This is a genomic window from Streptomyces sp. NPDC041122, assembly GCF_055592445.1.
Genome location: NZ_JBVIYQ010000001.1, coordinates 169,831 through 281,734, shown reverse-complemented (window position 1 = coordinate 281,734; position 111,904 = coordinate 169,831). Strand labels below are relative to the sequence as shown.

Here is a 111,904-nt window from a genome sequence, read left to right as displayed (position 1 = left end):
GCCTCCGCGCGCTCCCGCAGCAGGGTGCCGAGCAGCAGCACGGCCCCGCTCAGCACGGTCAGCACCAGACCGGTGTCCTGGCTGGCGTCGCCGCGGAACGCACCGAGCACCAGCCCGGCCACGACGGTGACCAGCCAGACCCCGAGGAGGGTGCGCCGTCCCTCCCGCAGGGCCAGCGCGCAGCACAGGACCAGGTATCCCACGATGGACACGGCCGTCCACGGGGCGAGGTGGCCGGGGTCGGCCGCCATCGTCACGACGGCCCCCGCCACATCCGCGACGATCACCACCCACCAGGCCCGCAGCGGCCGGGTGACCGCGAGGAGCAGCGGCGCGGACTGGGCGACCCCCAGCGCGCCGGCCACGGCGCCGTGGACGCCGTAGTCGTGCGTGAGCACCCGGACGGTGACCGGGATGAGGATGGCGATGAACCCGGCCGCGACCAGGACGGGCAGCCGCCGCACCCAGCGACGCGGGTCGTGGGCGAGCAGCGGTTCGGTTGACGGCGCGGGCTCCCACAGCGCCGTCCCCGTCGCACGCAGCCCGTCGCGGGCGGTCGCGGCGGCACGGCGGAGGGGCCCCGGGGGTCCGTCCGGCTCTGGCGCGGGACGGCGGGGCTCTGCGGCGGAGGATGTCGATGCGCTGCTCATGGCCCGATCAGCGTAGGGGCGGGGCCCTCGCCGGCACGTCATTCCGGGGAGCCGGAATCCGGCTCATACCCGGGTATGACTTCTGCTCGCGGGTATCACCGGCAGCCCCAGAAGTCACACACGTACCACTGGACTCAGGCCTCGACCCCAAACCCCAGACCTCCGCGAGGGGTTCAGAGCTCCGCGAGCAGCTCGGCCTTCTTCATCGTGAACTCGTCGTCCGTGAGCAGGCCCGACTGATGGAGCTCGCCCAGGTGCCGGATGCGGTCCGCGATGTCCGCCGGATCGCGCCGCACGGACGGCGGCGCGGAGACGCTCGCGACGACGCCGTCGGAGTGCGGGGCCGGGCCGGACGACCGCACGGCGGCGAGCACCGACGCGGCGAACGGCAGCGACTCGTGGACCGGCCCGTAACCGAGTCCGAAGACCACGGCCGCGGGATCCTGGTCGGCCTGGCCGGGCTGCGCCACGGGGGTCTCGCGGCGCAGTAGCCGCAGATGTCCCTCGAACACCTCCGGGGAGCGCCATTCGATGCCGCTCAGGTCCGTGACGAGGAAGCTCTGGTCCCCGGCCTTCCACTTCGCCGACGACGCGCCCGTCCAGAACCAGCGGAACGACACCGTCTTGCCGTCGAAGGAGGCCTTGCCGTCGTACGCCTTGAACTGCAGCGGAGCCTCGGGCGGGGCCACCAGGTACCCCTCCGTGGGCTCGCCGTCGTCCCCGGAGATCCGCGCCCGCAACTCGTCCGCGTAGTACTCGGCGAGCGTCTCCCGCTCGGCGGGCAGCACGAGACGGTACGGGTCGCAGCCGTCCTTGAGCTGCCCCGCGGCCGCCTCCATCAGCGGATCGGAGCCCGGTCTCGGCACGGCATGCAGGACCACGGTCCCGCGTTTGCCGGGAGAGAGTGTCACCGCCGCGATCGCCTCATGCGGGATGCGCCGTTCACCGAGAGCCTGGAAGAGCTTCGGCGTGCGGATTCCCCGTTCGAAGCGGATGAGCACGGAGTCGGACTGAAACTCCCAGGCGGCATGAAATCCGGCCAGTACGTCACCCATGCGGCTCATCGTAGGCGGCACGAGCTCCTCCGTCCCTCCTGCTGCGGGCCGCTGTTTCATCGATTTCTACGCGCGTCAGGCCGCCGCCGTGCCGGAAAAACCCTTCCGGCAGGCGTTGTCGTCGCTCGCGCATCGCACCCCGTCGTACGAGCCGGTACCGATTTCCGCGAAGTTGCGCAGGCTCTCCGTGCCCGGCTCGAAATAGCCGGTGTGCCCCCGCGCGCCGGCCGCGGACAGCACGCGCGCACCGAAGCCGCCGGACACCGGGTCGGCGCCGTGGCCGAGCCCGCCGAATTCCATGTTCGGGACATCCTGGATCCAGTCGTCGCCGTCCCGGGTGGCCCAGATCCGGGCCCCCGTACCCAGCTGCGAGGCCGTGTCGGCGCGCATGCCGGGGCTGCCCGCCACGGCGATGTCGGTGACACGGTCGGGCAGCGTCCGCGCGGCCACCCCGCACACCACGGAGCCGTAGCTGTGGCAGTACAGCGCGACCGGGGTGCGGCCGGGCAGGCCGCGCACCATGGCTTCGAGGCGCGTGGCGCCGTCCTCGGCCCGCATGGCCGTGGCCGCGTCGACGCCGATCCCGACGGGCGCGGTGTAGTCGGCCCAGGCGATCACGGCGGTACGCGCGCGGGGAGCCACCGCGTGCTCCTCGCGGTAGAGCGACTTCGCCATGCCCACCGGAGCGGAGTACTTCCTGAACGTCCGCTCGAACGTCAGCACGTTGGTGTCGACGCCGGGGACGATCACCGAGACGCGGCGGGCCTTGTCGAGGTCTCCGAAGACCTCCGCCATTCGCCCGGACCCCATGGGATCGAAGGCGATCACCTGGCGTCCCGGCCGCATCATGACCCCGAACCGCTTCATCCGGCGCTCGGCCTCCTGCTTCCCCAGCGGGGAGAGGCGGTCGTCGTGCATGCGCCGACGCTCGATCGTGCGGGCCTGCCCCAGGGCGATGCGGTTCGCGCGGTACCTGAGGTCGGCCGGAGCGCCGTTCATGTTGCCGACCGCAAGGGGGTAGCGGGCGGCGAGCCGGTGGCGCTGCTGCGTGTCGAGCGAGGCGAAGAAGCGCGCGAGCCGGCCGGCCGGAGCGTCGGTGTCGGGCAGCGCGCGCTTGCCGATGTGCCCGTGCTCCCAGGCGGAGCGCGAGGCTTCGACCGGGGACGCGTCGCCGCTGTTGTGCCGCACGGCGGTCCAGCCGGTGGTGGCCAGCATGATGAACACGACGGCGAGCGCAAGCAGGGCGCGCCAGGCGTTGAGTTGGGGGGATGAGTCGAAGGAAGTCACTACGGAACACCCTAGGAGAACCGTGATGTTTACCGTGCATCGCGTGAGGCAGATCACGTTTCTTGACGGGTAATTGAGGCAAAGCGGACGCACATTGGGCTGATCGTCACGCTCCGTAGGTAACGGTCGCGCGTGTGCGGCAGAGGTGACAGTAACTCAGGGTGCGCCTTCTGTAGCTCAATGCGCGGAAGCGTCCGGCGGGTTGGGTGACTCTCCCGCACCCGTGTGCGACTGGGGGGCGCGCCAGTCCGCCGCCAACGCGGGCCCCAGGTGGTCGAGATAGGTCTCCGTGAGGGCGCGGATCGCCTCGACGCTGGCATCCTGGCCCGCGCCCCAGAGTCGCCCGGTGACCCGCATGACGCCACTGAAGGCAGCCACCGCCACGCGCGGGCGGGGGTCCGTGTCGAGGTCGAGCCCCTCGCGCTCGGCGATCACACGGGCGACCGCGTCCTCCGTCTCGATGGAGCGCCGCAGGTGCACGGCGAGCAAGGAGGGGGTCGACTCGATCATCTGGTAGGTGCGCATGTGCAGTTCGACCGGGATGACCTCCTCGATCGACTGGCCCATCGCCTGCCAGGCGCCGAGGACCGCGCCGCGCAGCGCCGTCAGCGGGCCCTCGTGGGCCGGCCGGTCCCGCACCGCCTGGACGAACCGTGCCTCCACCATCTCCTGGACCGCGAAGGCGGCCTCCTGCTTGTTGGCGAAGTAGCGGAAGAACGTGCGCTGGGAGACGTCGACGGTCTCGGTGATCTCGTCGACGGTCGTCTCCTCGTACCCCTTGGTCGTGAAGAGTTCGAGTGCCACGCGCAGGAGTGCGTCCCGGGTGCGCTGCTTCTTGCGTTCGCGCAGGCCCGGCCCGGTGGGCCCGGAGGAGGCGCCCACGAGGGGCTCCGGCCGCGCCGCCGGGGCGTCGGTCGCTCGCTGCGTGGTCTTCACGCCATGGTCCTCTTTCCTGCCGTTTGCCCGGTTCACCATACCTGTGAGCTACATGACAGCTACCGACTTGTGAAACAGTTTGTCAACTGTCAGAGGCTGTCACTAATCTCGAACGCATGACTAGTCAGACCACCGTCGACAAGGCGGACAAGGCGCCGGAGCCCGTGTCCGCTCCCGCCCCGGCCAAGGGGCTCCGCGGCCACCCCTGGCTGACGCTCTTCGCCGTCGCGATCGGCGTGATGATGGTCGCCCTGGACGGCACCATCGTGGCGATCGCCAACCCGGCCATCCAGAAGGACCTGGGCGCCACCTTCGCGGACGTCCAGTGGATCACCAACGGCTACTTCCTCGCGCTCGCCGTCGCGCTGATCACCGCGGGCAAGCTCGGCGACCGCTTCGGGCACCGGCAGACCTTCCTCATAGGCGTGGTCGGGTTCGCCGCCGCCTCCGGGGCCATCGGGCTGTCGGACAGCATCGCGCTGGTCGTCGCCTTCCGCGTGCTCCAGGGTCTCTTCGGCGCCCTGCTGATGCCCGCCGCGCTGGGTCTGCTGCGCGCCACCTTCCCGGCCGAGAAGCTCAACATGGCCATCGGCATCTGGGGCATGGTGATCGGCGCCTCCACCGCCGGCGGCCCGATCCTCGGCGGCCTCCTCGTCCAGCACGTCAGCTGGCAGTCCGTCTTCTTCATCAACGTGCCGGTCGGCGTGATCGCCCTCGTCCTCGGCCTGGTGATCCTCCGCGACCACCGCGCGGAGAACGCCCCGAAGTCCTTCGACGTCGTCGGCATCGCCCTGCTCTCGGCGGCCATGTTCTGTCTGGTCTGGGCCCTCATCAAGGCGCCCGAGTGGGGCTGGGGCGACGGTCTGACGTGGACCTTCATCGGCGTCTCGGTGCTGAGCTTCGCGCTCTTCGCGGTGTGGGAGTCCAAGGTCGCGGAGCCGCTCATCCCGCTGGCCCTGTTCCGCTCCGTGGCGCTGTCGGCCGGCGTCGTGCTGATGGTGCTCATGGCCATCGCCTTCATGGGCGGACTCTTCTTCGTCACCTTCTACCTCCAGAACGTGCACGGCATGAGCCCCGTCGACAGCGGCCTGCACCTGCTGCCGCTCACCGGCATGATGATCGTCGGCTCCCCGCTGGCGGGCGCGATGATCACCAAGGTGGGCCCGCGCATCCCGCTCGCGGGCGGCATGCTCTGCACGGCCGTCGCCATGTACGGCATGTCCACGCTGGAGGCGGGCACCGGCAGCGGCCTCATGTCGCTCTGGTTCGCGCTCCTCGGCCTCGGTCTCGCCCCGGTGATGGTCGGCGCCACGGAGGTCATCGTGGGCAACGCCCCCATGGAGCTCTCCGGCGTCGCGGGCGGTCTGCAGCAGGCCGCGATGCAGATCGGCGGCAGCCTCGGCACCGCCGTCCTCGGTGCCGTCATGGCGTCGAAGGTCGACAGTGAGCTGCCGGGCAAGTGGGCCGAGGCGAAGCTTCCGCCGCTCAGCGAGGCCCAGCTCGACAAGGCCGCGGAGGCCGTCCAGGTCGGTGTGGCGCCGGTGCCGCCGAAGGCGCCGCCGTCGGTCGCCGAACAGATCACCTCGGTCGCGCACGACACGTTCATGTCGGGCATGGGCCTGGCCTGCCTGGTCGCCACCGGTGTCGCCGTGGTCGCCGTCTTCGTCGCGTTCCTGACCAAGCGCGGCGTCAACGCCGAGGCGGGCGCGGGCGTGGGCCACATCTGAGCCGCCGGCCGCCGAAGTCGGCCGAAGTCAGGGAAAGCCCCTCAGGGAGAACCTGGGGGGCTTTCGCCTATCAGGGTGAGGCGCGGGCGTACCCCTTCCGACGGCCCGGCGGGCGGGTCCACAGTGCAGGAAGAAGATCCGCACGAGCACGGCACGGGCCACCGCGTCGCACGGCGTGCGGACAACTGCGCCATGCCACACGGGGGTTGAAGAGATGCGTACGACCATGCCCACGCCCATCAAGACGCTCACGACCGTCGCGGCGGCCGCACTCGCCGCGGTCGTCCTCACACCCGCCCACGCGGGGGCCACCGCCCCGCCGACACTCCGCGGCTGCGCCGCGGGCGAGCTCTGCCTGTGGGAGCAGGCGGACTTCCGGGGCCCCCGGCATGTGTACGAGCTGGCGGACATCGACATCGAGAGCTGCGTCGCGCTGCCGGAGGGGGGCAGCGCGCAAGCCCTCGCCAATCGAACGGGACGGCCGGTCACCGTGTACCAGTCGGGGGAGTGCGCCGAGACCGGCGAGTTCAACACCTACCCCGGCAGCGGGACCTGGGCCCCCGCATCGCCTTACCGGGTACGGGCGTTCAAGGTCTGGGAGCGATGAATGGCCACGGACCGCGAACGCCGGAGGGCGACGGGGCCCAAGGCCTGCCGCCGCCCTCCGGACGAGACATCCGCACGTGACGCGCGGCGTCACGCGTCACACGGTGCGCTACGCGTCGCCCCCGGCCGCACCCGGATCGGCGGCCGTGACGTCGAGGAGCTGGTAGCGGTCGATCGCCTGCTTCAGGACGGAGCGGTCGACCTTGCCCTCACGGGCCAGTTCGGTCAGCACGCCGACCACGATCGACTGCGCGTCGATGTGGAAGAAGCGGCGGGCGGCGCCCCGCGTGTCCGCGAAGCCGAAGCCGTCCGCACCCAGCGACTGGTACGTGCCGGGCACCCAGCGGGAGATCTGGTCGGGGACGCTCCGCATCCAGTCGGAGACGGCCACGAACGGACCCTCGGCGCCGGACAGCTTGCGCGTGACGTACGGGACGCGCTGCTCCTCCTCGGGGTGCAGGAGGTTGTGCCGCTCCACCTCCACCGCGTCGCGGCGCAGTTCGTTCCAGGAGGTCGCCGACCAGACGTCCGCCTTCACGTTCCACTCGGCGGCCAGGATCTGCTGGGCCTCGATCGCCCAGGGCACGGCCACACCGGACGCGATGATCTGGGCCGGAACAGCGCCCTGCGCACCGGGCTTGAGGCGGTAGATGCCCTTGAGGATGCCCTCGACGTCCACGTCGTCCGGCTCGGCCGGGTGCTGGATCGGCTCGTTGTAGACGGTGAGGTAGTAGAAGACGTCCTCGCTGTCGGGGCCGTACATCCGGCGCAGGCCGTCCTTGACGATGTGCGCGATCTCGTAGCCGAAGGCCGGGTCGTAGGCGACACAGGCCGGGTTGGTCGAGGCGAGCAGCTGCGAGTGGCCGTCCGCGTGCTGCAGGCCCTCGCCGGTCAGCGTGGTGCGGCCCGCGGTGGCGCCGAGCACGAAACCGCGCGCGAGCTGGTCGGCCATCTGCCAGAACTGGTCGCCGGTGCGCTGGAAACCGAACATCGAGTAGAAGACGTACACCGGGATCAGCGGCTCGCCGTGGGTGGCGTACGCCGACCCGGCGGCGATGAGGGATGCCGTGCAGCCCGCCTCGGAGATGCCGTCGTGCAGCATCTGACCCGTCGGCGACTCCTTGTAGGCGAGCAGGAGTTCGCGGTCCACGGCCTCGTACTGCTGGCCGAGCGGGTTGTAGATCTTCGCGCTCGGGAAGAACGCGTCCATGCCGAACGTGCGGTACTCATCGGGGGCGATCAGCACGAACCGCTTGCCGATCTCCTTGTCCCGCATGAGGTCCTTGAGGATGCGGACGAACGCCATGGTGGTGGCGATCGACTGGTGGCCCGAGCCCTTCTTCGCGGCCGCGTAGGCCTTGTCCTCGGGCAGCGGCAGCGGCTTGGCGCGCACGACCCGGGTCGGCACATAGCCGCCGAGGCCCAGTCGGCGGTCGTGCATGTACTGGATCTCTTCGGAGTCGCGACCCGGGTGGTAGTACGGCGGGGCGCCGTCCTCCAGCTGCTTGTCCGTGATCGGGATGTGCAGACGGTCGCGGAAGCCCTTGAGGTCGTCGACCGTCAGCTTCTTCATCTGGTGCGTGGCGTTGCGGCCCTCGAAGTTCGGGCCGAGGGTCCAGCCCTTGACGGTCTGGGCGAGGATCACCGTCGGCTGGCCCTTGTGGGCCTTGGCCGCGGAGAACGCCGCATAGATCTTCTTGTGGTCGTGACCGCCGCGGCCCAGGTGCAGGATCTGGTCGTCGGTCATGTTCTCGACCATGGACCGCAGCCGCTGGTCCTCACCGAAGAAGTGGTCGCGGATGTAGGCGCCGGTCTCGGTGGCATAGGTCTGGAACTGGCCGTCGGGCGTCGTGTTCAGCTTGTTGACCAGGATGCCGTCGCGGTCCTGCGCGAGCAGCGGGTCCCAGCTGCGGTCCCAGACGAGCTTGATGACGTTCCAGCCGGCGCCGCGGAACTGCGACTCCAGCTCCTGGATGATCTTGCCGTTGCCGCGCACCGGCCCGTCCAGGCGCTGCAGGTTGCAGTTGACGACGAAGGTGAGGTTGTCCAGGCCCTCGCGGGCGGCGATGGAGAGCTGGCCGAGCGACTCGGGCTCGTCCATCTCGCCGTCGCCGAGGAACGCCCAGACGTGCGACTTGGAGGTGTCGGCGATGGAGCGCGCCTCCATGTACCGGTTCATCCGCGCCTGGAAGATCGCGCCGAGCGGGCCGAGGCCCATCGAGACGGTCGGGAACTCCCAGAAGTCCGGCATCAGCCGCGGGTGCGGATACGAGGAGAGCCCGTTGGGCGCCTTGGACTTCTCCTGGCGGAACGCGTCGAGCTGCGGCTCGGTGAGCCGGTCGAGGAGGAAGGCGCGGGCGTAGATGCCGGGGGACGCGTGCCCCTGGAAGAAGATCTGGTCGCCGCCGTCGCCCTCGTCCTTGCCGCGGAAGAAGTGGTTGAAGCCCACGTCGTAGAGGGAGGCGGAGGAGGCGAAGGTGGCGATGTGGCCGCCGACGCCGATACCGGGGCGCTGGGCGCGGGAGACCATGACCGCGGCGTTCCAGCGGGTCGCGTTCAGGACCTTGCGCTCGATCTCCTCGTTGCCGGGGAAGAACGGCTCGTCCTTGGTGGCGATCGTGTTGACGTAGTCCGTACTGCGCATCTCGGGCACGGCGACGCGCTTCTCGCGTGCGCGCTCGATCAGCCGGAGCATCAGATAGCGGGCCCGCTCACGGCCGCGTTCGTCGACCGCGGCATCGAGGGAGTCGAGCCACTCCTGGGTCTCTTCGGGATCGAAGTCCGGGACCTGACTCGGCAGGCCGCCAATGATGATCGGGTTGCGATCGGATCCGGAAGCCACGCTGTTCCTTCGCTGTCAGGGCTTTCGCCTGGGGTTCTGCCTGGCCGTGCACCGCTCCCCATCGTGTACCTCGTGAAGGCGCACGTCATGTCTACCGATAGGTAACCGAGACGTTCATCCGGCGACCCTGGGGTAGGCTCGGCCCAAATCGCAACGATACGCCCATCCTGCCTAGCCGCTTCGCAGAGCCGTTCGGTCTCGTACGGATGTGGCGACAGTTGCGGCGACACGGTCGGGAACGTCACCGTTTCGGCGGTCTCGGCGGCTGGGTACTTGCGCGATCCGTCCCGCCCGTGTGGACTACGGCCAACGCCCCGCGCACGCGCGTGGCTGACAGGCATTCCCAAAAACATGATCAGGAGGCAATCCGTGAGCGCGACCGCGGACCACGCGGAGACGAACCTGGCCGTAAGGCTTGGTTTCCAGCCCGACCAGGTGGTCCAGGAGATCGGCTACGACGACGACGTCGACCAGGAGCTCCGCGAGGCCATCGAGGAGGCCACTGGCACAGAGCTCGTCGACGAGGACTACGACGACGTGGCTGACGCCGTGGTGCTCTGGTTCCGTGAGGACGACGGGGACCTGACTGATGCGTTGGTGGATGCCATCGCGTACATGGAGGAGGGCGGCCAGATTCTGCTGCTGACTCCGAAGACCGGTCGTGACGGGTACGTCGAGCCGAGCGAGATCGGCGAAGCGGCCACCACCGCCGGCCTGTCCCAGACCAAGAGCACGAACGCCGGCAAGGACTGGAGCGGCACCCGCCTGGTCACGCCGAAGGCGGCCGCCAAGAAGCGCTAGGCCCCGGGCCGAGAGAGCGCCGGGCCCGCATGGCCCACCAGCGGCATCGAGCCGGAGAACCATCGTCAGGCCCCCATCGACCGCGTGTCGGCGGGGGCCTCACGCGTGCGCGGGGGTGCGGGCCGCCGGACGTAGGGTGTAGGTCACCCGATCGGCCCCACCCGAGGGGCCCCGTCGAAGCCCCGTCGAAGGGATGCGTGACCCATGGCGCTCGCTGGAATCGCGACCGGCACCAAGGCCCCGGAATTCGAGCTCAAGGACAACCACGGCCGGACCGTGCGGCTCCCCGACTTCCGCGGCGAGAAGAACGTGGTGCTGCTCTTCTACCCGTTCGCGTTCACCGGCGTCTGCACCGGCGAGCTGTGCGCGCTCCGCGACGAGCTGCCGAAGTTCGTCAACGACGACACCCAGCTGCTCGCCGTCTCCAACGACTCCATCCACACGCTGCGCGTCTTCGCCGAGCAGGAGGGCCTGGAGTACCCGCTGGTCTCCGACTTCTGGCCGCACGGCGAGGTCAGCCGCGCCTACGGCGTCTTCGACGAGGAGAAGGGCTGCGCGGTGCGCGGCACTTTCATCATCGACAAGGAGGGCGTGGTGCGCTGGAGTGTCGTCAACGACCTGCCCGACGCGCGTGACCTGAACGAGTACGTCGAGGCGCTCGAAACGCTCTGAGCGAACCCCGATTCCGCTCGCTGCCGGGAACCGGTCACTAGGATCCAGACGTTGATCCGATGGCAACGCAACGCTTGGGGCTCCCCGCCCCTGGACACCAATTGGGAGGACTCGTGGGAGTCAGCCTCAGCAAGGGCGGCAACGTATCGCTGAGCAAGGAGGCGCCCGGCCTGACCGCTGTTCTGGTCGGCCTGGGCTGGGACGTCCGTACCACCACCGGTACGGACTTCGACCTCGACGCCAGCGCGATCCTGACGAACGCGGAGGGCAAGGTCAGCAGTGACCAGAACTTCGTCTTCTTCAACAACCTGAAGAGCCCCGACGGCTCCGTCGAGCACACCGGTGACAACACCACCGGTGAGGGCGAGGGCGACGACGAGGCGATCAAGGTCGACCTGGCCGCTGTCCCCGCCGACGTGGAGAAGATCGTTTTCCCGGTCTCCATCTACGACGCCGAGACCCGCCAGCAGTCCTTCGGCCAGGTGCGCAACGCGTTCATCCGCGTCGTGAACCAGGCGGGCGGCGCCGAGATCGCGCGGTACGACCTCTCCGAGGACGCCTCGACGGAGACCGCGATGGTCTTCGGCGAGCTGTACCGCCACGGCGCCGAGTGGAAGTTCCGCGCGGTCGGCCAGGGCTACGCCTCGGGCCTGCGCGGCATCGCGCAGGACTTCGGCGTCAACGTCTGAGCCGAGCGCACCCCGCTCTTTCGTCCGGCGTCGCACCCACACGAGTGCGGCGCCGGACGCGCTCGCCACCCAGGGCACCCGCCACCGCGGGGCCCAGGGGTTTCCGGCACCCCGGGAGCCCCAGCTCTCGTCACCTCGGGGAGGACCATCACCATGGGCGTCACGCTCGCCAAGGGAGGCAACGTCTCCCTCTCCAAGGCCGCACCCGACCTCACCCAGGTCCTGGTGGGCCTCGGCTGGGACGCGCGCTCCACCACCGGCGCCCCCTTCGACCTCGACGCCAGTGCCCTGCTGTGCAACGCGGGCCGGGTCCTCGGCGACGAGTGGTTCGTCTTCTACAACAACCTCACCAGTCCCGACGGTTCCGTCGAGCACACCGGTGACAACCTCACGGGCGAGGGGGACGGCGACGACGAGTCGCTGCTGATCGACCTCTCCAAGGTGCCGGCCAACTGCGACAAGATCATCTTTCCCGTCTCGATCCATGAGGCGGACAACAGGGGGCAGACGTTCGGCCAGGTCAGCAACGCGTTCATCCGCGTGGTGAACCAGGCGGACGGCCAGGAGCTCGCGCGCTACGACCTCAGCGAGGACGCCTCGACCGAGACCGCGATGATCTTCGGAGAGGTGTACAGGTACGGGGGCGAGTGGAAGTTCCGTGCCGTCGGGCAGGGGTACGCGTCGGGCCTGCGCGGCATCGCTCTAGACTTCGGGGTCAACGTTTCGTAAAGCCGGGGACCGGCGCGGGGGAGACCGCTAAACGGGAGCCCGTACACACACGATTGGGTAGCCAGTGCTTCTGAAAACCTTCGGCTGGTCGTTCGCGGTCACCGCGATCGGCTTGGTCGCCGCGGTGCTCTACGGGGGGTGGACCGGTTTCGGCGTCGTGGCGATCCTGTCCATCCTCGAGATCTCGCTGTCCTTCGACAACGCGGTGGTCAACGCCGGGATCCTGAAGAAGATGAGCGCCTTCTGGCAGAAGATCTTCCTCACGGTCGGCGTGCTGATCGCGGTCTTCGGTATGCGCCTCGTCTTCCCGGTCGTGATCGTCGCCATCAGCGCCAAGATCGGCCCGGTCGAGGCGGTCCGGCTCGCTCTCAACGAGAAGGACCACTACCAGCAGCTGGTCACCGACGCGCACCCGTCGATCGCCGCCTTCGGTGGCATGTTCCTGCTGATGATCTTCCTCGACTTCATCTTCGAGGACCGGGACATCAAGTGGCTGAACTGGCTGGAGCGTCCGCTCGCCAAGCTCGGCAAGGTCGACATGCTGTCGGTCTGCATCGCGCTCGTCGTGCTGCTGATCTCCTCGATGACCGTCGCCACCCACGCCCACCAGCACGGCGGGGCGCACGTGGACAAGGCGCAGACGGTCCTCATCTCCGGCATCGCCGGTCTGATCACGTACCTCGTGGTCGGCGGACTCTCCGGCTACTTCGAGAACAAGCTGGAGGAGGACGAGGAGCGCGAGCACGAGGAGGAGGAAGAGGCCAAGCGGACCGGCAAGAAGGTTCCCGCGGTCGTGATGGCCGGCAAGGCCGCCTTCTTCATGTTCCTCTACCTCGAGGTCCTGGACGCGTCCTTCTCCTTCGACGGCGTCATCGGTGCCTTCGCGATCACGAACGACATCGTCCTGATGGCGCTCGGCCTCGGCATCGGCGCCATGTACGTCCGGTCGCTGACCGTCTACCTGGTCCGCCAGGGCACCCTCGACGACTACGTCTACCTGGAGCACGGCGCGCACTACGCGATCGGCGCCCTCGCCGTGATCCTCCTGGTCACCATCCAGTACGAGATCCACGAGGTCATCACCGGCTCCGTCGGTGTCATCCTGATCGCCTGGTCCTTCGTCTCGTCCGTGATCCGCAACAAGCGGATGGCGGCGGCCGAGGGACAGGGCAGCTCCGGTGAGAAGTCCGAGGTCTCCTCCGGGGTCTGACGCTGACTGATTCCCTCGCCGCGCTGTCCGATTCCGGCTTCCGGAGTGTGACGGCGGCCGGGGTGAGGAACGCTCTGTGCGGGGCGGCCTTCGAGGAGATGTCCTCATGGCCGCCCCGTCGGTATTCGTACGTGGCATGAGGGCACTTGGGGGCGGAATGTCCTTCTGGGACGGTCTGTGGCGTGGGCGTTCGATGGACTTCGAATCGGGCAGCGCCGCCACCAACTCCATCGAACTGACCAAACGGCACCCGACGGTCTCGCTCTCCAAACAGGGCGCGGCCACCGGCAACCTGCGCGTCAACCTCTCCTGGCAGATGCGCACGTCCGACATCATCGGCAAGCCGAGCAGGGGCAGCGGCCTGCTGCGTCACCCCCTCAAACTCTTCCAGCCCGACGTGGTGCAGGCGCACACCCAGGGCGTGGTCAACGTCGACCTGGACATCGGTTGTCTGTACGAGCTGGTGGACGGCACCAAGGGGGTCGTCCAGCCCCTCGGCAGCTTCTTCGGGGACCTCAACGCCCCGCCGTTCGTGAAGCTCAGCGGCGACGACCGGTTCGGCTCCCCGTCCGGCGAGACGATCTACATCAACCTCGACCACCGCGAGTCGATCAAACGGCTGCTGGTCTTCGCCTACATCTACGACCAGACGCCGGCCTTTGACCGTACGCACGCGAAGGTCACGCTCTACCCCAGCAACGGCCCGCGGATCGAGATCGACCTGGACGAGCGCCAGCCGCAGGCCCGGTCCTGCGCGGTGTTCACCGTGGAGAACGTCAAGGACGAGCTGGTCGTGCGCCGCGAGGTCAAGTTCGTCTACGGCTTCCAGGCCGAGCTCGACCGTCTCTACGGCTGGGGGCTCCAGTGGGGCCGGGGCTACAAGTCCAAGGTGGGCTGAGCCCGGTCGCCCGGGTCCGGCCCGCGCCTCAGCGGGGCAGGAACTGCGGGCCCTGCGGGGGCAGCCGGAAGTTCGGGTCCGGCATCGGCGTCACCGGCTGCGGATAGCCGTACGACGGCAGCGCGACCGGGGCCGGCTGCACGATCGGGGTGGGCTGTGTGGGCGCCGCCGGCGGATAGCCGTACGCGGGCTGCGGCGCCGGGTGCCGGGGCGGCTCGGGCGGATAGCCGTAGGCGGGCTGCGGGGCCGACTGCGGGGCGTGCTGGGCGGCGGACGGCTGCCCCGACGGCTGGTGCGGCACCGGCTGCCGCGGCGGCAGCGGGAAGGAGGCCGAGGGGGAGGGCTCCGGAGCGGCGGCGTCCGCGTCGTCCACGGAGATGCCGAAGTCGGAGGCGAGCCCCTCCAGGCCGTTGGAGTACCCCTCGCCGAGCGCGCGGAACTTCCACCCCTCGCCGCGGCGGTAGAGCTCCCCGCAGATCAGCGCCGTCTCCTCGCCGGTCTGCGGAGTGATGTCGAAGTACGCGAGCGGCTCGCCGTCGGCGAGGGCGGCGTCGTAGAGCAGGATCCGCAGCGCGGGCACGTGCTCGAAGGAGATGCCCTCGGCCGACGCGGCGAGCAGTACCCGGTTCACCGCCGGGTCCAGGCCCGCCAGGTCCGTCTGGATCGTGTCCGTCAGGCCCTCGGCGACCCGCTTCTTGCCGAGCCGCCAGACCTGGCCCCCCGGGTGGCGCGGCTGGTTGTAGAAGACGAAGTCCTCGTCCGAGCGGACCCGGCCGTCGCCGCCGAGCAGCAGCGCCGACGCGTCGACGTCGGGGACGCCCTGCCCGGGGGTCCAGCGGAGCACGGCGCGGACGGCCGAGGCTTCGAGAGGGACGTTCGACCCCTTCAACATCGCGTGCGTCATGCGGTCATCCTGCCTTTCCCCGCACGGGTGCGACAACGCGGGGGGCGCAAGGTCCCGACCGCGTCACCAGGCTCCTGACCTGCGGGTGGTGCGAGCGTGCGACGGTTGTGTGGTGAGCATGTGAGACATGGCCGGGTTACCTGAAGTTCATGCCCGCGGGGAACCCCCGGCACCCGTCTCTACGTACTATTACCGGCCACCTCGATACGGTCCACGTCGACGAGACAGGCGAGAGCAAGGAGTCACATGCGTCATTTCGGGCACATCGCCCCTGAGGTGCGGCAGCGCCTCTTCCACCGGGAGCCGTGTGCCTTCACCGCGGACTCCCCGCCCCAGCTGCTCGCGTCCGCGCTGGGCGCCACGCTCTACAGCCCGGCCACCCGCCCCCGCCTCGCCGACGACATCATGAAACAGGCCGGACGTGGCGTGATCTCGATGGTCCTCTGCCTGGAGGACTCCATCGACGACGCCGAGGTCGCGGGCGCCGAGGAGAACCTGGTCCGGCAGTTCGCCGACCTGGCCGCCCGCAACGTGGAGCCGCCGCTGCTCTTCATCCGGGTGCGCGCCGCCGAGCAGATACCCGACCTGGTCCGCAGGCTCGGCCAGGGCGTGCGGCTGCTCTCCGGGTTCGTGCTGCCCAAGTTCACCGAGGAGCGGGGCGTTCCGTTCCTGGAGGCCGTGGTGGCCGCGGAGGCCGACCTGCCGCCGGGCCTCGAAGGCCCCGCCCGCCGGCTCTTCGCCATGCCCGTCCTGGAATCGCCCGAGCTGCTGCACCTGGAGAGCCGCGCCGAGACCCTCACCGGCATCTCCCGCACCGTCGACAAGTACCGCGACCGGGTCCTCGCGCTGCGCCTCGGTGTCACCGACTTCTGCTCGGCGTACGGGCTGCGCAGACCGCCGGACATGACCGCCTACGACGTACAGATCGTCGCCGCCGTCATCGCCGACGTCGTCAACGTCCTGGGCAGGGCCGACGGGACCGGGTACACCGTGACCGGACCGGTCTGGGAGTACTTCCGCGTCCAGGAGCGGATGTTCAAGCCGCAGCTGCGCCGCAGCCCCTTCCTGGAGGGCCGGGCCGACGAGCTGCGCCAGGCCCTCATCGAACACGACATGGACGGCCTGCTGCGCGAGATCGAACTCGACCGCGCCAACGGCCTCCAGGGCAAGACCTGCATCCACCCCTCCCACGTCCTGCCCGTGCACGCGCTCTCGGTGGTCAGCCACGAGGAGTTCAGCGACGCCGAGGACATCCTGCGCCCGGAGCGCGGCGGCGGCGGGGTCCTGCGCTCCTCGTACACGAACAAGATGAACGAGGTGAAGCCGCACCGCGCCTGGGCCGAGCGGACCCTGCGCCGCGCCGAGGTCTTCGGTGTCGCCAAGGAGGACGTCGGCTTCGTGGAGCTGCTCACCGCCGGACTTCCCACCTGAACCGCAGGCCGCCCGCGCACCACGGCCTCGACGCCGCCGCACCGGCCGGACCCCCGGCCGACGAACACGAGGAACATGACGTACGTGACTGAAGACGCGACACCGGAGATATCGGGAATACCTGAGATGCCGGGGATGCCGGGGATGCCGGGGATGCCGGAGACAGGGGAGAGGCCCGTGTGGTCCGGCACCTGGGTCGCCGAGCGGCTCGGGGTCGGACTCGACGGCGACGAGGCGCTGCACGGCATGCTCGGCCTCGCGCTGCGCCGCAACCCCAAACGGGCCCACCTCCTGGTGTCGAACGTCCTGGGCAAGCACGTGCCGCAGCGCCCGTCGGTCGTGTACGCGGCCGGACACGGCCTCGGCGTCCGGGTGCGGGAGCTGCTCGGCGACGACGAGGCCCGGCGCGCCGTCGTCCTCGGCTACGCGGAGACCGCCACGGGCCTCGGCCACGCGGTCGCCGACGGCGTCGCCCTCGCGCCCTACCTGCACTCCACCCGGCGCCCCGTCGCGGGCGTCGAGCGCGCGGGCGACTTCGAGGAGTCCCACTCGCACGCCACGTCGCACCTGCTGCTGCCCGAGGACCCGCGGCTGCTCGCGGGCGACGGGCCGCTGGTCCTCGTCGACGACGAGTTCTCCACCGGCAACACCGTCCTGAACACCGTCCGCGCCCTGCACGCGCGTTTCCCGCGCAAGCGGTACGTGATCGTGGCGCTGGTCGACATGCGCTCGCCCGGAGACCGGGGGCGCCTCGACGCCTTCGCCCGTGAGATCGGCGCGCGCGTCGACCTCGTCGCCACGGCGTCCGGGACCGTGCGGCTGCCCGACGGCGTCCTCGCCAAGGGCCAGGAGCTGGTCGCCGCGCACGAGAGAGCCGCGCACGAGGGAGGCGCGCACGAGGGCGGCGCGGTTCCCCGGCCGCGCACCGAGCCCGGGGCCGTCGACCGCGTGCACCTCGGCTGGCCCGCGGGCGTGCCCGACGGCGGCCGGCACGGCTTCACGCCCGCACACCGGCGGGCCCTGGACGCGGCGCTGCCCGGCATGGCGGCGAAGGTCGCGGCGGCGCTGCCGAAGAGCGCGCGCCGGGTGCTCGTCCTCGGCTTCGAGGAGCTGATGTACGCACCGCTCGCGCTCGGCGTGGAGCTGGAGCGGCACACCGGCGCGCAGGTGCGGTTCTCCACCACGACCCGCTCGCCCGTGCTCGCCGTGGACGACCCCGGCTACGCGATCCGCACCCGCCTCACCTTCCCCGCGCACGACGAGCCCGCCGACGGCCCCGGCACCCGGTACGCGTACAACGTCGCGGACGGCGGCTTCGACGCGGTCGTCGCGGTCGTCGACTCGGTCGCCGACACCACTCAACTGCACGCGCCCGACGGCCTGTTGGCACGGCTGGCCGCGCACACCGGACACGTCCTGCTGGCCGTCGTCCCCTCGTACGTCCCCGAAAGGCCCGCCATGCTGCCCGAGCCACTCCGCGGCCCCGCCTTCTCCTCGTACGCGCCCGAAGACGTCGGCTGGCTGCTCCAGGACCTCTCGGACGTGACGCTCGAAGCGCCCACGGAGGAGCGCGAGGAGGCGATCCAGAGCGGCGGCGCGCACTACGCCGAGTCGCTGCCGGTCGAGTACCAGCCGAGCGAGCGCTACCAGGAGCTGTTCGGCGCCGCGCTCGACACGTCCGCCGCCCGTATCGCCCAGGCCGTCGGCACGGTCACCGACATCGTGCTCGCCGAGCGCTCGCCGCGCCCCGTCCTGGTGTCGCTGGCCCGCGCGGGCACGCCCGTCGGCGTCCTGATGCGCCGCTGGGCCGCCCACCGGCACGGCCTCGACCTGCCGCACTACGCCGTGTCGATCGTGCGCGGGCGCGGCATCGACGCCAACGCGCTGCGCTGGCTCGCCGCCCACCACGACCCCGCCGACGTCGTCTTCGTCGACGGCTGGACCGGCAAGGGCGCGATCACCCGCGAACTGGCCGACGCGGTCCGGGAGTTCGAGGCGTCCGGCGGGCCCGCCGGGTTCAGCGCGGAGATCGCCGTGCTCGCCGACCCCGGTTCGTGCGTGCGCACCTTCGGCACCCGCGAGGACTTCCTCATCCCCTCGGCCTGCCTCAACTCCACGGTGTCCGGCCTGATTTCCCGTACGGTGCTCCGCGCCGACCTGGTCGGCAGGGACGACTTCCACGGCGCGAAGTTCTACCGCGAGCTCGCCGGGGCGGACGTCTCGGGTGCCTTCGTCGACGCCGTCGTGGCCCGCTTCGACGAGGTGGTCGACGCGGTGGACGGGCGCGTCAAGGAGGCCTTGTCGGCCGACCGGGCGCCGACCTGGGAGGGCTGGGCCGCCGTGGAGCGGATCAGCGAGGAGTACGGCATCCACGACGTGAACCTCGTCAAGCCGGGTGTCGGCGAGACGACCCGGGTGCTGCTGCGCCGGGTGCCGTGGAAGATCCTGGCCCGCGCGGGCGCGGGGCCGGACCTCGACCACGTACGGCTGCTCGCCGAGCAGCGCGGCGTGCCCGTCGAGGAGGTCGCCGAACTCCCGTACACCTGCGTGGGGTTGATCCACCCCAAGTACACGCGGGGCGCGACGGGGGCGGACGGCAGGGCGGTCGCCGCGGCCGACGGGGCGGGGGTGGCCCCGTGACGCAGCTCGTCGCCAGTGACCTCGACCGCACCCTCATCTACTCCGCCGCCGCGCTCGGCCTGACCATGCCGGACGCCGAGGCGCCGCGCCTGCTCTGCGTCGAGGTGTACGAGGGCAAGCCGCTGTCGTACGTCACCGAGACCGCCGCCGGGCTCCTCGACGAGCTGGCCCGCACCGCCGTCTTCGTGCCGACCACGACCCGCACCCGTGAACAGTACGGGCGCATCCATCTCCCGGGCCCCGCACCGCGGTTCGCGATCTGCGCCAACGGCGGGCATCTGCTCGTCGACGGCGTCTGCGACCCCGACTGGCGGGCGGCCGTCGACCGGCGACTCGCCGCGGAGTGCGCCTCGCTCGACGAGGTCCGCGCCCACCTGGTGCGCACCGCGGACCCGGCCTGGCTGCTCAAGGAGCGCGTCGCCGAGGACCTCTTCGCCTACCTCGTCGTCGAGCGGGCGCTGCTGCCCGCGGAGTGGGTCAAGGAGCTCGCCGCGTGGGCCGAGCCGCGCGGCTGGACGGTCTCGTTGCAGGGCCGCAAGCTCTACGTCGTACCGAAGCCGCTCACCAAGAGCGCGGCGGTACGGGAGATCGCCCGGCGCACCGGCGCGCAAGAGATCCTCGCCGCCGGCGACTCGCTCCTCGACGCGGACCTGCTGCTCGCCGCCGACCGCTCCTGGCGCCCGGGCCACGGCGAGCTGGCCGACACGGGCTTCGCGGCACCGGGACTGACGGTGCTCGCGCAGCGCGGGATCGCGGCGGGGGAGGAGATCGCCGGGGCGCTCCTCGCGGCGGGGCGTGCGGCTAGCCTGGGCGCATGCCTCGATACGAATACCGCTGCCGGTCCTGCGGCGACACCTTTGAACTGAGCCGCCCGATGGCCGAGTCGGCCGCGCCCGCGGCGTGCCCCGCCGGCCACGAGGACACGGTGAAGCTCCTGTCGACCGTGTCCGTCGCCGGCGCGGCCCCGGCGCCTGCCCCGCGCGGGGGCGGCGCCGGTGGGGGCGGGGGCTGCTGCGGCGGGGGTTGCTGCGGCTGAGTCCGACAGCCGGATTCCAGCCGGATCCCAGCCGGGCCTCAGTCCTCCCGCCAGTCCTCCCGTCAGTCCTCCAGGCGGACCGGCATCAGCAGCGAGAAGGTGCCCTCGTCGTCGGGCCTGCGGATCGCGATCGGTGCCGTGGGGGCGCCCAGCTCCATAATGAGCCGGTCCCGGGCCCCCGCGGCCAGCGCGTCCAACAGGAACGCACGGTTCACCGCGACGCGGCCCGGAGCGTCGGCGGTGTCGTCATCGGCGGCGGCGCAGAGGGCCACCGTGCCGCCGTCCGTCATCCTGAGCAGGCTGAGGTCGCTCGCCTCGGCGTCGTCGGCCCGGACGGGACCGGTCTCCAGGGCCCTTCGGAAGGCCGGCACCTCGACGAGAGTGCGGCGTTCGGCGGCCTCGGGCAGGAGGCGGCGGTAGTCGGGGAAGTCGTGGTCGAGGCACGGACCGGCCGCCTGCCGGTCCCCGGCGTCCAGCGTCACGCGGTCGCCCTCGACCGAGGTCCCTCGACAAAGTCGAGGGTCAACCCGTCGGCGTGGCTCCCCCTAGGCTGTCGCCGCAGAAAGGAGGGCCCGCTGGCCGACGGCACACTGACCTCCGGTCAGCGGACCACCGTGCCCGGACCCGCTCCCAGCAGGCCCAGTTCCGCTCGCGTCGGGGCGCCCTCCCAGTCGCCGGGGGACGCCACCGCGAACGCTCCCGTGGTGACCGCGCGGTCCAGACGGGCCGCCACGTCAGCGCCGTCGAGCAGGGCCGACAGATACCCGGCCACGAACGCGTCGCCCGCGCCCACCGCGTCCACGGCCCGCACCTCGCGGGCCTGCGCGCGCAGGTCGGCGTCGGCCGTGTGGGCGGTGGCGCCGTCCGCGCCGAGTTTGACCACGACCTCGCGAACGCCCCGCGCGATGAGGAACCTCTCCGGGGCGTCGGCCGGGGCCGATTCCGGAAGGCACAGCGGGAGTTCGTCGTCGGAGGCGATGAGCACGTCGACGTACGGCAGCCAGGTGCGCAGCTCGGCGGCCGCCTCCTCCCGACTCCACAGCCGGGAGCGGAAGTTGACGTCCAGGCACACCTCGGTGCCGTGCTCGCGGGCCAGCCGCAGCGCGCGGCGGCAGGCTTCGCGGGCCGACGGGCCGAGCGCGGGGGTGATGCCCGTCAGATGCAGGACGCGCGGTGGGCGGGCGCCCGCGAAGGCGGCATCGACCGCGTCCGGGCCGAGCCGCGAACCCGCCGAGTGCGCGCGGTAGTAGTGCACCCGGGTCACCTCGGGCAGCCGCGGCTCGAAGAGGATCAGGCCCGTCGGGGCCCCGGTGTCCCGGGTCGCGGCGGTCACGTCGACGCCCTCCGCGCGCAGGGTGCGCAGGACCAGCTCACCGGCCTCGTCGTCGCCGACCGCGCCCGCCCAGCGGACGGAGTGGCCGAGGCGTGCCAGGCCGATGGCCACGTTGCTCTCGGCGCCGGCGACGGACACGTTCATCGTGCCGCCCAGCTTCAGGGGGCCGCTGCCGCGCAGGGCGACCATGGACTCGCCGAGGGTCAGGACCTGGGCGGTGGCGGGGACGGCGCCGGGGGCGGTGGTCGCGCCGGTGCCGGGAGCCGGGGGCGGAGGTGGGACAGGGGTGCTCATCGGCGTATCGCTTCCGCGGGGCCGGCCGCCTGTGCCACGCGTGCGAACTCCGCCGCCCGGGTGCGCAGCGCACTCAGGTCGCCGCCGTCCGCCGCGTCGCCGATCAACGGCGAGCCGACGCCCACCGCGACCGCGCCGAGCGCCAGATACTCCTCGGCCGCCGCCGCGTCCACGCCGCCGACCGGGACGAACGCCGTGCCGGGGAAGGGCGCGCGCAGTGCCTTGAGGTACGCGGGGCCGCCCATCGCCGACGCCGGGAAGACCTTCAGCGCCGTCACCCCGGCCGCCTCGGCCGCGATGACGTCGGTCGGCGTCAGCACGCCCCCGAGCACCGGGAGGCCGAGCCGTACGGCTTCGTCGACGCCCGCGCCGAGTCCCGGCGTGACGATGAGGTCGGCGCCCGCGTCGGCGGCCCGCCGGGCGTTGTCCGCGGTGAGGACCGTGCCCGCGCCGAGCCAGGCGTCCGCACCCAGCTCGGCCCGCGCCCGGCGCAGCACGCCGAGGGCGTCGGCACCGCTGAGGGACACCTCGACCAGCGGAACGCCGGACTCCACCAGCGTCATGACCGTACGGAAGGAGGCGTCCGGGTCCGTGCCGCGCACGATGGCGACGAGGCGCCGCGTCCGGAGAGCCGTGGGGAAGTCGCGCATGCCTTCAGGCTCGCACAGCGGTTCAGGCCACCTGGAGCGGGGGTTTCGGCCACGGGTGCGGTGCGGTGCGGTGCGGGGCGGGGGCCCGGTCAGGGCCGGCCCGGGCAGGGCCCCGGTCAGGCTCCCTGCCCCCGCTCCTCCCGGATCCGCGCCACCACGCGCGCCACGGTCGTGCGGACCGCCTCGGTCTCGGTGAGGAAGTGCCAGTAGTCGGGGTGGCGGCCCTCCAGGGAAGCCACCGCGCGGTCCAGACGCGCCACGGACTCGTCCAGCGGACGGGCGTGACGTGGCTCCGGGGTCTGGCGGCCCGCCATCGCGAGCCGCTGCGCGTCCCGGATCGCGAACCGGGTGCGCTCGATCTCCTGCTGCGGGTCCTTCGCCACCGCGTTCAGCCGCCGCAGCCGGTCGCCGGCCGCCGAGACCGCCTCGTCCGTGGAGTTCAGCAGCGCACGGACCGTGGAGAGCAGCGAGGTGGCGTCCGGCCAGCGCTGCTCGTCGCGCGCCCGCTGCGCTTCCTTCAGCTTGGCCTCGGCCTGGTGGACGCTGTCCGCCGCCTGGTCGGGGACGTGCTGCAGGTCCTGCCAGCAGGCGGCGGAGAACCGGCGCCGCAGCTCGCTGAGGACCGGTTCGACCTGTCCGCTGCGGGTGGTCAGCGCCTGGGCGCGGGTGCGCAGCGACACCAGGCGCCGGTCGATCTCCGCGGCGCGCTCGGGCAGCCGCTCGGCCTCGGCGCGCACGGCCTCGGCGTCGCGCAGGACCCGGTCGGCGCGCTGCAGTGTCTCCGGTACGCCGTGCCGGCCCGCGCCCTGGTTGAGCTTGGTCAGCTCCGGGCCGAGGGCGGCCAGACGGGCGGCGAGGTCGTCGGCCTCGAGCCCGGCGGCCCGTACGGAGTCGAGGGCGTTGCTCGCGGCGAGCAGGGTCTGGCGGGCCCGCTCCACGGCCGGGGCGAGCCGGGCGAGCTGGGTCTCCGCCTTGTCGAGGAGCGGGCCGAGGCCCTGCCGGAACCGCTCCAGCTCCTGCTGGACCCGGCCCAGCTCGTCCTTGGCCCCGGTGAGCTCGGTCCTCGCGCGGGCCGCGACGGAGGACTCCAGGTCGTCCCGGTCGAGGTCGTGGGCGTCCACGGCGCTGATGTACCGGTGGCTGACCTCGTCGATGCGGCGCCCGAGCGCCTCGAAGTCCGCGACGGTGCGCTGCGCGGCGGGCGAGGAGTCGACGGCGACGATGGTCTCGACGGAGATGCGCAGGTCGCGCTGGGCGGTGTCCAGTTCGTAGAAGGCTGCCGCGGCGGCGTCCTTCGCGGCCTGCGCCTCGGCGCGCAGGCTCTCGCCGCGCCCGCCGAACCAACGGCGCGTGCCGCCGCCGGCGAAGGCGGCGGGGACGGTGGCGGCGAGCAGGGGCAGGGAGAGGGTGACGGCGGTGACGAGGGTGAGGGCGGCGCGGAGGGGCCCGCGCCCACGGCGGCGCGCGCCGGAACTCTTGCCGCCGCCCGGCCGGCCCGCGGCCGCGCTCTGTGCCGCGGCACCTCCGGCCCCTTCGGCCACGGTCCGTCCTGCCGCCCCTGCCTCAGCGCCCGCCTCAGCGCCCACCTCGGTCCGTGCCTCAGCCCCTGTCTCAGCCCCTGCCTCTGTCCCTGTCGGAGTTCGGTCCGGCGTGTACGGCTGCGAAGGTGTCGCCGTCACTATCCCTCTCCCGTGCTGTGCGCCCTGCCCGGTGTCACATTCTCCCACCGGTGGAGGACGAATACACGGGCCGGTCAGTTCGTGGTGTGCACGGTGACGCTGCCGTCGGCGCTGCGGACGTTCACGCGGTGGGGGCTGGTGGCGTCGCGGGGCACCGACACGTCGACGGAGCCGTCGCGGCTCTCGGTCCGCACGTCGTACGCGACCTTGGCCGCGCCCTTCCTGCCGGGCACCGCTATGTCGACGGAGCCGTCCTTGCTGTGCGCGTCGACCCGGTCGGGCACGGTGGCCAGCACGAGGTGCACGGAGCCGTCCTTGGAGTCGACGGCCACCTGGCGCGAGCGAATGCCGTCGGCCCGGACGGACCCGTCGGAGCTGCGCAGGTCGAGCGGTCCTTCGGCCCCCTTGACGGAGATGGACCCGTCGGAGCTGTGCAGGTCGAGGCGCCCGTGGGCGTCCTTGACGCTGACCGAGCCGTCCCTCGTACGTACCTTGAGCGCTTCCCGGAACCCGGCCGCGGTGACCTCGCCGTCCCGGCTCTCGACGGTCACGGTGACGCCGCGGGGCACCTCGACGCGGTGCCTGGCCGAGCAGTCGGTGATGAGCCCGGAGCAGTGCACGTCGAGTGTGAGCCGGTTCCCGTCCATCTTCCAGCTCACCTTGGGGTCACCGCCGAGCACCGTCTTGCCCTTGAACCACCGGGTGACCTGCACGCCCTCGGCGTCGCCGCCGGCCGGGACCAGGTCCAGGGCGGAGTCGTTGGAGTCGACGGTCAGGGTCTTCCCCGACAGGGCGAAGGTCCGGTGCTCCGGATCGGTGTCCTCGTCGGCGTCGGCGCCGCACGCCCCGGTGAGCAGCGCGACGACGACCACCCCACTCGTGACGGCGAGGACGCGCGCGGGGCGGGGCGTGCGTGGGCGGCGGGTGCGGACGGTCATGACGGTTCCCCCTGGCTGTGATCTTGTTCTTCTCCCGCCAGATCGTACGGAGTTGCCCCGAGGGGGAGGACCCGGACGGCCACCGGATCGGGGGTGGGGTTAACCCCCGCAGGGGTTCGGCCCGGTTCGGGTTTGCGGGGCACTGCCTGCGGCAAGGTAGGCTGTCGACTCGTTCCCGGGCGCGTAGCTCAGGGGTAGAGCGCCTCCCTTACAAGGAGGATGTCGGCGGTTCGAAACCGTCCGCGCCCACCGGGTTTGAACAGCAGCGGAGCCCCTTACCGAGATCGGTAAGGGGCTCCGCTGTGATCGTTGAGGAGTAGGTCGGGAGATCACTCTCCTCCGTTCCGCCGCGCAGCCGCCGGCGACGCCACTCTGTCAGGCGCCAGGTTGAGCCGCAGATCCGGCATACCTGGACGGAGCGGGCCCACCTCCTCCCGGCCTTACGCATATCCCGACCGTGTTGCGTCACGACGACGTCACACTGCCTTCACGTACTCCCCACATGCCGCATGATGCTGCTTTCGGCATACGCGTTACCTCTGGGGGGACCATGCACGCCCGCACCGCCATCGCCGTACTCGTCACCAGCGCCGGCTTGCTCGCGCTCACCGCCTGCGGCCCCGAAGACGACACGAGGACCGGCAACGCCAAGGACAAGCCCGGCGCCGCTCAGGACGCCGGCAGCAAGGCCGAGACGGCAGCCCTGCCCGACATGAAGGGCAAGGGCCTCCAGTCCGCGCAGGATCAGGCGCAAGAGGCCGGCTTCTTCAGTCTCTCCTCGCACGACGCCCTTGGGCGTGGCCGCATGCAGGCGTTCGATCGCAACTGGAAGGTCTGCTCGCAGACGCCCGCCGCCGGAGACCACTCGACCGATACGAAGGTCGACTTCGCCACGGTCAAGCTCGAAGAGACATGCCCGGCCAAGGACGGCGGCGCCGGGGAGCCCCAGACTGCTGGCGCCAAGATGCCCGACTTCGAGGGCAAGGCCGTCAAGGTCGCGCGCAGCGCCCTCGATTCGGGCACGAGCCTCACCGTCGAGGACGCGTCGGGGCAGGACCGGTTCATCCTCATGGAGTCGAACTGGAAGGTGTGCTCACAGGAGCCCGCCGCGGGCTCCAAGCTCGATGGCCGGCCCGTCACGCTCAACGCGGTGAAGTTCGAAGAGGCCTGCTGACCGGTTCTGGACCGGCCCGGCCGCGCTCGTGCGTGGTCAGGGTCGTGTCCTGACGTCGGCCGTACGGCCTCATGCGCCCGTCCCGTGCGTGGGGCGGGCATCGGCGCGTGGCGCCGTGTGGGTGGCGGCACGGGCGGCGCGGAGTGCGCGCCGGATCCTTTCGCCTTCTTCGCAGTCCGCCCACTGGTGGCAGGGCGTGCACCTGTCGAGGTGTGCGAGGAGGTGTTGATAGGCCGCCTGTTCCCGGCGTTCCTCGGCCGTCTGTGGGGTTACGGTCGGCATGGTTCTGCTCCCTCGTCGGTGCGGCCGATGCGGGTGAGGGCTTTTACGGCGAGGGGTTCGCACAGGTCGCCCTCGAAGCGGGGCGGCACCGCCCAGTGCGTGCCGGGTGGGCCGGTGCGGTCGAGCCTCGGCACGCCGAGGTAGGTGTCAGTCCCCAGCCAGGGCGCGACATCTTGGTGCTGCCAGGTTCCCTTGCGGCGTCGCCTGGTCAGGGCGTAGTACGTGCCGCCCATGGTGCGGCCGTCGTAGATCACGGGGCCGTCGAGGTTCTGCGCGAGCCGGGCCGCGACCTGTAGGGGGTCGGTGCTGCCCAGGGCGGCGTGCACGAGTCGCTCGGGTAGGCGCACCGCGTCGAACCTACGGCCGCAGGGTAGGAGCGCGACCCCTGTATCGGTCCATTCGCGTCGGGCCTGCTCGGGCGCCTGCAGGGAGCGCGCGAGCCAGTCGAAGATGGCCGAGCCGTCGCTTTGAATGGTCATCGGAAGGCCTCCGCGGGGAGTCGTGGGCCGCCCCGGGGCCGAGTGCGGCGGGTGAGATACGCCGGATCCATGACGCGCCCGGACCCGTCCTGGGCGCCCAGCCACTGGCGGCTACCGATAGCCCTGCGCGCTGGTGGGCAGCGCAGCGGCCACTCGGGGAGCGGCACGGTGAGCGGTCTGACGGCGGCGAGTTGCTCGGCGGCGTCGAGTGGAACCGGCCACCATGCGTGGTCGAGCCGGAGGTCGATGAACACCGGGCTTTGCTGATGGCTCGGGTCCGGAATGCGTTGGACGGCTTCAAGGGCGTGGGCAAGTTGAGCCTCGGCGACAAGCCATCGGGTGGCGTGGATGGTGGCGATCCAGCCCCCTGCCCACGCTCTGCGGGTTGCGTCGGGGCCTCGGGTGCAGCCCGTCAGCCAGGCAGCCCCGGCCCCGTCCCCAGGGCTGGCAATGCGCGTCGGTGAGGCCATGAGCAGGACCGTAGGAGTTCAGCGCGCCCGATTGGTGATCGATTGCGGCTGATTGCATCTAACGGGGCGTCAGTTGCGGGGGTTGCTCAGGAAAGATCCAGAGACGCACGAGCACGGCCGATCAGGCGCCGCGCCGTCGGTCCGCGCTCCGCGGACTCGGCGAGCCAATCCCAGGCCCGCTCGTACAGCCTGATGTCCCCCTCCGCCGTCAGCCACAGCTCCTCGGTGATCGTCTCGACAATGACCTGTCGACGATCGTAGATCCAGAACGCGTGCGGGGCAGTCCGCCGCAATTGCGCTCCGAAGGGAATGATCCCGAGGTCCACCCGGGGCAGGCCCACCACTCCGTAGAGACGGTCGAGTTGCTCGGCCATCACCGACTTGGGGCACGAGCGGTGATAAAGCGCGGCCTCGCACACGAGGAACCGGAACTCCTTGCCAGGTTCGTACAGAGCTGTCTGCCGCCGCATTCGGTTCTCTACGGCCTGCTCGGTCGTGGGTGGGATCTCGCGGAACTCTGCGTTGGAATCGAAGATCACGGCCGCGTATTCGCGTGTCTGGAACAAACCCGGGATGCGCGACACCTCCAGGCCGCGAACCAGCGTGGTCGCCTCGGTCTCGCGGATCGCGAGCTTCTGCCGCTCGGAGTGGCCCCCGGCCAGCTGGCGCCGCCATGACCGGTGCTTCATCTCCACGCCCGCGCGCAGGCCCTGCAGCTCCGGCTCGACGTCCGGCCGGCCGACAGCAGCAGCCCACGCGGTGACATCGATGGCGCTCGCCGTCTGTTTCCCGTTCTGGATGCGGCTCACCTTGGACGGCTGCCAACCCAACTCGGCCGCGAGGTCTTTGCCCTCCATGCCCGATTCGGCGCGCAGCTCACTGAGCCGCGCGCCGAGGATCTGCCGGGCCTCTTGGAAGTCACTCACACATGGGAACGTACCCGGCTCTGAAACTCGCTGGTAGCCACCGCGTGATGCCACGCAGCGTCACGGGCCTGGCAGGCGGCCAGGACTTCGACGGGGTCCTCGGTGACGTATACGCCGAGGGTGACGTCCTCCTCGTCGAAAGCGAAGCGGGCGAGGATCTTGGAGTCGAAGAGCCAGAAGTCGAATTCAGGGAGCCGCAGTTCCTGGGCGCTGCTGCGTGTGAGATTGCGGATGTCCTCCCCTGCGGCGACGTTGCCCAGGCCACTCGCGAGGAGGAACCTCTGGCCGTCCGTGGCTGGTTCATCAACGAGGCGGACCCGCTGGAACCGCTTGCCCCGCGCGACCTGCTTGCGGACGTTCTCGCGCCACGCGTTATCGGGCCCGGCGGTCACGTCCTCGCCCGCAAGCCAGCGGTCCCACTTGGCGCCGTTGCGGTCGGAGGCGTAGCCGCGGCGGGTCTCCAGCCTCCACGCTGTGTGCCGGAATTCCGCGAACAGGTGTGAGACCGCAGTGAAGGGCTGCAACTCCGGTGTCGGGGTACGGGGCACGTAGCGAGTGAGAAGTGAGCGGGGCACGCGAACGAACGTCTCGGAGGGCTTCACGTCGCGGAGCGCGATGAGGTGTTCGGGGTTGGTCTCGATGTCGCCCTGAACGAGGATCTCGTCCGTCTCCGGGATTTCGTACAGGGTGGGGCAGTCGCCGTCATCGCTGGTCGTGCCGATGAACCTCAGCGTCATAGGGGCCTCCGTCAGCGGATGTTGGAGGACCGGCATGCGCTCGCGGAGCCGGGGAGCGCAGAGGGAGTGCGCCGAATTGCAGATGCGCCGGCCACGAGGTGAATTGCGGGCAACCGAGCGGGTCGGCACGCGAGCGCGTCCGGGTCGTCCGCCGGTGTCAGGAGCAAGTAGCCAGCGGACCTTTCGAGTCCGGCTGTTGACGGCCAGGACCTATCTGCCCGGCCGCACACCGAGCGGCGACCGGCGTATCGGGCTCAGCGGTCAGCGGCCCGACCCCGGGTGGGTCCTGCGGTAGCGGCGGTCCCAGCGTTCCTGGCGTTCCTTGCGCAGGCGGTAGTCGCGGTACGTCTTGGGGTACCCGCCGCCCCCGCCACCGCCTCCCGCGCCGCCGGCCCTGCCTCCCGCCCCTCCGCCGCTGCCGCCCGCCGCCCCGGCACCGCTGCCCGCGGAGCCGTTCTTCTTGGCGGCCGAACCGGCGTCGTGGAAGCGGACGAGGTAGAAGGCGAGCGCCACCGCCGCCAGCCACAGCAGCGGCTGGTCGAAACCCAGGCCGAAAAGGGCCAGGATCGCGATGACTATCAGGACGTTCATGGCTGCACCTCCCTGGCTCGAACTGGCTCGAACTGGCTCGAACGGGACTCCTGCGCGCGGCTGGTAGCGAGTCAACGCTCGCCGCCCACGGCTGTCAATGGCTCGCGGGGAGTGGGCTTTCCGGTGTCTCGTGCACGTGTTTGAGGCGGGCTCTCGCCGTGACGGTCTCCGGGCCGGAGACCTGTTCCCAGTAGCCGTGGCAGGTCACGAAGACCGCCAACTCCCGCTCCCGCGTGCGGAGTTTCTCGACCTCCGCCTGCTCGTCCGGGGTCCATCCCGGGGACGCGGGGCGCTCCACCTTGCGCCAGCCGCCGGTGTCGCTGAAGCCGTCGAGGGGCTCCACGGACCAGGGCAGGCGTTTGAGCAAGGCCAGGAGTGCGGAGCGGATCTGGTGCAGTTCCTCCTGGCCGGCGAGGAGGTCGCTCGGGAAGTCATGGGCTGGGGTGACGGGCACGCCATAATGGTACTCCTGTTCGAATTAAGTGTGCGAGAGGAATCGGCGCGAGAGGGATATAGGGGTGCGTGAGGGGGGCAGGGAGCTGCGTGAGCGGGAGTCTCCGGGGGCATCGTCCTCGCCTGGGCGGGGCCGCCGGTGGGAAGCTTGAGGCATGTGCCGAAGCATCAAGACGCTCCGTCCGCCCGCCATCCCCGAGGACGCCACCGAGGAGGAGGTCCGGGCCGCCGCGCTCCAGTACGTGCGCAAGGTGTCCGGCTTCCGTGCCCCCGCCGCCCACAACCGCGAGGTGTTCGACCGCGCGGTGGACGCCGTGGCCGAGGCCACCGCGGAACTCCTCGCCGGACTCGAAGTCCGCGGGGCCAAGGCGGCGTCCTAGGGCTGGCCGCTGGGGCCGCTGGGGCCGCTGGGGGCTGCTGGGGCCCGCTGGTGTAGGTGGGGTCGCGGGGGACATTCGGGTCCCGGGGGAGGGCAGGTCCCTCGGGACGCTCGGGCTCCCGGGGGCGCTCAGGCCCCTGGGATCGCTCAGGTCCCCGGGGTGCTCAGCCCGCCAGTGGACCGGCCGCCGCGGCCGGCCGGCCGACCCGCCGCAGGCCCACGCCCCCCCCAACCCACAGCAGCCGCGCAGCCCACCGCAGCCACCGCAGGCCCGAACCCAGCCCGCCGCAGGCCCCCGCTCAGCCCGCCGCAGGCCTCCGTACCAAGAACGCCGCCCCCGCCCCCGCCGCGAACAGCGCCAGCAGGGAGACGCCCGTGGCCAGCCACGTCGCGCCCAGCCACTGGCCGCCGAAGTAGCCGAGGGCCACGCTGTAGCCCGCCCAGGCCACGCCGGCCAGCGCCGACCAGGGGAGGAACTCGCGGACCTTGCGGTGGGCCGCGCCCGCGCCGAGCGAGACGATCGAGCGTCCGGCGGGCGCGAAGCGGGCGATGACGACGAGGACGCCGCCGCCCTTCGCCAGCGCCGTGCCGAGTCGTTCCTGCGCGCTGGTCAGACGGCGGGAACGGGCGATCGCGCGGTCGAGGCGTTCGCCGCCGCGCCACGCGAGGCGGTAGGCGACCATGTCGCCGAGGACGGAGGCCGTGGCCGCGCACAGGGTCAGTACCAGGATGTCGGGGACCGCGCGCGGCACGTGGCCCGTCCCCGTTCCCGCCGCGGCCGCGGCCGTCGCCGACATGATCACGATGACGCCGCTCGGCAGCACCGGCACGAACACGTCGAACAGGACGGACAGGGCGACGACCGCGTAGATCCACGGACTCCCCGTCAACGCCCCCACAAGCTCAAGCACCGTAACTCCCCGTTACTCCCCGGTCGGCAGCGCGTTGCCGCTGATGTCGCGGAGTACGGCAGGGGCGGCCTGATGACAGCTGTACAGCGTACGCCGCGCGTGCGGCGGGAGATCCATTGGGGGCACGGATGTTCCCTACGTCACGTTCACCCGGCTGCCTCCCCCGATGAGGCGTACGGCCCCGAAGTCCCGTACGAACAAGAGGTCCGGCGCGTGCGCACGCACGAGTCAGTACCCAACACATGGGTGAGCGACACGAAGGACGGAGCGGGCAATGGTGGCAGGAATGGTGGCCGGTGCCGTCGCGGCGGCGGTCCTGGCCGCGGGCGGCACCCCGGTCGACGGCACGGGGCCCGGGCCGGAACCGGGGCCGGGGCCCTCGCGGATGCGGGTCGAGGGGCGGTTCGCCCCACCGACCGCCTTCGCCCCCTCGGCCGCGGTCACGTACGACATGGGCCTGGTCCCCGCGGCCTCCTGGATCCAGGTCACCCAGACCGGCCCGCCCGGCCCGGGGCGGTCCGGCCCCGGGCGCTCCGGCGGGGCCGGGGCGGCGACCACCGTCACCCTGCGGGTCAACGGCATGAAACCGGGCCACGCGTACGGGGTCCACGTGCACCAGAAGCCGTGCGGCGCGACGCCCGAGGACGCCGGCGGCCACTATCAGCACCGCGTCGACCCGGTGCAGCCGTCGAAGGACCCGGACTACGTGAATCCGCACAACGAGGTGTGGCTGGACTTCACCGCCGCGCCGGACGGCTCGGGCGAGGCGAGCGCCCGGCACCGCTGGGGGTTCCGGCCGGGCGAGGCCGCCTCCGTGGTCCTGCACGACGCGCCGGGCGGCGCGGGCGACCGGGCCGCCTGCTTCACGGTGCCGTTCGAGCCCCGGGACGAGGCGGGGGAGGGCTGACGGGGGGCTGACCCCGGGGGGGCTGACAGGCGGCCCGCAGGCGGAGGCCGGGCCCGTACGCGACGGCGCCCCCTCCCGCGCACGCACGAAGTCGTCGTACGTACGAAGAAGAGGGCGCCCTGCGTGGACGGGCCGGCCTCCGCGTGCGGGCCGGACCCCAGGGGTCAGGCCACGACCGGCGCGCGCTCGGAGTCAGCGCCCTTGCCGCCGCCGTCCGTGCCGTTCGCCCCGCTCTCGCCGCGCGAGGCGAAGAAGCGGTCGAGGTCGAACGCACCGGGCCCGGTGAAGACGATGAGCAGCATCGCCCAGCAGAAGATGGCCGCGGCCTCGCCGCCGTTCTGCATGGGCCACAGGGCCTCCGGCTGGTGGACCTTGAAGTAGGCGTAGGCCATCGAGCCGGACGAGATGAACGCGGCGGCGCGGGTGCCGAGGCCCAGCAGGACCAGGGCGCCGCCGACGAGTTGGATGACGGCCGCGTACCAGCCGGGCCAGGTGCCGGCCTCGATCGTGCCGCCGGTGCCCGACGCGCCGCCGAGCACGCCGAAGATCGAGGCGGCGCCGTGGCAGGCGAAGAGCAGGCCGATCACTATGCGGAACAGCCCGAGGGCGTAGGGCTGGGCGCTGTTGAGACGTCCAGTCATGGTGGGGGACTCCTTCGGTTGGGGGACGGTAACCGAGCGGAGGCCCAAGATTAGGGGAACCTAATTAGTGCTTGCAAGTTCAACATTCGGTCATCCGGAGATTCCGCTTCGGCTCCGGTCCGCAGCCGGGAGGAGGCCCGGGAGCGGTTCTGTGTCCCCCATGGCGGTGCGCAGCACGGCCCGTGCCACCGCGTCCGCGTCGGACAGCGTGACCGAGTCGACCCCGGGCCTGGCACCGGCCGCGGTCACCCAGTGCACCCCTTCCGTGGGCACGCCGAACGCGAACCTCCGCGCGTGCGCGCGGCCTTGACGGTCGATCAGCCGGTACGGGCGCGGTGTCACGTCCACGCCTCCGGTTTCGTAGCCGTCGACCCGGTGGGGGCGGCACGCGCCCGTCGCCAGCAGCCCTCCGAGCAGCGCGTCGGCGGTGCGGCGCACGTCCGGCTCGGGCAGCCGGGCCTCGATCAGCGTGCTCACCCGCACGGCGGAGTCCGGGACGTCGGGGGAGTGCGCGAGGAACGCCCCGTCCCCGGTCCGCACGGTCAGGCGCGGGCCGACGACTTCAAGGACGCCGGCCTCGATCAGTGCCGTCATCTCCTCGATGCGGCGGCGCGGCGGGCCGATGGAGAGGAAGGCGTTGAGCGGTGTGTACCAGCGGTCCAGGTGGTCGCGGCGCGAGACGCCGGACAGGCCGCCGTGGTCGACGATGCCGCGGAGTTCGTTGCGCAGATCGCGCAGGACGTCGAGCGCGGCCTTGAGCGGGCCCGCGACGTTGCCGAGCGCGGCCTGCGCGGCGTCCTCGCGCAGCCGGCCGAGCAGCCAGGCGCGGTGCGCGTCCGGCGAGGTGAAGGGGTGGTCCGGGTGCGGCCGGGAGAGCCGGTCCCAGCACCAGCGGTCGGCCTCGGCGATCCCGAACTCGCCCAGTACGGCGTCCTCTTGGGCGCTCCGGTGGTCCGTGGCGAGAAACCGCTCCCGGAAGCCACGGCTCGCGCCCCGGCCCGCCAGCAGGGCCGTGTAATAGACGGTCTCCACCTCCTTCGCGATCAACGGCCATATCTCGGCGAGGAAATCGGGGGCGTCGCCGCTGTCCGCCCGCTTGCGGAAGCGGGCCACGACGTCTGCGGTGAGGACGGCCGGCTCGTGCCGCCCGTAGGGGCCCTTCGCGTTGTCGCCGCGCGCCTGGTACGGGACGCCGCGCCGCGACCCCGCGTACAGGCGCGGCTCCCGCCCCGAGGGCTCGTAGCGCAGACCGCCCCCGGGCTCGCGCAGGTACCGGCCGCCGCGGCCGTCGGTCAGCAGCGCCATGTGGTCGAAGAAGGTGAGGCCGAGGCCGCGCAGCAGCACGGGTTCGCCGGGGGCGACGGCGGACAGGTCCTGGTCGGCGGGGTTGGCCGGCGGGAAGTGGCGCAGGCCGTGCCGCGCGGCGTGGTCCGCTAGGCGCCGCTGTTCGTCGTCGGCGGCCGTCGGCAGATGCCCCTGCGCGAGCACGACCGCCGCGAGGGCCGGCAGTTCGAGGCCGTTGTCGAGTACGAGGGTCTGCAGCCCGTCGGCCGTCTCGTCGAGCCGCAGGGCGCGCGCCGCGTGGACCCGGACGCGCACGGTGCCGGGAGCGCGGCGCACCGCTTCGGCGAAGACCCACTCCAGGTAGCGGCCGTAGCAGGCGCGGGTCGGGTACTCGTCGGGCCCGAGTCCGGGGGCGTGCCCGGCGGCGGCCCACTCGTGGAGGCTCGGGCCCGGGCGTATCGGGCCGGAACAGTCGACGCTCGCGTCCGTGAAGAGGGTCACCTGGGAGGCGACCGTGTTCATCAGGAGCCCGGCGGCCTGCGTCGTCCGCCAGACGCGGCCCGCGCCCGGCGGGAAGGGGTCGACGACGTGGACCGTCAGGGTCGTCCCGGCCGGGACGAGCTCGACGGCGGACGCGCAGAGCCGTTCGAGCACGCTGGTGCCGCGAGGGCCCGCGCCGACGAGGGCGATCGCGGGTGTGTCCGGGGCGGACCGGGGCGGCGGGAGCGGGAGGGACGCGGGTACAGAGGCAGACAAAAGCGTGACTCCCGGGGCATAGAGAACGCTGGAACCAGACGGTCCGCAACATCATGCCGTCGAGGTCCCCGGAGGCGAACCCCGGGCGGAAGATTCCGATCCGCGGCCGGGAGCCGACGGGGAGGGGACGACGAGGAGGGGACGGCGGGGAGGAGGGAGCCTCGCGGGTGCGCCGAGCGGTCCCCCGGCCCCCCCCGGGCCCCCCGGCCCCCTCACCCCCTCAAGAGAGTTCCCGGGCCTCCGCCGTCTCGAGCCGTACGCCCTCGCCCCGCACCGCCCGCGCCTGGTCCAGCCGGAGCCGGGCTGAACGGCCGTGCAGCGTCAGCGTCATGAGCTGGTTGCCGAACCACGGGCCGCCCGTCCGGTGCCAGTCGATGCCCGCGTGCGACACCCCGCCGTGCCGTGCGAAGCGCCGCCCGAGCGCGCGCCCCACCCGGCTCCAGCCGAACCGGAACCCGAGCTTGATCGAGGCGGGGATGGAGTTGTGGACGGGAGAGCAGGTCAGCTGGTAGATCCGGGCGCCGGGCCCGTCGCCGCCCGTCGGCAGGCTCGGCTCGGCGACATAGGCGTGGTGGACGTCACCGGAGAGCACGCACACCGTCGCGGGGGCCCGCGGACCCGAGGCCGCCTCCGCGATCAGCGCGGTGAGCTCGTCGAAGGAGGCGGGGAACGCCGCCCAGTGCTCCAGGTCCGAGCGCCGCCGCAGGTCCTCGCCGAACCGGGACCAACGGGCGCCGCGCGCGCCGCGGCAGAGCGCGGCGTTCCACCCCTCGGCGTCGTGGATGAGGTGGGGCAGGAGCCAGGGCAGCGAGGTGCCGATGAGGAGGTGGTCGTACCCGCCCGGATCCGCGAGGGCCTGCTCGCGCAGCCAGCGGGCCTCCTCGGCGTCGAGCATGGCGCGCCGGTCCTCCGCCAGGACGCGCGCCGCGCGGGTGTCGACCATCAGCAGGCGCACCCGTCCGAAGTCCCGCCGGTAGCTCCAGCGGGCGGCACCCGCGTCCGCGTCGGAGGACGCGGCGAAGGCCCGCAGCGCGTCCGTGCCGTCCGGCGCCGAGGTGACGGCGGCGTAGACCTCGTCGCGCGCCAGTTCCCCGGGCGGCAGATTGCCGATGTGCTGGTGCACCCAGTACGACATCAGGCCGCTGAGTATCCGCTCGCGCCACCACGGGGTGGCCCGCATCTCGGCGACCCAGGACGCACTGGTGTTCCAGTCGTCGATCACGTCGTGATCATCGAAGATCATGCAGCTGGGGACGGTCGACAGGAGCCAGCGGATCTCCGGGTCGAGCCAGGACTCGTAGTAGAGGCGGGTGTACTCCTCGTAATCCGCGACCTGGGCGCCCGGGGGCTCGGAGAGGTCGCGGCGGGACGCGAGCCAGCGCTGGGTGGCCTTGGAGGTCTGGTCCGCGTACACCTGGTCGCCCAGGAGCACCAGCACGTCCGGGCGCTCGGTGTCGGGGGCGGCGGCGATGCGGGCGGCGAGGGTGTCCAGGGCGTCCGGGCCCACGGGGTCGGCCTCGTCGGAGGGCGGCGCGGCCCAGCGGCAGGAGCCGAAGGTGACGCGCAGTGCCTCCGCGCCGTCCGCCGCGGGCGTACGGATCGTGCTCGGCGGGAAGGGCGAGTCGGGCGGCGGCCAGACGGCGGTCCCCGCGCTCTCGCCGAGCCACACCTCGTACGCCGTCGTCGTGCCGGGGGTCAGCCCGGTGACCGGGACGAGCGCGTAGTGGTGGCCCGCGATCTGGAAGGTCCGGGCGGTGCCGCCCGCGCCGTCCGCGCACCGCACCTCGGCGGTGCAGGGCCGGTCGGCCTCGACCCAGACGGTCGCCGTCGACCCCTCCACGTACCTCAGCAGTGGACCCAGGCGCAGCCGTGCCACAGATGATCACCTTCCTCCGTCGCCCCGTACGGTACGGAACGACGGAGGAGGCCGGGGCGGTTCCGGGATTTCCCCGGGAGTCCCTCACGGGCCGGGCCGCTCAGGGGCCAGGGTCCCGCCTACGGCTCAGCTGCCCCGCCGGGATCAGCAGCCGTTGAGGATCGAGGACAGCGCGCTCTTCTCCTCGGTGTTCACGTTGAGCTTGTAGTGGTGCTTCACGTCCACCCACATCCGGGCGTAGTAGCAGTGGTACGAGGCGGACGGCGGCAGCCACTCCGCCGGGTCCTGGTCCCCCTTGGCCTGGTTCACGTTGTCGGTGACGGCGATCAGCTGGGGCCGGGTCAGGTCGTTGGCGAAGCCCTCGCGCTGCGCGGTGGTCCAGCCGCTCGCCCCGGACTTCCAGGCCTCGGAGAGCGGCACGACGTGGTCGATGTCGAGGTCGGACGCGGCGGTCCAGGTGGCGCCGTCGTAGGCGGACTTCCAGGTGCCGGAGGTGGCGGCGCAGCCGGCGTCCTGCTCGACGCCGGTGCCGTCGCGCTTGAGCACGACCTCACGGGTGTTGCAGGTGCCGGACTGGGTGCTCCAGTGCGGGAACTTGTCGCGGCTGTAGCCGTCGGAGGAGCCCTCGGCCTTGACGGTGAGCCCGCCGAGGTAGGTGCGGGCCGTGGCGGCGCTGACCGGGGCCGGGGGAGCGGCCTGGGCGGGGGAGCCGGTGAGGAGGGCGGTGGCGGAGGCCAGGGCGACGGCCGCGGCGGCGACGGCGGGGCGCCGGAAGGCCGGGCGGAGAGCGGGCCGGGACGCGGGACTGGTGTGTCGACGCGCGTAGACGACGGACATGTGAACTCCCTTGATGTGGGGGGAAGTTGACCGGTGGGGCGGTCATGGTTGCGGGTCGGGGTGTCCGGTGGATGTGCAGCTGGTGACAGGGTCGCGTCAAACAGGTGCGGAGTTCAATGGTTTCGACGCTTTGCCGTACGTGTTTCTGGTGCCCTGTCATGTGGCGGGCGTGACGCGGCAGTTGGCGTTCGGGTGACCTGGGTCACTTCGGCGGGGGTGGCGTGGGGCCGCGCCGCGGGTCGGCGCGTCAGTTCGGCGCGTCAGTTCGGCGCGTCAGGCCGGTGGGCCGAAAGGCCCTGGCCGGGGGAGGCCGGAGGTCGCGTACCATGGACGGCGCAGAAGGGGAGTAGCTCTTCGCCGGACCGTCGACATACTGCTCAGCTCGTCTGAGCCGGCGCCCGGAGGCAGGCCCTGTTGGGGCAGGCCAGCGAGACCTTCGGCAAGCAGTGCCCGGCGCGCGCGTCCGCGTGTGTCCGGGGGCGCACCTCCGTGTGCGTCCGTTCGCGCTGCCGTGCCGAGGTGTCGTACGCGAAGCGGTGGAACACTCTCGGTGGGGCGGCCCCGACCGATTGAGGAACCTTGATCAGCATCAGCGTGACGGCGCTCGTCTTCGGCGTCGTCTTCCTGGCCGAACTGCCCGACAAGACGGCGCTGGCCGGGCTCGTCCTGGGGACGCGCTACCGCGCCTCGTACGTCTTCGCCGGAGTGGCGGCCGCCTTCGCCGTCCATGTGGTGCTCGCCGTCGCGGCGGGCAGTGTCCTGACCCTGCTGCCCCAGCAACTGGTCCAGGCCCTGACCGGTGTGCTGTTCCTGGCCGGCGCCGCGGTGCTGCTGCTCAAGGGCGGCGACGACGAGGAAGAGGTCAGGCAGCCGTCCGACCAGAGCTTCTGGAAGGTCTCCGGGGCGGGCTTCATGCTCATCCTGATCGCCGAGTTCGGCGATCTGACGCAGATCATGACCGCCAACCTGGCGGCCCGCTACGACGACCCGCTCTCCGTCGGCCTCGGCGCGGTGCTCGCCCTGTGGGCGGTCGCCGGCCTCGGCATCGTCGGCGGAAAGGCGCTGATGAAGCGGGTGCCGCTGGCGCTCATCACGAAGATCGCGGCCCTGCTGATGCTGGGGCTCGGCGTCTGGAGCCTGTACGAGGCGATCGCGTAACGGCGGGCGGCTGGGCGGCGGGGGCGGGCGGGCCTGCGTGGGGGTGTGGGCGGCCCTTGCGGGGGTGCGGGTGGCCCGTGCGGGGGTGGAGGGGCCGGACGGGCCCGCCGGCGCCCGGGGTGCGTGACGCGGGTCGCCCAGGAGGGCCCCGGCGACGGTCCCTATTGCGCCCCTTGACCGGTCTGACCTGCGGCGTTGGCTTTTGCCGCCCGTCTTTTGTACCGTGCAGGAACAAAGTGGCTCCGCCCGTACTCCCTGACCGGCGGGCGGGGTCGCCTTGATCTTCCGCCGCCGCGCACTGGAGCCCCCGATGACGGCCACGACCGCCGACCCCGTCGCACCCGTTCTGACCGCCGGGGCCGTTCTCCTCGACATGGACGGCACCCTCGTCAACTCCGACGCCGTCGTCGAGCGCTGCTGGCGGCGCTGGTCCGAACGGCACGGGCTCGACTTCGACGAGGTCATCAAGGTCGTCCACGGCCGGCAGGGCTACGCGTCGATGGCCGTACTGCTGCCGGACCGGCCCATGGCCGAGAACCACGCGGAGAACCGCGAGATGCTGGCCGCGGAGACCTCCGACATGGAGGGCGTCGTGCCGGTGCCGGGCGCGCCCGCTTTCCTGGCCGCGCTGACCGAACTGGGCCTGCCGCACGCGCTGGTGACCTCCGCCGACGTGCCCCTGTCCGCCGGCCGGATGGCCGCGGCCGGGCTCGCGCTGCCGGACGTCCGGGTGACCGCGGAGAGCGTGGACGCCAGCAAGCCGGACCCCGAGGGGTTCCTCAAGGGTGCCGCGGCGCTCGGCGTGGACCCCGCCGACTGCGTGGTCTTCGAGGACTCCGAGGCGGGCATACGGGCAGGTCAGGCGGCCGGCATGCGGGTCGTGGGCGTCGGGCCCCGGGCCGCGGCGTTCGGCCCCACCGTGCACGTCGAGGACCTTTCGGGGGTGCGGGTCGCCGACGCGGGGGACGGGACGATCCGCCTGACGTTCCGAGGCGCCCGATCAGTCTGAGGCATCTGCGTTCCGGGGCCTCAGGGTTCTGAGGTCTCCGTGTTCTGAGGTCTCTGCCTCCCGAGCTGCCGGGCGTCGGCCGCCGCCTCCGCTCGTTCCGCCACCTCACGGTTTTGTCGTCTCCGCCTCCAGGCTGCGGCGCGTCTGCCGGCCGTACGTGCCCGGGGTGTCGTCCATGAGGCCGCGCGCCCACTGGTAGCGGACGACCGCCTCGGTGACCTCAAAGGTGTACGAGCCGTCCCGCTCGCCGACGTACAGGGACAACTGGGCCAGCCTGCCCTGCAGTTCCTCGACCTGGGGCCCCTTGTCGCCCTGACGCAGCGTCGTGTCGGGCGCCCGGCGCGAGGACGGTGACGACGACGGCGTACGCGGATCCACCGAGCCGGTCGCGCGCGCCGTCGACGGCGGCGACGAGGACGGCGAACGGGGCGCCGAGCGCACCTCCGGCGAGGAGGACGACGTCGGGCTCGGCGGGGCGGACGGCGAGCGGCTGGGCGAGGCGGACGCCTTCGCCGAGGGCGGCGCGGGCTTCGTGGGGTCCGCGTACGCCGACGCGGGGTCGCCCGGGAGGGCCCGGTCCCGGGCCGGCCCGTCGGTGGCCGAGGAGAGGAGGCCGACCGCGAAGACGGTGGCGGCGGTCACGGCGGCGACGGCACCCGCTCCGGCGAGCAGCAGGCCGACCGAGCGGCGTCTTCGGGTGGGGCCGGGGCGGTCGCCGGGGCTTTCGTGGGCCTCGGGGTCCGGGCGGCCGTCGCCGTCCGGCTGTGCCGGCTCCGCGTCCGGAGCCGGGAGGGGTCTTCGGCGGAGCGGTGGGGGCGCGGCCCCGGTCGGGTCCGGCGACGAGACCGCCGAGGTCTCGGGGTCGGGCAGCGACACGTAGGGCCGTATCCGCAGCGGATCGAAGTCCTCGGCGGCGGCCGTCTCGGCGGACCGCACCCGGGCCCGGGCCCGCGCACGGTCGTCGCGGTCGCGGTCGAGGGTGCCGTCGGGGTCGGTGTCACTGGCGCGGTCGCGCCGACCCCGCCCCCGTCCGTCCGTACGCGCCTGCTCGCTCTCCCGGCCCGCGTCTCGTTCGGTCCCTCCGGCCACCGGCCGTCCCTCCCTCCGATGTCCCGCCCGCCCCATGAGCTCCAGCGATTATGCAGACCCCCGCTTCAACAGGCCATAACCCGAGACACGCACCAGGATGGAGAGGAGGGAGGCGAGGGATGAGTGAGAGGGACGGGGAAGGAACCTCCAGGAGGTGTCCATGACGCATGACGTCGGCGCCCACCAGGCAGTACCGGAGCCCGAGCCCAGGCCGGCCCCGGATCCGGGGCCGCGATCCGGCCCCGTCCACAACGCGGACACGGGCTCGAACTCGGGCTCGGGGTCAGCCCCGAGCGCGGGCACGGGCACGGGAACGGACCCGGGCGGCAACGGTCACCCGCCGGGTGGCGTGCTCGTCTCCATCGGCGCCCTGCTGCTCGGCATGCTGCTCGCCGCCCTCGACCAGACCATCGTCTCCACCGCGCTGCCGACGATCGTCAGCGATCTCGGCGGCATGGACCACCTGTCCTGGGTCGTCACCGCGTACATGCTGGCCGCGACGGCCGCGACCCCGCTCTGGGGCAAGCTCGGCGACCAGTACGGCCGCAAGAAGCTGTTCCTCACCGCGATCGTGATCTTCCTGGCCGGTTCCGCGCTGTGCGGCATGGCGCAGAACATGCCGCAGCTCATCGGCTTCCGCGCGCTGCAAGGACTCGGCGGCGGCGGACTCATGGTGCTGTCCATGGCGATCGTCGGGGACCTCGTCTCCCCGCGCGAACGCGGCAAGTACCAGGGCCTGTTCGGCGCGGTCTTCGGCGCGACCAGCGTGCTGGGACCGCTGCTCGGCGGCCTCTTCACCGAGCACCTCAGCTGGCGCTGGGTCTTCTACGTGAACCTGCCCATCGGCGCGGTCGCCCTCCTGGTCATCATCACCACGCTGCACATCCCGGTGCGCGACACCCGGCACACCATCGACTACCTCGGCACCTTCCTCATCGCGTCCGTCGCCACCTGCCTGGTCCTCGTCGCCTCGCTCGGCGGCACCACGTGGGCCTGGGGATCGCCGCAGATCATCGGACTCGCGGTGCTCGGCGTGCTCCTCGCCGTCGCGTTCGTGGCGGTGGAACGCAAGGCCGCGGAACCGGTGCTCCCGCTGAAACTGTTCCGGATCCGCACCTTCACCCTCTCCGCCGTCATCAGCTTCATCGTGGGCTTCGCGATGTTCGGGGCGATGACATACCTGCCGACGTTCCTCCAGGTCGTGCAGGGCGTCACCCCGACCATGTCGGGCGTGCACATGCTGCCGATGGTGGCCGGCATGCTCCTGTCCACCACGGCGTCCGGGCAGATCGTCAGCCGCACCGGACGGTGGAAGGTCTTCCCCGTGGCGGGCACGGCCGTGACCGCGCTCGGACTGCTCCTGCTGCACCAGCTGGACGAGCACAGCGGCACCGGGGAGATGAGCGCGTACTTCTTCGTCTTCGGCCTGGGCCTCGGCCTGGTCATGCAGGTGCTCGTCCTCATCGTGCAGAACGCGGTGAGCTACGAGGACCTGGGCGTCGCCACCTCGGGCGCGACCTTCTTCCGGTCCATCGGCGCCTCCTTCGGCGTCGCGGTCTTCGGCACCATCTTCACCAACCGGCTCGGCGACAAACTCACCGACGCCCTCGCCGGACGGCAACTGCCGCCCGGCCTGAGCGTGGGCACCCTGGAGGCCGACCCGCGCGGCATCGCCCGCCTCCCCGCCGACCTGCGCCCCAGCGCCCTGCACGCGTACGCCTCGTCGATCACCGACGTCTTCCTCTACGCCACGCCGGTCGCCCTCGCCGCGTTCGTCCTCGCCTGGTTCCTGCGCGAGGACAAGCTGCGCGTCTCGGTGACGGCACCCGACACCACACAGACGCTGGCCAGCAACCCCGTGGAGCGTTCGTCGTACGACGAGTGCGCGCGTGCGCTCTCGGTGCTCGGGACGCGCGAGGGCCGGCGCGAGATCTACGAGCGGATCACGGAACGGGCCGGCTACGACCTGCTGCCCGCCTCCAGCTGGCTGCTCCTGCGCATCGCCCGGCACGGCTCCGTGGAGCCCGGCGTGCTCGCGGAGCGCACCACGGTGCCGCTGACCGTCGTGACAGCGGCCGCACGCCAGGTCGAGGAGCGCCGCCTCGCCCGCCGCACGGGCCTGGAGATGGTGCTGACCGAGTACGGCCGCGAGGTCGCGGGGAAGCTCGCCGCGGCCCGCGAGGAGTCCCTGTCGGAGCTGCTCGGCGACTGGTGGGGCCCCGACCGCCCGACCGACCTGGTCCAGCTGGTCGGTGAGCTCAGCGCGGAGCTGTGCGGTTCGGAGTCGGAGCGTCCGCGCGACGGCGCGAGCGCCGTACGGCCGGTACGCGCGGCCTGACCCGATCCTGCCGGGTCCTGCCCACACCCGGCCGTGCTCAGAGCCGCTTGCTGTACCAATGCTCGGCGTACGGCCGCTCGGCGTACGGCTCGATCTCCGCGTAGCCGTGCCGGGAGTAGAGCGCGCGGGCCTCCACCAGATCGGTACGGGTGTCGAGCACGATCCGCCCGGCCCCGAGCCCGCGGGCCGCGTCCTCGGCGGCGGCGAGCAGACGCGGGGCCCCGCCCTTGCCGCGCATGTCTGCCCGGACGAAGACCCGCTTGAGCTCGGCGGTGCCGGCGTCGAGCAGCCGCACCCCCGCCGTGCCGACCGGCTCGCCCCCGTACCGCGCGACCAGCAACACCCCACCGGGCGGGGCGAGATCGGCCCCGGTCTCCGCCGCGATCTCGCGCTCCAGCTCCCCGGGGTCGGTGGCGCGCCCCTCGTGCAGCTGGTACCAGCGGTCGCTGACCTCGGTGTAGTACGGACGCCAGAGCGCGGCGGCGACGGCCGAGTCGTACGGCTCCGGGGCGACGGCCCAGGCGGGCGCGGCGGTGGTCGGGACGGCGGGGAATCGGGTGGCGGCATCGCTCATGCGCCCATGTGAGCCCGCAGGACCGCCGCCGGGCAAACGAATTAGCTCGTGTCAGCTCTTGGGCGCGGCCTGCTGGACGACCTCGAAGGACCACACCGAGGACCCGCTCGCCGCCGGCTTCGGCCGCTCGCCGCCCGCGCCGCCGCCCTGGTGGGCCGCCTTCATGGGCCCCTCCATCCACGCCTGGAACGCTTCCTCGTCGCGCCAGCGGGTGTAGACGAGGTACTGGTCGGTGCCCTCGATCGGGCGGAGCAGTTCGAACCACTCGAAGCCGTCGGAGTTCTCCACCGCGCCCGCGCGGGACGCGAAACGCTTCTCCAGGACCTCGCGCTGCTCGTCGGGGACGGTGAGTGCGTTGATCTTCACGATGCTCATGCGGCCATCCTGCCGTACGGGCGGCGGGGGCCGGACATGCAGGGGCGCCGGGGCGGTGTGCGCCCCGGCGCCTCGGCGCGGGCCCGTGCAGACGGGGGGTGGCTACAGGCGGAGCAGGCGTTCCGCCGTCTCGCGGTAGTCGCGCAGGGCGAGGCGGAGCTGTTCCGTGTCGCCGGTGGGGCCCGCCCCGGCGGCGGGCCGGACACCCCCGGGGGGCGGGGGCTCGCCGGGGACGCCCTCGGCACGGACGCCCTCGCCGGGGACGCCCTCTGCGGGGAGCGCCTCCCAGGAGGTGCGCAGGGTGCGGCGGCGCTCGGTGAGCAGGTGGGTCAGGTCGGCGATCGCTTCCTCCAGGACGCCGTCGGCGCTCTCGACGGCCGCGCGCGGGCTGTCGACGAAGCCGTTGACGGCGTTCTGCAGGCGCAGCGTCAGCTTGTCGCGCGCGTCGCGCGGATAGAGGGTGGTCTCGGCGGTCTGGCCGGTCTGGCCGGTCTGGCCGGTCGGGGCGGCCGGAGTGGCCGGGGCGGCCGGAGTGGCCTGGGGTGCGGTGGCGGACGGCTCAGCCATGCTGGACTCCCTTGTGGGTGATGCCGGTCGAGCGCTCGGAAGTGCCGTGCCGGTCGGTGTGCGTGGCGTCGGCGTCGTGCCGCTGCTCGGCGACCAGGGCGTCGAAGAGGGCCCGCGCCTCGATCATGGCGGCCCGCATCTCCTCGGTACCGGCCGCGGCGTCGGTGTCGGTGCCGGACAGGGTGGAGCCGAGGGTGCCGGTCCTGCCCTGCTCGGGGCCCGTCGTGCCGAGGGCCACGCGGTGCACCTTGCGGTAACCGTGGACGTGGTGGGCGTGGTGCACGGAGAGCGCGTCGACCTGCTCCTCGTAGTGCCCCGCGTCCGGGAAGCCGCGGGCGCCGGCCAGCTCGGCGATCAGCCGGTCGGCTTCGACGACGGCCTCGCGCGGCGAGTCGACGAAGCGCTCCTGGGCGACGGTCCAGCGGGCCGCGTACTGCTCGCGCGCGGCGGGCTGCAACGGGCGCGTGCGCAGCGCGCCGTGCCGCTTCACCCGCTCGCCGAGGTCGCGTTCCGCGGCCTTCGTGTCGCCGTCGTGCCGGGCGACCGCGCGGTCGTACTCGGGCCCGAAGCGGCGCTTGAGGCCGCGCGTACCGCCCGCGCCCCGCTTGCCGTTCATCACCGCGACCGCGCCGACGGCGAGGACGGCGACGACGACCACGATCAGAGCGATGATCAGGACTGTGGACATGTGTGGGTGCCTTCTCGCTCGGGGATCGGCCTCGGGCGCGAGGCCCGGTGGGCCTCGGCACCCGTACCTCGGAACGGGTTGCCCGGAATCGATCCGCCAAACAGCGGCCGGGCAAGGGCCGTCCGCCGGGAGCGGTGTCGGCTCCGGGTGGCTTGCGCTCGGTCATGGGTTCGTTGTCGCGGGAGGGCGTGCGTCCTGCCCGGGAGCCCTTTAGGATGCGGCAGCGCGCGACACACCACATGCGCTCGCCCCGGGGCGAGTTGAAGGAGCTGCCACGTGCTGGAGCTGACCATGGCCGCGGTGAGCGGGGCGGAGACGGGCGCGGGGGCGACCGCGGGCATGCTCATGGCCGAGACGCCGAGCGAGCCGGGCACCGTCCTGTGTGTCGGGCGCGACCGGAACGTGTGCCGTCTCGTGACCCCCGACGACTGGCTCTTCGTCTCCCGCACCCATCTGGAGTTCCGCTGCGGGCCCGACGGCACGTGGTCCGTCCGCTGGCTGCGCGGCTCGAACCCCGACCCGGCGTCCGAGGTCCGGGTGGTCTTTGGGGGTACGGCGCGGGCCCTCGCGTACGGAGGGTCGGCGCCGCTCGCCCGGGGCAGTTCCGGCGAGGTCGTCATCCAGGACCGGTCGGGGCCGCGCAGCGTGAACGTCGGCTATTTCCACGAGGGTTGAGGGTGGCGTCGGTCCGGGTCAGGTGAGTACGCGAGCCAGCGCGAATCCGTCGTACCCCTTCGTGCCCACCGTCTGCACGGCCGTGGCGCTCAGCCTGGGGTGCTCCGCCATGAGCTCCAGCGCGGCCCGGGTGCCGCGCACGTTCGGGTCGGTGCTCGATCCGTCGGCGACCGCACCGCCCCGTACGACGTTGTCGAGGACGATCAGGCTGCCCGGCCGGGTGAGCTCGAGCGACCACTCCAGGTAGTGCGCGTTGTTGGCCTTGTCCGCGTCGATGAAGACGAAGTCGAAGGGGTCGGGGTGCGCGGTGTGCTCGGCGCCCAGGTCCGTCAGCGAGTCGAGCGCGGGGCCGACGCGGACCTCGGCGAGCTTGTCGAACCCGGCGCGGGCGAGGTTCGCGCGGGCCACGTCGGCGTGTTCCGGGCTGTATTCGAGGGTGACGAGCCGGCCGTCGGCGGGCAGGGCGCGGGCCAGCCAGATGGTGCTGTAGCCGCCGAGGGTGCCGATCTCCAGGATGCGGCGCGCGCCTTGGAGCTGGGCGAGGAGGTGGAGGAGCTTGCCCTGGTTGGGGGCGACGTTGATCTGCGGCAGGCCGGCCGCGTCGCTGTCGCGCAGGGCGGCGGCCAGGGTGTCGTCGGCGGGGGCGAGGAGGTCGGTGAAGTAGGCGTCGACGGTGTTCCACTGCTGCTGGTTCATGCTGCTCGTACGTTCCCTTCGCCTGTCTAGTTAGTTTCGCTAAGGAGCTTACCGGTGGGCGAGGGGCGTTGTCAGTGATAGCTCGCATACTGGTTGTCGGAGATCGTCGAGGAGAGCTGGCGGGCTCGGCTGGCTCGGCGGTGTGTCGTGCGGGATAAGGCGTGCGGGATGTGGCGTGTGGGGGACGAAATGTCGTACGGGGGAGTCGGAATGGTGGAGTACGGCGGGGCGGCGGTGTGGACTCCGGCGGTGGAGCCGGTGCTGCCGGGCGTGGCGGTGCGGGAGTTCGCCGGGCGGTGGCTGCCTGAGATGGCGCGGGGTGTCGAGGGGGCGGGAGCCGAGGGGGAAGGCGGGGGCGACTTCGTGTGCTCGCCCGCCGGGATGTGGCTGGCGCTCGCGTCCGTGGCCGCGGGGGCCCGCGGGGAAACCGCCGATGAGCTGCGGGAGTTGCTCGGCGTCGCGGGACCGGAGGCGACGCGCGCCGTGACGGCCGGGGCGCGGGCCCTCGCGGAGACGGACGCGCTGGGCGTGGCCACGCGCGTGTGGAGCCGGGTCCCGGTTCACCGGGCGTACGAGGAGGCCTTGCCGGACATCGCGTTCGGGCCGATGGACCCGGATGCGGGGGACGCGGCGGACGCGTGGGTGCGGGAGGCGACGGATGGCATGATCGACCGCCTGCCGGTGGTGATCACACCGGACACGCTGCTTCTGCTGGTCAACGCGCTGGCCCTGAAGGCGCGTTGGGAGGACCCCTTCGACCGGGCGGCCACGCGCGACGCGCTCTTCACGGACGCGGCGGGTGTCGGCCACGAGGTGCCGACGATGCGGCGGCCGGTGGCGGCGGGAGACGCGTGGGTGGTGGACGCGGGGGCCTCGGGTGCGGGGCGGGTGGTCGAGATGCGGGGGGCGGCGCGGGGTGTGCGGGCGCCCGTGCGCGTCCGGTTCGTGCTCGGGGAGCCGGGTGCGGGGGCGGCGGCCGTGCTGCCGCTCGCCTGGGCGCCGCGGGGGCGGCGGTCGGCGATCGACGCGGATGAGGTGTCCATGGCCGTGCCCCGGCTCGCGTTGCGGACGCGGACCGATGCGACGGAGCAGTTGGCCGCGCTCGGGGTGCGGTGGGCCTTGAGCGACGCGGCGGACTTCTCCGGGATGTCGCCGGAGCGGCTCGCGATATCGCAGGTGGTCCAGGAGGCGGTCGTGGAGATCGCGGAGGAAGGGGTGGATGCGGCTGCGGTGACGGCGGTGCCGATGGCGCCGGGTGGGGTTCGTCCTCCCCCTCGGCGGATCGAGCGGATCCTCTTCGACCGGCCGTTCGGGGTGGTGGTTCTCGACGGGGCGGGGGAGGTTCCGCTGTTCGCGGCGTGGCGGTCGACGGCGTGGGGTGCCGGGTGACGGTTCTGCGCAGTTCCCCGCGCCCCTTATCTGTGCCTGAGGCTCGTTGTCTTGCCGCGGCCCGGTGGGCTTTTCTGCGCAGTTCCCCGCGCCCCTGATCAGCCGGTCCTCCGGCCGCTTTGCCCCTGCGGGCCGGTGGGTTGTTTTGCGCAGTTCCCCGCGCCCCTGGTCGGCCGGGCGTCCGGCGTGTTTTGTGCTGCGGGCCGGTGGGCTCTTTTGCGCGGTTCCCCGCGCCCCTGACAACCCCTGCGGGTCTGCACGGGGTGCCGTGTCGCTCCTCGTGGGCGGGGGCGGAGGTGCTGGTTCAGGGGCGCGGGGAACTGCGCGACCAGCCCCCACCGGGCCGCAGCCGGCAAACCACCAACCCTGCCCCCAGACCTCCCCGGCCCGGCCCGCGCCGACCCGCGGACCCCACCGTTCAGGCCTAAGCGCCAGCGCCCAGCGCCTCCGCCTCGCGGGCCGTCTCCACCGCCGGAGGCGAACCCGGCAGGGGCCTGCGGGCCGATTCCGTCATGTACCAGACGGCGATGCCGCCCACCACGGCCGCCGCCATCATGTAGTACGCGGGCATCATCTTGTCGCCCGTCGCGCCGATCAGCGCCGTCACGATCAGCGGTGTCGTACCGCCGAAGACCGAGACGGAGATGTTGAAGCCGATGGAGAGGGAGCCGTAGCGGACCTTCGTCGGGAAGAGGGCCGGCAGGGTCGACGGCATCGAGGCCGTGAAGCAGACCAGGAGCAGGCCGAGCGCGCCGAGGCCGAGCCCGATCGCCCACAGCGAGCCCTCGCGGATCAGGAGCAGCGCGGGTACGGAGAGCAGCAGGAAGCCCGCGCAGCCCGCGGCGATCACCGGGCGGCGGCCGACGCGGTCCGTGAGCCTGCCCATGAACGGCTGGACGCACATCATCAGCGCCATCACGCCCAGGATGACCAGGAGCCCGTGCGTCTCGTCGTACTCGAGCTCGCTTGTCAGATAGCTCGGCATGTACGACAGCAGCATGTAGTCCGTGACGTTGAAGACCAGGACCAGTCCCATGCAGAGCAGCAGGGCCTTCCACTGGCCCGTGACCATGTCGCGCAGGCGGACCTTCGCGCGGGACTGCTCGTCCTCGTGGGCCTTCTCCAGCTCCGCGGCGAACGCCGGGGTCTCCTCCAGCTTCATCCGGAGGTAGAGGCCGATCAGGCCCATCGGGCCCGCGATCAGGAAGGGGATGCGCCAGCCCCAGGAGAGGAGGGCATCGGTCGAGAGCAGGGTCGTCATCAGGGTGACCAGGCCCGCGCCGCCGATGTAGCCCGCCAGCGTGCCGAACTCGAGCCAGCTGCCGAGGAAGCCGCGCTTCTTGTCGGGGGCGTACTCGGCGATGAACGTGGAGGCGCCCGCGTACTCGCCGCCCGTGGAGAAGCCCTGCACCAGGCGGGCGAGGAGCAGCAGGACCGGCGCCCAGACGCCGATCGCGGCATACGAGGGGATCAGGCCGATCGCGAACGTGCCCGCCGCCATCATGATCATGGTGATCGCGAGGACCTTCTGGCGGCCGACGCGGTCGCCGAGCGGCCCGAAGACCATGCCGCCGAGCGGCCGGATCAGGAAGGCCGCGGCGAACGCGCCGAAGGTGGAGAGCAGCTGCGCCGTCGGATTGCCCGAGGGGAAGAAGACCTTGCCCAGCGTCACGGCGATGTAGCTGTAGACGCCGAAGTCGAACCACTCCATCGCGTTGCCGAGGGCGGCCGCCTTCACCGCGCGCTTGACCATCGCCGGGTCGGTGACGGTCACCTCCCCGTGGCCATACGACGGGTCCGCGGGCCCGGACGGCCCCGACCTCAAGGGTCCCGAGGGTCCCGAGGGCGTCGGTGGCTCCGCGGACCTCGAGGAACCGGGCTTCCGTGGTGCGACGGGGGTGGCGCTCGCCAAGGGTTCGCTCGCCTGCTCTCGATCGACGACAAGGGCGGGGCCGCACCCGGTCAGCGGGGCGGCCCGAAAAGCGACCATAGGTGCAGGGGGCATCATTACGGTCGGTGTCCGGTCGGCCGCACAGCGCGCGGAAAGTGCTTCTGTCCAGGTCAAACGGCGTTTCCGCAGGTGGCAGGGGTGCGGCCGATCTGTGATCTATGTCGCGGCCCGGACCGGGAACCGCGCGGCCGAGACCGGTGCGCCATGCTGATGTCAGTGGAGTCACCACCGGTCTACGCGGAGTGAGGAGCTCGGCGGGAGGACAGTCGAGCGCCCCTGTTGAGCAGAGGAGCCGAAAAGCCGATGGAAAGCGGTGTGGCCGCCAGGTGAAATGGTGGTTGCGTGCGTCTCACAACAGGGCGCGGTCCGTACGAGCCGACAACCGGAGGCCGTGCCGGAGCGTGCGGCACACATGACGGACCGGGCGGGAGGCCGACGGGGCGTGGTGGACGTTGAGCACAGGGGATCGCGCACGGGGCAGGGCGGCGCCCTGGGACCGGGACAGGGCAGTGCTCTGGGACCGGGGCGGGCCGGTGACCACGAGGCGCGGGTCGGAGCCGCCCGCGTCGCTCTCTGGCTGATCGCCGCCTTCCTCGCGGTCCGGCAGGTCACCGACGTCCTGCGGACGCCCGCGGGGGAACGGTTCACCGATCTGGAGACGTGGATCGGACCGGCCGGCGTCCTGCACGTCAACGGCTCCTTCTACGACGCGGACAAGTTCACCGGACCCCCCTTCGCCGGCCTCGTCCTCAAACCGCTCGCGCGCACCGGGGAGCAGACGCTCGGCTGGGCCTGGACCTTCGGCACCCTCGGCCTGGTCGCCGTCCTCGGCCTCGTCGTGGCCCGCGCCCTGCCGCGGCCCGTCACCCGGCGCACCGCACTGCTCGCCGCCCCCGTGGCGATCAGCCTGCTCATCCTGTCGCTGCCGGTGCGCAACACCCTGCACCTCGGCCAGACCAGCATCCTGCCGGTCCTGCTCGTCCTGCTCGGCCTCTTCGCGGTCCGCGGCGAACGGTCCTGCGGCGTCCTCATCGGCGTCGGCGCCGCCCTGCAGCCGACCGCGCTGCTCTTCGCCGGGCTGCTCTGGTGCACCGGCCGCAGGAAGGCCGCCGCGTCGACCGGCGCCACCTTCGCCGCCTGCACCGCGCTCGCCTGGGCCGCGACGCCGGGCGACTCCGCCACGTACTGGTTCCACCATCTCGCGGGCGCCGGACTGGGCGAGCGTCCGGACGCCACCGCCAACCAGTCGCTGCACGGCATGCTGCTCCGCCTGGGCCTCGAGGGGCCGCTGGAGACCGGCCTCTTCCTCGCCCTGAGCGCCGCCCTCGTCTACGTGGGCCTGCGCCGCGCCGTGCGCTACGCCCGGGACGGGCAGCTGCTCCTCGCCGTCGCCATCACCGGCTGCGTGGCGGTCGCCGTGTCGCCGACGACCTGGCAGCACCAGCTCCTGTGGGTGCTCTTCGCGGTGGTCGGCCGGGTCGGCAAGCGCCGCTCCGACCGGTACGTGTGGCCGGTGGCCGTCGTCCTCGTGTCGACGCTGCCCGCCACGATGATGCTGCCGAACATGCCGGTCACCGAACCGGTCCGGGACGACCTCGTGCTGATCGCGGCGCTCGCCGCGGCCGCCGTCGTGCCCTTCCTGTCCCGCGCGCACCCGCAGTACGAGCGGCCCGTCCCCACCGCATACGCCGCGCCCGTACCGGCCCGCTGGAGCCGGGTGCCGCTGGTGCCGTTCTGGCGGCGCGTCCTGACCCGGCCGAACCTGCTGCTCGAACTGCTCCTGATCCGCGTCGGCTACTCCGCGTACCAGCAGGTCAGGCTCGCGGCGACGGGCGGCACGATCTCCGGGGGCCGGGACACCGCCGAGCACCACGGCGCGCAGATCCACGCGGTCGAGCGGTTCCTGCACATCGACGTCGAGCACTGGTTCAACCATCTGACGGCGCGGACCGGCTGGCTCCAGGACTTCCTCGACTTCTACTACACGTCGTTCCACTTCGTGGTGCCGCTGACCGTCCTCGGCGTCCTGTACGTGCGCAGGCCCGCCGAGTACCGCTGGGCGCGCTCCGCGCTCGCCTTCGCCACGGTCCTCGCGCTCATCGGCTTCTGGGCCTACCCGCTCGCCCCGCCGCGGCTGATGCCGGAGCTCGGCTTCATCGACACGGTGCACGGCGTGCAGGACTTCACCCGGCCCGACTACGGCACGCTGACGGAGCTCACCAACCAGTACGCGGCGATGCCCTCGCTGCACTTCGGCTGGTCCCTGTGGTGCGGCCTGGTCGTCGCGATCGTGGCGCCCCGGTGGTGGATGAAGGCGCTCGGCCTGCTCCATCCCTTCTTCACGGTCTGCGCGATCGTGGGCACCGGCAACCACTGGGTGCTGGACGCGGTGGGCGGCGCGGCCGTGGTGGGCGCGGGCTTCGGCCTCACGTACGCGCTGTCCGGGCCCCGCGTGCGGCAGCCGCTGGAGGCGGCGACGAGCGGTGGGGCCCCCGCCGGCGACTCTCGCGACGACCACTCCCGCCGGGGCGACTCCCGTGAGAGCGACTCCCGCGACGCCGGCTCGCTCAACGGCACGTCGCGTGGCGGCCCGTGGAGCGGCGGTAGCCCGAGCTGATCTCGTACGTACCCGGCGCGGGCACCGACAGGCGGGTGAACTCGCCCTGTGGCGTCAGGCAGGCCCCCTCGGCCCGCAGCCAGGGCGAGTACACCAGGCGCAGCGTCACCGAGCCCCGCTTCGGGACCCGCACCACCACGTTCGACCCCGTGGAGCGCACGACGGCCGCGGGCTCGGAGACCAGCGGCACCGGGTTCTTCACCCGGAAGACCTGCCAGTAGGGGTCCCGCCAGACCGGCTCCAGCCACTTCGGCCCGCTCGCCACCAGCGCCGCCTCGTCCTCGGCGAAGCCGTCCGGCTTGCCCGCGGGCAGCACCACGTACCCGACGGCCCACTTGTCGAGCCACGCGCGGTAGTTGCCCGGCGAGAACGAGCCGTCGTAGAAGAGCCGGCCGCGTTCGATGTCGAGCTGACGGTTCCAGCCGCGCGCCATGTTCACGTACGGGGCGAGCGCGGTGGCCTCACGGTGGTTGCGAGTCGGGACGACCTCGACCCGGGTGCGGTTGGCCTCCAGGCGCTCCAGCTCCCGCACCACCCCCTGGGTGTCGACCGCCCACTTCGGCACCTTCGTCGACACCACGAGGTCGTCGACGGTCTTCTGCGTCACCCACGCCGAGGACAGCACGAGCGCCACCGTCAGCGCGATCCTGCGGGCCCGGGTCAGGCCCGGGACGAGCAGCGCGGCGAGCAGCAGCGCGGGCCCGACCAGCTCGGCGAGCCGCTCCACGTTGGTGCCGATCGGGGAGGGGACGAGATAGGTCAGGACGGTCCCGACGGCGTAGACGCCCGCGCCCCACCGCACCACCCGCCACTCGCGCGGCCCGCCCAGGATGAGGGCCAGACTGAACAGCACCGGCGGGAAGATCCGGTCGAAGGGCATCAGGTGCTCGCCGGTGAAGGGGAAGAGCACCGTGGTCGCCGCCACGACGACGAAGGGCGGCAGGACCAGGGCCGCCGCGCGCGCCCAGTCGCGGACGAAGAAGTAGCCCGCGCCGGCCACCACCAGGAACAGCCCCGCGACGGGTGAGCCCATGGTGGCGAGGGCCGCGCACACCACGGCGACGACCACCCGCCGCTGCCGCACCAGCGCCAGACAGGCCGCGAGCCCGAAGGCGAGACCGAGCGCGAACGTGGTGCGCCCGGAGGCCACGTTGCACCAGATCGCGAGCGAGGCGAGCACCGCGGGCCACAGCGGCCTGCGGATGCCGGAGCGGTCGATCAGCGCGGCGACCAGCCAGGCGCCGGCGACCCCGGACAGCACCGTCACCGTCCGCACGCCGAGCGCGGCCATCAGATAGGGCGAGATCAGGCTGTAGTTGGCGGTGTGCATGCCGCCGTACCAGAAGAGGTTGTACGCGGCCGTGCCGTGCTCGGCGGCGAACCGCGCCCAGGCCTGCTGCGCCGCGAGGTCGCCGCCGCCCGTCGCGAGGAAGGCCACCCACACGGCGTACAGGGGAAGCGTGGGGACGGTGGCGAGCAGCGGGACGCGGTGCCGGCGCAGGAAGGGACGCGGCGGCGCGTTCCGTCCGGCGGTCGCGCGGTCGGACGGCGTGAGCGATACGTCGGCTGAGACCACGGCCACCGTTTCCGTTCGAGTCCTGGGGAGGCAAGGTTCACTTCTCAGGACGCTTCCTGCAACGGAAACGTTGGTTTCGTACAGGTGATTGACCTGATGCGGCGCTTCCTCCGGGGGAGGCAGGGGCGGGGGCGTGAGAGGGTTCGCCCCTGCCTCCCTGGAGGCGGGTCAGCCGCCGCCGGTCCGGTGTCCGCCGGCCGCTGACCCGGCGTCCCTCAGGTGCTGACCTGCAGTTCCTTGATGCCGTTGAGCCAGGCGGAGCGCAGCCTGCGCGGGTCACCGGTCAGGTGCAGACCGGGCATGGCGTCGGCGATCGCGTTGAAGATGAGGTTGATCTCCAGGACCGCGAGGGACTTGCCGAGGCAGAAATGCGGTCCGCCGCCGCCGAAACCGAGGTGCGGATTCGGGTCACGGGTGATGTCGAACTTCTCCGGCGATTCGAACACATCGGGGTCGTTGTTGGCCGACGAGTAGAAGATGCCGACGCGGTCGCCCTGCTTGATCCGGGCGCCGCCGAGCTCGGTGTCCTCGGTGGCCGTGCGCTGGAAGGAGACGACCGGGGTCGCCCAGCGCACGATCTCCTCGGCGGTGGTCGCGGGGCGCTCGCGTTTGAAGAGCTCCCACTGGTCCGGATGGGTGAGGAAGGCGTGCATGCCGTGGGTGATGGCGTTGCGGGTGGTCTCGTTGCCGGCCACCGCCAGCAGGATCACGAAGAAGCCGAACTCGTCGCCGGAAAGGTTGCCCTCGTCCTCGGCCGCCACCAGTTGGCTGACGATGTCCTTGGCGGGGCACTCCTTGCGGGCCGCGGCGAGGTTCATCGCGTACGCGACGATCTCCATCGCCGCCTCGGCGCCGACCTCCTCGGTGATCGCGTACTCCGGATCGTCGTACCCCGCCATCTTGTTGGACCAGTCGAAGATCTTGGAGCGGTCCTCCTGGGGCACGCCGATCAGCTCGGCGATGGCCTGAAGCGGCAGCTCGACGGCGACGTTCGTGACGAAGTCGAAGGAGCCGTCGGGGGCCGCGCCGGCGAGGGCCGACTCGACGATCGAGCCGGCGCGGGCGCGCAGCGCGTCCTCCAGGGAGCGGATGGCGCGGGGCGTGAAGCCGCGCTGGACGATCTGGCGGACCCGGGTGTGCTCGGGCGGGTCCATGTTGAGCATGATCAGCTTCTGGACCTCGATCTGGTCCCGGGTGATCGTCTCGTTGAACCGGATGATCGCGGTGTTGAGGTTGGAGGAGAACAACTCCGGGTGCGTGGAGACGTACTTGACGTCCTCGTGCCGTGTGACGGCCCAGTAGCCCGCGTCGTCGTAACCGGAGATGCGGGGCGGCTGGGCGATCCAGCGCACCGGCTCCGTCCGCCGCAGCGACGCGAACTCCGGGAGCGGCACGCCGCTTTGCAGCAGGTCGGGGTCGGTGAAGTCGAACCCGTCGGGCAGCGCGGGACAGGTCATCGGCAACTCCAGGCGGTGAACTTAAGTCTGACGGTCCATCAGGCAATGGCTCGAAAGGTAGTAACGGGTTCTACAAGAGGCAAGGCCCAGGACCGGACGATTACGCGCGAGCCCCGCGCAAGGTGCGTGCAAGACCCTTGCGGCGCATGGGTCCGGCTCAGCAGACTGCTGCACAGAACTAGAACGCGTACTAGTTCCACTCGCGAGCCGCCGGGACGGCTCGCGGGACGTGGAGGGAGAGGACGAGCCCATGGCCGCGGAACCCGTCATCGTCGAAGCAGTACGCACGCCCATCGGCAAGCGCGCGGGCGCGCTCGCCAATCTCCACCCCGCCTATCTGCTCGGCGAGACCTATCGCGAACTCCTCGGCCGCACCGGCATCCACGCCGACTGCGTCGAACAGATCGTCGGCGGCACGGTGACGCACGCCGGCGAGCAGTCCATGAACCCGGCGCGCACCGCCTGGCTCACCATGGGCCTGCCGTACGAGACCGCGGCGACCACCGTGGACTGCCAGTGCGGCTCCTCGCAGCAGGCGAGCCACATGGTCGCCAACATGGTCGCGGCCGGCGTCATCGACGTCGGGATCAGCTGCGGCGTCGAGGCGATGTCGCGGGTGCCGCTCGGCTCGGGGTCCAAGCACGGGCCCGGCAAGCCGTTTCCCGAGGAGTGGAACGTCGACCTGCCCAACCAGTTCGAGGCCGCCGAGCGCATCGCCCGCAAGCGCGGCCTCACCCGCGAGAACGTCGACTCCCTCGGCCTCATCTCGCAGGAGCGGGCGGCCGTCGCCTGGGCGGAGGAACGCTTCAAGCGCGAGACGTTCGCCGTACAGGTGCCGACCACGGAGGAGGAACAGGCCGCCGGGCAGGGCATGTGGCGGCTCGTCGACCGCGACGAGGGGCTGCGCGACACCACGATGGAGGCGCTCGGCGGCCTCAAGCCGGTCATGCCGACCGCCGTGCACACCGCGGGCAACTCCTCGCAGATCTCGGACGGGGCGGCGGCCATCATGTGGGCGTCCAAGCGGATGGCGCGCGCCCTGAAGCTGAAGCCGCGGGCGCGGATCGTCGCGCAGGCGCTGGTCGGCGCGGACCCGCACTTCCACCTCGACGGGCCGGTCGACGCGACGCGGGCGGTGCTCGGCAAGGCGGAGATGTCCCTGAAGGACATCGACATCGTCGAGATCAACGAGGCGTTCGCCTCCGTGGTGTTGAGCTGGGCGCAGGTCTTCGGCCAGGACCTGGAGAAGGTGAACGTGAACGGCGGCGCGATCGCGCTGGGCCACCCCGTCGGCGCGACCGGGGCGCGGCTCATCACCACGGCGCTGCACGAACTGGAGCGAAGGGACAAGGAGTTCGCGCTGGTCACGATGTGCGCGGGGGGTGCGGTGGCGACGGGGACGATCTTGCAGCGACTGTAGGGGGGCGTGGGGTGGTGTGGACGCCCGACGTGGCTCGGTCGGTCACCGGCTTCGCCGAGTTCGTCCTCAAGCGCCGGACGGGCTGGATCGTCGCCGGGTTCGTCCTCAGGTGCCTCAGGTGCCTCAGGTGCCTCAGGTGTCGGACGGGCTGAACCCATCCCGGTCCGTCGCCGAGGGGGCGTACCTACACCCTCCGTCGGGGGGCATGTCGGATGTCGTGGTGGGGTGTGGGTTCGTAGCGTCGTCGTATGACCAACTCGACTTGCCGCCATGGCCGTTCCGTACGACGAGGGGGCGCCGTTCTCCTCGCTCTCATGCTCGGGGGGCTCGCTGTTGCGCCCGCCGCGCAGGGGGAAGAACAAGGTTCCGTCGTCGTGCGGGACGGGGCGCGCGGCGCGCTGCTGCGTGTCACCCCCGTCGCCGACCTGAGCCGCGCCCAGGTCGCCGCCTTCCTCAAGGAGGGGGAGATCAGTACGGCCACCGTGCGGTACGGGGTCACGGCGTACCGTCTCACCTACCGCACCGTCGACACCCACGGGCGGCCCACCACCGCCACCGGCCTCCTCGTGCTGCCGAAGAGCCCCGGCGACCGGCCTCTCGGGCTCGTCTCCGACACCCACGGCACCATGGTCCACCGCGACTACGCGCCCTCCGTGACCGAGGACTTCGGGCGGCTGACCCCCTATCTGCACGCCGCCGCGGGCAAGGCCGTCGCCGCCCCGGACTACCTCGGGCTCGGCCGCGGCCCCGGCCGCCACCCGTACATGGACACGCGCTCGGCGGTGACCGCCTCCGCGGACATGCTGCGGGCCGCGCGCGGCGCCGCGCACCGGCAGGGGCGGACCCTCTCCGGCGATCTGTACCTCACCGGGTTCTCGCAGGGCGGGCAGGTGGCGATGGCGCTGGGCCGGCAGGTGCGGGAGAAGAGGGACGGGTTCACCGTGCGCGCCATCGCTCCGGTCAGCGGGCCCTACGACCTGGCCGGCGAGGAGATGCCCGCCCTCCTGGACGGCCGGGTCAACGACACGAGCGGCGTCTACTACCTCTCGTACTTCCTGGTGGCCCAGAACCGTCTGCACCCGATCTACCGGGACCCCGCCGAGGCGTTCCGCGCCCCCTACGCGGCCCGGGTCGAGCAGCTCTTCGACGGGCGGCACGGGGAGGAGGATGTCATCGGGGCGCTGCCCCGGACCGTGCGGGAGCTGGTCACCCCCGCCTTCTACGAGCGGTTGCGGCACCCGGCGGGTGGCCTGGAGGAAGCCCTGACCGTGAACGACGGGTCCTGCGACTGGAAGCCCGCGGCCCCGGTGCGGCTCTACGCGGCGCGGGGCGACACCGACGTGCCGATCGGGAACGCCCGCAGCTGCGCGGCCGACCTCGCCGGGCACGGCGTGCGGGCCCCGGTCATGGACCTGGGCGGCGTGCCGCACATGCGGTCGGTCCCGATGGCGGCACCGAAGATCGTGCGGTGGTTCGCGGCGGTGCGCTGAGAGCCGAAAGAGGCGGCAACCCCTCACTCAGGGGTTGCCGCCTCTTTCACCGGTTCACCGGTTCACCGGATATGCGGCTGCGGCTCAGTACCAGCCGTTCGCCTGCCAGTGGTTCCAGGCGCCGACCGGGCTGCCGTAGCGCTCGTTCATGTACTTCAGACCCCACTCGATCTGGGTCTCGGGGTTGGTCTTCCAGTCGGAGCCCGCGGAGGCCATCTTCGAGCCGGGCAGGGCCTGGACCAGGCCGTAGGCGCCGGACGCGGAGTTGGTCGCGCTCGGGTTCCAGCCGCTCTCGTGCGAGACGATCTTGTCGAACGCGGCGAACTGCGCGGGGTCCGCGATCTTCTTCTTGGCGATCGACTTGGCGGAGGCCGGCGCGGCGGCGGGAGCCGCGGCCGGAGCGGCCGCCTTCGTGGTGGTCGGGGTGGCTGCCTGGGCCGGGGCCGCGGCGAAGACCATGCCGGAGGCGGCGGCGGCGACGAGGCCGCCGGTGAGGGCCTTCTTCGGGGAAGCGATGCGGCGGATGAGCGAGGCGGACACGGAGGACCTTCCGGTGGGGGGCGGGGGAGTCGCGGTGCACGCCGTGGAACGTGGGGGACATGCGGCGGCGCCGCGTCCCCGGGGGGTCGTCGGCGCCTTGCGACTCATCCACAGAAACAGCCGGCCCCGGGTGAGTGCAATGTCCGTATTTACTAGTGGAAGTCGCATCCGCGCCGAACGTCCGTCGTGTGATGTGGCTCTCAATGTGCAGGTCGGAGGCTGTTTTGATGTGGGCACACCAATACGCGCGGTCTACGCCCCCGCTTCGTAGAGGACGAAAGACCTGTGGGCCGCCTCACGCCGACGGGGCCGCGAAATGACGCACGGCGACCGGCCGCTCACGGCTCGGGGGCGGTGAAAGTGACGGGCGCCTCGAAGGCCGCCCGGCGCGTGGCCCGGCGCAGCGCCTTGAGGACGGCGGGACCGAGCGCGAGGCTCAGCAGCACCGTGACCACGGCGCGCGGCAGGTCCCAGCCGAGCGAGGTGGCCAGGCAGTACGCGACGAACCGGCCGAGGTTGTCCGCCAGCGGGTCGCCCGGCACGAAGGAGACGCCGGTGGCCAGGCCGCCCAGGTAGGGCCAGCCCTGCAGGTTCATCACCGTGCCGTACAGCACCGAGGAGACCGCCCCGTAGACCGCGAGCAGCCACAGCTCGCGCCGTCCGCGCAGGGTGTCGGGGCCCGGCAGCAGCCCCGCGCCCATGCAGACCCAGCCCATCGACAGCATCTGGAACGGCATCCACGGCCCGACCCCGCCGGTCAGCAGCGCCGACGCGACCATCGACACCGCGCCAAGGACGAACCCGAAGCCCGGCCCGAGCACCCGTCCGCTCAGCACCATCAGGAAGAACATCGGCTCGATGCCCGCCGTCCCCGCGCCCAGCGGCCGCAGCGCGGCACCCGCCGCGGCGAGGACGCCGAGCATGGCGATGGCCTTGGCGTCGAGGCCGACGTCCGCGATCGTCGCCACCACCACGGCGAGCAGCAGCGGGAGCAGCGCCGCGAACAGCCAGGGCGCGTCCTGCGCGTGCTCGCTGAGCCCGGAGCCGCCGCCCGCCAGCAGCGGCCAGCCGAAGGCGACCACGCCGACCGCGCTGACCAGCGCGAGCGCGGCCACCGAGCGGCGGCCCAGGCGGATGGGGCGCACCTGGCCCCGGTCCTTCGCGGCGGCCGTCACGACGGGTCCGTCCCGTCCGCGTCCAGCGCCTGCCGCACCTGCGCCACGGTCAGCCACTCCTGCGGCGCCAGGATCTTCGTGACCTGCGGCGCGAACGACGGCGACGACACCACGATCTGCTCGGTCGGGCCGTCCGCGACCACCTCGCCGTCCGCGAGGATCACCACGCGGTGCGCGATCTCGGCGGCGAGCTCGACGTCGTGCGTGGCCAGCACCAGCGCGTGCCCCGCGGCGGCGAGCCCGCGCAGGACGGTGACCAGGCGGGCCTTGGCCGCGTAGTCCAGGCCGCGGGTCGGCTCGTCGAGGAGGAGCAGGGGCGGCCGCGCGGTGAGGACGATCGACAGGGCGAGCGCGAGGCGCTGGCCCTCGGAGAGGTCACGCGGATGGGTGTCGTCCGCGATGTCCGGCAGCAGCTCGCTGACCAGGGCCCGGCAGCTCCCCGGCGCGGCGTCGGCGTCGTGGTCGGCGGCCGCGCACTCGGCGGCCACCGTGTCCGCGTACAGCAGGTCGCGCGGTTCCTGGGGGACCAGGCCGACGTGCCGGATCAGCCGGCGCGGGGGCGTGCGGTGCGGGACCGCGCCGCCGACGCGGACCGTGCCGGAGGTGGGTTCGAGCAGGCCGACCAGGGTGGACAGGAGCGTGGACTTGCCGGCGCCGTTGCGGCCCATCAGGGCGACGGTCTCGCCGGGGGTCACGGTGAGGTCGACGCGGCGCAGTGCCTCGACGCGCCCGCGTCGCACGGCGAGCCGGTCGACGACGGCGGGCGCCGCCCCCTCGGCCGCGCCGCCCCCGGGCGCACGGACCTCGGCCGTACGGTTCCCGCGCGGCCGGGACCACCGCCCGGACGGCTTCCCCGCCGCCCCGCGGGCCTGCTCGGGCGGGGCCTCGCGGGCCGGCCGGGCCGCGGCGAGCCGCTCCCGGAGGGCGCCCGCCCCGCGCCGCGCGTCGCGTACGGTCAGCGGCAGCGGCGACCAGCCCGCGATCCTGCCGAGCGCGACCACCGGGGGAAAGACGGGGGAGCGGGCCATCAGCGCGGCCGGGTCGCCGAGCACCGGCGGCTCGCCCGGCGCGGCGAGCAGCAGCACCTGGTCCGCGTACTGCACCACCCGCTCCAGGCGGTGCTCGGCCATCAGGACCGTGGTGCCCAGGTCGTGGACGAGCCGCTGCAGCACCGCGAGGACCTCTTCGGCGGCGGCCGGGTCGAGCGCGGACGTCGGCTCGTCGAGGACCAGGACCCGCGGGTGCGGGGTGAGCACGGAGCCGATGGCGACGCGCTGCTGCTGGCCGCCGGACAGGGTCGCGATGGGCCGCTCGCGCAGGTCGGCGAGGCCGAGCAGGTCCAGGGTCTCCTCGACCCGGCGGCGCATCACGTCCGGGGCGAGGCCCAGCGACTCCATGCCGTACGCCAGCTCGTCCTCGACGGTGTCCGTCACGAAGTGCGAGAGGGGGTCCTGGCCCACCGTGCCGACGACGTCGGCCAGTTCGCGCGGCTTGTGGGTACGGGTGTCGCGGCCCGCCACGGTCACCCGCCCGCGCAGGGTGCCGCCGGTGAAGTGCGGCACGAGCCCGCTCACGGTGCCGAGCAGGGTGGACTTGCCGACCCCGGACGGCCCGACGAGCAGGACCAGTTCGCCCTCGGGCACGGTGAGGTCGACCCCGCGGACGGTGGGTCCGGACGCCCCCTCGTAGCGCACCGAGACATCCTCGAAGCGGATCATGAGGTCTCCTCGGAGGAAGCGGGCGGGGCGGAAGAGGGGGATGCGGGGGCGGCGGCCTCGTGCGGGGGAGGCGTCCGCCAGGCGGCGGGCGAGAGCCTCTCCGCCGGGGCGGGCTCCCGGGGCCCGGCGGTCCCGGGCTCCGGGGTCGCCGCCCTCGCCCGCCCCGCCGCACCCGCCTCGGGCGGCACCGGCGCCACGAACGCCGGCAGCAGCCCGAGCAGCACCGCGGCCGCGGGCCACAGCGGCAGCGTCGGCGCGACGAGCGGTACGACACCGGGCTGCAGGGCGGCCGGGTCGTAGGAGGCGGCCCAGATCATCAGCCCCGCCACCGCGGCCCCCGACCCGGCGACGAGCCAGGCGCGCACGCCCCACGGGTCGGGCCGGTAGCGGGTGCGCACCGAGCGGCGGCCGCCGAGGCGCAGCCCGGCGAGCGCGGCGAGCAGGCCGACGAGCAGCACGGGCAGGCCGTAGGCCGCGCCCTGCGCGGTCAGCAGACCGTACGTCCCGACGCAGACGCCCATCAGACCGCCGAGGGTCAGCACCGCCGTGGCCCTGCGCACCCCGGCGGGGACCGGCGCGGTCCGGCCGAAGCCCCGCGCGTCCATCGCCGCCGCCAGCGCCACCGACCGCTCCAGGGCGCCCTCCAGGACCGGCAGCCCGACCTGGAGCAGCCCGCGGATCCCCTTGTCGGGACGGCCGCGCAGCCGCCGGGCGGCCCGCAGCCGCTGCACGTCGGTGATGAGGTTCGGCGCGAAGGTCATCGCCACGACGACGGCGACCCCCACCTCGTACAGCGCGCCCGGCAGCGACTTCAGCAGCCGGGCCGGGCTCGCCAGCGCGTTGGCGGCGCCGACACAGATCAGCAGCCCGGCCAGCCGGATGCCGTCGTAGAGCGCGAAGGCCAGCCCCTCGGCGGTGACCCGGCCGCCGATCCGCACGCCCCTGGCCCAGTCGGGCAGCGGCACCTCGGGCAGTGTGACGAGCGTGTGCGTGCCGGGGATCGGCGAGCCGAGCACGATCGCGAAGACCAGCCGGATCGCGATGACCACGAGCCCCAGCTTCACGAACGCGCCGTACGACTTGGCCCAGGGCGCCGAGGTGCGCCGCGCCGCCACCACATAGCCCGCGACGCCGATCAGCAGTCCGATGAGCAGCGGATTGGTGGTGCGGGACGCGGCGGTGCCGAGGCCGATGGCCCACACCCACCAGGCGCCCGGGTGCAGCGCGTTGCTCCGGTGCGCCGCGGGGGCGAGGCGGCGGCGCAGCGCTCCCGGCGCGCGCCCGCCGTGGTCGTCCGTCATCGGGTCGTCCGTGTCCGTCGTCCGCGCCGCGTCAGCCGCGCCGGCGCCGGGCCTGCCAGAGGGCGGCGCCGCCCAGCAGGGCGACGGCGACGACCCCGGCGATCAGGCCGAACGAGGGCCCGCCGGCGTCGCCGTCCCGCTCGGAGGGCGCGTCGGCCGACTCCTTCTTGCCCGTGCCGTCCCCGGCGACCTGTTCCCCGCAGCCCGCCCTCGGGTAGCCGTCGATGGCGCAGAGCAGCGCCTTGCTGTCGTAGCGCAGCGGCTTCGCGACCGAGGCGAGCGCCTCCGCGCTGGTGGCGTCCGCGCCGACCTGGGCGCAGGCGGTACGCGGCTTCGGCGGCGTCTCGCCGTCGGGGGCGTCACCGGCCGTGCCGAAGTCGACGACCAGGGCGACGCGCTTGCGCCCGTCCTTCGCCGGGGTCTTCGCGCAGATGTCTTCGAAGACGGCGGCCCCGCGCGGCTTCGCGGCGTCCTTGGAGTCCTCGGAGACCGCGAAGCGGAAGCCCTGCACGGCGCCGTCCTCGGGCCGCGCGGTGCCGGGGCCCTGACTCGCGTACGTCCACCGGCCGCCGTCCCGCTCCCAGAACGACCAGTAGCGGTAGCCGGCGGCCTGGGCGGGCGCGACGGCGAGGACGCCGAGGAGCGCGGCGAGGACGGTCCCGAGCGTCAGGGCGCGGGCGCGCCGCCCGGCCCGCGCCGGGCGGCCGTGCCGCTCGCGGCCTCGCGTCACGGCTGCTTCTTCTTGCGGTTGCCGCTGTACAGGAAGCCGATGCCGATGCCGGCGACCATGCCGACGCCGATGATCCACCAGACGCTGACGCCGCCGTCGTCGTCCTTCTTGTCCTCCTCGGCCGACGCGGTGGCGGAGTCCGACGCGTCCTGCGGGGCGGGGCCCTGCGCGTTGAGCTGCTGCACGAGGTCGGCGCCGCCGAAGTCGCGGGCGTCCATGCCGGTCGCGTGCGCGGCGAAGACCAGCTGGGCGTAGGCGGCGGGGCCCGTCTCCTTCGCCCAGTCCGCGGAGTTCTTCGTCAGCCACTCGGCGGACTTCTCGGCCTGCTCCTTCTGCCCGGCGGCGGCGAGGGCGATCACGGCGTCCGCGGTGTTGCCGACGTCCGGCTGGTCGGTGGCGCCCGGCAGCGAGGAGATCAGGTGGCCGTCGGTCTTGCCGAGGGTCTTCAGGAGGTATCCGGTGCCGTTGCTCGCGGCCTGCGCGGCGGTGTCGGGCTCCGCGCACTTCGGGGCGCCGGAGACGTTCTTCTTGGCGGGCGTCACGACCAGGCCCCGGCCGAGGCTGCCGAGCACGCCGGCCGCGGTGGCGTCGGCGTTCGGCGCGAGCTTGCCGGACTTCATGTCCGCGAGGCCGAAGGCGCCGCCGTCCTTGCCGCAGTCCATCGCGAGCTCGGACAGCGCGTCGTAGGGCGACTTGCGGTCCCGGGACTTGGCGGAGGTGGGGTTCTCGCCGGCCGCGACGAGCGCGCCGACGACGATGCCGGTGGAGTTCGCGTCGGAGGGCAGCCCCGGGTTGTAGCCCCAGCCGCCGTCCTTGTTCTGCACCGACTTCAGCCACTGGACGCTCTTCTTCACCGTCGTGTCCTGGCCGCCGAGGGCGGCGAGGGCCTGCACGGCGGCGGCGGTGGAGTTACTGTCGACGGCGGTCTTGGAGTTGCACGGCTCGGTGGCGTCCGCGCGGAACGGCGCGAAGCCGCCGCTCGCGCACTGCTGCCCGGTCAGCCAGTCGACGGCCTTGGCGGCGGGCCGCACGCCCTCGGTGTGCTGGGCGAGCAGGGCGTACGACTGGCGGAAGACGCCGTCGAACTTGGGGTCCTTCTTGCCGTAGAGGCCCGAGGGGAGCGCGGTCGAGGGCTTCGGGGAGGGGGCCGCGACGGCGGCCGGTGCGGCGGCCGAGCCCAGCACGGCGACGGCGGCCAGGACCGCGGCGCTGCGACGAACGTTCATGATGGGGCGGGTTGCCTCTCCCTGCGGGGAGCGGGGCGCACGGCACCGTGCGGGCACGGCCTCCGGGCGGCTCCGGCTCCGTATACCTCGACGGTGCCGCTCACCGGGGTCCGGTGACGCGAGCCGGTCACGTTCCGCGCCGGGCATTCCGGCTCACCGAATCTGACGCTCGGCATACGGCTGCGGGTCAGCGCCGGATTCGCACCGGCTTCCCCCTGCGCGGACGTGAGGACGACTCCTTCACTCTACCGGCCGGTCCGTGTGCCCTTCGGGTCACACCGCCACGAACGTGAGCGGATCGCTCCCGGCCACGGCCTCCGCGCGCCCCAGCTTCACCAGGCGCCGGACGTGCGCCTCCGCCTCCGACACGGCGATGTTGCGCGAGCCGTAGGGGATCTCCCCCCAGGGGCGGTTCCACTCCATGCGCTCGGCGAGCTGCCAGGGGGTGAGGGGCTCGGCGAGCAGGGTGAGCAGGCCCGTCAGGCGCTCCTCGTGGTGGTCGAGGAGTTCGCGGACCCGGCCGGGGGCGTCGGTGAACGCGCGCTGGTGGGCGGGGAGCACCTCGGCGGGGGCGAGGCGCCCGACGCGTTCCAGGGAGTCGAGGTAGTCGCCGAGGGGGTCGGTCACCAGGTGGTCGTCGGGGTCCTCGTACAGGCCGATGTGCGGGGTGATGCCGGGCAGCAGATGGTCGCCGGAGAAGAGGCGGCCGTGGCCCGCGAGGCCCGCCGGGTGGTCCTCCTCCAGGTGCAGGCAGACGTGGCCCGGGGTGTGGCCGGGGGTCCACACCGCCCGAAGGCGCCGGCCCGGCAGGGCGAGGAGTTCGCCGGGTGTGATGTCCCGGTCGGGCAGCGCGGGATCGAGTCCGGGCAGCCTGCGGGGCCTGCCCTCCTCGCGGGCGCGGAGCAGCGGGGCGACGTGGTCGGCGGGGGCGCCGGCGGCGGTGAGCTTGGCCGCCATGTAGCCGTACCAGCGCTCGGGCGGGTTGGCGCGGGTGCGGCGCACGACGGAGGCGTCCGCCTCGTGCATCGCGATCCACGCGCCGGACGCCTCGCGGACCGCTCCGGAGAGCCCGTGGTGGTCGGGGTGGTGGTGGGTGATGACGACGCCGTGCACGTCGGCGACGCCCGTCCCGCAGGCGGCGAGCCCGGCGGTGAGGGCGTCCCAGGAGGTCGGGTCGTCCCAGCCGGTGTCGATGAGGACCGGGCCCGCGTCGGTGTCCAGGAGGTGGACCAGGGTGAAGCCGAGGGGGTTGTCGGGGATCGGGACCTTGATGCTCCGGACGCCGCCGCCGTGCTCGATCACCGGCGGGCCGCTCGCCTGCGTGCCGCTCACCTGCGTCATGGGCGCCTCGTCTCTGTCGCTGGTGCCGCCACTATAACTAGAACTGGTTTCAATGGTCGCCCAAGTCGACGGACTCGATGGCGAGTTGGCCCTTCCGTTCGCGGACTCCTCCAACTAGAACTGGTATCAGTTCTGAAACGGTGTCAGGAAGCGCTCCGCAGGAGGCAGTCAGCCATGACCGAGCTCGTGGAACACGGACAGCTTTTCATCGGCGGGGAGTTGGTGGACCCGCTCGGCAAGGGCGTCATCGACGTCGTCTCCCCGCACACCGAAGAGGTCTTCGCCCGCGTGCCGCACGCGGCCCCCGCCGACGTCGACCGCGCCGTCGCCGCCGCCCGGGCCGCCTTCGAGCACGGGCCCTGGCCCCGGATGACCCTGGACGAGCGCATCGAGGTCGTCACGAAGATCAAGGACGGGTTCGCGCTGCGCCACGAGGAGATCGCCCGCGTCATCAGCTCCGAGAACGGCACCCCCTACACCTCCAGCGTGATGGTGCAGGCCCTCGCCGCGATGATGGTGTGGGACGCGGCGATCACCGTCGCCCGCGACTTCACCTACGAGGAGGCGCGCGACGGAGTGCTCGGCCGCCTCCTCGTGCGGCGCGAACCGGTGGGCGTCGTCGCGGCCGTCGTGCCGTGGAACGTCCCGCAGTTCACCGCCGCCGCCAAACTCGCGCCCGCGCTGCTCGCCGGCTGCCCGGTGATCCTCAAGACCTCGCCGGAGGCGCCGCTCGACGCGTACATCCTCGCCGAGCTCGCCACCGAGGCCGGGCTTCCGGAGGGGGTGCTGTCGATCATCAGCGCCGACCGCGAGGTCAGCGAGTACCTCGTCGGGCACCCGGACGTCGACAAGGTCTCCTTCACCGGATCCGTCGCCGCCGGCAAGCGCGTCATGGAGGTCGCGGCCCGCAACCTGACGCGCGTGACGCTGGAGCTCGGCGGCAAGTCGGCCGCCGTCGTGCTGCCGGACGCCGACGCGGCGAGCGCCGTCGCGGGCATCGTGCCGTTCGCCTGGATGGTCAACGGCCAGGCCTGCGTGGCCCAGACCCGCATCCTGGTGCCCCGCACCCGCTACGACGAGTTCGCCGAGGCCTTCGCCGCCGCCGCGTCCGCGCTCAAGGTCGGCGACCCGCTCGACCCCGCCACCGAACTCGGCCCGCTCGTCGCCGAGCGCCAGCGGCAGCGCTCCCTCGACTACATCCGCATCGGCCAGGAGGAGGGCGCCAAGATCCTTGCGGGCGGCGGCCGTCCGGCCGGCATCGACCGCGGCTGGTACGTCGAGCCGACCCTCTTCGGCGACGTCGACAACTCCATGCGGATCGCCCGCGAGGAGATCTTCGGCCCCGTCATCTGCCTGCTGCCGTACGGCGACGAGAGCGAGGCGGTGAAGATCGCCAACGACTCCGAGTACGGGCTCAGCGGCAGCGTCTGGACGGCCGACGTGGAGCGCGGCATCGACATCGCACGGCAGGTCCGCACCGGCACGTACTCCGTGAACACCTTCAGCCTCGACATGCTCGGCCCCTTCGGCGGCTACAAGAACTCCGGACTCGGCCGGGAGTTCGGGCCCGAGGGATACGGCGAGTACTTCGAGCACAAGATGATCCACCTCCCGGCCGGCTACGAGGGGACGGGTGCCTGATGGGGGACCGCTGGCACGTCGAGGTCGACCGGTCGGTGTGCATCGGCTCCGGCATGTGCGTGCTCACCGCGCCCGGCCGCTTCGAGCTGGACACCGCCCGTCAGTCGCACCCCGCGGACGCCGAGACCGACGCCAACGAGAAGGTCCTGGAGGCCGCTGAGGGCTGCCCGGTCGAGGCCATCACCATCACGCTCACCGACGGTGGGGAGGTCGTGTTCCCGCCGGAGGAGTAGTCGAGGAGTAGTCACCGTCACGCCGTCAACCAGCCTGCACCCGCGCCCCGCTCATCCGATGGGGGCGCGGGTGTCGCCATTTGTCCTACCCGTCGATACCCTGATTCTCTCGAACATGAGCGAACGTGACTTTACGCATGCGTTCCGCACGGTGATGCGATGACACTCGTGACTGTTCCGCCCTCCTGCGCCCTGGAAATCTCTCTGCCACGGCCGAGCAGAGAGGGGACACCATGGACAAGCGGTACGAGGTCTACTGTCTCGCCGACAGACACTTCTACGAGACCCCGGACCGACTGTCGTCCACGGGCACCGCGAGCGCCCCGGAATTCTCCGCGGCCCGCCGCCCCGTCCCCGCCGGCTGGCGTGCCGGCCGCATGGGTGACTGGCTCTCCGTCGTCCCGGTCGACGACAGCGGAGCCTCGCTCCCCGCCCCCCAGCAGGGCTGGAAGATCCACGTCTCCGCCACCCTGGAGAACGCGGACCGCGTCGCCGGGATCGTCTGGGACTACTGCGTGCCCCGCAAGGTCCCCTTCAAGTTCGTGCCGGCCAAGCACCTGCTGCACCTGCGCAACAGCAAGTACGCCGGGCGCGACCACAGCGGCAAGGCCGTCACCGTCTACCCGGCCGACGAGAAGCAACTCCAGGAGATAGTCACCGAGTTGGGTGAGCTCCTCGACGGCTTCGAGGGCCCGTACATCCTCACCGACCTGCGCTGGCGGCAGGGCCCGCTCTACGTCAGATACGGCGCGTTCACCCGCCGCATGGTCGACAACGGCAGGGGCACCCTGGTCCCCGCCATCGAGAACGGCGCGGGCGAGCTCGTCCCCGACCCGCGCGACCCGGCCTTCAAGGTCCCCGAGTGGCTGACGCTGCCCGCCTTCCTCGAACCGGCGCTCGAGGCCCGCAACACCTCGACCGTCGCCGACCTGCCGTACCGCATCGAGAAGGCCCTGCACTTCTCCAACGGCGGCGGCGTCTACGCCGGCACCGACACCCGCGACGGCAGCAAGGTCGTCCTCAAGGAAGGCCGTCCGTACGCGGGACTCGCCGCCGACGGCGCCGACGCCGTGGCCCGGCTGGAGCGCGAGAAGGACGCCCTGGAGAAGCTCTCCGGACTCGGCGTGGCCCCCGAGGTGCGCGACTGGTTCCTCCTGGACGGCCACCGCTTCCTCGTCATGGACTTCCTGGAGGGTTCCACCCTCAACTCCTTCTTCGCCCACCGCCACCCGCTGTGTACCAGCGAACCGGACCCGGCCGAGATATCCGAGTACACGGCCTGGGCGCTGCGCATGCACCGCGCCGTCGAGGAGGCCGTCGCCGCCGTGCACCGGCGGGGCGTCGTCTTCAACGACCTGCACCTCTTCAACATCATGGTCACCCCCGACGAACGGGGCGTCCGGCTCCTCGACTTCGAGGCGGCGACGGCCGTGGGCGACGCCGGACGACAGGTCGTCGCGCACCCCGGTTTCCTCGCCCCGCCCGACCGCACCGGCACGGACGTCGACACGTACGCCCTGGCCTGTCTGCGCCTCGCCCTCTTCCTGCCGATCACCACGCTGCTCTCCATCGACCGCGGCAAGGCGGCCCACTTCGCCGAGGTGATCGCGGCCGAATTCCCCGACGTACCGCCGGAGTTCCTCGCCGAGGCGGTGGCCGAGATCGAGCACGGCGGACAGCGCCGGGCAGCGGGTCACGAACGGGCGCCGGTCCGCGCGGCGGGAGACGCGGAGGCCCAGGAGGGGGGCATTCCGGAGGGGGGCCGGACCGGCGCCACCGGTCAGCCGGCCAGGGCCGCCGCACCGCTGGTCGACCCCGCCGACTGGCCCCTCAGCCGCGACTCGATGGTCGAGGCCATCCTCGCCTCGGCCACCCCCGACCGCGACGACCGGCTCTTCCCCGGCGACGTCGCCCAGTTCGCCGAGGGCGGCGGGCTCGGCATCGCGCACGGCGCGGCCGGCGTCCTGCTGGCCCTCGACGAGAGCGGCGCCGAACGGTACGAGGAAGGCGAGCGCTGGCTCCTGAAGCACACCGCGCCCGCCCCCACCGGCACCCCGCTCGGACTGCACGACGGCCTCGCCGGCATCGCCCACGTCCTCGACCGGCTCGGCCACCGCACCCGCGCGCTCGACCTCATGGACCTCGTCCTCAGGGAGAAGTGGCAGCGCCTCCCCTCCGACCTGTACGGCGGCCTCGCGGGCCTCGGCCTCGCCCTCGACTCGCTCGCGCACAGCACCGGCGAGACGGCTCTGGCCCGGCACGCGGAACAGGCGGCGGAACTCCTCGCCGCGCGGCTCACCGAACAGGACGCGGAGCCCGCCCCCAAGGCCGGGCGGCGCCGGGCCGGACTGCTGCGCGGCGCCACCGGATCCGCACTGCTCTTCCTGCGCCTGTACGAGCGGAACGGCGACCCCGCCCTCCTCGACCTGGCGGCCCGCGCCCTGCGCGCCGACCTCGCCCAGTGCGTGACCCACGAGAAGGACGGCAGCCTCTCGGTGAACGAGGGCTGGCGCACCATGCCCTACCTCGGCGCCGGCAGCGTCGGCATCGGGATGGTCCTCGACGACTACCTGACCCACCGGGACGACCCCGGGTTCGAGGCGGCACGGCCCGGCATCCTGGCCGCCGCGCGCTCCCGCTTCTGCGTACAGCCCGGACTCTTCCAGGGGCGGGCCGGACTGCTGCTGCACGTCAGCCGCAGCACCACGCCGGGCATCACCCCCGACGACATCGCCGCGCAGGTCGAGGAACTCGGCTGGTTCGCGATGTCGTACGCGGGCCGGCTCGCCTTCCCCGGCGAGCAGATGCTGCGCCTCTCGATGGACCTGCACACCGGAACGGCCGGCTGCCTCCTCGCCCTCGCCGGGGCGCTCGGGGACGGCACCGCGCACATCCCCTTCCTGCCGCCCCTGCGGCAGCCACAGACCCGGTCCCGTGACATCGCGGGGTCGTGACACCACACCACGGGGGGCATCAACTCCCCTTAGAGAGAGGGAATCTCATGGCACTTCTCGACCTGCAGGGCATGGAATCCGACGAGATGACCGGTGGCGGCGGCGGCGGTGGCGGCAGCCAGGCGAGCCTGCTCCTGTGCTGGAGCCAGGCCAGCGTGGTCCTCTGCCTCTGATGCCTGACCGCTTCTGAGCGGAACGACATGACGGCCCGGGCGGCACCCCGTAAGGGGCCCGCCCGGGTCCACCGCTGCCACCCGTGAGACACGAGGGGCCCGCGAGGCGTACGCGCCCGACACGACGCACGCACCCGACGAGGCCCACGCACCCGACGAGGCGACGGAGACCCGCACCGCATGGCGACGACGACCATCCGCCCGCGCCGACCCGCCGCCGACACCCGCCTGCTGGGTACGGCGACCCGGTACAGCGCCGCCCGCTGCACGGCCCTCGCGCTGTGCGCCGTCGCGGGCTCGGGCGCGGCCCTGTTCCTGCCGTTCGCCATCGGCCACGCCCTGGACACCCTCCTCACCGGCCACCTGAGCGGACGGGACACCGACGCCACCCGCTGGATCCTGGTGTGCGCCGCGCTGATCACCGCGAGCGCCCTGCTGGACGCCGTCGACGGCGTCCTCACCGGCACCACCAACGCCCGCACCACCGCCTGGCTGCGCGGCCGCGTCGTACGCCATGTGCTCGCCGTCGGACCGCGCACCACCGCGCGCTTCGCCCCCGGCGACCTGGTGGCCCGACTCATCGACAACGCGGCCCACGCGGGCATCGCGCCCGCCACCTTCGCCGCCCTGCTCGCCGCGCTGGTCACACCCGTCGGCGCGGTGGTCGCGCTCGCCCTCATCGACGGCTGGCTCGCCGTCGTCTTCGTGCTCGGCGCGCCCGTCCTCTTCCTGCTCCTCCGTACCTTCGTGCGCGTCTCCTCCGACTGCGTCGCCCGCTACCAGCGCGTCCAGGGGGACATCGCGGGCCGCCTCGGCGAGGCGATCGGCGGCGCGCGGACCATCGCGGCCGCCCGCACCGAGGACAAGGAAGCGGCGCGCGTACTGGGGCCGTTGCCCGAGCTCAGCCACCAGGGCCACCGGATGTGGCGGGTCCAGGGCCGCTCCCAGGCCCAGGCCGTCGCCGTCGCCCCGCTCCTGCAGATCGCGGTCGCCGCGGTCGCGGGACACCTGGTGCTCCACCACCGCATCAGCGTCGGCGACCTGCTCGCCGCGTCCCGGTACGCGGTGCTCGCCACCGGCATCGGCATGCTCGTCGGACAGCTGAGCGGCCTGGTCCGGGCGCGGGCTGCCGCGGGGCGCCTCGCGGAGGTGCTCGCGGAACCCGAGACCCGGTACGGGACCGAGCAACTGCCGCCTGAGGGCGGCCTGTTGGAACTGCGCGCCATCAGGGTGAGCCGCGGCGGGCGCGCCGTGCTCGACGGCCTCGACCTGACCGTGCCCGCGGGCACCACCGTCGCCGTCGTGGGCCGCTCGGGCGCCGGCAAGTCGCTGCTCGCCTCCCTCGCGGGACGGCTCGCCGACCCCGACGAGGGCGACGTGCGCCTCGACGGCGTGCCGCTGGCCTCGCTCACCCGCGAGGAGCTGCGCCGCGAGGTGGGCTACGCCTTCGAGCGGCCCGCCCTGCTCGGCGAGACCCTGGAGGGCACGATCGGCTTCGGTGCCCCGCGTCCGACCCCCGCCCGGGTCCGCGAGGCCGCCCGCGCCGCCCGCGCCGACACCTTCGTCACCCGCCTCCCCGACGGCTACGCCACCCCCTGCGACGACGCCCCGCTCTCCGGTGGGGAGGCCCAACGCCTCGGCCTGGCCCGCGCGTTCGCGCGCGGCGGGCGGCTGCTGATCCTCGACGACGCGATGTCGAGCCTCGACACGGTGACCGAACACCACATCGCCGAGGCGCTGCTCCGCCACACCCCGCACCGCAGCCGCCTCGTCATCGCCCACCGCGCGGCGACCGCGGCCCGCGCGGACGCGGTGGCCTGGCTGCACGAGGGCCGGATCCGGGCGGTGGGCACCCACGCGGAACTGTGGCGACTGCCCGAGTACCGGGAGGTGTTCGCCGCGTGAAGTCCTCGCCGTCCGGCAAGCGGGCGCCCGCGCCGTCCGGGGCGGGCGGTGCGCCGCGCGGCCCGTACCGCCGGGGCGTGCGGTTCCTCCGGCGCCGCTGGCCGGTCGTGGTGCGGCTCGCGATCTGGTCCGTCCTGGAGACCGGACAGACCTTCCTCACCGGGTACGCCCTCGCCCGCGCCCTGGACGACGGATTCCTCGACGGGCGCGAGGCGGTCGGCCTCGGCTGGCTGGGCGCGGCCGCCCTCGGCGTGCTCGTCGCCGCGTACGGCACCGGGCAGGTGTACCGCGCCGTCGCCGACCTGGTGGAGCCGTTGCGGGACAGCCTGGTGCGACAGGTCGTCGGGCGGGGGCTGCGCGAGGCGGACGGCGCCGCCGTCTCCCGGCTGACCCAGCAGGTGGAGATCGCCAGGGACACCTTCGCGGGCCTGGTGATGGTCTCCCGGTCCTTCGTCTTCACGGTGGCGGGCGCGCTCGTCGGACTGTTCTCGCTGGACCCGCGCCTGCTCCTGGTGGTGGGGCCGCCGCTGCTCGCCGGCATCGGCCTGTTCGTGGCGACACTGCGCCCGCTGGCCCGGCGGCAGGAGGAGTTCCTGGTCGCGGACGAGCGTCTCGCCGGCCAACTGGGGCTCGTCTGCCCGGGGTTGCGGGACGTCGCGGCGGCGGGCGCGGAGCAGGACGTGGCCGATGACCTGGGGCGGGGCGTCGAGCGCGAGTACGCCACGGCGGGCGCCCTCGCCCGCTGGGGCGTCCTGCGCACGGCCGCCCTCGCCGTCGGCGGCCAGCTCCCGCTCGTGCTGCTGCTCGCCGCCGGCCCCTGGCTCCTGGACCGGGGTGTCTCCCCGGGCGCCCTGGTCGGCGCCCTCGCCTATGTCACCCAGGCCCTGCTGCCCGCCCTGCACAACCTGGTGCACGGCCTGGGCGCGAGCGGCTCCCGACTGGCCATCGTCCTGCGCCGCCTGACCTGGGACGGCCCGGCCCCCGAGCCCGCTCCCGTCCCCACTCCGAAGGCCACTCCCGAGCCGGTCCCCGCACCCGGGGGGAGTGGCGGCGTGGACGCCGGGGCCCCCGCCCTGCACCTGTCGGGCCTCACCTTCGCCTACGGCCCGCACGCCGAGCCCGTCCTGCGGAATCTGGGGCTCACCCTCGGCCACGGCGAACACCTCGCCGTCGTCGGCCCGAGCGGCATCGGAAAGTCGACGTTGGCCGGAATCATCGCAGGACTCCTCGTGCCGGACGCGGGGGACGTGCGCGTCGCCGGGCTGCCCGTGCGGGGCGCGGCGGCCGTGGAGCGGCGCGTCCTCATTCCTCAGGAGGCGTACGTCTTCACTGGGACGCTCCGCGACAACCTCAGCTATCTGCGGACGGCTCCGGTGCAGGACGGCGAGCTGTTCGCCGCCGCCGAAGCGGTCGGCCTCGCCCCGCTCATGGCACGGCTCGGCGGCCTCGACGCCCCGCTCGTACCCGATGAACTCTCGGCCGGTGAACGGCAGTTGATCGCGCTGACCCGCGCCTGGCTGTCGGCCGCGCCGCTGGCCCTGCTCGACGAGGCGACCTGTCATCTCGACCCGGTCGCCGAGGAGCGCGCCGAGCGGGCCTTCGCGGCCCGCCCGGGCGGCACTCTGGTGGTGGTGGCCCACCGCATCAGTTCGGCCCGCCGTGCCGACCGCGTCCTGGTGATGGACGGAGCGCACGCCCTGTGCGGGCGGCACGACGAGCTGTTGGAGCGTTCGCCTCTCTATCGGGACCTCAACGGCGCGGGCGAGTGGGGGGAGGAGGGCGCCGCCTCACACCCACCCCTCGCCCTGCGAGATCCGTATCGCGTCGATCCTGTTCCGCGCCCCGGTCTTCCGGGTGATCGCGGCCATGTAGTTGCGCACCGTTCCGTTGGACAGATGGAGGCTGTTGGCGATCTCGGCGACCGACGCACCCCCGGCGGCGAGTGACAGCACACTCAACTCCCGTCGGGTGAGCGGCATCTGCGCCGCCTTGAGAAAGCCGAACCCCAGCGACTCGTCGACGAACCGACGACCCGCCGCCACCTGTCGTATCCCCGCGAGCAGCCGTTCCGGCGGGCTCGCCTTGTTCACATATCCGAGTGCGTCCGCCTCCGCCGCCCGCCGCAACTGCCCCGGTCGGTTCGCGGTGGTGAGCACCAGCACCCGGCATCCCCTCCCCAGTGCCGAGGGCCCCGTCAGCTCGCCGAGCGGGGCTTGCGTGTAGGTCGCCTCGTCGTCGAGGTCGACCACACATAAGTCCGGCCGCACGCTGCGTTGACGGCCGCGCGCGTGAGACCACGGCGCGTGGAACACCTCCAGATCCGGCTCACGGGCGAGTTGTTCCGCCAGGGCCATTCGCAGTAAACAGGCGTCGTGCACGAGAAGGACCCGGATCACGCTCTGCCCCTCCAGCTCCCCGCTCCGGTTGCTCCGTTCAAGCACGCAGAACATTCATAGCGGTGAGTACCCCCGTCGTGACGCTGAGAACTGGCCAAGGGGGGGTTCGGGGGCGCATTTGCCATACGACTGTGCGCCCCCCGTGCCCCGGACGGGAGAGCGAGGTGATTACGTCCGCGGATCCACCGTGAGGTCGATGAGCCGGCACACCGTCTCGATGTCGATCTTCACCTGGGCGATCGAGGCGCGCCCCGAGAGCCAGGTGATCAGGGCGGAGTGCCAGGTGTGCTCGATGACCCGCACCGCGGAGAGCTGCTGCGCGGTCGGCGTATCGGTGAGGCCCATCGCGTCCAGGATGATCGCCGTCGTCAGCCGCGAGACCGTGTCGACCTCCGGGCTCACCGAACGGTCCGCGAAGGTCAGCGCCCGCACCATCGCGTCGGCCAGGTGCGGTTCGCGCTGCAGCGCGCGAAAGGCCCGCATCAGCGTCTCGGAGACCCGCTCGGCCGGCGTCTCACCGGCCGGCGGCCGTTTCCGGATGGTCGTGTGCATGTGCTGCAGCTGGTCCTGCATGGTGGCGACCAGCAGATGGACCTTGGAGGGGAAGTAGCGGTAAAGGGTGCCGAGGGCGACGCCGGCGGCCTCGGCGACCTCCCGCATCTGCACGGCGTCGAAGCCGCCCCTGCTGGCCAGTTGGGCGCTGGCGTGCAGAATGCGACGGCGGCGTGCCTCCTGGCGCTCGGTCAGGGCTGGCGCCGCCGGGTTCGCCGCCTTGGCTTCCGCTGTCATGTCGTTGCCCCTTTGGAAAACGCCTCCCGAGATCGCACAGCATGGCAGGGAGCCCGTCGTGGCGCGAATCACCTGATCCGGGCCTTACACCTCGCCTACCTGCCGGTAGATTCAAAGCTCGTTCAGCGATCATTCAGCGATCAAGTCTGAAACTTGTTCTAGATTACCGTCCCGGCGTAACCTCGCGGAGAACCGCAGGAAGAAGGGGGCCGAGAGTGACCGCTGAGGCCATGGAGGCAGGCCCCCGAAAGGGCTCTGGCGGGGATGGCGGGCGCCCGCTGCGCATCGCCCTCCTCACATACAAGGGGAACCCGTTCTGCGGGGGACAGGGCGTCTACGTACGCCATCTCTCGCGCGAACTCGCCCGGCTCGGCCACAGCGTCGAGGTGATCGGCGCCCAGCCCTACCCCGTCCTCGACGAGGGGCCCGGCCTCGAAGGACTGCGCCTCACCGAGCTGCCGAGCCTGGACCTCTACCGCTCGCCCGATCCCTTCCGCACCCCCGCACGGGACGAGTACCGCGACTGGGTCGACGCCCTCGAAGTGGCGACGATGTGGACCGGCGGCTTCCCCGAACCCGTCACCTTCAGCCTGCGCGCCCGGCGCCATCTGCGCGCCCGGCGCGGCGAGTTCGACGTCGTGCACGACAACCAGACCCTCGGCTACGGCCTGCTCGGCGACCTCGGCGCGCCCCTGGTCACCACGATCCACCACCCCATCACCGTCGACCGGCGCCTTGAGCTGGCCGCCGCGCCCGACCTCAGGCGTCGCCTCTCCGTCCGCCGCTGGTACGCCTTCACCCGCATGCAGAAGCGCGTGGCCCGGCGCCTGCCGTCCGTCCTCACCGTCTCCGGCAGCTCGCGCCAGGAGATCGTCGACCACCTCGGCGTCCGCGACGACCGCATCAGCGTCGTCCACATCGGCGCCGACACCGACCTCTTCTCGCCCGACCCCTCGGTCCCCGAGGTGCCGGGCCGGATCGTGACGACGTCCAGCGCCGACGTCCCGCTCAAGGGCCTGGTCTTCCTCATCGAGGCACTCGCCAAGACGCGCACCGAGAACCCCGCCGCCCACCTCGTCGTCGTCGGCAAGCGCGCCGAGGACGGCCCGGTCGCGCAGGCCATCGAGCGGCACGGCCTCGCGGACGCCGTCGAGTTCGTCAAGGGCATCACCGACGCCGAACTCGTCGACCTGGTCCGCTCCGCGCAGGTCGCCTGCGTCCCTTCGCTGTACGAGGGGTTCTCGCTGCCCGCCGCCGAGGCGATGGCCACCGGCACGCCGCTCCTGGCCACCACCGGCGGGGCGATCCCGGAGGTCGCGGGCCCGGACGGCGAGACCTGCCTCGCGGTGCCGCCCGGCGACGCGGGGGCGCTCGCGCACGGCCTGAACCGGCTCCTCGGCGACGCGGCGCTGCGGGCCAGGCTCGGCGCGGCCGGGCGCGCCCGGGTGCTCGAACGGTTCACCTGGGCCCGCGCCGCCCAGGGCACCGCGGAGCTCTACCGTGCGGCGATCGACCGCTCCGCCGGACGCGGCGCCGACCGCGGCGGCGCCCTTCCGTCGGCCGCGGCCACGGCCGCCCCCGAAGTTGCAGGACCTCACCACGAAAGCAGGGCCACGTGCTGACCGTCGACTTCACCCGCTTCCCGCTCGCCGCCGGCGATCGCGTGCTCGACCTGGGCTGCGGCGCGGGCCGGCACGCCTTCGAGTGCTACCGGCGCGGCGCCCAGGTGGTGGCCCTCGACCAGAACGCCGAGGAGATCCGCGAGGTCGCCAAGTGGTTCGCCGCGATGAAGGAGGCGGGCGAGGCGCCGGCGGGCGCGACGGCCACCGCGATGGAGGGCGACGCGCTCAACCTGCCCTTCCCCGACGCCTCGTTCGACGTCGTGATCATCTCCGAGGTCATGGAGCACATCCCCGACGACAAGGGCGTCCTCGCGGAGATGGTGCGCGTCCTGAAGCCCGGCGGCCGCATCGCCGTGACCGTCCCGCGCTACGGCCCCGAGAAGGTCTGCTGGGCCCTCTCCGACGCCTACCACGAGGTCGAGGGCGGCCACATCCGCATCTACAAGGCGGACGAGCTGCTCGGGCGGATGAGGGAGGCCGGGCTCAAGCCGTACGGCACCCACCACGCGCACGCGCTGCACTCCCCGTACTGGTGGCTCAAGTGCGCGTTCGGCGTCGACAACGACAAGGCCCTGCCGGTCCGCGCGTACCACAAGCTGCTGGTCTGGGACATCATGAAGAAGCCCCTCGCGACGCGCGTGGCCGAGCAGCTGCTCAACCCGGTCGTCGGCAAGAGCTTCGTCGCCTACGCCACCAAGCCGCACCTCCCGAAGGCCTCGGCCGGCGCGGTCGCGGACGCGGCGGCGGGCGCCAAGTGACGAGCCCCGAGCGAACCGAACACCTCGTCCTGCCCGGCGTCCTGACGGCCGATCAGGCCATGGCGACGGTGCGCGGCATCCTCGCCGTGCAGCGCGAGGACGGCGCCATCCCGTGGTTCCGCGGCCACCACCTGGACCCGTGGGACCACACCGAGGCGGCCATGGCGCTGGACGCGGCCGGCGAGCACGCCGCCGCGGAGCGCGCCTACGACTGGCTCGCGCGCCACCAGAACCCGGACGGCTCCTGGTACGCGGCCTACGCCGACGGCGACCCCGACGACGTCACCGACCGCGGCCGTGAGACCAACTTCTGCGCCTACCTCGCCGTCGGCGTCTGGCACCACTACCTCTCCACCGGCGACGAGGCGTTCCTGGACCGCATGTGGCCCGCCGTGGTCGCCGCCGTCGAGTTCGTCCTCGCGCTGCAGCAGCCCGGCGGGCAGATCGGCTGGAAGCGGGAGCCGGACGGCACGCCGGTGACCGACGCGCTCCTGACCGGCTCCTCCTCCATCCACCAGGCGCTGCGCTGCGCGCTCGCCGTCGCCGAGCAGCGCGACGAGCCGCAGCCCGACTGGGAGCTGGCGGCCGGCGCCCTCGGACACGCGATCCGCCGCCACCCCGAGCGCTTCCTGGACAAGGACCGCTACTCGATGGACTGGTACTACCCGGTCCTGGGCGGCGCGCTGACCGGCGCGGCGGCCAAGGCCCGCATCGAGGAGGGCTGGGACCGCTTCGTGGTGCCGGGGCTCGGTGTGCGGTGCGTGGTGCCCAATCCGTGGGTCACCGGCGGCGAGAGCGCCGAACTCGCCCTGGCCCTGTGGATCCTCGGCGAGTCCGACCGCGCCCTGGAGATCCTCCAGTCCATCCAGCACCTGCGCGACCCCGAGTCCGGCCTGTACTGGACGGGTTACGTGTTCGACGACAAGGCGGTCTGGCCGGAGGAGCTCACCACCTGGACGGCGGGTTCACTGCTCCTCGCGGTGGCGGCGCTCGGCGGCGACGAGGCGACCTGCGCCGTCTTCTCCGGCGACCGCCTGCCGCGCGGCCTGGACCCGGACTGCTGCGCCGCCGTTCAGTAGCGGCGCAGGCGGCCCGCCAGGGCGTGGCCGATCAGGAGGTAGACGACGGCGGCGAGGCCGTAGCCGGCGACGACCCGGGCCCAGTCCTCGTCGAAGGTGAACAGGTCGTGGGACCAGCCGGCCAGCCAGCGGGCCACGTCGTGGACGAGCTGGACGAGGTCGTTGGCGCGGTTGGCGTCAAGGAGATACATCAGGATCCACAGGCCGAGTATGGCGGCCATGATGTCGGCGACGAGCGCTATGACCCGCCCCGCGGTGCTGCCGTGGGAGTGCCGTGTGGGAGACATAAGGACCGTATACCGGGGAGTTCCCCGTTGAAACCCGTACGGGCCCGCTCCGCTGGCGGGGTGCGGCGGCCGGGGTGAGGCTGCGGGAAGGACCGTCTCGTCCGGCGGTCCGCCCGCTCTCGTATGGAGGCCGTTCCCGTGCTCAGCCCCGTATCCGTCCGCCGTGCCGGTGTCTCCCTCACGCTCTGCTGCACCCTGCTGGCCGGTGCCACGGCCTGCGGCAGCAGCGGTGAGAAGACCGCGCCCGCGTCGGCGCCGTCCGCAAGCAGCAGCAGTACCGAGCAGCACGAGAAGCAGAAGTTCGCCAAGACCCGGTTCGTCGCCAACGCGGGCCTCGCCGCGGGCGCGACCTACCAGTGGATCGTGAAGCCCTTCCGCGCCGGCAAGTTCAAGAAGGGCGCCCACGGCCGCAAGTTCGCGCTCGTCAAGGCGGGCCTCGCGGGGGCGTTCACGTACAACCGGCTGAAGGCCGCGACGAAGAACGCGCAGGGCGACCCGACCCTCGCCAAGGCGGTGGCCCCGCTCACCTCGGGCATCGACGCCCTCAAGGACCTCCCGTCCAAGCTCCGCAAGGGCGAGGGCACGGACTCGGTCGTGAACTCCTTCGACGACATCATCAAGGACGTCAAGGGCGCGGGCAGCAGCGCGGGCGCCGAGGTCAAGGACAAGGTGCCGTCGGCGGGGGAGCTCAGCAAGGGTTGAGAGCGCCGCCCTGCCGCCCCGGGGGAGGGGCGGCAGGGAGCGTTCGCCGGCGCTACGCGGGCAGCCGGGCGAGGATCGCCTCCAGCCCGAAGGCGAAGCGGCCTTCGAAGGCGCCGTGCCGCAGGTGGGCCGCGACCCGGTGCAGCGCCGGACACGTACCGGCGTCCTCGCCACCACCCACCGGAAGCAGCCCGAGAGTTGAGGGCCTAGGAGTTGAGCTCGGCCAGGACCCGCAGGGTGTGCGGGTCCGGGGCGAGTACCAGCAGGTCCGTCACCGGGCCCTCGCGCCACAGCGCCAGCCGCTCGGCGACCCGGGCGCGCGGGCCGACCAGGGAGATCTCGTCGGCGAAGGCGTCCGGCACGGCGAGCACCGCCTCCTCCCTGCGCCCCGCGAGGAAGAGCTCCTGGACGCGCCGGGCCTCCGCCTCGTACCCCATGCGCGCCATCAGGTCGGCGTGGAAGTTGCGCGCGGAGTGCCCCATGCCGCCGATGTAGAAGCCGAGCATCGCCTTGACCGGCAGCAGGCCCTCCGCGACGTCGTCGCAGATTTTCGCCCGTGCCATGGGGGCGATGGTGAACCCCTTCCGCAGGCCGGTCAGCGACGCCTCGTAGACGTCCGTGCGCAGCGGCGACCAGTACAGCGGCAGCCACCCGTCCGCGATCCGCGTGGTCTGCGCGATGTTCTTCGGCCCCTCGGCGCCGAGCAGAATCGGCAGGTCGGCCCGGAGGGGGTGGGTGATCGGCTTGAGGGCCTTGCCGAGTCCGGTGCCGTCCTCGCCGGTGTAGGGGTGCGGGTGAAACCGCCCCGCAAGCTCCACCGGTCCCTCGCGGCGCAGCACCTGCCGGATCACCTCCACGTACTCCCGCGTCGCGGTGAGCGGTGACCTCGGGAACGGCCGCCCGTACCAGCCCTCCACCACCTGCGGCCCCGAGAGCCCCAGGCCGAGCATCATCCGGCCGCCGGAGAGGTGGTCGAGGGTGAGCGCGTGCATGGCCGTGGTGACCGGGGAGCGCGCGGCCATCTGCGCGACGGCCGTGCCGAGCCGGATCCGCGAGGTCTGCGCGGCGATCCAGGTCAGCGGCGTGAAGGCGTCCGAGCCCCAGGCTTCGGCGGTCCACACGGAGTCGTAGCCGAGCCGCTCGGCCTCCCGGGCGAGGGCGACGTGGCCGGGGTCGGGGCCGCGCCCCCAGTAGCCGAGTGCGAGCCCGAGCCGCATAGGCCTGCCTCCCTGATGAACTGACGGAGCGTCAGGTGAGATCCGTAGGGGAGGGACTGTACGACAACGGCCCCCCGCCCGGAAGGGCGAGGGGCCGCGGTACGGCTTGCTTCGAGGTCAGCCGCGCTGGATCCCTGTCGTGTCCTGAAGGACGCCGCGACGGCCGTCCTGCGTCTGGGCCACGAGGCCGGGGCCGCGCTGCTCGACGGCCAAGTACCAGGTGCCGGGCGCCAGTTCCGCGATCGGCGTCGGCGAGCCGTCCTCCGCGTACAGCGGACGCGGCACCGGCACGGCGAACCAGAACGGCGAGAAGTCACCGGCCGGCTGCGCCTGCGCGGGCGGCGGGGTCTGCCCGGCCTGCGGCTGCGGCTGCTGTCCGCCGAAGGACTGCCCCTGCGGCTGACCCGGCTGGCCGCCGTAGGGCGCGCCCGGCTGCGGCTGACCCGCACCGGCGCCCGGGTAGCCGTAGCCACCCTGCGGCTGGCCGCCGTAGGGCTGCGGGGCCATCGGCTTGGGGCCACCCATGAGGGGTGCCTTCAGGGCCGGCACGAGCAGGGTCGCGACCGCGGCACCGGCGAGCACCAGGGCGGCGATCAGGCCGAGGATGAGGCCGACACCGGCGTCGGGGGTCTCTCCGCGCCCGAGGGAGCTGTCGAAGAAGAAGTTGTAGGACTGGTCGGTGTCGAAGATCGCGCCGAGCGAGCTCCACGCGGCGGCGACGGTGAAGGCCACCCCGAGCTGGCCGAGGTCCAGGCCCGCGACCTTGCGCTGCTGCGGCAGGGCCCGGCCCACGACGATCAGCACGGCACCGATGATGCCGAGCAGGTACACGCTGAGCAGCAGGTTGCCGTTTTCCCAGGCGTTCGACAGCTTGTCGCTGGGGGCGCCGTCAATGTCAAGGGTGTCGAGGAACGAGGCGATGAAGAGCAACACCGCTGCTCCGATCACCACGCCGTCGCCTCGAGTGAGGGAGCGGAAATTCACTTCAGGTCCTTCGTCAGTCGTCTCGTCAGTGGAGGCGTCGCTGTCGCCGTAGTCGCGTTCGTGTCGCGGTGCGCGAAGCGCGGGGGTGGCCCCTCATCGTAGGGAGGACAATATCGTCCGGACCCTCGGGGTGTCTGCTCGGGATAAAGACGTGCACGCTTCGATACGAAGACGTTCACCGTCCGCCCCCGATCGCGTTCACGCCCTACCTCCGAAGGAATCCCGCAATTCCCTCATTAATCCCCTGCGCCGCCTTCTGCCGCCACGCGCCGCTGGTCAGCAGACCCGCGTCCTTCGCGTCCCGCATGTTCCCGCACTCGATGAACACCTTGGGAACGGTGGAGAGATTGAGGCCGCCGAGGTCCTTGCGGGTGTCGAGACCGGTGCCTCCGCCCACGTAGTTCGAGGGGGCGCTGCCCGTCGCGCTCACGAACTTTCCGGCGATGCGCTCGCCCAACTCCTTGGAGGGGGCGACGATCGCGGAGGTGTCGGCGGCGCCGGAGCGCACCTTCGCGGGCAGGATCACGTGGAAGCCGCGGTTGCCCGCCGCGGAGCCGTCCGCGTGGATGGAGATCACGGCGTCGGCCTTCGCCTGGTTGCCGATCCGGGCGCGCTCGTCGACGCACGGGCCCCAGGGCCGGTCGCCGTCGTGGGTGAACTTGACCGTGGCGCCCTGCTTTTCGAGGAGGGCGCGCAGCCGCCGGGAGACGTCGAGGGTGAAGTTCGCCTCGGTGTAACCCCCGTTGGTGGACGTGCCCGTGGTGTCGCACTCCTTGCGGTTCGTCCCGATGTCCACCGGGCGGTTGATCTCGGTGGTGTGGCGGAAGTTGCCGGGGTTGTGGCCGGGGTCGACCACGACGACCTTGCCCTTGAGCGGGCCGTCGGCGGCGGGCCCGTGCCCGGGCGGCTTCGTGGCCGAATCGTTGTCGGCGCCGTCCGCGCCCTTGCCGTCCTTGTCCTTTTCCTTCCCCTTGTCGGGCTTCTCGGAGCCCGAGGGGGAGGCGGGGGCGGACCCGGCAGGGGTGCCCTCGCCGGTGGACGCGGAGGACGAGGCCGGCAGCGATCTCGCCGGGTCGCTCCCGCCCGGCCCGCTGGTGGCCTGGTAGACGAGCCAGCCCGCGAGGCAGGTCGGCACCAGCGCGGCGACGGTCACCGTCAGCGGACGGCCGATGCGGCGCTTGGGCGGCTGGGAGGGATCGAATTCCGGACCTACGTACGACACGGGAGCGAGCCTATCCGCGCGGCCCGCCGCCCGCGCCCGTTGAGGTCAGATGGGGGACCCGTCCGGTGAGAGGGGGGCCGTCCGGTGACGGGGATCCGTGCCGGGCAGGGGGTGAACCGTCAGATCCCCGGCCCCGTCCGGCGCAGCACGCGCAGCGACCCCGCCACCGAGACCTCGGTGAACGCGCCGGACTCCAGGGCCCGCAGGTACACCCGGTACGGCGCCTGCCCGGTCATGATGTCGACGGGGTCGGGGAACACGTCGTGGATGACGAGCAGTCCGCCCTCGGCGACGTGCGGCGCCCAGCCCTCGTAGTCCGCCGTGGCGTGCTCGTCGGTGTGGCCGCCGTCGACGAAGACCAGGCCGAGCGGGCCGCCCCACGCCTTCGCCACCTGTGGCGAGCGGCCGACGACCGCGATGACGTGGTCCTCCAGGCCCGCCTTGTGCAGCGTGCGGCGGAAGGTGGGCAGCGTGTCCATCCGCCCGACCTCGGGGTCCACCGTCTCCGGGTCGTGGTACTCCCAGCCGGGCTGCTGCTCCTCGCTGCCGCGGTGGTGGTCCACGGTGATCGCGGCGACGCCGGTCCGCCGGGCCGCGTCGGCCAGCAGGATCGTGGAGCGCCCGCAGTACGTGCCGACCTCCAGCAGGGGCAGGCCGAGCGCCCCGGCCGCAGTCGCCGCCGCGTAGAGGGCGAGCCCTTCGTCGTCCGGCATGAAGCCCTTGGCCTCCCGGAACGCGGCGAGGACCGCCGGCTTCGGCGTGGGCGTCGGGTCGGCGGCGGCCATGGGTTCCTCCGGGTGGTGCGGCGTGTTCGCGGGGCGTCCATGCTGCCGCACGCCGCCCCCGCCCGGTCGGCCGGGTCGGGGGCGGCGGATCACCCGTGCGGTCGCCGGACCGTCTCGGGCCGGACCGTCTCGGGCCGGACCGTCTCAGGCCGGGACGTCGGTCCCGGCGGGCAAGGACAGGTCCAGCTCGACCGGGCGGTTCTGGCCGGGGTGGGCCGCCGACGAGGCCAGCGGGCCGTGGCCGGTGGCCCGGACCGCCAGGACGTACGAGCCGTCGCCGGGCACGTCCAGCGCGTACCGGCCACCCTCGTCGGTCAGCGCCGTGCCCGCCTGGCGGCCCCGGCGGTCGATCAGGGTCACCTTCGCGCGCGGGACGGGCGTCCCGTCCGCGTCCCGCACCAGGCCGTGGAAGCCCGCGAGCACCTGCGTCGCGCGCTCCAGGTTGGCGTCCTCCTCGCTGCTGGCGCGCAGCTGCGTGGTGACGGGGCGGCGCGCGGAGGGCAGCAGGAGGGCGAAGAGCAGGCCGACGACGACCGCGCCCGCGGCGATCAGGAACGAGACGCGGAAGCCGTGCATGGTGGGCACGGCGACGCCCCCGACGTGGTCCGCGGTGTTGGCGAGGACCATGCCGATCACGGCGCTCGACACCGACGTGCCGATGGAGCGCATCAGGGTGTTGAGGCCGTTGGCCGCGCCCGTCTCGGACGGGTCGACCGAGCCGATGATGAGCGCGGGCAGCGAGGAGTAGGCGAGGCCGATGCCCGCGCCGAGCAGCACCGCGATGACGATCGTCTGCCAAGCGGCGCTCATCAGGCCGAGCCCGGCGCCGTAGCCGACCGTGATGATGAGCATGCCGAGGATGAGGGTCACCTTCGGGCCGTACTTCGCCGACAGACGGGCGTAGACGGGCGCCGTGAACATCATCGTCAGGCCGAGCGGCATCACGCACAGGCCCGCGACGACCATGGACTGGCCGAGGCCGTAGCCGGTCGCGGTGGGCAGCTGGAGCAGCTGGGGCAGGACCAGCGAGACGGCGTAGAAGGCGACGCCGACCATGATCGAGGCGAGGTTGGTGAAGAGCACCGAGCGGCGGGCCGTGGTGCGCAGGTCCACCAGCGGTGCCTTCAGGCGCAGCTCCATCACGCCCCACAGGAGGAGGACGACGGCGGCCGCGCCGAAGAGCCCGAGCGTGGTGGGCGAGGACCAGCCCCAGTCGCTGCCCTTGGTGATCGGCAGCAGGAACAGCACGAGACCGGCGGAGAGGCCGATCGCGCCGAGCACGTCGAAGGTGCCCTCGGCGCGCACCGGGCTCTCCGGCACGAAGACGAGGGTCAGCAGGATGGAGAGGACGCCGAGACCGGCGGCGCCGAAGAACAGCGCGTGCCAGTCGGCGTTCTGCGCGGTCAGCGCGGCGACCGGCAGCGCGAGGCCGCCGCCGACGCCGATGGAGGAGCTCATCAGGGCCATCGCGGAGCCGAGCTTCTCGCGGGGCAGCTCGTCGCGCATCAGGCCGATGCCGAGCGGGATGGCGCCCATCGCGAAGCCCTGGAGGGCGCGGCCCACGATCATCACGACGAGATCGTCGGTGAAGCCGCAGACCAGCGAGCCGACGACCATCACGGCGAGGCTGGTGAGCAGCATCCTGCGCTTGCCGTAGAGGTCGCCGAGGCGGCCCATGATCGGCGTGGAGACGGCGCCCGCGAGCAGGGTCGACGTCATGACCCAGGTGGCGTTCGACGGCGAGGTGCTCAGCAGCTCCGGCAGGTCCTTGATGACCGGCACGAGCAGGGTCTGCATCACCGCGACGACGATGCCTGAGAAGGCGAGTACGGGGACGACTCCGCGTATGCCGCGTGGGTGGGTCGTCGACATCGACATTGCTTGGGGCCTCCGGGGCGGAAGAGGGCTCGGCAGGAGCGCACGGGGCGGGTACGTGTAGCTCGAACCTGTTTCCCGGGGCGACTATTCCGACGGATGTCGTACGAGGGGAAGTCTTGACCTTCTGTTAACCGTTTCATCACCGGGGCGGGCGGGGGTGCCGGTGCGACGAGGGGGTGGCCGTCGGGGCGCCGCGCATCCGCTCGCGCATCCCTGCTTCCATCCCGTTCCCCATCTGACCTTCCGTCAGATTGAAACGTGTTCTACTCTTGCGCCGTCCCGGCAGCGGCTACCGGCGAGGATGCGCATGGGGATCGGAATCACAAAGGAACAAAGGGAGTTGGCGTCATCCGTGCGGGGCTGGATCGCGCGCGCGGCACCGCCCGGCGCGGTGCGCGCACTGCTCGACGCCCCACCACAGGCCCGCGGGGGAGGCGGCCCGCTTCCCGGCCGCGGCCGGCCCGCCCACTGGGACGGCCTCGCCGAGCAGGGTCTCCTCGGCGTCCATCTCCCCGAGGAGTACGGCGGCGGGGGCGGGAGCCTCCTCGACCTCGCCGTGGTCCTGGAGGAAGCCGCGCGCGCCGCGCTCCCCGGCCCCTTCGCGGCCAGCTCCCTCGCCTCGCTGGTGCTGCGCCGCGCGGGCGCCGGGGAGGCGGTCGCGGCGCTCGCCGACGGCACCCGGATCGGCGCCGTCGCCCTGGACGCGGGCACGCTCACCGCCGTCTCCGGCCCCGACGGCTACGTCCTGGACGGCACCGCGCCGCCCGTACTCTCCGGCGGTGAGGCCGACCTGCTGATCCTCGCCGCCGCGTCCGCCACGGGCCCGCTCTGGCTGGCCGTCGACGCCGACGCGCTGACCGTACGCACGCAGGAGAGCGCCGATCCGACCCGGCCCACCGCCGAGGTGAGCGCGCGGGCCGCGCACGTCCCCGCGGACCGGGTGCTCGCCGTGGACTCGGCGACCGTACGCGACCTGGCCGCCGCCGTGCTGGCCGCCGACGCCTGCGGCACCGCGGCCTGGGCGCTGCACACGGCTGCCGAACACGCCAAGGTGCGCGAGCAGTTCGGGCGGCCCATCGGACAGTTCCAGGGCGTCAAGCACCTCTGCGCCGACATGCTGGTCCGCGTCGAGCAGGCCCGCGCCCTCGCCTGGGACGCGGCCCGCGCGGCGGACGACCCCGAACTGCCCGCCGACGTACGCGGGCTGACCACCGCGCTCGCCGCGGCCACCGCCCTGGACGCCGCGTACTCCTGCGCCAAGGACTGCGTGCAGATCCTCGGCGGCATCGGCTTCACCTGGGAGCACGACGCCCATCTGTATCTGCGCCGCGCCGTCGTCGCGCGGCAGCTGCTCGGCTCCGGCGACGGGCACCGGCTGCGCGCCGTGCGCCTCGCCGAGGGCGGCGCGCGCCGCGAACTGCGCCTGGAACTGCCGGAAGAGGCGGAGACCTACCGCACCCGGGCCCGCGCGGCGATCGCCCCGGCCGCCGGCCTCGACCCGGCCGCCGCCCGCAAGGCGCTCGCCCCCACCGGCTACGCGGCCCCGCACCTTCCCGAGCCCTACGGCCTGGGCGCGGGACCCGTGCACCAGCTGGTCGTTCAGGAGGAGTTGACGGCAGCGGGCGTCCGCCTCGCCGATCTCGGCATCGCCACCTGGGTCGTCCCCTCCCTCATCTCGTACGGCACCGACGAGCAGCGCGCCCGCTTCCTCGCGCCCACCCTGCGCGGCGAGTTGCTCTGGTGCCAGCTCTTCAGCGAGCCCGGTGCGGGCTCCGACCTGGCCTCGCTGCGCACCCGGGCCGAGCGCGTCGACGGCGGCTGGCGCGTGAACGGCCAGAAGGTGTGGACGAGCGCGGCGCAATGGGCGGACCACGGCATCCTCCTGGCCCGTACCAACCCCTCGGCGCCCAAACACCAGGGGCTGACGTACTTCCTCGTCGACATGAAGAACACCCCCGGCATCGACATCCGCCCGCTCAAGGAGATCACCGGGGAATCCCTCTTCAACGAGGTGTACTTCGACGACGTCCTGCTCCCCGCGGACGCCGCCGTCGGGCAGGTCGACGACGGCTGGCGGGTCGCCCGGCACACCCTGGGCAACGAACGCGTCCACATGGCCGACCAAGTGGCCTTCGACACCGGACTCGAAGCGCTGATCGCCCGCGCGGAAGAGCTCGACGGCGCCTGCCGGGCCCGCGTCGGGGCGCTCGCCGCCGAGGCGCACGCGCTCGCCTGCATCGGGCTGCGGACCACGATGCGGCAGGTGGCGGGCGCGGAGCCGGGCCCGGGAGCCTCCGTACGCAAACTCGTCCAGACCCCGCACCAGCAGCGGGTCGCCGAACTGACCCTCGAACTCCTCGGCCCGGCCGGCGCGTTGCGTGAGGGCCCGGGCGAGCGCGCGCTGCACGGCTTTCTGATGTCGCGGTGTCTGACCATCGCGGGCGGCACCACCCAGGTCCAGCTCAACGTCGTCGCCGAGCGGATCCTCGGCCTGCCCCGTGACTGAACCACCGGCCAGCGAGAGGGACATGATGAAGGCGTACGTCGTCGGCGTCGGGATGACCAAGTTCGAGAAGCCCGAGACGCGGGACTGGCAGTACTGGGACATGGCGAAGGAGGCGGGCGGCAAAGCACTCGCCGACGCCGGGATCGGCTACGAACAGGTCGAGCAGGTGCCCGTCGGCTACTGCTTCCAGGCCTCGACGGCCGGGCAGCGGGCCGCGTACGAACTGGGTCTGACCGGCGTCCCGGTCTACAACGTCAACAACAACTGCGCGACCGGATCGACCGCGTTGATGATGGCGCGGCAGTTCGTCGAGGGCGGCCTGAACGACTGCGTCCTCGCGCTCGGCTTCGAGAAGATGGCGCGCGGATCGCTCGGCGGCGGGGGAGAAGGGGACTTCAAGACCTCGCCGGTGGCCCGCCACTACGGGATCATGGCGGAGCGCCACGGCTTCGAGATGACCCCGCCCACCGCGCAGATCTTCGGCAACGCGGCCCGCGAGCACATGGAGCGGCACGGCACCACCGAGGCGCAGCTCGCCGCGGTCGGCGCCAAGAACCACCGGCACTCCGCGAACAACCCGTACGCCCAGTTCCAGGACGCGTACACCGTCGACGAGGTGCTCGCCGCCAAGACGATCCACCGCCCGCTCACCAGGCTCCAGTGCTCCCCGACGTCGGACGGCGCGGCGGCGGCGGTCGTGGTCTCCGAGCGGTTCGTGGAGCGGCACGGCCTGGCCGGGCGGGCGGTGGAGATCGCCGCCCAGGCCATGACCACCGACACCGGCGAGTCCTTCGCCTCCGGGTCGTGCATCGACGCCGTGGGCCGGCCGATGTCACGGGAGGCGGCCCGCCAGGTGTACGAGAGGTCGGGTCTCGGCATCGAGGACGTCGACGTCGTCGAACTGCACGACTGCTTCTCGATCAACGAACTCCTGACGTACGAGGCGCTCGGCATGTGCGCGCCGGGCGAGTCGGGAAAGCTCGTCGAGAGCGGCGCGACGACATACGGCGGGCGGTGGGTGGTCAACCCCTCCGGCGGCCTCATCTCCAAGGGCCACCCGCTGGGCGCGACCGGCATCGCGCAGGTCGCCGAGGTGACCTGGCAGCTGCGCGGCGAGGCGGCGGCGCGGCAGGTCGAGGGGGCGAGGGTGGGCCTCGCGCACAACATCGGGCTCGGCGGGGCGGCGGTGGTGACGATGCTGCGGCGGCCCTAGGGCCTGGTGGGGGCGGGGAGACCAGGGCCCGGTGGGGCAGGGAAAGCAGTCCTAGTCCCGACGGCCGAGGTCCCGTCCAGCGAATTTCCGATGCGTCGCTCGAGTTTCGCTTGAGAGGATGGCTGTCATGGTCCAGACGCCCTCCACCACTTACTCGGCCGACAACGGCTCCGAACCCTCCGCCATACCCACGGGGCCCACCGAATCCGCCGCTCCCGGCGGTCCCGGTGCGGCCCCGCGGAAGAGATCCGTCCCGGTGTGGGCGGTGCTGCTCACCGCCTGCGCCGGCCAGTTCCTCGTCGTCCTCGACGTGTCCGTGGTGAACACCGCGCTGCCGTCGATGCGCTCCGACCTGGGCATGAGCGCCGTCGGACTCCAGTGGGTCGTCAACGCGTACTCCATCGCCTTCGCCGGCTTCATGCTGCTCGGCGGGCGGGCCGGCGATCTCTTCGGACGCAAGCGGATGTTCCTCGTCGGGCTCGGCCTCTTCACCGCTGCCTCGCTGGGCGGCGGCCTCGCGCAGGCGGAGTGGCAGCTGCTCGTGGCGCGCGCCGTGCAGGGCCTCGGCGCCGCGGTCCTCGCCCCGTCGACCCTGACGATCCTCACGTCGGCGGTGCCCGAGGGCGCGGCGCGGGCGCGGGCGATCGGCGTCTGGTCGGCGGTCGGCGCGGGCGGTGGCGCGGCGGGCGGCCTGGTCGGCGGGGTCCTGACCGACCTGCTCTCCTGGCGCTGGGTGCTGCTCATCAATGTGCCGGTCGGCGCCCTGGTGATCGTCGCGGGCCTGGCCTGGCTCACCGAGAGCAGGGCCGACCGGACCCGCCGCCTCGACGTGCCGGGCGCGGTCCTCGTGACGGCCGGCCTCGCCACCCTCGCGTACGGCATCGTGCAGACCGAGGAGAAGGGCTGGACGGCGGCGGCGACCCTGGTGCCGCTCGCGGCGGGGCTCGCGCTGCTCGCGGCGTTCCTGGTGGTGGAGGCGCGCACGAAGCTCCCGCTGATGCCGCTGAAGCTGTTCAGGGTGCGGACGGTGTCGGCCGCGAACGCCGCGATGTTCGTGTGCGGCGCCGGCATGTTCGCCATGTGGATGTTCATGACGCTCTACACCCAGAACGTCCTCGGCTACTCGCCGCTGAAGGCGGGCCTGGCGCTCATGCCGTCCTCGCTCACCGTCGTCCTCGGCTCGATGCTCGCGCCGCGCCTGATGCCGGTGGCCGGCGCGAAGAACGTCTCCGTGCTCGGCATCGTCGTGGCCGCCGCGGGCTTCGGCTGGCAGTCGACGATGACGGTGGACGGCGCGTACGTCACCTCGATCCTGCTGCCCGGCATGGTGATGATGCTCGGCGCGGGCCTCGCCACCACGCCGCTCGCCTCGCTGGCCACCTCGGGTGCCAAGGCGGACGACGCGGGCCTCGTCTCCGGCCTGGTCAACACCTCCCGGACGATGGGCGGCGCGCTCGGCCTCGCGGTGCTCTCCACGGTGGCGGCCGCGCAGATGCACGGCTCCTCGTCGCCGCAGGCGCTCACCGACGGCTACGCGATGGCGTTCCGGACGAGCGGGTGCATCCTGCTGGCGGGTGTGGCGGTACTGCTGGTGTGGATGCCGAGGCGGCGGGTCCCGGCGGAGGACTGAGGGCCACGGCCCGCCCGCCCGGTGGTCCGCTCCCGGACGGAGCGGACCACCGCGCCCGTCAGCGCAGTCCGGCGAAGAGGTCGTCCTCGCGACCGGTCCCGGACACGGCGACGGGGGCGCCGTCCTGGACCCGTACGAAGGTCTCCATGCCCATCAGCTCGCCGAACCTCTCCTTGCCCATCTTGAGGAAGAAGATGTTCTCGCCCTGACTGGCGTGCGCGGCCAGCGAGTCGAACTTCTGGCCGCTGAAGGCGGTGGTGTCCACCCAGGTGCTGATCTCGTCGTCGGGAAGCCCGATGTCGGCCAGCGCGGCGGCCTCGGCGGGGTCCGGCTCCGGCATGTCCTCGCTGAACTCACGCATGATCTCGCCGAACCGCCGCATCCCCGAGTGGGGCATCGTCGTCCAGTACACCTTCGGCGTGAGCCCGGTCAGCTCCAGCGCCGCCATCGTGATGCGGTGGGCCTGAATGTGGTCGGGGTGGCCGTAGAAGCCGTTCTCGTCATAGGTGACGACCACGTCGGGCCGGTAGTGCCGCATGAGCTCGGCGAGGCGGGCGGCGCCTTCCGCCACGGGCGTCCGCCAGAAGGATCCCGGGGCGTCGTTGCTGGGCCAGCCCATCATCCCGGAGTCGGCGTAGTCGAGCGTTTCGAGATCGCTGATCTTCAGGACCTCGCAGCTCGCCTCCAGCTCCTTGCGGCGCATCGCGGCGACGGCGGCGGGGTCGTGCCCGGGATCGCCCGGCTTGGCGCCGCCCGGCCCGTCCCCGCAACCGCCGTCGGTACAGGTCACGAGCACCGTGCGGATGCCTTCCGCGGCATACCGGGCGAGGATCCCGCCCGTGCTGGTGGCCTCGTCGTCGGGGTGGGCGTGGACGGCCATGATCGTCAGAGGCCGGTCGGTCATGAGGAAGTCCTCCTGCGGAATTACGTGAACGGCGTCGGCGCGACGCTGGTCCCTCGGTCGGTGCAACAGTTCCGGACGGACCGGGTGTTCCCCGACGCAGGTGTCCTGGGCCTTTTGGGCCTCCCGGGCCTCCTGCGTCTCCGAAGGCGGAGGCAACGATTTCGTGAGCCGCGCCCATGGGTGAGGCGTGGACCTCAGCCTGTCCGGCGCTTGAGGACGAACTCGGCGGAGCCGGTGTGGGGGGTGAGCTGCGCCCCCGGTGCGGGTGAGGCGTGGACTTCAGCCCGTCCGGCGCTTGAGGACGAACTCGGCGGAGCCGGTGATGAACGGCGCCCACCCCGGGAGGGCCCCCGCTAGAGCCACCCCCGCTGCCGCGCCTCCCGCACCGCCTCCATGCGATTACGCGTCCCCGTCTTGCCGATGGCCGCCGAGAGATAGTTCCGCACCGTCGACTCCGACAGATGCAGCTTGCCCGCGATGTCGGAGACGGTCGCGCCGTCCACGGAGGCCTTGAGGACATCCGCCTCGCGGCCGGTCAGCGGGCTCGGCCCGGCGCTCAGCGCGGCCGCGGCGAGCGCCGGATCGATGACCGTCTCGCCCCGCAGCGCCCGGCGGATCGCCTCGGCGAGATCCTCCACCGGCCCGTCCTTGACCAGGAAGCCGACCGCGCCGGCCTCCATGGCGCGGCGCAGATACCCGGGCCGGCCGAAGGTCGTGAGGATGAGGACCCGGCAGTCGGGGCACTCCTCGCGCAGATCGGCGGCCGCGTCCAGGCCGCTGCGGCCCGGCAGTTCGATGTCGAGCAGCGCCACATCGGGGCGGGAGGTCAGCGCCGCGCCGACGATCTGGTCGCCCGCGCCGACCTGGGCGACGACCTCGATGTCCTCCTCCATGCCCAGCAACAGGGCGAGCGCGCTCCGCATCATCCCTTGATCCTCGGCGAGGAGGACCCTCACGGACTTCCCGGGGCGCTGGTCTCGCGGCATCTCGTCCATGGGCCAAGAGTACGGGCGGAGTTGCTGGTCAGAGCGGTAGGCGCCCACGCGGCGCAGGGCCGGAAGCGGATGGGCGGGGTCCGGTGGGCACCTGCGTGGGGACTGGAGGCACACCCCGCGGAAGCTTGCCTTGCCGGCCGTTTCGCCTCTCCTTGTCGTGAACCCCTTGGTGCTCGTGCCGGGCGCGAACTCGCCTTCGCAGGTGGCCGGTTCATGTGCTTGGGGCACGGCTTGCACGACCTTGGCTGTGCAGAGTGTCAAAGTTCGTACCGGGGTTTTGTACACATGCGTGCGGTCCATGACGGTCGCCATACTCGGAGCGATAGCTTTGGGCCGTGATCAGCGCGATACGCCCCGGTGGCGGCAACGCCCTCCGGTTCACTCCTCAAGTACCCGCGCGCCCAGGTCACACCCCCCATCAGCGCTGACGGCAACGCCGACGGCGACGGGGTCGACGACGGCCACGGTCCGGTGTCCTGATGCCCCCACCACGCCTGGAATACGGCCGTTCATCATGCATCACGGCATAGCGCTCCCCGGCGTCATGCAACGGCGCGCGACAGGAGCGAGAGGGTCGACATGCGAACCCAGCAGGGCGGCGCACGAGGAGAGGGAAGCCAAGATGAGCACGGAACCCGTCACACCGCCTCCGGCACTCGAACTCCGCTGCGGCGGGCTCCACGTGACCGTTCAGCGTGTGCCCGTATGGCTCATCTCGCTGCTCACCACGGCGGGCGGTGTCGGAGGCACCTGGTGGGTGCACCAGTGAGCGTCGGCCGACGGCGGACAGCCGCGCGGCCGGTCACCGTGCGGTGGCCGTGGGAGAAGCCGTCGGGCCCCGGTCCGAGTCCGGGTCCGGGCTCGCGTCGGCCGGGAGGGCCTCGGTGACCGGGAGCGTCGCCGTGACGCGGAAGCCGGTGCGGGGAGCCGGGCCCGAGGTGAGGGAGCCGCCCGCCGCGGCGAGGCGTTCGGCGAGACCCTTGAGGCCGCTGCCCGGCATGCCGGAGCCCGGTGTGCTGTCCGGCGGGCCGGAGTCCACCCCGTGCCCGTCGTCCGTGACGATCAGGCGGGTCCGCTCGGAGGTGCCCGTGACCTCGATCTCGCAGTGGGCCGCGCCGGAGTGCCGTACGACGTTGGTGGCGGACTCGCGGACCACCCAGCCGAGGAGAGCCGCGGTCTGCGGGGCCAGCGGCGGGCCGGACTGGCGGACGACCGTGCCGATGCCGGCCGCCGCCAGCAGGTCGCGGGCGCGGTCCAGCTCCGTGGCGAGGCTGCCCTCCCGGTAGCCGGTGACGGCCTCGCGGATCTCCGTGAGCGCCTGCCGGCCGACGGACTCGATGTCGGCGACCTGCCCGAGCGCCGCGTCCAGGTCGCGCGGCGCGAGGCGGCGGGTCGCCTCCGCCTTGACCACGATCACGGAGAGCGTGTGGCCGAGCAGATCGTGCAGGTCCCGGGAGAAGCGGAGGCGCTCCTTCTCCACGGCGGTGCGGGCCAGTTCCTCGCGGGTGTCGCGCAGTTCGCGGACCGCGTCGGAGAGGGAGAGGATCGCGGCGGTCACCATGGTGGACAAGAACGTGCCGTAGGCGACGTTCACCGCGCCCCAGCCGTCCCTGAACCCGCCGATGACGCCCGCGAGCGCGCTCAGGGACAGCCCGATCGGCCCGAGGCCGCGACCGCGCACGACGGCGCCCACGGCGAGGCCGAGCAGGGGGAAGAAGAGCAGCCAATTGCCGCCGTATCCCGCGGCGAGCCCCACGGTCAGCAGGCCGAGCGCGACCAGGGCGACCAGCGTGGAGCGGTCCCCACGGCGGTGTTTGTCGAAGGCGCGGAACGCCAGGAAGACGTAGAGGGAGTTGAAGAGGAGGATCCCGATGCCGCCGATCCAGGGGTTCGGGGTCTCGCCCTGGACGAGGTGGGAGACCGCGCCCATGCCCATCAGCAGCCACGGCAGCAGCGCGAAGCCGGTCGGCGGCGGCCCGAACCGCTCGGCCTCCGTCCTGGAGCCGCACCCCTTCCGCCGGGCGGCCTTGTCCCGCCGGTACTCCGCCTTCCACTCGTCGCGGGCGCGCTTCCACTCGGCACGGGCGGCCTGCCACTCGCGCACGCGGCGGCGGATCCCCCGCCTCCCGGACACGGTCTTCTCCCCGGACATCGGCGTTCCCCGTCCTCGTTCCCCTTGCGCGGTGTGCATGGTGTGCATGCTGTGCGCGGTGTTCACGGCGTGCGTGCGTCGCACGGCGTCAGGCGGCCGCGGTGCGCGCGGATCGCCGGTACGAGACCACAGCGTACGAACCGGACGCCGGCAGCCGGCACCGCAGTACGGCGACCGTGGCGAACCCCGGCACGCCGCCCTCGGTCACCCTGACCCCGAGCCCGGCGAACCGGTGCGTGGGCGGCACCGTCGAAGGTGACGGCGGGCCCGGCCCCGGGGCCCGTGCCGCCGGTGCCGATGCCGGTGCCGGCGTCAGTGCCGGTCTCAGTGCCAGTGCCGGGTGTCTGCGTCATGCCACGACGGTACGCATCCGGGGCGGGGCGGCGGCAGAGCCGGCCGTACGGACTCGACCGGTACAAATGTCACTGCCGGGGCCGGTGTCTTCCTCCGCCCCCAGCTGTCTTCCTCCGCCCCGCCCGTCTTCTTCCTCCGCCCCCGCCCGGCCGCCTCCTCCGCCGTCCGACGGCACCGACCGCCGGGCGGTGACGCTTAACTGACGTCGCGTCAGGAGACTTCACAACTCCTCCGGCCTCGGCTATACATGGGTGCGCCGGACTGGAACGCGTTCTAGAACCGGGCGGGCCCCGCGGGCCCGCCCTCCGGCCCAGATGCGACCTCGGTGCGGCCGACGGTGCGGACGGTCGCACCGAGGTCTTGACCAACGCGACGCGCTGCGTGTGCGCCGTCCTCGATCGGCTGTCCTCGATCAACGGAACGCACCGCGTACGCCGCCGCCGGCCTCAAGGAGCTGCCACCACATGCCCATCGACGCCGAGAAGGCCGTGGCCGCCGAGCCGCGGTCCGCCGAGATCGCCTGGGACCACAAGGACGTCCAGCTCTACCACCTGGGCCTCGGCGCCGGACGGCCCGCCACCGACCCGGCCGAGCTGCGCTACACACTGGAGTCCCGGCTGCACGTCCTGCCCAGCTTCGCCACCGTCGCGGGCGCGGGCATGGGCGTCGTCGGCGGTCTCTCCGCGCCCGGCGTCGAGGTGGACCTGGCCGCGGTCCTGCACGGCGGCCAGAGCGTCACGCTGCACCGCCCCATCCCCGTCAAGGGTGAGGCCGTCAGCACCGCCCGGGTCGCCGCGGTCTACGACAAGGGCAAGGCCGCGATCCTCGTGCTGCGGACCGAAGTCGCGGACGAAGAGGGGCCGTTGTGGACCAGTGACGCACAGATCTTCGTGCGCGGCGAGGGCGGTTTCGGTGGCGAACGGGGCCCCTCCACCCGCCTCCCCGCCCCCGAGGGCGACCCGGACCTGGAGGTCGAGCGGCCGATCCGCGAGGACCAGGCCCTCCTCTACCGCCTCTCCGGGGACTGGAACCCGCTGCACGCCGACCCCGAGTTCGCCGCCCTCGCCGGTTTCGACAGGCCGATCCTGCACGGCCTGTGCACCTACGGGATGACCCTCAAGGCCATCGTCGACACCCAGCTCGACGGCGATGTCACGCGGGTGCGCGGGTACGGCACCCGCTTCGCGGGGGTCGTCTTCCCCGGCGAGACCCTGCGGATCCGCATGTGGCGGACGGAGGGCCGGGTGCAGGCCACGGTCACCGCCGTGGAACGGGACGACGCGCCGGTCCTCGCCGACACCGTCGTCGAACACGCCTGACCCGTGGAACACGCCCGGCGCGTCGAACACGCCTGAGTCAGCCCGGGCGCCCCCGCATCCGCTCGGGCCCGCCCGGATCTCCGTACGAGAGGAGCCGCACCATGCGCGCAGCCGTACTGCACGAGACAGGCCAGGACAAGCTCGAAGTGCTCGACGACGTCGAGACGGCGGGCTTTGGACCGGGCAAGGTGAAGATCCGGGTCCGGGCCACCGGGCTCTGCCACTCCGACCTCTCCGCGATGAACGGTGTGCTGCCGCAGCCCGCCCCCTTCATCCCCGGCCACGAGGGCGCCGGCGAGATAGTCGACGTCGGCGACGGCGTGAGCGGCCTCGCCCAGGGCGACCGGGTGCTGCTCTGCTGGCTGCCCGCCTGCGGCGCCTGCCCCGCCTGCAAGCGCGGCCAGACCCAGCTCTGTCTCGCCGGGTTCATGAACGCCGGCACCCCCAACTTCAAGCGCCCCGGCGGTGACGTCTTCGGCTTCGCGGGCACCGGCACCTTCGCCGAGGAGGTCGTCGTCGACGCCGGGTGCGCCGTGCCGATCCCCGACGACGTGCCCTTCGACATCGCGGCGCTGATCGGCTGCGGGGTGACGACCGGGCTCGGCGCGGCGATCAACACCGCTGATGTGGCGGCCGGTTCGTCGGTGGCCGTCGTCGGCTGCGGCGGCGTCGGCATCTCCGCGATCCAGGGCGCCCGGCTCAAGGGCGCCGCGCAGATCGTCGCCGTCGACCCGGTCGCCTCGCGCCGGGAGGCGGCGCTCAGGTTCGGCGCCACGGAGGCGGTCGGCCCCGACGAACTGGCCGACACCAAGCAGCGGATCACCGCGGGCGAGGGCTTCGACTACGTCTTCGAGGTCGTCGGCAAGTCGGCCACGGCCCGCACGGCGTACGAGACGACGCGGCGCGGCGGCACGCTGTGCGTCGTCGGCGCCGGGGCGATGGACGACCACCTGCAACTCAACATGTTCGAGCTGTTCTTCGACGAGAAGCGCATCCTGCCCTCCATGTACGGCGGCGGCGACGTCCTCACCTCGTACGAGCGGGCCATCGCGCTCTGGCGGGCCGGCCGCATCGACCTGGCCGGACTGATCACGCACCGCGTCCAACTCGCCGAGATCAACGAGGCGTTGGACCAGATGCGGACGGGCGCGGCGCTGCGCACCTGCATCGAGATCTGACGACGGCCACAGACGACGGCCGCAGACCACGCCCACAGACGAGGGCCACGGACGAGGGCCACAGAAAACCGCCGCATCCAGCCGGCTTCCGCACCGCTTCGAAGGGACTTCGATGTCACTGCCACTTGACGGTCTGTCCGCGATCGTGACCGGCGCGGGCCGCGGGCTCGGACGCGCCGAGGCGCTGGAACTGGCCCGGCTCGGCGCGAGCGTCGTCGTCAACGACTTCGGGCAGCCCGGCCGCGACGGCTCGGGCGAGGCGTCGGCGGCACCCGCCGAGGAAGTCGCCGCGGAGATCCGGGCGGCGGGCGGACGGGCCACCGCCCACACCGGCGACGTCGCGGACCATGAACAGGCCCGCGCGCTCGTCGAGACGGCGATCGACGCCTACGGGAAGCTCGACATCCTGGTCAACAACGCGGGCATCCTGCGGGACCGGATGATCTTCTCGATGAGTGAGGCCGAGTGGGACTCGGTCATCCACGTCCACCTCAAGGGCCACTTCAACACGACCCACTTCGCCTCGGCACACTGGCGGGAGCGCTCCAAGGCGGCGGGCGGCCCGGTCTACGGCCGGATCGTCAACACCTCTTCCGAGGCGTTCCTCGCCGGTTCGGCGGGCCAGCCCAACTACGCGGCGGCGAAGGGCGGCATCGTCGGCCTGACGACGTCGACGGCGCTGGCCCTCGCCAAGTACGGGGTGACGGCCAACGCGATCTGCCCGCGTGCCCGTACGCGGATGACCGAGGACGTCTTCGCCGGTTTCGCGGAGCCGGCGGACGGCCGCCTCGACCCCCTCGCGCCCGAGCACGTCGCCCCGCTCGTGGGCTATCTGTCCTCGCCGGCCGCCGCCAAGGTCAACGGCCAACTGCTCGTCGTGCACGGCGGGATGGTCGCGATCGTCGAGCGGCCGAAGGTGGCGGCGAAGTTCGACTCGGCCAAGGAGACGTTCACCTTCGACGAGCTGGACGAGGCGATCTCCCCGTACTACGCGGACCGCCCGCCGCACGAGACGTTCGCGGCGGCGGAGGTGCTCGGGCTGAAGCGGGGGCAGTAGCGGGGCAGTGACGTGTACAAAGGGGTCTCGCCCCGGTACCGCTCGTGACGGCTCAGGGGCGAGACGTTTCTGCAGTAATGCGGTTCTGCGGTCATGCAGTTCTGCGGCCTGCGGCATGTCGCCGCGACGTGTGGCTCAGGACTGGTGGTCCTGCCTGCGGTGCCGCCCCCGCGGCGCCGTCGCCTCGTCGTGCTCGGCCACCGGGCCACGGTGCCTGCCGGCCCCGTTCCCCGCGCCGGTGGGCGCGGTCGATGCCATCTGCCGTGCGGTGTTCTGCTGTGTCTGTGTGACGGTCTCGGTCGTCGTCAAGCCATTCACCCCGTAGTGAAGATCGTTCGTACAGCCGGGCGAGTCTAACCGCCCGCCTGCCGCCCCCCTAGGGGTGCCTGTTGCAGGGGTACGGGGCGTGGGGCCACCGGCGCCGGGGGATCCACCGGGGTCGGTGGCGGGGAGGCGGACGGGGCGGCGGGGCCGGGTACCGGGGCCCCGACGCCGACGGGCGAGGCGTCGGTTCCGGCGTCGGCTCCGGCCTCGGTTCCGGTCTCCGTTCCTGTGCCGGTGGCGGGGGTGACGGCCGGGGGAGCCGCCGCGGCGGCCGTCGGCGCGGGCATGGTCATCCTGGCCACCCCGCACGGCGTCGCCGCCGTCGCGTAGGGCAGGCAGAGGGTCCCTTCCGGGGTCCACCAGCCGGATCCGGCCAACCACCCTTCGGGGGCGGGGAGTTGATGCAGCTGCCGGTCGGCGGGGCGCCAGAGCCCGAGCCAGGTGCCCCCGCAGGGGCCCCCGCCGGGACCGCGGCCGGTGCCACCGGGGCTTCCGTCACCGCCGTCGCCCCGGCCCGCCACCGGCCCGTCGATGCGCAGCGCCACCGCGCACGACTCCGGCGTCAGCACCTGGCCCGGCTGGACGGCGAACGGCGTCACCGTCAGCCCCGGCAGCCGCAGACACTCGGGAAACCGCACCGGCCGCGTACCGCCGAGGACGCCCCAGCCGAGCCGCCGCGTGCCCGGCGCGTCGGAGTGGATGAGGAGCAGTCCGCTGCCCGCGTCGGCCAGCAGCAGCCGGTCGTCGCTCTCCTCGGAGATCTGCAGCAGCGGGGAGACCTCGCCGCCGCGCTCCAGGTCCACCGCCACCGTCTTGGTGCGGCCGTCCAGCTCCCGGTCGAGGGCCAGCATGCGGTCCGTGCCGTCCAGCCAGACACCGCCCGAGCAGCGGCCGGGCACCGCGGCGAGGTGCTCGGGCCCGAAGGAGCCGCCCGCCACCAGCCAGATGTCCGAGGATCCGGCGCCGGGGGCCAGCGCGTACGCGCGGGTGCCGCCCGGCGCGGGCGGCAGCAGGCTCAACTCGCCGCACTCCACGGCTCCGAGCGGCACCTCGCCGGTGCCCGGGCCCGTCGGGTAGAGCAGGGTGAAGACGTGCCGCTCGCCCACCACGCGGTGGATGAGGACCCGGCCGTCGCCCATCGGGAGCACCTCGGTGGACGGTTCCTCGGGCTGGTTGCCGGGCAGCGGCACCGCGTACGGCTCGTGGGAGCCGAGGGTCCAGCGCTCGGGGTACCAGGAGTCCGGGGCGCCGGCGGTGCGGGCGAGGCGTGCCGCGTACGAGCCGTCCGCCGCGATCGTGCACCCCGCGGGGCGGGCGGGCACGCGGACGCGGATGGGGGCCTGGGCCGGGGGCCGGGCCGGAGTCTGGGGCCGGGCCTGGATCGGTGGCGGCGCTGGTGGCGCAGTCATCGTGGGTGTCACCTCCGGCCCCGAAGCTAGTTTTCGTCCGCACTGACGTGGCATCGACGGGCGTCCGCTTCACACAGAAGGGTGGCGATGTCCGGATTCGGCTGTGGGAGGAGGGACGTTTGTGCTGCGCCCCGGCAGGAGCGCGGAGAACCGCGCAGCACCTGCGGTGGCCGGCCTGAGCCCTGTCAGGGGCGCGGGGAACTGCGCGAGCAACCACCGAGGAGCTGCGGTGGACCGGCCGTCCTGAGCCTCGTCGGGGGCGCGGGGAACTGCGCGAGCAACCACGGGGGACCCGCGGTGGACCGGCCGTCCTGAGCCCTGTCAGGGGCGCGGGGAACTGCGCGAGCAACCACCCAGCACCCGCGGTGAGCCAGCTGGCCTCAGCCCCGTCAGGGCCGCGGGGAACTGTGCGAGCAACCACGCAACACCCGCAGCCGCGTCCGCCGCACACACCCCGGGGGCCCGCTCGGTAGCAGCCGCGTAGCGCTCAGTAACGCACGACATGCCGAGCGCAGCGGGAAGGTAGCCTTTCTCCGTGCCCCGTCTGTCTGAAGTCATCGCCGCGCTCGACGCCCTGTGGCCCGCCGATCTGGCCGAGAGCTGGGACGCGGTCGGCACGGTCTGCGGAGACCCCGAGACGGAGGTCTCCCGGGTGCTCTTCGCCGTCGACCCCGTCCAGGAGATCGCCGACGAGGCGGTCGCGCTCGGAGCCCAGCTCCTGGTCACCCACCACCCCCTCTACCTGCGGGGTACGACGACGGTCGCGGCGTCCACCTTCAAGGGCCGGGTCGTCCACGACCTGATCAAGCACGACGTCGCGCTGCACGTCGCGCACACCAACGCCGACCGCGCCGACCCGGGCGTCTCCGACGCCCTCGCGGGCGCGCTCGACCTGCGGATCCTGCGCCCCCTCGTACCGGACCCCGCCGACCCGCGGGGCCGCCGCGGACTCGGCCGGATCTGCGAGCTCGAACACCCGCTGCCGCTGAGCGAGCTGGCCGAGCGCGCCGCGAAGCGGCTGCCCGCCACCGCCCAGGGCATCCGGATCGCCGGCGACCCGGACGCGCTCGTCCACACCGTCGCGGTCAGCGGCGGCTCCGGCGACAGCCTCTTCGACGACGTGCGCGCCGCCGGCGTCGACGCCTTCCTCACCGCGGACCTGCGCCACCACCCGGCGTCCGAGGCCCGCGAACGCGACGCCCTCGCGCTGCTCGACGCGGCGCACTGGGCCACCGAGTGGCCCTGGTGCGAGCTGGCCGCAGCCCAGCTCGACGAGATCTCCGACCGGAACGGATGGGGCCTTCGCGTCCACGTCTCGAAGACGGTCACCGACCCCTGGACCGCCCACGCGGCCTCCCACGCCTCTCACCACGACTCAACAGGAGCCCCCAACTGAACGCCGCGCCCGCCGACCAGATCCGCCTGCTGGACGTCCAGGACCTGGACACCCGCCTGCAGCAGCTCGCGCACAAGAAGAAGTCCCTGCCCGAGCACGCCGAGATCGAGTCGCTGACCAAGGACCTCACGCAGCTGCGTGACCTGCTCGTCGCCTCGACCACCGAGGAGAGCGACTGCGCCCGCGAGCAGACCAAGGCGGAGCAGGACGTCGACCAGGTCCGTCAGCGCGCGGTCCGCGACCAGCAGCGCCTGGACTCCGGCGCCGTCACCTCCCCCAAGGACCTGGAGAACCTCCAGCGGGAGATCACCTCGCTGGCCAAGCGCCAGGGTGACCTGGAGGACGTCGTCCTGGAGGTCATGGAGCGCCGCGAGGCCGCGCAGGAGCGGGTCGCCGAGCTCACCGAGCGGGTCTCCTCGGTCCAGTCGAAGATCGACGACGCCACGGGCCGCCGCGACGCCGCGTTCGAGGAGATCGACGGCGAGGCCGCCACGGTCGGCAAGGAGCGCGAGGTCGTGGCGGGCTCGGTCCCGGCCGACCTGCTCAAGCTCTACGACAAGCTGCGCGAGAAGGAGGGCGGCGTCGGCGCCGCCAAGCTCTACCAGCGGCGCTGCGAGGGCTGCCGCCTGGAGCTCAACATCACCGAGGTCAACGAGGTGAAGGCGGCGTCCCCCGACACCGTGCTGCGGTGCGAGAACTGCCGCCGCATCCTGGTCCGTACGTCCGAGTCCGGCCTGTAGGGGACCGCCCGTCATGCCGTCCGAGCGGGAGTTCATCGTCGAGGCCGACGGCGGGTCGCGGGGCAACCCGGGGCCTGCGGGGTACGGCTCGGTCGTCATCGACGCGGCCACGGGGGAGACCCTCGCGGAGGCCGCCGAGTACATCGGCGTCGCGACGAACAACGTCGCCGAGTACAAGGGTCTGGTGGCCGGCCTCAAGGCGGCCCACCGACTGGACCCGGACGCCTCGGTGCACGTCCGCATGGACTCCAAGCTCGTCGTCGAGCAGATGTCGGGCCGCTGGAAGATCAAGCACCCCGACATGAAGCCGCTCGCCGCCGAGGCCGCGGGGATCTACCCCTCGTCCCGGGTGACGTACGAGTGGATCCCCCGCGCCCGGAACAAGCACGCGGACCGGCTCGCCAACGAGGCGATGGACGCGGGCAAGAGCGGCGAGCGGTGGTCGCCGTCGGGGTCGACGGCGGAGCTCGACGCGCGGGCGGCCCGCGCGGCGGCGGACCCGGAACCCGCGGGGCCCCCGGGTGACGCGGCGGCGGGGGCGGCGAAGGTGCGGGCGGGGCTGGCTGCGGCGAGTGCGGGTGCGGGTGTCGGCGCCGGTACGGATACGAGTACGAGTGTCGGCGTCGGAGTTGCCGCGGCCGAGGCCGAGGGTGCTGACGTCCGGGCCGCGCGCAGCGCCGCCGTTCCGCCGGTCGGCTGGGCCGCGCCCGCCGATCTGGGCGCCCCCGCGACCTTCGTCCTGCTGCGGCACGGCGAGACCCCGCTGACCCCCGAGAAGCGGTTCTCCGGGAGCGGCGGCAGCGACCCGTCCCTCTCCGACGTGGGCCGGACGCAGGCCGAGCGTGCCGCCGCCGCCTTCGCCGCGCGCGGCACGATCCAGGCGGTCGTCTCCTCACCGCTCAGGCGCTGCCAGGAGACCGCGCGCATCGTCGCCGCCCGCCTCGGACTCGACGTACACCTCGACGAGGACCTGCGCGAGACGGACTTCGGCGCCTGGGAAGGGCTGACCTTCGGCGAGGTGCGGGAGCGCGGGCCGCGGGAGCTGAACGCCTGGCTGGCCTCGCCGGACGCGGCGCCGCCCGGCGGCGAGTCCTTCGCGGCGGTCGCCGACCGGGTCGCGGCGGCGCGCGACCGGCTCGCGGCCGCGTACGCGGGCCGCACGGTCCTGCTCGTCACGCACGTCACGCCCATCAAGACGCTGGTGCGGCTCGCGCTCGGCGCGCCGCCGGAGTCGCTGTTCCGCATGGAGCTCGCGGCGGCGTCGGTGTCGGCCGTGGCGTACTACTCCGACGGCAACGCGTCGGTACGGCTCCTCAACGACACGTCGTACCTGCGCTGACGCGGTTCGCCGACCGTCAGCCGTCCTTGCCTGCCGTCAGCCGTCCCGGCGGAGGGACGCCGCCTCGCGCGCCAGCGACTCGACGCGGGCCCAGTCCTTGGCGGCGACGGCGTCGGCGGGGAGCATCCAACTGCCGCCCACGCAGCCGACGTTCTTCAGCGCCAGGTACGAGGGGGCCGAGGCCGGGGTGATGCCGCCCGTCGGGCAGAAGCGGGCCTGCGGCAGCGGCGCGCCGAGCGACGTGAGGTAGGCCGTGCCGCCGGCGGCCTCCGCGGGGAAGAACTTCATCTCCCGTACGCCGCGTTCGAGCAGTGCCACGACCTCCGAGGTCGTCGAGACGCCCGGCAGGAACGGCACGCCGGAGCCCTGCATCGCGTCGAGCAGCGTGTCCGTCCAGCCGGGGCTGACGAGGAAGCGGGCGCCGGCCGCCACGGAGTCGGAGACGTTGCGGGCCGTGATCACGGTGCCCGCGCCGACCACCGCGTCCGGCACCTCGGCGGCGATGGCTGAGATCGCGTCGAGCGCGACGGGGGTCCGCAGGGTCACCTCGATCGCGGGCAGCCCGCCCGCGACGAGGGCGCGCGCCATCGGCACGGCGTCGTCGAGGTCCGACACGACGACCACGGGGACGACGGGGGCGAGGTCCAGGACGGAGGCGGGGCCGGAGTCGGGGGCGGACGCGAGGTCGGGGGCGGGGGAGGAGGTCATGGAGGCATCCTGCACCGGGGGGAGCAGCATGCGCAAAGCCCGTTGCGCATGCTGCAACGCGACGTTCGATGTGGTGCCGGCCCGACCCGGCCCGGCCCGGTGGGGGAGGTGTCGCCGCCGTGTCAGCGGTTCCCGTACGGCCGCGGCGTCAGTGGATCTCGCGTACGACCACGTCGAGGGCCCACGGCTTGCCGGCCTTGGCCGGGGCCTGCGCCTCGACCACGTGCCCCAGGTCCCGCAGCGCCTCCACGAGCTCGGCGGGGTCCTTCGGCTGGGCGCCGGTGGCCAGCAGCGAGCGGACGATGCGTCCCTTGGTCGCCTTGTTGAAGTGCGAGACGACGGACCGCTTCTCGGCGCCGGTCCTCTCGTCGAGCTGCGCGTGCAGCACGCGGACGGTGGCGGTCCGGCCGGCCACGTCGCCCTTCGGCTTCCACGCGGCCGCGTAGGCGGACGACCGCAGGTCGAGGACGAGGCCGTCGCCTGCCGCCTCGGGCATCACCTCGGCCATCGGCGCCCGCCAGTACGCGCCGAGCGCGCCGAGTCCCGGGAGCTTCACGCCCATCGAGCAGCGGTACGAGGGGATCTTGTCGCTCACGCCGACGGCGCCCCAGAGGCCGGAGAAGACGAGCAGCGAGCGGGTGGCGCGGCGCTTGGCGGCGGCGTCGAGGCTGGCGAGGTCGAGAGCGTCGTAGAGGACGCCGGTGTAGATCTCACCGGCGGGACGCGCGCCGGCGGTGCGCAGCTCGGCGTTCTTGGCGACCTCGCCGCGCAGGCCTTCGCTGAGCCCGAGGACGGTGCGGGCCTTCTCCTCGTCGGCGGCGCACAGCTCGACGAGCTCGTCGAGGACGGCCTGTCGCGCGCCGGCGAGCCCGGGAAGCGAGAGGGACTCGGGCTTGAGCGGGGTACCCCGTCCGGAGGGGGCCTTGCCTTCGGACGGCGGCAACAGGACGAGCACGATCGGACTCCTTGGACGGTACGGGGGGAGGGGGTGCGGCCCCTGCGAAAGGGTACGGGGGCGTGGGCGGCTGCGCTTTTGGTCGGGGCGCGGGTTCGGGTGCGTTGTGGGCTGGGGTCTGCGCCTGGGGTTCGTCTGTGGGTGCGGGGCCGCGGGGGTATGTGCGTACTCGCTATCCACTGTTCGCCACGCCTCGCGGACAACATTGCTACAGCGTGCTCGGTGCTCCGTGCGCACATACCCCCACGTCCCCTCCCGAGCGTGTGCGGCTGCGGCCCGGGGGTGCCATTGGCCCCTACTCCCACCCTGCGTCGCGGGGTGAACGGGTGGGTGGGTGGGATGCATCCGCCGCGGAGCGGCGGGCCTGTTTGAAGCGGCACCGGAACAGACCGCCAGAGGAGAGAGTCCCCCCAGCCCCCCCCAAGACCCAGCCCCCAGCCCCGCCCCCCCCCGGGCAGAGCCCCGGCACGGGGCCCCAGGTATCCGCCCAAGCCCGGCGCATGCCATACGCTCGGGAACATGCCCCGCCGCCACCTCCGCGTGACCGGCGCAGCCGAGGCCGCCCCCCTGCGGGCCGCCCTGCGCGCCCTGCGTACGGAACTCGACGTACCGGAGGATTTTCCCGCCGACGTCCTCGCGGAAGCGACCCGCGCCGCCGCCTCCCCCCGGCTGCCGGCGCACGACGCCACCGGCCTTCCCCTCTTCACCGTCGACCCGCCCACCTCCGTCGACCTCGACCAGGCCATGCACCTGGCACGCCGTGAGGCCGGCGGCTACCGCGTGTCGTACGCCATCGCCGACGTCGCCGCGTACGTCACCCCCGGCGGTCCGCTCGACGCGGAGGCGCACCGCCGCGTCACCACCCTCTACTTCCCCGACGAGAAGGTGCCCCTGCACCCCACCTCCCTGAGCGAGGGCGCCGCCAGCCTCCTGCCCGGCCAGACCTGCCCCGCCGTCCTGTGGACGATCGACCTCGACACGGACGGCCGCACCGAGCGGACCGACGTGCGCCGCGCCCTCGTCCGCAGCCGGGCCAAGCTCGACTACGACGGCGTGCAGAAGGCCGTCGACGACGGCACGGCCGAGGAGCCCCTCGCGCTGCTCGCCGTCATCGGCGCCCTGCGCGAGCAGCAGGAGGCCGACCGCGGCGGCATCTCCCTGGACGTCCCTGAGCAGGAGATCGTCGAGCGCGACGGAACGTACGAACTCGCCTTCCGCGCCCCGCACCCCGCCGACGGCTGGAACGCGCAGATCTCCCTCCTCACCGGCATGGCCGCGGCCGACCTCATGATCGCCTCCGGCACCGGCATCCTGCGGACCCTGCCCACCGCCCCGGACGGCGCCGTCGCCCGGCTGCGCCGTACCGCCACGGCCCTGCACATCGACTGGCCGCACCACGTCTCGTACGCGCGCCTCGTGCGGTCCCTCGACCCGCGCCGCCCGCACCACGCCGCCTTCCTCCAGGAGTGCACGACGCTGCTGCGCGGCGCGGGCTACACCGCGTTCGCCGGCGGACGGATCCCCGAGCTGACGACCCACGCCGCCGTCGCGACCCCGTACGCCCACTGCACCGCCCCGCTGCGCCGCCTCGTCGACCGGTACGCCTCCGAGCTCTGCCTCGCCGCCTGCGCGGACGAACCGCCCCCGGAGTGGGTGCTCGCCGCCCTGGACCGGCTGCCCAAGGAGATGGCGGACGGCACCCGGCGCGGCAACACCGTGGAGCGCGAGTGCGTGGACATCGTCGAGGCCGCGCTGCTCGAGGACCGGGTCGGGGAGATCTTCGACGCGGTGGTGGTGGACGTGAAGGACGCCGAACCGTCCGTCGGCACCGTGCAGTTGACCGATCCCGCGGTGGTCGCCCGGATCGAGGGCGGTCCGGCGAAGCTGCCCCTGGGGGAGCGGCTGCGGGTCCGGCTCGCGCAGGCGGACCCCGGTACGGCGAAGGTTCAGTTCGCTCCCGCGTGAGGGCGGGCGAGCCGTTCGCGCAGGGCGGCTAGGAGCCGCGCGGGCTCGTCCGCGTGCAGTCGTACCGTCGTCACCTCGCGCCGCCCGCCCAGGAAGCCGACGGCGGTGACCGGCTCGGTCAGCTCCAGGGTGAGCGAGGTCGTCGAGGCCACCGGCAGGTCGAGCACCCCCTCGGCGGGCTCGTGCGTGAACCGTCGCTCCGCGCGTGCGCCGCCGACCACCGCCAGCGGTATCCGCAGGTCACGGTGGGCGCCCTGGCGCACCCGGAGCGCGTCGGGCGAGAGGACGTGCGGCCGGGTCACGGAGGCGGCGTGGATGCCGAGCATCAGGACCACGCCGTAGACGTCGAGGACGAGCGTCACCATGTGGAGGGCCGGCCAGTTCCGCAGCAGTACGGACATCCCGTACGCCTCGACGACGCAGACGAAGGTCAGCCCGTACATGACGGCCGCCTGGTCGCGGGCGTGCCCGAAGGCCCGGTCGGCCGGCCCGCACACCCCGTGGACCCGCCGGGCCGGCCACCTCACGAGGCTCGCCAGGACACGCAGTTCATGCCCGACGAGCCGCCGGACGAACAAGGGAACGAAGCTCATCGCGCATCCCTCCCGCGCCGAGCGAGGAGGGCCATCGCGCGGCGTACGGCCTCGGCCTGCGCGGGCGCGAAGTCGGCGAAGAAGGCGTCGAGGAACCCGTCGTCGCGGACCGAACGCCCCTCGGCGAAGGCCTGCGCGCCCTCGCTGCCCAGCTCCGTCAGGAGCGAGTCGGGCAGGGCGGCGCAGAGGGTCCGCGCGGCCTCGTCCACGACGACCTGCGTGCGGGGATCCGCGAGGTCGGCGTCGGCGAGCGCGTCGAGCCGCCCGTACGCCGCGTGGGCACGCTCGACCGCTCCCGGCGAGCCGAGGGCCGGGCGCAGCGCGGTGAGGAAGGCGTCCCGGTCCTCGGGCGACGCGGTGGTGTCGAACAGCGCGAGGAACTCACGGTCCTTGGCGGCCATCGCCGACTCCGCCCCCTCGCGCCCGGCCGATGCGCGCTCCATCTCCCGGAAGAAGTCGGCGAGTTCGGGGGAGACGGGACCCTCGCACGAGATCCCTCCGCGCCCGGCCTCGTCGAGAAGCGACCGCAGCCGCGCCCGCCGCTCACGGATGGCGGTCTCCTGCCGGGCGAGGTCCGCGTCCAGCTCGGCGAGAACCTCGGCGAGGTCGCGCCCCGCGTCGTCCGCGAGTACGTCCCGCACCTCGGCGAGCCCGAGCCCGAGCTCGGTCAGCCGCCGGACACGAGCCAACGCGACGGCGTGCCGCAGCCCGTACGACCGATACCCGTTGGCCCGCCGCTCCGGCTCGGGCAGCAGGCCCAGGTGGTGGTAGTGCCTGATGGCACGCGTGGTGACGCCGACAACGGCGGCGAGCTCTCCGATCCGCATGGGCCCAGTAGAAACGTTGACGCTGCGACAAGGTCAAGCGCGGGCGACCCGCCCGAGTCGGCCCCTGCCCGCCCCTGGACGCCGTGGGCCTGACCGCACGCGCCCCGGCCGCGGGGCGGGGTGCGGGACCCGGCGGGTACCATGGTGCGCACGGCAGACGAGCCGTGCGGGCGGTCGCGTGAAGGCTCCTTCGGGAGGCTTCCCGAGGAACGTCCGGGCTCCACAGGGCAAGGTGGTGGCTAACGGCCACCCGGGGTGACCCGCGGGACAGTGCCACAGAAAGCAGACCGCCCCGCGCTCCGGCGCGAGGTAAGGGTGAAACGGTGGTGTAAGAGACCACCAGCGCCTGAGGTGACTCAGGCGGCTAGGTAAACCCCACCTGGAGCAAGGTCAAGAGGAGCGCCGTGAAACGCGCTCTGCGCGGACGTTCGAGGGCTGCCCGCCCGAGTCCGCGGGTAGACCGCACGAGGCCGGCAGCAATGCCGGCCCTAGATGGATGGCCGTCGCCGCGACGTCCGCGAGGACCCGCGGTACAGAACCCGGCGTACAGCACGGCTCGTCTGCCCCACCCGCTCCGGCCCCGGCCGGGGCACCCAGGCGATCTCCGGCTCCGGCCGGGGCCGCCCGGGGGACCTCGGCTTCGGCCGGGCACCCAGCGTCACCCCGGCTCCGCCGGGCACCCAGCGTCACCGGGCCCGCTCGCGGGGCCACCACCTGCCGGGCCTTCCTCGGTACGTTCCGTTCCGTTTCGTTCCCTCCGCGGAAGGCTCCCATGACCCACCCGGACCGCCCCGAGGCCGCCGCGCCCCGGTCCTTCGCCGACCTGGACCTGCCCGCCGCCCTCCTGCGCACCCTCGACGCCCTCGGCGTGCGTGAGCCGTTCCCGATCCAGGCCGTCACCGTGC

At 72.8% G+C, this 111,904-nt stretch carries 99 protein-coding genes, 1 tRNA gene, 1 other RNA gene, 2 pseudogenes and 1 riboswitch (2 of these 104 running past the window's edge); of the genes and pseudogenes, 47 read left to right on the top strand and 56 right to left on the bottom strand.

The annotated features are described in order from the left end of the window. The 4 genes from ACZ6B8_RS01230 to ACZ6B8_RS01215 form a co-directional block, all read right to left on the bottom strand. Positions 1-650: the beginning of a sensor histidine kinase gene (locus ACZ6B8_RS01230; RefSeq protein ID WP_471605911.1), read on the bottom strand. The gene continues 715 nt to the left of window position 1, outside the view; only the first 650 of its 1,365 coding nucleotides appear in the window; its start codon is at positions 648-650; the stop codon falls past the left edge of the window. 173 nt (positions 651-823) lie between these two features. Beyond that, a complete protein-coding gene (locus tag ACZ6B8_RS01225) occupies positions 824-1,705 on the bottom strand; it encodes a DUF4429 domain-containing protein (protein ID WP_471605910.1) in 882 nt (293 codons plus the stop codon). A gap of 75 nt (positions 1,706-1,780) precedes the next feature. Then, the gene (locus tag ACZ6B8_RS01220) at positions 1,781-2,992 is read right to left on the bottom strand and encodes an alpha/beta hydrolase (RefSeq protein WP_471605909.1); all 1,212 of its coding nucleotides are present in this window, start codon (positions 2,990-2,992) and stop codon (positions 1,781-1,783) included. 177 nt (positions 2,993-3,169) lie between these two features. Continuing rightward, the gene (locus ACZ6B8_RS01215; RefSeq protein ID WP_471606436.1) at positions 3,170-3,874 is read right to left on the bottom strand and encodes a TetR/AcrR family transcriptional regulator; all 705 of its coding nucleotides are present in this window, start codon (positions 3,872-3,874) and stop codon (positions 3,170-3,172) included. 170 nt (positions 3,875-4,044) lie between these two features. Here ACZ6B8_RS01215 and ACZ6B8_RS01210 point away from each other — a divergent pair, with 170 nt between their 5' ends. Then, entirely contained in the window at positions 4,045-5,655 is a 1,611-nt protein-coding gene (locus ACZ6B8_RS01210) for an MFS transporter (RefSeq protein ID WP_471074571.1), read from the top strand. A 226-nt stretch (positions 5,656-5,881) separates the two neighbouring features. Beyond that, positions 5,882-6,262 carry a peptidase inhibitor family I36 protein gene (locus ACZ6B8_RS01205; RefSeq protein WP_471074574.1) on the top strand — a complete coding sequence of 127 codons (381 nt, stop codon included), beginning with the start codon at positions 5,882-5,884 and terminating at the stop codon, positions 6,260-6,262. Positions 6,263-6,370: 108 nt separating this feature from the next. On the opposite strand, the gene aceE is transcribed toward ACZ6B8_RS01205, so the two are convergent. Next, positions 6,371-9,103, bottom strand: a complete 2,733-nt coding sequence (aceE, locus tag ACZ6B8_RS01200; protein ID WP_471074577.1) for a pyruvate dehydrogenase (acetyl-transferring), homodimeric type — start codon at positions 9,101-9,103, stop codon at positions 6,371-6,373. Between the two features lie 369 nt (positions 9,104-9,472). On the opposite strand from aceE, the gene ACZ6B8_RS01195 reads away from it, so the two are divergent. The 6 genes from ACZ6B8_RS01195 to ACZ6B8_RS01170 all read left to right on the top strand — a co-directional run bounded on the left by ACZ6B8_RS01195 (position 9,473) and on the right by ACZ6B8_RS01170 (position 14,102). Continuing rightward, complete coding sequence (locus ACZ6B8_RS01195) at positions 9,473-9,904, top strand: DUF3052 domain-containing protein (protein ID WP_362367483.1); 432 nt, start codon at positions 9,473-9,475, stop codon at positions 9,902-9,904. Positions 9,905-10,108: 204 nt separating this feature from the next. Beyond that, positions 10,109-10,576, top strand: a complete 468-nt coding sequence (locus ACZ6B8_RS01190) for a peroxiredoxin (RefSeq protein WP_471605908.1) — start codon at positions 10,109-10,111, stop codon at positions 10,574-10,576. A gap of 113 nt (positions 10,577-10,689) precedes the next feature. Further along, on the top strand, positions 10,690-11,265 hold the full coding sequence (locus ACZ6B8_RS01185; protein WP_062781869.1) for a TerD family protein: 576 nt from the start codon (positions 10,690-10,692) through the stop codon (positions 11,263-11,265). A gap of 153 nt (positions 11,266-11,418) precedes the next feature. After that, complete coding sequence (locus ACZ6B8_RS01180; protein WP_471605907.1) at positions 11,419-11,994, top strand: TerD family protein; 576 nt, start codon at positions 11,419-11,421, stop codon at positions 11,992-11,994. 64 nt (positions 11,995-12,058) lie between these two features. Beyond that, on the top strand, positions 12,059-13,204 hold the full coding sequence (locus tag ACZ6B8_RS01175) for a DUF475 domain-containing protein (protein WP_471074588.1): 1,146 nt from the start codon (positions 12,059-12,061) through the stop codon (positions 13,202-13,204). A gap of 157 nt (positions 13,205-13,361) precedes the next feature. Next, a complete protein-coding gene (locus ACZ6B8_RS01170; RefSeq protein WP_362367495.1) occupies positions 13,362-14,102 on the top strand; it encodes a TerD family protein in 741 nt (246 codons plus the stop codon). A gap of 28 nt (positions 14,103-14,130) precedes the next feature. On the opposite strand, the gene ACZ6B8_RS01165 is transcribed toward ACZ6B8_RS01170, so the two are convergent. Then, a complete protein-coding gene (locus ACZ6B8_RS01165) occupies positions 14,131-15,006 on the bottom strand; it encodes a TerD family protein (RefSeq protein ID WP_471605906.1) in 876 nt (291 codons plus the stop codon). A 246-nt stretch (positions 15,007-15,252) separates the two neighbouring features. On the opposite strand from ACZ6B8_RS01165, the gene ACZ6B8_RS01160 reads away from it, so the two are divergent. From ACZ6B8_RS01160 to ACZ6B8_RS01145, 4 genes are all read left to right on the top strand, one after another. Then, positions 15,253-16,437, top strand: a complete 1,185-nt coding sequence (locus ACZ6B8_RS01160; RefSeq protein WP_471074594.1) for an HpcH/HpaI aldolase/citrate lyase family protein — start codon at positions 15,253-15,255, stop codon at positions 16,435-16,437. A 153-nt stretch (positions 16,438-16,590) separates the two neighbouring features. Further along, complete coding sequence (locus ACZ6B8_RS01155) at positions 16,591-19,077, top strand: phosphoribosyltransferase (protein WP_471605905.1); 2,487 nt, start codon at positions 16,591-16,593, stop codon at positions 19,075-19,077. Then, entirely contained in the window at positions 19,074-19,943 is an 870-nt protein-coding gene (locus tag ACZ6B8_RS01150; RefSeq protein WP_471605904.1) for an HAD family hydrolase, read from the top strand. Before ACZ6B8_RS01155 ends, ACZ6B8_RS01150 begins: the two co-directional genes overlap by 4 nt. Then, positions 19,892-20,113, top strand: a complete 222-nt coding sequence (locus ACZ6B8_RS01145) for an FmdB family zinc ribbon protein (protein WP_471074600.1) — start codon at positions 19,892-19,894, stop codon at positions 20,111-20,113. The genes ACZ6B8_RS01150 and ACZ6B8_RS01145 overlap by 52 nt, the downstream gene beginning before the upstream one ends. Positions 20,114-20,175: 62 nt before the next feature. Here the strand turns inward: ACZ6B8_RS01145 and ACZ6B8_RS01140 are convergent. The 5 genes and pseudogenes from ACZ6B8_RS01140 to ACZ6B8_RS01120 all read right to left on the bottom strand — a co-directional run. Further along, positions 20,176-20,613: pseudogene (locus tag ACZ6B8_RS01140) on the bottom strand (DNA polymerase III subunit beta); the annotation flags it as partial. A 101-nt stretch (positions 20,614-20,714) separates the two neighbouring features. Continuing rightward, complete coding sequence (locus tag ACZ6B8_RS01135; RefSeq protein WP_471605903.1) at positions 20,715-21,740, bottom strand: sugar kinase; 1,026 nt, start codon at positions 21,738-21,740, stop codon at positions 20,715-20,717. Then, positions 21,737-22,390 carry a bifunctional 4-hydroxy-2-oxoglutarate aldolase/2-dehydro-3-deoxy-phosphogluconate aldolase gene (locus ACZ6B8_RS01130; protein WP_471074606.1) on the bottom strand — a complete coding sequence of 218 codons (654 nt, stop codon included), beginning with the start codon at positions 22,388-22,390 and terminating at the stop codon, positions 21,737-21,739. The genes ACZ6B8_RS01135 and ACZ6B8_RS01130 overlap by 4 nt, the downstream gene beginning before the upstream one ends. Before the next feature lie 116 nt (positions 22,391-22,506). Continuing rightward, positions 22,507-23,931 carry a hypothetical protein gene (locus tag ACZ6B8_RS01125; protein ID WP_471605902.1) on the bottom strand — a complete coding sequence of 475 codons (1,425 nt, stop codon included), beginning with the start codon at positions 23,929-23,931 and terminating at the stop codon, positions 22,507-22,509. Positions 23,932-24,143: 212 nt separating this feature from the next. Next, positions 24,144-25,007 (bottom strand): DUF4097 family beta strand repeat-containing protein, encoded by an 864-nt coding sequence (locus ACZ6B8_RS01120; RefSeq protein WP_471605901.1) that lies wholly within the window; start codon positions 25,005-25,007, stop codon positions 24,144-24,146. A gap of 177 nt (positions 25,008-25,184) precedes the next feature. On the opposite strand from ACZ6B8_RS01120, the gene ACZ6B8_RS01115 reads away from it, so the two are divergent. After that, positions 25,185-25,256, top strand: a tRNA-Val gene (locus ACZ6B8_RS01115). 301 nt (positions 25,257-25,557) lie between these two features. Beyond that, complete coding sequence (locus ACZ6B8_RS01110; protein WP_471605900.1) at positions 25,558-26,181, top strand: hypothetical protein; 624 nt, start codon at positions 25,558-25,560, stop codon at positions 26,179-26,181. A 269-nt stretch (positions 26,182-26,450) separates the two neighbouring features. Here the strand turns inward: ACZ6B8_RS01110 and ACZ6B8_RS01105 are convergent, their stop codons facing one another. From ACZ6B8_RS01105 to ACZ6B8_RS01085, 5 genes are all read right to left on the bottom strand, one after another. Next, entirely contained in the window at positions 26,451-26,942 is a 492-nt protein-coding gene (locus tag ACZ6B8_RS01105) for a hypothetical protein (RefSeq protein ID WP_471074618.1), read from the bottom strand. A 556-nt stretch (positions 26,943-27,498) separates the two neighbouring features. Next, positions 27,499-28,338: a helix-turn-helix domain-containing protein gene (locus ACZ6B8_RS01100; protein ID WP_471605899.1), complete on the bottom strand. Its 840-nt coding sequence runs from the start codon at positions 28,336-28,338 to the stop codon at positions 27,499-27,501. Next, the gene (locus ACZ6B8_RS01095; RefSeq protein ID WP_471074624.1) at positions 28,335-29,075 is read right to left on the bottom strand and encodes a DUF6879 family protein; all 741 of its coding nucleotides are present in this window, start codon (positions 29,073-29,075) and stop codon (positions 28,335-28,337) included. The genes ACZ6B8_RS01100 and ACZ6B8_RS01095 overlap by 4 nt, the downstream gene beginning before the upstream one ends. 261 nt (positions 29,076-29,336) lie before the next feature. After that, complete coding sequence (locus ACZ6B8_RS01090; RefSeq protein WP_471605898.1) at positions 29,337-29,666, bottom strand: hypothetical protein; 330 nt, start codon at positions 29,664-29,666, stop codon at positions 29,337-29,339. 94 nt (positions 29,667-29,760) lie between these two features. Continuing rightward, entirely contained in the window at positions 29,761-30,120 is a 360-nt protein-coding gene (locus ACZ6B8_RS01085; protein WP_471605897.1) for a hypothetical protein, read from the bottom strand. Between the two features lie 154 nt (positions 30,121-30,274). Between ACZ6B8_RS01085 and ACZ6B8_RS01080 the strand changes: the two genes are divergently transcribed. Next, positions 30,275-30,499, top strand: coding sequence for a DUF2277 domain-containing protein (locus ACZ6B8_RS01080; RefSeq protein WP_471605896.1), 225 nt, complete (start codon positions 30,275-30,277; stop codon positions 30,497-30,499). A 298-nt stretch (positions 30,500-30,797) separates the two neighbouring features. Here ACZ6B8_RS01080 and ACZ6B8_RS01075 read toward each other — a convergent pair whose 3' ends face one another. Next, the gene (locus tag ACZ6B8_RS01075) at positions 30,798-31,409 is read right to left on the bottom strand and encodes a DedA family protein (RefSeq protein WP_471074636.1); all 612 of its coding nucleotides are present in this window, start codon (positions 31,407-31,409) and stop codon (positions 30,798-30,800) included. Between the two features lie 274 nt (positions 31,410-31,683). On the opposite strand from ACZ6B8_RS01075, the gene ACZ6B8_RS01070 reads away from it, so the two are divergent. After that, entirely contained in the window at positions 31,684-32,316 is a 633-nt protein-coding gene (locus tag ACZ6B8_RS01070; RefSeq protein ID WP_471605895.1) for a superoxide dismutase family protein, read from the top strand. A gap of 164 nt (positions 32,317-32,480) precedes the next feature. On the opposite strand, the gene ACZ6B8_RS01065 is transcribed toward ACZ6B8_RS01070, so the two are convergent. From ACZ6B8_RS01065 to ACZ6B8_RS01050, 4 genes are all read right to left on the bottom strand, one after another. Continuing rightward, complete coding sequence (locus ACZ6B8_RS01065; protein ID WP_471605894.1) at positions 32,481-32,957, bottom strand: DoxX family protein; 477 nt, start codon at positions 32,955-32,957, stop codon at positions 32,481-32,483. 90 nt (positions 32,958-33,047) lie between these two features. Continuing rightward, entirely contained in the window at positions 33,048-34,997 is a 1,950-nt protein-coding gene (locus tag ACZ6B8_RS01060) for an FAD/NAD(P)-binding protein (RefSeq protein ID WP_471605893.1), read from the bottom strand. Between the two features lie 220 nt (positions 34,998-35,217). After that, positions 35,218-36,873 carry an alkaline phosphatase D family protein gene (locus ACZ6B8_RS01055; RefSeq protein ID WP_471074648.1) on the bottom strand — a complete coding sequence of 552 codons (1,656 nt, stop codon included), beginning with the start codon at positions 36,871-36,873 and terminating at the stop codon, positions 35,218-35,220. 144 nt (positions 36,874-37,017) lie between these two features. Then, positions 37,018-37,710 carry an HNH endonuclease family protein gene (locus ACZ6B8_RS01050; RefSeq protein WP_471605892.1) on the bottom strand — a complete coding sequence of 231 codons (693 nt, stop codon included), beginning with the start codon at positions 37,708-37,710 and terminating at the stop codon, positions 37,018-37,020. A 579-nt stretch (positions 37,711-38,289) separates the two neighbouring features. On the opposite strand from ACZ6B8_RS01050, the gene ACZ6B8_RS01045 reads away from it, so the two are divergent. Both ACZ6B8_RS01045 and ACZ6B8_RS01040 read left to right on the top strand, forming a co-directional pair. Continuing rightward, positions 38,290-38,868 carry a TMEM165/GDT1 family protein gene (locus tag ACZ6B8_RS01045; RefSeq protein ID WP_469248756.1) on the top strand — a complete coding sequence of 193 codons (579 nt, stop codon included), beginning with the start codon at positions 38,290-38,292 and terminating at the stop codon, positions 38,866-38,868. Between the two features lie 310 nt (positions 38,869-39,178). Further along, positions 39,179-39,877, top strand: coding sequence for an HAD family hydrolase (locus ACZ6B8_RS01040; RefSeq protein ID WP_471074655.1), 699 nt, complete (start codon positions 39,179-39,181; stop codon positions 39,875-39,877). A gap of 105 nt (positions 39,878-39,982) precedes the next feature. On the opposite strand, the gene ACZ6B8_RS01035 is transcribed toward ACZ6B8_RS01040, so the two are convergent. Continuing rightward, positions 39,983-40,966, bottom strand: coding sequence for a peptidoglycan-binding domain-containing protein (locus ACZ6B8_RS01035; RefSeq protein ID WP_471605891.1), 984 nt, complete (start codon positions 40,964-40,966; stop codon positions 39,983-39,985). 160 nt (positions 40,967-41,126) lie between these two features. On the opposite strand from ACZ6B8_RS01035, the gene ACZ6B8_RS01030 reads away from it, so the two are divergent. After that, entirely contained in the window at positions 41,127-43,304 is a 2,178-nt protein-coding gene (locus ACZ6B8_RS01030; protein ID WP_471605890.1) for a DHA2 family efflux MFS transporter permease subunit, read from the top strand. 37 nt (positions 43,305-43,341) lie between these two features. Here ACZ6B8_RS01030 and ACZ6B8_RS01025 read toward each other — a convergent pair whose 3' ends face one another. From ACZ6B8_RS01025 to ACZ6B8_RS01010, 4 genes are all read right to left on the bottom strand, one after another. Then, entirely contained in the window at positions 43,342-43,878 is a 537-nt protein-coding gene (locus tag ACZ6B8_RS01025; protein WP_471605889.1) for a GNAT family N-acetyltransferase, read from the bottom strand. Between the two features lie 51 nt (positions 43,879-43,929). Beyond that, positions 43,930-44,253 carry an antibiotic biosynthesis monooxygenase family protein gene (locus ACZ6B8_RS01020; RefSeq protein ID WP_471074666.1) on the bottom strand — a complete coding sequence of 108 codons (324 nt, stop codon included), beginning with the start codon at positions 44,251-44,253 and terminating at the stop codon, positions 43,930-43,932. A gap of 102 nt (positions 44,254-44,355) precedes the next feature. Next, positions 44,356-44,820: a hypothetical protein gene (locus tag ACZ6B8_RS01015; RefSeq protein ID WP_471605888.1), complete on the bottom strand. Its 465-nt coding sequence runs from the start codon at positions 44,818-44,820 to the stop codon at positions 44,356-44,358. Then, the gene (locus ACZ6B8_RS01010) at positions 44,813-45,508 is read right to left on the bottom strand and encodes a hypothetical protein (protein WP_471074672.1); all 696 of its coding nucleotides are present in this window, start codon (positions 45,506-45,508) and stop codon (positions 44,813-44,815) included. The genes ACZ6B8_RS01015 and ACZ6B8_RS01010 overlap by 8 nt, the downstream gene beginning before the upstream one ends. Positions 45,509-45,784: 276 nt before the next feature. Here ACZ6B8_RS01010 and ACZ6B8_RS01005 point away from each other — a divergent pair, with 276 nt between their 5' ends. Then, positions 45,785-46,183 carry an FHA domain-containing protein gene (locus tag ACZ6B8_RS01005; RefSeq protein WP_471605887.1) on the top strand — a complete coding sequence of 133 codons (399 nt, stop codon included), beginning with the start codon at positions 45,785-45,787 and terminating at the stop codon, positions 46,181-46,183. A gap of 18 nt (positions 46,184-46,201) precedes the next feature. Here the strand turns inward: ACZ6B8_RS01005 and ACZ6B8_RS01000 are convergent, their stop codons facing one another. After that, the gene (locus tag ACZ6B8_RS01000; RefSeq protein WP_471074678.1) at positions 46,202-46,879 is read right to left on the bottom strand and encodes an O-methyltransferase; all 678 of its coding nucleotides are present in this window, start codon (positions 46,877-46,879) and stop codon (positions 46,202-46,204) included. 210 nt (positions 46,880-47,089) lie between these two features. On the opposite strand from ACZ6B8_RS01000, the gene ACZ6B8_RS00995 reads away from it, so the two are divergent. Then, complete coding sequence (locus ACZ6B8_RS00995; protein ID WP_471605886.1) at positions 47,090-48,268, top strand: serpin family protein; 1,179 nt, start codon at positions 47,090-47,092, stop codon at positions 48,266-48,268. 424 nt (positions 48,269-48,692) lie between these two features. Here ACZ6B8_RS00995 and proP read toward each other — a convergent pair whose 3' ends face one another. Beyond that, complete coding sequence (proP, locus tag ACZ6B8_RS00990) at positions 48,693-50,276, bottom strand: glycine betaine/L-proline transporter ProP (RefSeq protein WP_471605885.1); 1,584 nt, start codon at positions 50,274-50,276, stop codon at positions 48,693-48,695. 355 nt (positions 50,277-50,631) lie between these two features. Between proP and ACZ6B8_RS00985 the strand changes: the two genes are divergently transcribed. Continuing rightward, positions 50,632-52,836 carry a bifunctional glycosyltransferase 87/phosphatase PAP2 family protein gene (locus ACZ6B8_RS00985; protein WP_471605884.1) on the top strand — a complete coding sequence of 735 codons (2,205 nt, stop codon included), beginning with the start codon at positions 50,632-50,634 and terminating at the stop codon, positions 52,834-52,836. On the opposite strand, the gene ACZ6B8_RS00980 is transcribed toward ACZ6B8_RS00985, so the two are convergent. Together ACZ6B8_RS00980 and ACZ6B8_RS00975 are read right to left on the bottom strand one after the other, a co-directional pair. Beyond that, positions 52,787-54,418: a hypothetical protein gene (locus tag ACZ6B8_RS00980; protein WP_471605883.1), complete on the bottom strand. Its 1,632-nt coding sequence runs from the start codon at positions 54,416-54,418 to the stop codon at positions 52,787-52,789. The genes ACZ6B8_RS00985 and ACZ6B8_RS00980 overlap by 50 nt on opposite strands. A 209-nt stretch (positions 54,419-54,627) precedes the next feature. Beyond that, entirely contained in the window at positions 54,628-55,869 is a 1,242-nt protein-coding gene (locus ACZ6B8_RS00975; RefSeq protein WP_471605882.1) for a cytochrome P450, read from the bottom strand. 250 nt (positions 55,870-56,119) lie between these two features. Between ACZ6B8_RS00975 and ACZ6B8_RS00970 the strand changes: the two genes are divergently transcribed. Further along, a complete protein-coding gene (locus ACZ6B8_RS00970; RefSeq protein WP_471605881.1) occupies positions 56,120-57,289 on the top strand; it encodes a steroid 3-ketoacyl-CoA thiolase in 1,170 nt (389 codons plus the stop codon). 248 nt (positions 57,290-57,537) lie between these two features. Next, positions 57,538-58,779 carry an alpha/beta hydrolase gene (locus ACZ6B8_RS00965; protein ID WP_471605880.1) on the top strand — a complete coding sequence of 414 codons (1,242 nt, stop codon included), beginning with the start codon at positions 57,538-57,540 and terminating at the stop codon, positions 58,777-58,779. Positions 58,780-58,863: 84 nt separating this feature from the next. Here the strand turns inward: ACZ6B8_RS00965 and ACZ6B8_RS00960 are convergent, their stop codons facing one another. From ACZ6B8_RS00960 to ACZ6B8_RS00930, 7 genes are all read right to left on the bottom strand, one after another. Next, positions 58,864-59,319, bottom strand: coding sequence for an aggregation-promoting factor C-terminal-like domain-containing protein (locus ACZ6B8_RS00960; RefSeq protein WP_471074701.1), 456 nt, complete (start codon positions 59,317-59,319; stop codon positions 58,864-58,866). A gap of 338 nt (positions 59,320-59,657) precedes the next feature. Further along, entirely contained in the window at positions 59,658-60,494 is an 837-nt protein-coding gene (locus ACZ6B8_RS00955) for an ECF transporter S component (RefSeq protein WP_471605879.1), read from the bottom strand. Beyond that, positions 60,491-62,212, bottom strand: coding sequence for an ABC transporter ATP-binding protein (locus ACZ6B8_RS00950; protein ID WP_471605878.1), 1,722 nt, complete (start codon positions 62,210-62,212; stop codon positions 60,491-60,493). The genes ACZ6B8_RS00955 and ACZ6B8_RS00950 overlap by 4 nt, the downstream gene beginning before the upstream one ends. Further along, positions 62,209-63,513, bottom strand: a complete 1,305-nt coding sequence (locus ACZ6B8_RS00945) for an energy-coupling factor transporter transmembrane component T (protein ID WP_471605877.1) — start codon at positions 63,511-63,513, stop codon at positions 62,209-62,211. Before ACZ6B8_RS00945 ends, ACZ6B8_RS00950 begins: the two co-directional genes overlap by 4 nt. Before the next feature lie 31 nt (positions 63,514-63,544). Continuing rightward, the gene (locus ACZ6B8_RS00940; RefSeq protein WP_471074713.1) at positions 63,545-64,243 is read right to left on the bottom strand and encodes an SCO2322 family protein; all 699 of its coding nucleotides are present in this window, start codon (positions 64,241-64,243) and stop codon (positions 63,545-63,547) included. After that, complete coding sequence (locus tag ACZ6B8_RS00935; protein ID WP_471605876.1) at positions 64,240-65,469, bottom strand: prenyltransferase/squalene oxidase repeat-containing protein; 1,230 nt, start codon at positions 65,467-65,469, stop codon at positions 64,240-64,242. Before ACZ6B8_RS00935 ends, ACZ6B8_RS00940 begins: the two co-directional genes overlap by 4 nt. A 122-nt stretch (positions 65,470-65,591) precedes the next feature. After that, positions 65,592-65,712: riboswitch (cobalamin riboswitch) on the bottom strand. Between the two features lie 30 nt (positions 65,713-65,742). Further along, positions 65,743-66,810 (bottom strand): MBL fold metallo-hydrolase, encoded by a 1,068-nt coding sequence (locus tag ACZ6B8_RS00930; RefSeq protein WP_471605875.1) that lies wholly within the window; start codon positions 66,808-66,810, stop codon positions 65,743-65,745. Positions 66,811-66,984: 174 nt separating this feature from the next. On the opposite strand from ACZ6B8_RS00930, the gene ACZ6B8_RS00925 reads away from it, so the two are divergent. From ACZ6B8_RS00925 to ACZ6B8_RS00900, 6 genes are all read left to right on the top strand, one after another. Continuing rightward, on the top strand, positions 66,985-68,451 hold the full coding sequence (locus ACZ6B8_RS00925; protein ID WP_471074721.1) for an aldehyde dehydrogenase: 1,467 nt from the start codon (positions 66,985-66,987) through the stop codon (positions 68,449-68,451). Continuing rightward, complete coding sequence (locus ACZ6B8_RS00920) at positions 68,451-68,684, top strand: ferredoxin (protein WP_471074725.1); 234 nt, start codon at positions 68,451-68,453, stop codon at positions 68,682-68,684. The genes ACZ6B8_RS00925 and ACZ6B8_RS00920 overlap by 1 nt, the downstream gene beginning before the upstream one ends. A gap of 233 nt (positions 68,685-68,917) precedes the next feature. After that, the gene (lanKC, locus tag ACZ6B8_RS00915; RefSeq protein ID WP_471605874.1) at positions 68,918-71,638 is read left to right on the top strand and encodes a class III lanthionine synthetase LanKC; all 2,721 of its coding nucleotides are present in this window, start codon (positions 68,918-68,920) and stop codon (positions 71,636-71,638) included. Between the two features lie 47 nt (positions 71,639-71,685). Continuing rightward, positions 71,686-71,811 carry a SapB/AmfS family lanthipeptide gene (locus tag ACZ6B8_RS00910; protein WP_471074731.1) on the top strand — a complete coding sequence of 42 codons (126 nt, stop codon included), beginning with the start codon at positions 71,686-71,688 and terminating at the stop codon, positions 71,809-71,811. Between the two features lie 180 nt (positions 71,812-71,991). Next, positions 71,992-73,716: an ABC transporter ATP-binding protein gene (locus ACZ6B8_RS00905; protein WP_471605873.1), complete on the top strand. Its 1,725-nt coding sequence runs from the start codon at positions 71,992-71,994 to the stop codon at positions 73,714-73,716. Continuing rightward, positions 73,713-75,662 (top strand): ATP-binding cassette domain-containing protein, encoded by a 1,950-nt coding sequence (locus tag ACZ6B8_RS00900; protein ID WP_471605872.1) that lies wholly within the window; start codon positions 73,713-73,715, stop codon positions 75,660-75,662. The genes ACZ6B8_RS00905 and ACZ6B8_RS00900 overlap by 4 nt, the downstream gene beginning before the upstream one ends. Here ACZ6B8_RS00900 and ACZ6B8_RS00895 read toward each other — a convergent pair. Next, positions 75,588-76,070 (bottom strand): annotated as a pseudogene (locus ACZ6B8_RS00895) (LuxR C-terminal-related transcriptional regulator); the annotation flags it as partial. The gene ACZ6B8_RS00900 and the pseudogene ACZ6B8_RS00895 sit on opposite strands and share 75 nt — an antisense overlap. Before the next feature lie 210 nt (positions 76,071-76,280). Next, positions 76,281-76,901 (bottom strand): TetR family transcriptional regulator, encoded by a 621-nt coding sequence (locus tag ACZ6B8_RS00890; protein WP_471074740.1) that lies wholly within the window; start codon positions 76,899-76,901, stop codon positions 76,281-76,283. 215 nt (positions 76,902-77,116) lie between these two features. On the opposite strand from ACZ6B8_RS00890, the gene ACZ6B8_RS00885 reads away from it, so the two are divergent. Genes ACZ6B8_RS00885 through ACZ6B8_RS00875 form a run of 3 tightly spaced genes read left to right on the top strand, consistent with a single transcriptional unit; the run spans position 77,117 to position 80,360 of the window. Further along, on the top strand, positions 77,117-78,523 hold the full coding sequence (locus ACZ6B8_RS00885; RefSeq protein WP_471605871.1) for a glycosyltransferase family 4 protein: 1,407 nt from the start codon (positions 77,117-77,119) through the stop codon (positions 78,521-78,523). After that, entirely contained in the window at positions 78,517-79,281 is a 765-nt protein-coding gene (locus tag ACZ6B8_RS00880) for a class I SAM-dependent methyltransferase (RefSeq protein WP_471074746.1), read from the top strand. The genes ACZ6B8_RS00885 and ACZ6B8_RS00880 overlap by 7 nt, the downstream gene beginning before the upstream one ends. Further along, positions 79,278-80,360, top strand: coding sequence for a prenyltransferase/squalene oxidase repeat-containing protein (locus tag ACZ6B8_RS00875; RefSeq protein ID WP_471605870.1), 1,083 nt, complete (start codon positions 79,278-79,280; stop codon positions 80,358-80,360). The genes ACZ6B8_RS00880 and ACZ6B8_RS00875 overlap by 4 nt, the downstream gene beginning before the upstream one ends. On the opposite strand, the gene ACZ6B8_RS00870 is transcribed toward ACZ6B8_RS00875, so the two are convergent. After that, positions 80,354-80,647, bottom strand: coding sequence for a hypothetical protein (locus ACZ6B8_RS00870; protein WP_471074752.1), 294 nt, complete (start codon positions 80,645-80,647; stop codon positions 80,354-80,356). The two genes, ACZ6B8_RS00875 and ACZ6B8_RS00870, sit on opposite strands and share 7 nt — an antisense overlap. A gap of 123 nt (positions 80,648-80,770) precedes the next feature. On the opposite strand from ACZ6B8_RS00870, the gene ACZ6B8_RS00865 reads away from it, so the two are divergent. Further along, positions 80,771-81,349 carry a hypothetical protein gene (locus tag ACZ6B8_RS00865; RefSeq protein WP_471074755.1) on the top strand — a complete coding sequence of 193 codons (579 nt, stop codon included), beginning with the start codon at positions 80,771-80,773 and terminating at the stop codon, positions 81,347-81,349. 52 nt (positions 81,350-81,401) lie between these two features. Here the strand turns inward: ACZ6B8_RS00865 and ACZ6B8_RS00860 are convergent, their stop codons facing one another. The 6 genes from ACZ6B8_RS00860 to ACZ6B8_RS00835 all read right to left on the bottom strand — a co-directional run bounded on the left by ACZ6B8_RS00860 (position 81,402) and on the right by ACZ6B8_RS00835 (position 87,435). Continuing rightward, a complete protein-coding gene (locus tag ACZ6B8_RS00860) occupies positions 81,402-81,530 on the bottom strand; it encodes a hypothetical protein (protein ID WP_471605869.1) in 129 nt (42 codons plus the stop codon). A 25-nt stretch (positions 81,531-81,555) separates the two neighbouring features. Further along, a complete protein-coding gene (locus ACZ6B8_RS00855; protein ID WP_471605868.1) occupies positions 81,556-82,566 on the bottom strand; it encodes an LLM class F420-dependent oxidoreductase in 1,011 nt (336 codons plus the stop codon). A gap of 117 nt (positions 82,567-82,683) precedes the next feature. After that, positions 82,684-83,550 (bottom strand): hypothetical protein, encoded by an 867-nt coding sequence (locus ACZ6B8_RS00850; RefSeq protein ID WP_471074764.1) that lies wholly within the window; start codon positions 83,548-83,550, stop codon positions 82,684-82,686. Between the two features lie 205 nt (positions 83,551-83,755). Then, the gene (locus ACZ6B8_RS00845; RefSeq protein ID WP_471605867.1) at positions 83,756-84,772 is read right to left on the bottom strand and encodes an N-acetylmuramoyl-L-alanine amidase; all 1,017 of its coding nucleotides are present in this window, start codon (positions 84,770-84,772) and stop codon (positions 83,756-83,758) included. 119 nt (positions 84,773-84,891) lie between these two features. Next, positions 84,892-85,557, bottom strand: coding sequence for a class I SAM-dependent methyltransferase (locus ACZ6B8_RS00840; protein WP_471074770.1), 666 nt, complete (start codon positions 85,555-85,557; stop codon positions 84,892-84,894). A 144-nt stretch (positions 85,558-85,701) separates the two neighbouring features. Then, a complete protein-coding gene (locus ACZ6B8_RS00835; RefSeq protein ID WP_471074773.1) occupies positions 85,702-87,435 on the bottom strand; it encodes an MFS transporter in 1,734 nt (577 codons plus the stop codon). Between the two features lie 307 nt (positions 87,436-87,742). Between ACZ6B8_RS00835 and ACZ6B8_RS00830 the strand changes: the two genes are divergently transcribed. The 3 genes from ACZ6B8_RS00830 to ACZ6B8_RS00820 all read left to right on the top strand — a co-directional run bounded on the left by ACZ6B8_RS00830 (position 87,743) and on the right by ACZ6B8_RS00820 (position 92,784). Then, entirely contained in the window at positions 87,743-89,941 is a 2,199-nt protein-coding gene (locus ACZ6B8_RS00830; RefSeq protein WP_471605866.1) for an acyl-CoA dehydrogenase, read from the top strand. A 25-nt stretch (positions 89,942-89,966) separates the two neighbouring features. Then, on the top strand, positions 89,967-91,154 hold the full coding sequence (locus ACZ6B8_RS00825) for a lipid-transfer protein (protein ID WP_471076429.1): 1,188 nt from the start codon (positions 89,967-89,969) through the stop codon (positions 91,152-91,154). Positions 91,155-91,281: 127 nt separating this feature from the next. Continuing rightward, positions 91,282-92,784: an MFS transporter gene (locus ACZ6B8_RS00820; protein WP_471074779.1), complete on the top strand. Its 1,503-nt coding sequence runs from the start codon at positions 91,282-91,284 to the stop codon at positions 92,782-92,784. A 58-nt stretch (positions 92,785-92,842) separates the two neighbouring features. Here ACZ6B8_RS00820 and ACZ6B8_RS00815 read toward each other — a convergent pair whose 3' ends face one another. Then, on the bottom strand, positions 92,843-93,688 hold the full coding sequence (locus tag ACZ6B8_RS00815; protein WP_471074782.1) for a PIG-L family deacetylase: 846 nt from the start codon (positions 93,686-93,688) through the stop codon (positions 92,843-92,845). 353 nt (positions 93,689-94,041) lie between these two features. Further along, positions 94,042-94,683, bottom strand: coding sequence for a response regulator (locus tag ACZ6B8_RS00810; protein WP_471605865.1), 642 nt, complete (start codon positions 94,681-94,683; stop codon positions 94,042-94,044). A gap of 622 nt (positions 94,684-95,305) precedes the next feature. Here ACZ6B8_RS00810 and ACZ6B8_RS00805 point away from each other — a divergent pair. After that, positions 95,306-95,452: a hypothetical protein gene (locus ACZ6B8_RS00805; RefSeq protein WP_471605864.1), complete on the top strand. Its 147-nt coding sequence runs from the start codon at positions 95,306-95,308 to the stop codon at positions 95,450-95,452. Positions 95,453-95,485: 33 nt separating this feature from the next. On the opposite strand, the gene ACZ6B8_RS00800 is transcribed toward ACZ6B8_RS00805, so the two are convergent. Next, positions 95,486-96,835: a sensor histidine kinase gene (locus tag ACZ6B8_RS00800; protein WP_471605863.1), complete on the bottom strand. Its 1,350-nt coding sequence runs from the start codon at positions 96,833-96,835 to the stop codon at positions 95,486-95,488. Between the two features lie 88 nt (positions 96,836-96,923). Then, complete coding sequence (locus ACZ6B8_RS00795) at positions 96,924-97,082, bottom strand: hypothetical protein (protein WP_471605862.1); 159 nt, start codon at positions 97,080-97,082, stop codon at positions 96,924-96,926. A 571-nt stretch (positions 97,083-97,653) separates the two neighbouring features. Between ACZ6B8_RS00795 and ACZ6B8_RS00790 the strand changes: the two genes are divergently transcribed. From ACZ6B8_RS00790 to ACZ6B8_RS00780, 3 genes are all read left to right on the top strand, one after another. Further along, positions 97,654-98,508 carry a MaoC/PaaZ C-terminal domain-containing protein gene (locus tag ACZ6B8_RS00790; protein ID WP_471605861.1) on the top strand — a complete coding sequence of 285 codons (855 nt, stop codon included), beginning with the start codon at positions 97,654-97,656 and terminating at the stop codon, positions 98,506-98,508. 101 nt (positions 98,509-98,609) lie between these two features. Beyond that, positions 98,610-99,686, top strand: a complete 1,077-nt coding sequence (locus ACZ6B8_RS00785) for a Zn-dependent alcohol dehydrogenase (protein ID WP_471605860.1) — start codon at positions 98,610-98,612, stop codon at positions 99,684-99,686. Between the two features lie 112 nt (positions 99,687-99,798). Further along, positions 99,799-100,743, top strand: coding sequence for a 3-oxoacyl-ACP reductase (locus ACZ6B8_RS00780; RefSeq protein ID WP_471074800.1), 945 nt, complete (start codon positions 99,799-99,801; stop codon positions 100,741-100,743). 135 nt (positions 100,744-100,878) lie between these two features. Here ACZ6B8_RS00780 and ACZ6B8_RS00775 read toward each other — a convergent pair whose 3' ends face one another. Continuing rightward, the gene (locus ACZ6B8_RS00775) at positions 100,879-101,052 is read right to left on the bottom strand and encodes a hypothetical protein (protein WP_471074803.1); all 174 of its coding nucleotides are present in this window, start codon (positions 101,050-101,052) and stop codon (positions 100,879-100,881) included. Positions 101,053-101,096: 44 nt separating this feature from the next. Continuing rightward, entirely contained in the window at positions 101,097-102,476 is a 1,380-nt protein-coding gene (locus ACZ6B8_RS00770; protein ID WP_471605859.1) for a hypothetical protein, read from the bottom strand. 535 nt (positions 102,477-103,011) lie between these two features. Here ACZ6B8_RS00770 and ACZ6B8_RS00765 point away from each other — a divergent pair. Genes ACZ6B8_RS00765 through ACZ6B8_RS00755 form a run of 3 tightly spaced genes read left to right on the top strand, consistent with a single transcriptional unit; the run spans position 103,012 to position 105,951 of the window. Further along, positions 103,012-103,872, top strand: coding sequence for a Nif3-like dinuclear metal center hexameric protein (locus ACZ6B8_RS00765; protein WP_471605858.1), 861 nt, complete (start codon positions 103,012-103,014; stop codon positions 103,870-103,872). Continuing rightward, positions 103,869-104,612, top strand: coding sequence for a zinc ribbon domain-containing protein (locus ACZ6B8_RS00760; RefSeq protein ID WP_471076432.1), 744 nt, complete (start codon positions 103,869-103,871; stop codon positions 104,610-104,612). The genes ACZ6B8_RS00765 and ACZ6B8_RS00760 overlap by 4 nt, the downstream gene beginning before the upstream one ends. Before the next feature lie 13 nt (positions 104,613-104,625). After that, positions 104,626-105,951 carry a bifunctional RNase H/acid phosphatase gene (locus tag ACZ6B8_RS00755; RefSeq protein ID WP_471605857.1) on the top strand — a complete coding sequence of 442 codons (1,326 nt, stop codon included), beginning with the start codon at positions 104,626-104,628 and terminating at the stop codon, positions 105,949-105,951. A gap of 36 nt (positions 105,952-105,987) precedes the next feature. Here ACZ6B8_RS00755 and eda read toward each other — a convergent pair whose 3' ends face one another. Both eda and yaaA read right to left on the bottom strand, forming a co-directional pair. Further along, entirely contained in the window at positions 105,988-106,659 is a 672-nt protein-coding gene (eda, locus tag ACZ6B8_RS00750; RefSeq protein ID WP_471605856.1) for a bifunctional 4-hydroxy-2-oxoglutarate aldolase/2-dehydro-3-deoxy-phosphogluconate aldolase, read from the bottom strand. Positions 106,660-106,807: 148 nt separating this feature from the next. Beyond that, a complete protein-coding gene (gene yaaA / locus ACZ6B8_RS00745) occupies positions 106,808-107,614 on the bottom strand; it encodes a peroxide stress protein YaaA (RefSeq protein WP_471605855.1) in 807 nt (268 codons plus the stop codon). A 519-nt stretch (positions 107,615-108,133) separates the two neighbouring features. On the opposite strand from yaaA, the gene ACZ6B8_RS00740 reads away from it, so the two are divergent. Then, complete coding sequence (locus ACZ6B8_RS00740; RefSeq protein WP_471605854.1) at positions 108,134-109,579, top strand: RNB domain-containing ribonuclease; 1,446 nt, start codon at positions 108,134-108,136, stop codon at positions 109,577-109,579. Here ACZ6B8_RS00740 and ACZ6B8_RS00735 read toward each other — a convergent pair. Both ACZ6B8_RS00735 and ACZ6B8_RS00730 read right to left on the bottom strand, forming a co-directional pair. Next, a complete protein-coding gene (locus tag ACZ6B8_RS00735; RefSeq protein WP_471605853.1) occupies positions 109,561-110,172 on the bottom strand; it encodes a hypothetical protein in 612 nt (203 codons plus the stop codon). The two genes, ACZ6B8_RS00740 and ACZ6B8_RS00735, sit on opposite strands and share 19 nt — an antisense overlap. Then, the gene (locus ACZ6B8_RS00730) at positions 110,169-110,999 is read right to left on the bottom strand and encodes a MerR family transcriptional regulator (RefSeq protein WP_471605852.1); all 831 of its coding nucleotides are present in this window, start codon (positions 110,997-110,999) and stop codon (positions 110,169-110,171) included. The genes ACZ6B8_RS00735 and ACZ6B8_RS00730 overlap by 4 nt, the downstream gene beginning before the upstream one ends. Before the next feature lie 158 nt (positions 111,000-111,157). Here ACZ6B8_RS00730 and rnpB point away from each other — a divergent pair. Together rnpB and ACZ6B8_RS00720 are read left to right on the top strand one after the other, a co-directional pair. Beyond that, positions 111,158-111,562, top strand: an RNA gene (gene rnpB / locus ACZ6B8_RS00725) — RNase P RNA component class A. Between the two features lie 209 nt (positions 111,563-111,771). Continuing rightward, positions 111,772-111,904, top strand: partial view of a DEAD/DEAH box helicase gene (locus ACZ6B8_RS00720; protein WP_471605851.1) — the 5' end (the start) only. It continues 1,280 nt past the right edge of the window; the window shows 133 of its 1,413 coding nt (coding positions 1-133); its start codon is at positions 111,772-111,774; its stop codon lies off the right edge, out of view.

Excerpts from the sequence above, each read along its gene's own strand:
- ACZ6B8_RS01225 (WP_471605910.1), bottom strand. The coding sequence starts at position 1,705 with ATGGGTGACGTACTGGCCGGATTTCATGCCGCCTGGGAGTTTCAGTCC.
- ACZ6B8_RS01210 (WP_471074571.1), top strand. The coding sequence starts at position 4,045 with ATGACTAGTCAGACCACCGTCGACAAGGCGGACAAGGCGCCGGAGCCC.
- ACZ6B8_RS01205 (WP_471074574.1), top strand. The coding sequence starts at position 5,882 with ATGCCCACGCCCATCAAGACGCTCACGACCGTCGCGGCGGCCGCACTC.
- ACZ6B8_RS01190 (WP_471605908.1), top strand. The coding sequence starts at position 10,109 with ATGGCGCTCGCTGGAATCGCGACCGGCACCAAGGCCCCGGAATTCGAG.
- ACZ6B8_RS01180 (WP_471605907.1), top strand. The coding sequence starts at position 11,419 with ATGGGCGTCACGCTCGCCAAGGGAGGCAACGTCTCCCTCTCCAAGGCC.
- ACZ6B8_RS01170 (WP_362367495.1), top strand. The coding sequence starts at position 13,362 with ATGTCCTTCTGGGACGGTCTGTGGCGTGGGCGTTCGATGGACTTCGAA.
- ACZ6B8_RS01165 (WP_471605906.1), bottom strand. The coding sequence starts at position 15,006 with ATGACGCACGCGATGTTGAAGGGGTCGAACGTCCCTCTCGAAGCCTCG.
- ACZ6B8_RS01160 (WP_471074594.1), top strand. The coding sequence starts at position 15,253 with ATGCGTCATTTCGGGCACATCGCCCCTGAGGTGCGGCAGCGCCTCTTC.
- ACZ6B8_RS01155 (WP_471605905.1), top strand. The coding sequence starts at position 16,591 with ATGCCGGAGACAGGGGAGAGGCCCGTGTGGTCCGGCACCTGGGTCGCC.
- ACZ6B8_RS01145 (WP_471074600.1), top strand. The coding sequence starts at position 19,892 with ATGCCTCGATACGAATACCGCTGCCGGTCCTGCGGCGACACCTTTGAA.
- ACZ6B8_RS01135 (WP_471605903.1), bottom strand. The coding sequence starts at position 21,740 with ATGAGCACCCCTGTCCCACCTCCGCCCCCGGCTCCCGGCACCGGCGCG.
- ACZ6B8_RS01130 (WP_471074606.1), bottom strand. The coding sequence starts at position 22,390 with ATGCGCGACTTCCCCACGGCTCTCCGGACGCGGCGCCTCGTCGCCATC.
- ACZ6B8_RS01120 (WP_471605901.1), bottom strand. The coding sequence starts at position 25,007 with ATGACCGTCCGCACCCGCCGCCCACGCACGCCCCGCCCCGCGCGCGTC.
- ACZ6B8_RS01110 (WP_471605900.1), top strand. The coding sequence starts at position 25,558 with ATGCACGCCCGCACCGCCATCGCCGTACTCGTCACCAGCGCCGGCTTG.
- ACZ6B8_RS01105 (WP_471074618.1), bottom strand. The coding sequence starts at position 26,942 with ATGACCATTCAAAGCGACGGCTCGGCCATCTTCGACTGGCTCGCGCGC.
- ACZ6B8_RS01095 (WP_471074624.1), bottom strand. The coding sequence starts at position 29,075 with ATGACGCTGAGGTTCATCGGCACGACCAGCGATGACGGCGACTGCCCC.
- ACZ6B8_RS01090 (WP_471605898.1), bottom strand. The coding sequence starts at position 29,666 with ATGAACGTCCTGATAGTCATCGCGATCCTGGCCCTTTTCGGCCTGGGT.
- ACZ6B8_RS01080 (WP_471605896.1), top strand. The coding sequence starts at position 30,275 with ATGTGCCGAAGCATCAAGACGCTCCGTCCGCCCGCCATCCCCGAGGAC.
- ACZ6B8_RS01070 (WP_471605895.1), top strand. The coding sequence starts at position 31,684 with ATGGTGGCAGGAATGGTGGCCGGTGCCGTCGCGGCGGCGGTCCTGGCC.
- ACZ6B8_RS01065 (WP_471605894.1), bottom strand. The coding sequence starts at position 32,957 with ATGACTGGACGTCTCAACAGCGCCCAGCCCTACGCCCTCGGGCTGTTC.
- ACZ6B8_RS01050 (WP_471605892.1), bottom strand. The coding sequence starts at position 37,710 with ATGTCCGTCGTCTACGCGCGTCGACACACCAGTCCCGCGTCCCGGCCC.
- ACZ6B8_RS01040 (WP_471074655.1), top strand. The coding sequence starts at position 39,179 with ATGACGGCCACGACCGCCGACCCCGTCGCACCCGTTCTGACCGCCGGG.
- ACZ6B8_RS01030 (WP_471605890.1), top strand. The coding sequence starts at position 41,127 with ATGACGCATGACGTCGGCGCCCACCAGGCAGTACCGGAGCCCGAGCCC.
- ACZ6B8_RS01025 (WP_471605889.1), bottom strand. The coding sequence starts at position 43,878 with ATGAGCGATGCCGCCACCCGATTCCCCGCCGTCCCGACCACCGCCGCG.
- ACZ6B8_RS01020 (WP_471074666.1), bottom strand. The coding sequence starts at position 44,253 with ATGAGCATCGTGAAGATCAACGCACTCACCGTCCCCGACGAGCAGCGC.
- ACZ6B8_RS01015 (WP_471605888.1), bottom strand. The coding sequence starts at position 44,820 with ATGGCTGAGCCGTCCGCCACCGCACCCCAGGCCACTCCGGCCGCCCCG.
- ACZ6B8_RS01010 (WP_471074672.1), bottom strand. The coding sequence starts at position 45,508 with ATGTCCACAGTCCTGATCATCGCTCTGATCGTGGTCGTCGTCGCCGTC.
- ACZ6B8_RS01000 (WP_471074678.1), bottom strand. The coding sequence starts at position 46,879 with ATGAACCAGCAGCAGTGGAACACCGTCGACGCCTACTTCACCGACCTC.
- ACZ6B8_RS00995 (WP_471605886.1), top strand. The coding sequence starts at position 47,090 with ATGGTGGAGTACGGCGGGGCGGCGGTGTGGACTCCGGCGGTGGAGCCG.
- proP (WP_471605885.1), bottom strand. The coding sequence starts at position 50,276 with ATGATGCCCCCTGCACCTATGGTCGCTTTTCGGGCCGCCCCGCTGACC.
- ACZ6B8_RS00985 (WP_471605884.1), top strand. The coding sequence starts at position 50,632 with ATGACGGACCGGGCGGGAGGCCGACGGGGCGTGGTGGACGTTGAGCAC.
- ACZ6B8_RS00975 (WP_471605882.1), bottom strand. The coding sequence starts at position 55,869 with ATGACCTGTCCCGCGCTGCCCGACGGGTTCGACTTCACCGACCCCGAC.
- ACZ6B8_RS00970 (WP_471605881.1), top strand. The coding sequence starts at position 56,120 with ATGGCCGCGGAACCCGTCATCGTCGAAGCAGTACGCACGCCCATCGGC.
- ACZ6B8_RS00965 (WP_471605880.1), top strand. The coding sequence starts at position 57,538 with ATGACCAACTCGACTTGCCGCCATGGCCGTTCCGTACGACGAGGGGGC.
- ACZ6B8_RS00950 (WP_471605878.1), bottom strand. The coding sequence starts at position 62,212 with ATGATCCGCTTCGAGGATGTCTCGGTGCGCTACGAGGGGGCGTCCGGA.
- ACZ6B8_RS00945 (WP_471605877.1), bottom strand. The coding sequence starts at position 63,513 with ATGACGGACGACCACGGCGGGCGCGCGCCGGGAGCGCTGCGCCGCCGC.
- ACZ6B8_RS00935 (WP_471605876.1), bottom strand. The coding sequence starts at position 65,469 with ATGAACGTTCGTCGCAGCGCCGCGGTCCTGGCCGCCGTCGCCGTGCTG.
- ACZ6B8_RS00930 (WP_471605875.1), bottom strand. The coding sequence starts at position 66,810 with ATGACGCAGGTGAGCGGCACGCAGGCGAGCGGCCCGCCGGTGATCGAG.
- ACZ6B8_RS00925 (WP_471074721.1), top strand. The coding sequence starts at position 66,985 with ATGACCGAGCTCGTGGAACACGGACAGCTTTTCATCGGCGGGGAGTTG.
- ACZ6B8_RS00920 (WP_471074725.1), top strand. The coding sequence starts at position 68,451 with ATGGGGGACCGCTGGCACGTCGAGGTCGACCGGTCGGTGTGCATCGGC.
- lanKC (WP_471605874.1), top strand. The coding sequence starts at position 68,918 with ATGGACAAGCGGTACGAGGTCTACTGTCTCGCCGACAGACACTTCTAC.
- ACZ6B8_RS00910 (WP_471074731.1), top strand. The coding sequence starts at position 71,686 with ATGGCACTTCTCGACCTGCAGGGCATGGAATCCGACGAGATGACCGGT.
- ACZ6B8_RS00905 (WP_471605873.1), top strand. The coding sequence starts at position 71,992 with ATGGCGACGACGACCATCCGCCCGCGCCGACCCGCCGCCGACACCCGC.
- ACZ6B8_RS00890 (WP_471074740.1), bottom strand. The coding sequence starts at position 76,901 with ATGACAGCGGAAGCCAAGGCGGCGAACCCGGCGGCGCCAGCCCTGACC.
- ACZ6B8_RS00870 (WP_471074752.1), bottom strand. The coding sequence starts at position 80,647 with ATGTCTCCCACACGGCACTCCCACGGCAGCACCGCGGGGCGGGTCATA.
- ACZ6B8_RS00865 (WP_471074755.1), top strand. The coding sequence starts at position 80,771 with ATGGAGGCCGTTCCCGTGCTCAGCCCCGTATCCGTCCGCCGTGCCGGT.
- ACZ6B8_RS00855 (WP_471605868.1), bottom strand. The coding sequence starts at position 82,566 with ATGCGGCTCGGGCTCGCACTCGGCTACTGGGGGCGCGGCCCCGACCCC.
- ACZ6B8_RS00840 (WP_471074770.1), bottom strand. The coding sequence starts at position 85,557 with ATGGCCGCCGCCGACCCGACGCCCACGCCGAAGCCGGCGGTCCTCGCC.
- ACZ6B8_RS00835 (WP_471074773.1), bottom strand. The coding sequence starts at position 87,435 with ATGTCGATGTCGACGACCCACCCACGCGGCATACGCGGAGTCGTCCCC.
- ACZ6B8_RS00830 (WP_471605866.1), top strand. The coding sequence starts at position 87,743 with ATGGGGATCGGAATCACAAAGGAACAAAGGGAGTTGGCGTCATCCGTG.
- ACZ6B8_RS00825 (WP_471076429.1), top strand. The coding sequence starts at position 89,967 with ATGAAGGCGTACGTCGTCGGCGTCGGGATGACCAAGTTCGAGAAGCCC.
- ACZ6B8_RS00820 (WP_471074779.1), top strand. The coding sequence starts at position 91,282 with ATGGTCCAGACGCCCTCCACCACTTACTCGGCCGACAACGGCTCCGAA.
- ACZ6B8_RS00815 (WP_471074782.1), bottom strand. The coding sequence starts at position 93,688 with ATGACCGACCGGCCTCTGACGATCATGGCCGTCCACGCCCACCCCGAC.
- ACZ6B8_RS00810 (WP_471605865.1), bottom strand. The coding sequence starts at position 94,683 with ATGGACGAGATGCCGCGAGACCAGCGCCCCGGGAAGTCCGTGAGGGTC.
- ACZ6B8_RS00805 (WP_471605864.1), top strand. The coding sequence starts at position 95,306 with ATGAGCACGGAACCCGTCACACCGCCTCCGGCACTCGAACTCCGCTGC.
- ACZ6B8_RS00800 (WP_471605863.1), bottom strand. The coding sequence starts at position 96,835 with ATGTCCGGGGAGAAGACCGTGTCCGGGAGGCGGGGGATCCGCCGCCGC.
- ACZ6B8_RS00790 (WP_471605861.1), top strand. The coding sequence starts at position 97,654 with ATGCCCATCGACGCCGAGAAGGCCGTGGCCGCCGAGCCGCGGTCCGCC.
- ACZ6B8_RS00785 (WP_471605860.1), top strand. The coding sequence starts at position 98,610 with ATGCGCGCAGCCGTACTGCACGAGACAGGCCAGGACAAGCTCGAAGTG.
- ACZ6B8_RS00780 (WP_471074800.1), top strand. The coding sequence starts at position 99,799 with ATGTCACTGCCACTTGACGGTCTGTCCGCGATCGTGACCGGCGCGGGC.
- ACZ6B8_RS00770 (WP_471605859.1), bottom strand. The coding sequence starts at position 102,476 with ATGACTGCGCCACCAGCGCCGCCACCGATCCAGGCCCGGCCCCAGACT.
- ACZ6B8_RS00755 (WP_471605857.1), top strand. The coding sequence starts at position 104,626 with ATGCCGTCCGAGCGGGAGTTCATCGTCGAGGCCGACGGCGGGTCGCGG.
- eda (WP_471605856.1), bottom strand. The coding sequence starts at position 106,659 with ATGACCTCCTCCCCCGCCCCCGACCTCGCGTCCGCCCCCGACTCCGGC.
- ACZ6B8_RS00740 (WP_471605854.1), top strand. The coding sequence starts at position 108,134 with ATGCCCCGCCGCCACCTCCGCGTGACCGGCGCAGCCGAGGCCGCCCCC.
- ACZ6B8_RS00735 (WP_471605853.1), bottom strand. The coding sequence starts at position 110,172 with ATGAGCTTCGTTCCCTTGTTCGTCCGGCGGCTCGTCGGGCATGAACTG.
- ACZ6B8_RS00730 (WP_471605852.1), bottom strand. The coding sequence starts at position 110,999 with ATGCGGATCGGAGAGCTCGCCGCCGTTGTCGGCGTCACCACGCGTGCC.